The 114,559-nt window shown below is 68.0% G+C and carries 93 protein-coding genes, 3 rRNA genes and 2 pseudogenes (1 of these 98 cut by a window edge); 54 read left to right on the forward strand and 44 right to left on the reverse strand.

Annotation, left to right across the window (positions count from 1 at the left end; genetic code table 11):
* Positions 1 to 119: 119 nt before the first annotated feature.
* From QFZ52_RS00005 to rrf, 3 genes are all read left to right on the forward strand, one after another.
* Positions 120 to 1,644 (forward strand): 16S ribosomal RNA (locus tag QFZ52_RS00005).
* 541 nt (positions 1,645 to 2,185) lie between these two features.
* Positions 2,186 to 5,312, forward strand: a 23S ribosomal RNA gene (locus QFZ52_RS00010).
* A 232-nt stretch (positions 5,313 to 5,544) separates the two neighbouring features.
* Positions 5,545 to 5,661: ribosomal RNA gene (rrf, locus tag QFZ52_RS00015) — 5S ribosomal RNA — on the forward strand.
* Together the 16S, 23S and 5S rRNA genes form the textbook arrangement of a ribosomal RNA operon.
* Positions 5,662 to 5,909: 248 nt before the next feature.
* Here the strand turns inward: rrf and QFZ52_RS00020 are convergent.
* Both QFZ52_RS00020 and QFZ52_RS00025 read right to left on the reverse strand, forming a co-directional pair.
* Positions 5,910 to 6,863, reverse strand: a complete 954-nt coding sequence (locus QFZ52_RS00020; RefSeq protein ID WP_307495577.1) for a patatin-like phospholipase family protein — start codon at positions 6,861 to 6,863, stop codon at positions 5,910 to 5,912.
* Between the two features lie 183 nt (positions 6,864 to 7,046).
* Positions 7,047 to 7,697: a LysE family translocator gene (locus tag QFZ52_RS00025; protein WP_307495578.1), complete on the reverse strand. Its 651-nt coding sequence runs from the start codon at positions 7,695 to 7,697 to the stop codon at positions 7,047 to 7,049.
* A gap of 192 nt (positions 7,698 to 7,889) precedes the next feature.
* Here QFZ52_RS00025 and QFZ52_RS00030 point away from each other — a divergent pair, with 192 nt between their 5' ends.
* Together QFZ52_RS00030 and QFZ52_RS00035 are read left to right on the forward strand one after the other, a co-directional pair.
* The gene (locus QFZ52_RS00030; RefSeq protein ID WP_307495579.1) at positions 7,890 to 10,175 is read left to right on the forward strand and encodes a cytochrome c oxidase assembly protein; all 2,286 of its coding nucleotides are present in this window, start codon (positions 7,890 to 7,892) and stop codon (positions 10,173 to 10,175) included.
* Complete coding sequence (locus tag QFZ52_RS00035) at positions 10,172 to 12,127, forward strand: NHL domain-containing thioredoxin family protein (protein ID WP_307495581.1); 1,956 nt, start codon at positions 10,172 to 10,174, stop codon at positions 12,125 to 12,127. The genes QFZ52_RS00030 and QFZ52_RS00035 overlap by 4 nt, the downstream gene beginning before the upstream one ends.
* A gap of 95 nt (positions 12,128 to 12,222) precedes the next feature.
* On the opposite strand, the gene QFZ52_RS00040 is transcribed toward QFZ52_RS00035, so the two are convergent.
* Both QFZ52_RS00040 and QFZ52_RS00045 read right to left on the reverse strand, forming a co-directional pair.
* Positions 12,223 to 13,218, reverse strand: coding sequence for a hypothetical protein (locus tag QFZ52_RS00040; protein WP_307495583.1), 996 nt, complete (start codon positions 13,216 to 13,218; stop codon positions 12,223 to 12,225).
* A gap of 70 nt (positions 13,219 to 13,288) precedes the next feature.
* Positions 13,289 to 15,016 (reverse strand): helicase HerA-like domain-containing protein, encoded by a 1,728-nt coding sequence (locus QFZ52_RS00045; RefSeq protein ID WP_307495584.1) that lies wholly within the window; start codon positions 15,014 to 15,016, stop codon positions 13,289 to 13,291.
* 112 nt (positions 15,017 to 15,128) lie between these two features.
* On the opposite strand from QFZ52_RS00045, the gene QFZ52_RS00050 reads away from it, so the two are divergent.
* Complete coding sequence (locus QFZ52_RS00050; RefSeq protein ID WP_307495585.1) at positions 15,129 to 15,746, forward strand: DinB family protein; 618 nt, start codon at positions 15,129 to 15,131, stop codon at positions 15,744 to 15,746.
* The gene (locus QFZ52_RS00055; RefSeq protein ID WP_307495586.1) at positions 15,739 to 16,899 is read left to right on the forward strand and encodes a GNAT family N-acetyltransferase; all 1,161 of its coding nucleotides are present in this window, start codon (positions 15,739 to 15,741) and stop codon (positions 16,897 to 16,899) included. The genes QFZ52_RS00050 and QFZ52_RS00055 overlap by 8 nt, the downstream gene beginning before the upstream one ends.
* A gap of 123 nt (positions 16,900 to 17,022) precedes the next feature.
* On the opposite strand, the gene QFZ52_RS00060 is transcribed toward QFZ52_RS00055, so the two are convergent.
* Positions 17,023 to 17,580 (reverse strand): GNAT family N-acetyltransferase, encoded by a 558-nt coding sequence (locus QFZ52_RS00060; protein WP_307495587.1) that lies wholly within the window; start codon positions 17,578 to 17,580, stop codon positions 17,023 to 17,025.
* Between the two features lie 92 nt (positions 17,581 to 17,672).
* On the reverse strand, positions 17,673 to 19,646 hold the full coding sequence (locus QFZ52_RS00065) for an FAD/NAD(P)-binding protein (protein ID WP_307495588.1): 1,974 nt from the start codon (positions 19,644 to 19,646) through the stop codon (positions 17,673 to 17,675).
* 286 nt (positions 19,647 to 19,932) lie between these two features.
* On the opposite strand from QFZ52_RS00065, the gene QFZ52_RS00070 reads away from it, so the two are divergent.
* Genes QFZ52_RS00070 through QFZ52_RS00100 form a run of 7 tightly spaced genes read left to right on the forward strand, consistent with a single transcriptional unit; the run spans position 19,933 to position 27,635 of the window.
* A complete protein-coding gene (locus QFZ52_RS00070; RefSeq protein ID WP_307495589.1) occupies positions 19,933 to 21,111 on the forward strand; it encodes an amino acid ABC transporter permease in 1,179 nt (392 codons plus the stop codon).
* The gene (locus QFZ52_RS00075) at positions 21,108 to 21,968 is read left to right on the forward strand and encodes an amino acid ABC transporter ATP-binding protein (RefSeq protein WP_307495590.1); all 861 of its coding nucleotides are present in this window, start codon (positions 21,108 to 21,110) and stop codon (positions 21,966 to 21,968) included. Before QFZ52_RS00070 ends, QFZ52_RS00075 begins: the two co-directional genes overlap by 4 nt.
* 8 nt (positions 21,969 to 21,976) lie before the next feature.
* Entirely contained in the window at positions 21,977 to 22,972 is a 996-nt protein-coding gene (locus tag QFZ52_RS00080) for an ABC transporter substrate-binding protein (protein WP_307495591.1), read from the forward strand.
* Positions 22,969 to 24,129 (forward strand): LLM class flavin-dependent oxidoreductase, encoded by a 1,161-nt coding sequence (locus QFZ52_RS00085; protein ID WP_307495592.1) that lies wholly within the window; start codon positions 22,969 to 22,971, stop codon positions 24,127 to 24,129. Before QFZ52_RS00080 ends, QFZ52_RS00085 begins: the two co-directional genes overlap by 4 nt.
* Complete coding sequence (locus tag QFZ52_RS00090; RefSeq protein ID WP_307495593.1) at positions 24,113 to 25,051, forward strand: DUF1684 domain-containing protein; 939 nt, start codon at positions 24,113 to 24,115, stop codon at positions 25,049 to 25,051. Before QFZ52_RS00085 ends, QFZ52_RS00090 begins: the two co-directional genes overlap by 17 nt.
* On the forward strand, positions 25,048 to 26,205 hold the full coding sequence (locus QFZ52_RS00095; protein ID WP_307495594.1) for an LLM class flavin-dependent oxidoreductase: 1,158 nt from the start codon (positions 25,048 to 25,050) through the stop codon (positions 26,203 to 26,205). Before QFZ52_RS00090 ends, QFZ52_RS00095 begins: the two co-directional genes overlap by 4 nt.
* On the forward strand, positions 26,202 to 27,635 hold the full coding sequence (locus QFZ52_RS00100; protein WP_307495595.1) for an NtaA/DmoA family FMN-dependent monooxygenase: 1,434 nt from the start codon (positions 26,202 to 26,204) through the stop codon (positions 27,633 to 27,635). Before QFZ52_RS00095 ends, QFZ52_RS00100 begins: the two co-directional genes overlap by 4 nt.
* An 85-nt stretch (positions 27,636 to 27,720) precedes the next feature.
* Here QFZ52_RS00100 and QFZ52_RS16110 read toward each other — a convergent pair whose 3' ends face one another.
* From QFZ52_RS16110 to QFZ52_RS00125, 5 genes are all read right to left on the reverse strand, one after another.
* Positions 27,721 to 28,095 carry a stress protein gene (locus QFZ52_RS16110; protein ID WP_373425603.1) on the reverse strand — a complete coding sequence of 125 codons (375 nt, stop codon included), beginning with the start codon at positions 28,093 to 28,095 and terminating at the stop codon, positions 27,721 to 27,723.
* Positions 28,096 to 28,264: 169 nt separating this feature from the next.
* Positions 28,265 to 28,459: a hypothetical protein gene (locus QFZ52_RS00110; protein ID WP_307495597.1), complete on the reverse strand. Its 195-nt coding sequence runs from the start codon at positions 28,457 to 28,459 to the stop codon at positions 28,265 to 28,267.
* Between the two features lie 43 nt (positions 28,460 to 28,502).
* A complete protein-coding gene (locus QFZ52_RS00115) occupies positions 28,503 to 28,754 on the reverse strand; it encodes a hypothetical protein (protein ID WP_307495598.1) in 252 nt (83 codons plus the stop codon).
* Positions 28,755 to 29,031: 277 nt separating this feature from the next.
* Positions 29,032 to 29,346, reverse strand: a complete 315-nt coding sequence (locus QFZ52_RS00120; protein WP_307495599.1) for a hypothetical protein — start codon at positions 29,344 to 29,346, stop codon at positions 29,032 to 29,034.
* Positions 29,347 to 29,429: 83 nt separating this feature from the next.
* Complete coding sequence (locus tag QFZ52_RS00125; protein ID WP_307495600.1) at positions 29,430 to 30,083, reverse strand: hypothetical protein; 654 nt, start codon at positions 30,081 to 30,083, stop codon at positions 29,430 to 29,432.
* Positions 30,084 to 30,648: 565 nt separating this feature from the next.
* On the opposite strand from QFZ52_RS00125, the gene QFZ52_RS00130 reads away from it, so the two are divergent.
* Positions 30,649 to 31,611 (forward strand): helix-turn-helix domain-containing protein, encoded by a 963-nt coding sequence (locus QFZ52_RS00130; RefSeq protein ID WP_307495601.1) that lies wholly within the window; start codon positions 30,649 to 30,651, stop codon positions 31,609 to 31,611.
* A gap of 6 nt (positions 31,612 to 31,617) precedes the next feature.
* On the opposite strand, the gene QFZ52_RS00135 is transcribed toward QFZ52_RS00130, so the two are convergent.
* Positions 31,618 to 32,637, reverse strand: a complete 1,020-nt coding sequence (locus tag QFZ52_RS00135; protein ID WP_307495602.1) for a helix-turn-helix transcriptional regulator — start codon at positions 32,635 to 32,637, stop codon at positions 31,618 to 31,620.
* Between the two features lie 52 nt (positions 32,638 to 32,689).
* On the opposite strand from QFZ52_RS00135, the gene QFZ52_RS00140 reads away from it, so the two are divergent.
* Complete coding sequence (locus tag QFZ52_RS00140; protein WP_307495603.1) at positions 32,690 to 33,232, forward strand: DinB family protein; 543 nt, start codon at positions 32,690 to 32,692, stop codon at positions 33,230 to 33,232.
* Between the two features lie 93 nt (positions 33,233 to 33,325).
* On the opposite strand, the gene QFZ52_RS00145 is transcribed toward QFZ52_RS00140, so the two are convergent.
* Positions 33,326 to 33,793 (reverse strand): hypothetical protein, encoded by a 468-nt coding sequence (locus tag QFZ52_RS00145; protein ID WP_278267889.1) that lies wholly within the window; start codon positions 33,791 to 33,793, stop codon positions 33,326 to 33,328.
* Between the two features lie 213 nt (positions 33,794 to 34,006).
* Here QFZ52_RS00145 and QFZ52_RS00150 point away from each other — a divergent pair, with 213 nt between their 5' ends.
* The 15 genes from QFZ52_RS00150 (at position 34,007) to QFZ52_RS00220 (ending at position 47,382) form a co-directional block, all read left to right on the forward strand.
* Complete coding sequence (locus QFZ52_RS00150; RefSeq protein ID WP_107003992.1) at positions 34,007 to 34,792, forward strand: amino acid ABC transporter ATP-binding protein; 786 nt, start codon at positions 34,007 to 34,009, stop codon at positions 34,790 to 34,792.
* Between the two features lies 1 nt (position 34,793).
* On the forward strand, positions 34,794 to 35,438 hold the full coding sequence (locus QFZ52_RS00155) for an amino acid ABC transporter permease (RefSeq protein WP_307495606.1): 645 nt from the start codon (positions 34,794 to 34,796) through the stop codon (positions 35,436 to 35,438).
* Positions 35,435 to 36,088: an amino acid ABC transporter permease gene (locus QFZ52_RS00160; RefSeq protein WP_307495607.1), complete on the forward strand. Its 654-nt coding sequence runs from the start codon at positions 35,435 to 35,437 to the stop codon at positions 36,086 to 36,088. The genes QFZ52_RS00155 and QFZ52_RS00160 overlap by 4 nt, the downstream gene beginning before the upstream one ends.
* 43 nt (positions 36,089 to 36,131) lie before the next feature.
* Complete coding sequence (locus tag QFZ52_RS00165; protein ID WP_307495608.1) at positions 36,132 to 37,007, forward strand: substrate-binding periplasmic protein; 876 nt, start codon at positions 36,132 to 36,134, stop codon at positions 37,005 to 37,007.
* 140 nt (positions 37,008 to 37,147) lie between these two features.
* Entirely contained in the window at positions 37,148 to 38,053 is a 906-nt protein-coding gene (locus tag QFZ52_RS00170) for a dihydrodipicolinate synthase family protein (protein WP_307495609.1), read from the forward strand.
* A 160-nt stretch (positions 38,054 to 38,213) separates the two neighbouring features.
* Positions 38,214 to 39,215 carry a proline racemase family protein gene (locus QFZ52_RS00175; RefSeq protein ID WP_307495610.1) on the forward strand — a complete coding sequence of 334 codons (1,002 nt, stop codon included), beginning with the start codon at positions 38,214 to 38,216 and terminating at the stop codon, positions 39,213 to 39,215.
* Positions 39,212 to 40,138 carry an ornithine cyclodeaminase family protein gene (locus QFZ52_RS00180; RefSeq protein WP_307495611.1) on the forward strand — a complete coding sequence of 309 codons (927 nt, stop codon included), beginning with the start codon at positions 39,212 to 39,214 and terminating at the stop codon, positions 40,136 to 40,138. The genes QFZ52_RS00175 and QFZ52_RS00180 overlap by 4 nt, the downstream gene beginning before the upstream one ends.
* Positions 40,139 to 40,153: 15 nt before the next feature.
* The gene (locus tag QFZ52_RS00185) at positions 40,154 to 40,921 is read left to right on the forward strand and encodes a GntR family transcriptional regulator (protein WP_307495613.1); all 768 of its coding nucleotides are present in this window, start codon (positions 40,154 to 40,156) and stop codon (positions 40,919 to 40,921) included.
* A gap of 15 nt (positions 40,922 to 40,936) precedes the next feature.
* Complete coding sequence (locus QFZ52_RS00190; RefSeq protein ID WP_307495614.1) at positions 40,937 to 42,109, forward strand: NAD(P)/FAD-dependent oxidoreductase; 1,173 nt, start codon at positions 40,937 to 40,939, stop codon at positions 42,107 to 42,109.
* Positions 42,106 to 42,438 (forward strand): (2Fe-2S)-binding protein, encoded by a 333-nt coding sequence (locus tag QFZ52_RS00195; RefSeq protein WP_307495615.1) that lies wholly within the window; start codon positions 42,106 to 42,108, stop codon positions 42,436 to 42,438. Before QFZ52_RS00190 ends, QFZ52_RS00195 begins: the two co-directional genes overlap by 4 nt.
* A complete protein-coding gene (locus tag QFZ52_RS00200; RefSeq protein ID WP_307495616.1) occupies positions 42,435 to 43,871 on the forward strand; it encodes an FAD-dependent oxidoreductase in 1,437 nt (478 codons plus the stop codon). Before QFZ52_RS00195 ends, QFZ52_RS00200 begins: the two co-directional genes overlap by 4 nt.
* 35 nt (positions 43,872 to 43,906) lie before the next feature.
* On the forward strand, positions 43,907 to 45,391 hold the full coding sequence (locus tag QFZ52_RS00205) for an aldehyde dehydrogenase (NADP(+)) (protein WP_307495617.1): 1,485 nt from the start codon (positions 43,907 to 43,909) through the stop codon (positions 45,389 to 45,391).
* Positions 45,392 to 46,206: 815 nt separating this feature from the next.
* Positions 46,207 to 46,515, forward strand: coding sequence for a hypothetical protein (locus tag QFZ52_RS00210; RefSeq protein ID WP_307495618.1), 309 nt, complete (start codon positions 46,207 to 46,209; stop codon positions 46,513 to 46,515).
* 52 nt (positions 46,516 to 46,567) lie between these two features.
* Positions 46,568 to 46,744, forward strand: a complete 177-nt coding sequence (locus QFZ52_RS00215; protein WP_066216585.1) for a CsbD family protein — start codon at positions 46,568 to 46,570, stop codon at positions 46,742 to 46,744.
* A 143-nt stretch (positions 46,745 to 46,887) separates the two neighbouring features.
* The gene (locus tag QFZ52_RS00220; protein WP_307495619.1) at positions 46,888 to 47,382 is read left to right on the forward strand and encodes a MarR family winged helix-turn-helix transcriptional regulator; all 495 of its coding nucleotides are present in this window, start codon (positions 46,888 to 46,890) and stop codon (positions 47,380 to 47,382) included.
* A gap of 70 nt (positions 47,383 to 47,452) precedes the next feature.
* Here QFZ52_RS00220 and QFZ52_RS00225 read toward each other — a convergent pair whose 3' ends face one another.
* Positions 47,453 to 48,355 carry a LysR family transcriptional regulator gene (locus QFZ52_RS00225; protein WP_307495620.1) on the reverse strand — a complete coding sequence of 301 codons (903 nt, stop codon included), beginning with the start codon at positions 48,353 to 48,355 and terminating at the stop codon, positions 47,453 to 47,455.
* Between the two features lie 243 nt (positions 48,356 to 48,598).
* Between QFZ52_RS00225 and QFZ52_RS00230 the strand changes: the two genes are divergently transcribed.
* Entirely contained in the window at positions 48,599 to 52,156 is a 3,558-nt protein-coding gene (locus QFZ52_RS00230) for a bifunctional proline dehydrogenase/L-glutamate gamma-semialdehyde dehydrogenase (protein WP_307495622.1), read from the forward strand.
* A gap of 100 nt (positions 52,157 to 52,256) precedes the next feature.
* On the opposite strand, the gene QFZ52_RS00235 is transcribed toward QFZ52_RS00230, so the two are convergent.
* The 3 genes from QFZ52_RS00235 to QFZ52_RS00245 form a co-directional block, all read right to left on the reverse strand.
* A complete protein-coding gene (locus tag QFZ52_RS00235) occupies positions 52,257 to 53,246 on the reverse strand; it encodes an ABC transporter substrate-binding protein (protein WP_307495623.1) in 990 nt (329 codons plus the stop codon).
* Between the two features lie 255 nt (positions 53,247 to 53,501).
* Complete coding sequence (locus tag QFZ52_RS00240) at positions 53,502 to 54,314, reverse strand: slipin family protein (protein ID WP_307495624.1); 813 nt, start codon at positions 54,312 to 54,314, stop codon at positions 53,502 to 53,504.
* Between the two features lie 99 nt (positions 54,315 to 54,413).
* Positions 54,414 to 55,139: a GAP family protein gene (locus tag QFZ52_RS00245; RefSeq protein WP_307495626.1), complete on the reverse strand. Its 726-nt coding sequence runs from the start codon at positions 55,137 to 55,139 to the stop codon at positions 54,414 to 54,416.
* Positions 55,140 to 55,235: 96 nt separating this feature from the next.
* On the opposite strand from QFZ52_RS00245, the gene QFZ52_RS00250 reads away from it, so the two are divergent.
* The gene (locus QFZ52_RS00250; RefSeq protein ID WP_307495627.1) at positions 55,236 to 55,832 is read left to right on the forward strand and encodes a TetR/AcrR family transcriptional regulator; all 597 of its coding nucleotides are present in this window, start codon (positions 55,236 to 55,238) and stop codon (positions 55,830 to 55,832) included.
* Positions 55,833 to 55,941: 109 nt separating this feature from the next.
* Entirely contained in the window at positions 55,942 to 56,928 is a 987-nt protein-coding gene (locus QFZ52_RS00255; protein WP_307495628.1) for an LLM class flavin-dependent oxidoreductase, read from the forward strand.
* A gap of 74 nt (positions 56,929 to 57,002) precedes the next feature.
* Here QFZ52_RS00255 and QFZ52_RS00260 read toward each other — a convergent pair whose 3' ends face one another.
* A complete protein-coding gene (locus QFZ52_RS00260) occupies positions 57,003 to 58,271 on the reverse strand; it encodes an MFS transporter (protein WP_307495629.1) in 1,269 nt (422 codons plus the stop codon).
* Positions 58,264 to 59,403: a radical SAM/SPASM domain-containing protein gene (locus QFZ52_RS00265; protein WP_307495630.1), complete on the reverse strand. Its 1,140-nt coding sequence runs from the start codon at positions 59,401 to 59,403 to the stop codon at positions 58,264 to 58,266. Before QFZ52_RS00265 ends, QFZ52_RS00260 begins: the two co-directional genes overlap by 8 nt.
* 761 nt (positions 59,404 to 60,164) lie before the next feature.
* Here QFZ52_RS00265 and QFZ52_RS00270 point away from each other — a divergent pair.
* Positions 60,165 to 60,440, forward strand: coding sequence for an acylphosphatase (locus QFZ52_RS00270; protein WP_307495631.1), 276 nt, complete (start codon positions 60,165 to 60,167; stop codon positions 60,438 to 60,440).
* A 30-nt stretch (positions 60,441 to 60,470) separates the two neighbouring features.
* Here the strand turns inward: QFZ52_RS00270 and QFZ52_RS00275 are convergent, their stop codons facing one another.
* Entirely contained in the window at positions 60,471 to 61,349 is an 879-nt protein-coding gene (locus QFZ52_RS00275; RefSeq protein ID WP_307495632.1) for a LysR family transcriptional regulator, read from the reverse strand.
* A 75-nt stretch (positions 61,350 to 61,424) separates the two neighbouring features.
* Here QFZ52_RS00275 and QFZ52_RS00280 point away from each other — a divergent pair, with 75 nt between their 5' ends.
* The gene (locus QFZ52_RS00280) at positions 61,425 to 62,405 is read left to right on the forward strand and encodes an EamA family transporter (protein WP_307495633.1); all 981 of its coding nucleotides are present in this window, start codon (positions 61,425 to 61,427) and stop codon (positions 62,403 to 62,405) included.
* 120 nt (positions 62,406 to 62,525) lie between these two features.
* On the opposite strand, the gene QFZ52_RS00285 is transcribed toward QFZ52_RS00280, so the two are convergent.
* Positions 62,526 to 63,461 carry an AEC family transporter gene (locus tag QFZ52_RS00285; RefSeq protein ID WP_307495634.1) on the reverse strand — a complete coding sequence of 312 codons (936 nt, stop codon included), beginning with the start codon at positions 63,459 to 63,461 and terminating at the stop codon, positions 62,526 to 62,528.
* Positions 63,462 to 63,594: 133 nt separating this feature from the next.
* Here QFZ52_RS00285 and QFZ52_RS00290 point away from each other — a divergent pair, with 133 nt between their 5' ends.
* The gene (locus QFZ52_RS00290) at positions 63,595 to 64,659 is read left to right on the forward strand and encodes a heparan-alpha-glucosaminide N-acetyltransferase domain-containing protein (protein WP_307495635.1); all 1,065 of its coding nucleotides are present in this window, start codon (positions 63,595 to 63,597) and stop codon (positions 64,657 to 64,659) included.
* An 88-nt stretch (positions 64,660 to 64,747) separates the two neighbouring features.
* Positions 64,748 to 66,076, forward strand: coding sequence for an MFS transporter (locus QFZ52_RS00295; RefSeq protein ID WP_307495636.1), 1,329 nt, complete (start codon positions 64,748 to 64,750; stop codon positions 66,074 to 66,076).
* A gap of 56 nt (positions 66,077 to 66,132) precedes the next feature.
* On the opposite strand, the gene QFZ52_RS00300 is transcribed toward QFZ52_RS00295, so the two are convergent.
* From QFZ52_RS00300 to QFZ52_RS00325, 6 genes are all read right to left on the reverse strand, one after another.
* Complete coding sequence (locus QFZ52_RS00300; protein WP_307495637.1) at positions 66,133 to 66,891, reverse strand: iron ABC transporter ATP-binding protein; 759 nt, start codon at positions 66,889 to 66,891, stop codon at positions 66,133 to 66,135.
* Positions 66,888 to 67,901, reverse strand: coding sequence for an iron chelate uptake ABC transporter family permease subunit (locus QFZ52_RS00305; RefSeq protein WP_307495638.1), 1,014 nt, complete (start codon positions 67,899 to 67,901; stop codon positions 66,888 to 66,890). The genes QFZ52_RS00300 and QFZ52_RS00305 overlap by 4 nt, the downstream gene beginning before the upstream one ends.
* On the reverse strand, positions 67,898 to 68,890 hold the full coding sequence (locus tag QFZ52_RS00310; RefSeq protein ID WP_307495639.1) for an ABC transporter permease: 993 nt from the start codon (positions 68,888 to 68,890) through the stop codon (positions 67,898 to 67,900). The genes QFZ52_RS00305 and QFZ52_RS00310 overlap by 4 nt, the downstream gene beginning before the upstream one ends.
* Positions 68,891 to 68,915: 25 nt before the next feature.
* Positions 68,916 to 69,917 (reverse strand): ABC transporter substrate-binding protein, encoded by a 1,002-nt coding sequence (locus tag QFZ52_RS00315; RefSeq protein ID WP_307495640.1) that lies wholly within the window; start codon positions 69,915 to 69,917, stop codon positions 68,916 to 68,918.
* 201 nt (positions 69,918 to 70,118) lie between these two features.
* On the reverse strand, positions 70,119 to 70,577 hold the full coding sequence (locus QFZ52_RS00320; RefSeq protein WP_307495641.1) for a hypothetical protein: 459 nt from the start codon (positions 70,575 to 70,577) through the stop codon (positions 70,119 to 70,121).
* A 38-nt stretch (positions 70,578 to 70,615) separates the two neighbouring features.
* Positions 70,616 to 70,828, reverse strand: a complete 213-nt coding sequence (locus tag QFZ52_RS00325; protein WP_307495642.1) for a hypothetical protein — start codon at positions 70,826 to 70,828, stop codon at positions 70,616 to 70,618.
* Positions 70,829 to 71,219: 391 nt separating this feature from the next.
* Here QFZ52_RS00325 and QFZ52_RS00330 point away from each other — a divergent pair, with 391 nt between their 5' ends.
* The gene (locus tag QFZ52_RS00330; protein WP_307495643.1) at positions 71,220 to 75,503 is read left to right on the forward strand and encodes a DUF7507 domain-containing protein; all 4,284 of its coding nucleotides are present in this window, start codon (positions 71,220 to 71,222) and stop codon (positions 75,501 to 75,503) included.
* 212 nt (positions 75,504 to 75,715) lie between these two features.
* Here the strand turns inward: QFZ52_RS00330 and QFZ52_RS00335 are convergent, their stop codons facing one another.
* The 3 genes from QFZ52_RS00335 to QFZ52_RS00345 all read right to left on the reverse strand — a co-directional run bounded on the left by QFZ52_RS00335 (position 75,716) and on the right by QFZ52_RS00345 (position 77,141).
* Entirely contained in the window at positions 75,716 to 75,880 is a 165-nt protein-coding gene (locus QFZ52_RS00335; protein ID WP_307495644.1) for a hypothetical protein, read from the reverse strand.
* A gap of 20 nt (positions 75,881 to 75,900) precedes the next feature.
* Positions 75,901 to 76,401, reverse strand: coding sequence for a hypothetical protein (locus QFZ52_RS00340; protein WP_307495645.1), 501 nt, complete (start codon positions 76,399 to 76,401; stop codon positions 75,901 to 75,903).
* 80 nt (positions 76,402 to 76,481) lie between these two features.
* Positions 76,482 to 77,141 (reverse strand): FadR/GntR family transcriptional regulator, encoded by a 660-nt coding sequence (locus QFZ52_RS00345; protein WP_307495646.1) that lies wholly within the window; start codon positions 77,139 to 77,141, stop codon positions 76,482 to 76,484.
* A gap of 1,219 nt (positions 77,142 to 78,360) precedes the next feature.
* On the opposite strand from QFZ52_RS00345, the gene QFZ52_RS00350 reads away from it, so the two are divergent.
* Complete coding sequence (locus QFZ52_RS00350; RefSeq protein ID WP_307495647.1) at positions 78,361 to 82,737, forward strand: Ig-like domain-containing protein; 4,377 nt, start codon at positions 78,361 to 78,363, stop codon at positions 82,735 to 82,737.
* 215 nt (positions 82,738 to 82,952) lie between these two features.
* Here QFZ52_RS00350 and panD read toward each other — a convergent pair whose 3' ends face one another.
* The 3 genes from panD to QFZ52_RS00365 form a co-directional block, all read right to left on the reverse strand.
* Positions 82,953 to 83,363, reverse strand: a complete 411-nt coding sequence (panD, locus tag QFZ52_RS00355; RefSeq protein ID WP_307495648.1) for an aspartate 1-decarboxylase — start codon at positions 83,361 to 83,363, stop codon at positions 82,953 to 82,955.
* A 32-nt stretch (positions 83,364 to 83,395) separates the two neighbouring features.
* Entirely contained in the window at positions 83,396 to 84,151 is a 756-nt protein-coding gene (locus QFZ52_RS00360; protein ID WP_307495649.1) for a sugar phosphate isomerase/epimerase family protein, read from the reverse strand.
* Positions 84,152 to 84,245: 94 nt separating this feature from the next.
* Positions 84,246 to 85,772, reverse strand: a complete 1,527-nt coding sequence (locus tag QFZ52_RS00365; RefSeq protein WP_307495650.1) for an SDR family oxidoreductase — start codon at positions 85,770 to 85,772, stop codon at positions 84,246 to 84,248.
* A 95-nt stretch (positions 85,773 to 85,867) separates the two neighbouring features.
* Here QFZ52_RS00365 and QFZ52_RS00370 point away from each other — a divergent pair, with 95 nt between their 5' ends.
* Positions 85,868 to 87,307, forward strand: coding sequence for a cryptochrome/photolyase family protein (locus tag QFZ52_RS00370; RefSeq protein ID WP_307495651.1), 1,440 nt, complete (start codon positions 85,868 to 85,870; stop codon positions 87,305 to 87,307).
* A gap of 10 nt (positions 87,308 to 87,317) precedes the next feature.
* Positions 87,318 to 87,842, forward strand: a complete 525-nt coding sequence (locus tag QFZ52_RS00375; protein ID WP_307495652.1) for a MarR family winged helix-turn-helix transcriptional regulator — start codon at positions 87,318 to 87,320, stop codon at positions 87,840 to 87,842.
* A gap of 151 nt (positions 87,843 to 87,993) precedes the next feature.
* Here QFZ52_RS00375 and QFZ52_RS00380 read toward each other — a convergent pair whose 3' ends face one another.
* Together QFZ52_RS00380 and QFZ52_RS00385 are read right to left on the reverse strand one after the other, a co-directional pair.
* The gene (locus QFZ52_RS00380) at positions 87,994 to 89,472 is read right to left on the reverse strand and encodes a gamma-aminobutyraldehyde dehydrogenase (RefSeq protein ID WP_307495653.1); all 1,479 of its coding nucleotides are present in this window, start codon (positions 89,470 to 89,472) and stop codon (positions 87,994 to 87,996) included.
* Between the two features lie 70 nt (positions 89,473 to 89,542).
* On the reverse strand, positions 89,543 to 90,226 hold the full coding sequence (locus QFZ52_RS00385; RefSeq protein ID WP_307495654.1) for a TetR/AcrR family transcriptional regulator: 684 nt from the start codon (positions 90,224 to 90,226) through the stop codon (positions 89,543 to 89,545).
* Between the two features lie 176 nt (positions 90,227 to 90,402).
* On the opposite strand from QFZ52_RS00385, the gene QFZ52_RS00390 reads away from it, so the two are divergent.
* The 6 genes from QFZ52_RS00390 (at position 90,403) to QFZ52_RS00415 (ending at position 98,833) form a co-directional block, all read left to right on the forward strand.
* The gene (locus tag QFZ52_RS00390) at positions 90,403 to 92,079 is read left to right on the forward strand and encodes an amidohydrolase (RefSeq protein WP_307495655.1); all 1,677 of its coding nucleotides are present in this window, start codon (positions 90,403 to 90,405) and stop codon (positions 92,077 to 92,079) included.
* Complete coding sequence (locus QFZ52_RS00395) at positions 92,076 to 93,818, forward strand: ABC transporter substrate-binding protein (protein WP_307495656.1); 1,743 nt, start codon at positions 92,076 to 92,078, stop codon at positions 93,816 to 93,818. Before QFZ52_RS00390 ends, QFZ52_RS00395 begins: the two co-directional genes overlap by 4 nt.
* Before the next feature lie 2 nt (positions 93,819 to 93,820).
* Entirely contained in the window at positions 93,821 to 94,897 is a 1,077-nt protein-coding gene (locus tag QFZ52_RS00400) for an ABC transporter permease (protein ID WP_307495657.1), read from the forward strand.
* Positions 94,894 to 95,751, forward strand: a complete 858-nt coding sequence (locus QFZ52_RS00405; RefSeq protein WP_307495658.1) for an ABC transporter permease — start codon at positions 94,894 to 94,896, stop codon at positions 95,749 to 95,751. The genes QFZ52_RS00400 and QFZ52_RS00405 overlap by 4 nt, the downstream gene beginning before the upstream one ends.
* A complete protein-coding gene (locus tag QFZ52_RS00410; protein WP_307495659.1) occupies positions 95,748 to 97,358 on the forward strand; it encodes a dipeptide ABC transporter ATP-binding protein in 1,611 nt (536 codons plus the stop codon). Before QFZ52_RS00405 ends, QFZ52_RS00410 begins: the two co-directional genes overlap by 4 nt.
* Positions 97,359 to 97,420: 62 nt before the next feature.
* Complete coding sequence (locus QFZ52_RS00415; protein WP_307495660.1) at positions 97,421 to 98,833, forward strand: NAD(P)/FAD-dependent oxidoreductase; 1,413 nt, start codon at positions 97,421 to 97,423, stop codon at positions 98,831 to 98,833.
* Between the two features lie 64 nt (positions 98,834 to 98,897).
* Here the strand turns inward: QFZ52_RS00415 and QFZ52_RS00420 are convergent, their stop codons facing one another.
* From QFZ52_RS00420 to QFZ52_RS00440, 5 genes are all read right to left on the reverse strand, one after another.
* The gene (locus QFZ52_RS00420; protein WP_307498613.1) at positions 98,898 to 99,605 is read right to left on the reverse strand and encodes a TetR/AcrR family transcriptional regulator; all 708 of its coding nucleotides are present in this window, start codon (positions 99,603 to 99,605) and stop codon (positions 98,898 to 98,900) included.
* Positions 99,602 to 102,178, reverse strand: a complete 2,577-nt coding sequence (locus tag QFZ52_RS00425; protein WP_307495661.1) for a beta-glucosidase family protein — start codon at positions 102,176 to 102,178, stop codon at positions 99,602 to 99,604. Before QFZ52_RS00425 ends, QFZ52_RS00420 begins: the two co-directional genes overlap by 4 nt.
* A gap of 107 nt (positions 102,179 to 102,285) precedes the next feature.
* Positions 102,286 to 102,756, reverse strand: coding sequence for a hypothetical protein (locus tag QFZ52_RS00430; protein ID WP_307495662.1), 471 nt, complete (start codon positions 102,754 to 102,756; stop codon positions 102,286 to 102,288).
* Between the two features lie 57 nt (positions 102,757 to 102,813).
* Entirely contained in the window at positions 102,814 to 103,152 is a 339-nt protein-coding gene (locus QFZ52_RS00435) for a YnfA family protein (protein ID WP_307495663.1), read from the reverse strand.
* Positions 103,149 to 104,249, reverse strand: coding sequence for an Lrp/AsnC family transcriptional regulator (locus QFZ52_RS00440; RefSeq protein ID WP_307495664.1), 1,101 nt, complete (start codon positions 104,247 to 104,249; stop codon positions 103,149 to 103,151). The genes QFZ52_RS00435 and QFZ52_RS00440 overlap by 4 nt, the downstream gene beginning before the upstream one ends.
* A 97-nt stretch (positions 104,250 to 104,346) precedes the next feature.
* On the opposite strand from QFZ52_RS00440, the gene QFZ52_RS00445 reads away from it, so the two are divergent.
* Both QFZ52_RS00445 and QFZ52_RS00450 read left to right on the forward strand, forming a co-directional pair.
* Positions 104,347 to 105,705, forward strand: a complete 1,359-nt coding sequence (locus tag QFZ52_RS00445) for a M20 metallopeptidase family protein (protein ID WP_307495665.1) — start codon at positions 104,347 to 104,349, stop codon at positions 105,703 to 105,705.
* Positions 105,706 to 105,732: 27 nt separating this feature from the next.
* On the forward strand, positions 105,733 to 107,046 hold the full coding sequence (locus QFZ52_RS00450; RefSeq protein WP_307495666.1) for an MFS transporter: 1,314 nt from the start codon (positions 105,733 to 105,735) through the stop codon (positions 107,044 to 107,046).
* Between the two features lie 90 nt (positions 107,047 to 107,136).
* Here QFZ52_RS00450 and QFZ52_RS00455 read toward each other — a convergent pair whose 3' ends face one another.
* Complete coding sequence (locus tag QFZ52_RS00455) at positions 107,137 to 107,292, reverse strand: hypothetical protein (RefSeq protein ID WP_181282160.1); 156 nt, start codon at positions 107,290 to 107,292, stop codon at positions 107,137 to 107,139.
* Positions 107,293 to 107,379: 87 nt separating this feature from the next.
* On the opposite strand from QFZ52_RS00455, the gene QFZ52_RS00460 reads away from it, so the two are divergent.
* The 3 genes from QFZ52_RS00460 (at position 107,380) to QFZ52_RS00470 (ending at position 109,755) form a co-directional block, all read left to right on the forward strand.
* Positions 107,380 to 108,747 carry an FAD-binding oxidoreductase gene (locus QFZ52_RS00460; RefSeq protein WP_307495667.1) on the forward strand — a complete coding sequence of 456 codons (1,368 nt, stop codon included), beginning with the start codon at positions 107,380 to 107,382 and terminating at the stop codon, positions 108,745 to 108,747.
* A 271-nt stretch (positions 108,748 to 109,018) separates the two neighbouring features.
* Positions 109,019 to 109,192: a GNAT family N-acetyltransferase gene (locus QFZ52_RS00465; protein WP_307495668.1), complete on the forward strand. Its 174-nt coding sequence runs from the start codon at positions 109,019 to 109,021 to the stop codon at positions 109,190 to 109,192.
* A gap of 293 nt (positions 109,193 to 109,485) precedes the next feature.
* Positions 109,486 to 109,755, forward strand: coding sequence for a hypothetical protein (locus QFZ52_RS00470; RefSeq protein WP_307495669.1), 270 nt, complete (start codon positions 109,486 to 109,488; stop codon positions 109,753 to 109,755).
* 107 nt (positions 109,756 to 109,862) lie between these two features.
* Here QFZ52_RS00470 and QFZ52_RS00475 read toward each other — a convergent pair whose 3' ends face one another.
* From QFZ52_RS00475 to QFZ52_RS00485, 3 genes and pseudogenes are all read right to left on the reverse strand, one after another.
* Positions 109,863 to 111,941 (reverse strand): PTS fructose transporter subunit IIABC, encoded by a 2,079-nt coding sequence (locus QFZ52_RS00475; RefSeq protein WP_307495670.1) that lies wholly within the window; start codon positions 111,939 to 111,941, stop codon positions 109,863 to 109,865.
* Positions 111,938 to 112,928: pseudogene (locus QFZ52_RS00480) on the reverse strand (1-phosphofructokinase family hexose kinase). Before QFZ52_RS00480 ends, QFZ52_RS00475 begins: the two are co-directional and overlap by 4 nt.
* Positions 112,925 to 113,707, reverse strand: coding sequence for a DeoR/GlpR family DNA-binding transcription regulator (locus QFZ52_RS00485; protein ID WP_307495671.1), 783 nt, complete (start codon positions 113,705 to 113,707; stop codon positions 112,925 to 112,927). Before QFZ52_RS00485 ends, QFZ52_RS00480 begins: the two are co-directional and overlap by 4 nt.
* A gap of 355 nt (positions 113,708 to 114,062) precedes the next feature.
* Here QFZ52_RS00485 and QFZ52_RS00490 point away from each other — a divergent pair.
* Positions 114,063 to 114,559, forward strand: a pseudogene (locus tag QFZ52_RS00490) (alpha/beta hydrolase); it runs 149 nt beyond the window's last position.

A 114,559-nucleotide genomic window follows, 5' to 3' on the forward strand; every position in this document is an offset into this window, starting at 1 on the left:
AGCAGTCTGTTGTTTGAGAACTCAATAGTGTGTCATGTTTTTTTGATACCAATGTTTTTTTGGTAATCACTGATTCGCCGCCCCTGTGGTGGATTGGTGTTTGCTGGGTTTTGAATTTCTTTTTGGAGAGTTTGATCCTGGCTCAGGATGAACGCTGGCGGCGTGCTTAACACATGCAAGTCGAACGATGATGCCCAGCTTGCTGGGTGGATTAGTGGCGAACGGGTGAGTAACACGTGAGTAACCTGCCCTTGACTCTGGGATAAGCCTGGGAAACTGGGTCTAATACCGGATACGACCATTGCCCGCATGGGTTGGTGGTGGAAAGCTTTTGTGGTTTTGGATGGACTCGCGGCCTATCAGCTTGTTGGTGAGGTAATGGCTCACCAAGGCGACGACGGGTAGCCGGCCTGAGAGGGTGACCGGCCACACTGGGACTGAGACACGGCCCAGACTCCTACGGGAGGCAGCAGTGGGGAATATTGCACAATGGGCGAAAGCCTGATGCAGCGACGCCGCGTGAGGGATGACGGCCTTCGGGTTGTAAACCTCTTTCAGTAGGGAAGAAGCGAAAGTGACGGTACCTGCAGAAGAAGCGCCGGCTAACTACGTGCCAGCAGCCGCGGTAATACGTAGGGCGCAAGCGTTATCCGGAATTATTGGGCGTAAAGAGCTCGTAGGCGGTTTGTCGCGTCTGCTGTGAAAGGCCAGGGCTCAACCCTGGTTCTGCAGTGGGTACGGGCAGACTTGAGTGATGTAGGGGAGACTGGAATTCCTGGTGTAGCGGTGAAATGCGCAGATATCAGGAGGAACACCGATGGCGAAGGCAGGTCTCTGGGCATTAACTGACGCTGAGGAGCGAAAGCATGGGGAGCGAACAGGATTAGATACCCTGGTAGTCCATGCCGTAAACGTTGGGCACTAGGTGTGGGGGACATTCCACGTTTTCCGCGCCGTAGCTAACGCATTAAGTGCCCCGCCTGGGGAGTACGGCCGCAAGGCTAAAACTCAAAGGAATTGACGGGGGCCCGCACAAGCGGCGGAGCATGCGGATTAATTCGATGCAACGCGAAGAACCTTACCAAGGCTTGACATGGACCGGATCGCATCAGAGATGGTGTTTCCCTTCGGGGCTGGTTCACAGGTGGTGCATGGTTGTCGTCAGCTCGTGTCGTGAGATGTTGGGTTAAGTCCCGCAACGAGCGCAACCCTCGTTCCATGTTGCCAGCGCGTAATGGCGGGGACTCATGGGAGACTGCCGGGGTCAACTCGGAGGAAGGTGGGGACGACGTCAAATCATCATGCCCCTTATGTCTTGGGCTTCACGCATGCTACAATGGCCGGTACAAAGGGTTGCGATACTGTGAGGTGGAGCTAATCCCAAAAAGCCGGTCTCAGTTCGGATTGGGGTCTGCAACTCGACCCCATGAAGTTGGAGTCGCTAGTAATCGCAGATCAGCAACGCTGCGGTGAATACGTTCCCGGGCCTTGTACACACCGCCCGTCAAGTCACGAAAGTTGGTAACACCCGAAGCCGGTGGCCTAACCCCTTGTGGGAGGGAGCTGTCGAAGGTGGGACTGGCGATTGGGACTAAGTCGTAACAAGGTAGCCGTACCGGAAGGTGCGGCTGGATCACCTCCTTTCTAAGGAGCAAACGAGATCGCTGTCGTGGCCTGCATGGGTTGTGGTGGTGGTTGAGTGTAGAACCCGCCTGCCAGGGCGTTCGTTCCTGGGGTGTGGTGCTCATGGGTGGAATATCGAAAAGACACATCCTCGTGATGGTTGGTGGGTTCCTGTGAAACAAGGGGGCTTGCCGGCTGGGGGTGCGGTTCCTGCACGGGTGCTGTGATGCTGGTGGTGAGTACGCCGCTGTGATGCCTTTGGGTGTTGTGGTGGTTGGAAAGTTGTTGGTGTTGTGGTGGTGCTGGGGTTGTTGACACACTGTTGGGTCCTGAAGCAACAGGCCTGTCGCATGTCTCCTTGTGGGGTGTGTGGTGGTTGTTGTTTCGTTTGGTTGCCCTGCTTCTGGAAGGCGTGCCCGGTTGGGTGTGTTGGATGGGGGTGTGGGGTTGTTGTTTGAGAACTGCATAGTGGACGCGAGCATCTTATAAGGCGAGCGTCATGGCCTGGGTGATCCCCTTTGGGGGGTTGTGTGGGTTGTGGTGTTTGTCTTGGTTTTTGTGTGGCCAAGTTTTTAAGGGCGCACGGTGAATGCCTTGGCATTAGGAGCCGATGAAGGACGTGGGAATCTGCGAAAAGCCTGGGGGAGTTGATAACCGAACTTTGATCCCAGGATGTCCGAATGGGGAAACCCGGCTGCCTGTTATGGGTAGTCACCCGCAGCTGAACGCATAGGCTGTGTGGAGGGAACGCGGGGAAGTGAAACATCTCAGTACCCGCAGGAAGAGAAAACAACATGTGATTCCGTGAGTAGTGGCGAGCGAAAGCGGATCAGGCTAAACCGGTCCATGTGTGATAGCCAGTGGGCGTTGCATGGTCGGGGTTGTGGGGTTGTTCCGTACCAGGGTCACTGACCTGGTCGGGTGTGAATGTGCTGACGTAGATGAACGGCTTGGGATGGTCGACCATAGAGGGTGAGAGTCCCGTAATTGTCGCGTTGATGCACCGCTCGAGGGATGATACCCGAGTAGCACGGGGCCCGAGAAATCCCGTGTGAATCTGTCAGGACCACCTGATAAGCCTAAATACTACCTAATGACCGATAGCGGACCAGTACCGTGAGGGAAAGGTGAAAAGTACCCCGGGAGGGGAGTGAAATAGTACCTGAAACCGTGTGCCTACAATCCGTCAGAGCAGGCTTGTACCTGTGATGGCGTGCCTTTTGAAGAATGAGCCTGCGAGTTAGTGTTACGTCGCGAGGTTAACCCGTGTGGGGAAGCCGTAGCGAAAGCGAGTCTGAATAGGGCGTTTGAGTGGCGTGATCTAGACCCGAAGCGAAGTGATCTACCCATGGCCAGGTTGAAGCGACGGTAAGACGTCGTGGAGGACCGAACCCACTTCAGTTGAAAATGGAGGGGATGAGCTGTGGGTAGGGGTGAAAGGCCAATCAAACTTCGTGATAGCTGGTTCTCCCCGAAATGCATTTAGGTGCAGCGTTGCGTGTTTCTTGCCGGAGGTAGAGCTACTGGATGGCCGATGGGCCCTACAAGGTTACTGACGTCAGCCAAACTCCGAATGCCGGTAAGTGAGAGCGCAGCAGTGAGACCGTGGGGGATAAGCTTCATGGTCGAGAGGGAAACAGCCCAGACCACCGACTAAGGCCCCTAAGCGTGTGCTAAGTGGGAAAGGATGTGGAGTTGCTTAGACAACCAGGAGGTTGGCTTAGAAGCAGCCACCCTTGAAAGAGTGCGTAATAGCTCACTGGTCAAGTGATTCCGCGCCGACAATGTAGCGGGGCTCAAGTACACCGCCGAAGTCGTGGATTTCAGATAGTAGACAAGCCTTCGTGGTTCAGTCGTCTGGAGTGGTAGGGGAGCGTCGTGTGGACGGTGAAGCCGCGGTGTAAACCAGTGGTGGAGACCACACGAGTGAGAATGCAGGCATGAGTAGCGAAAGACGGGTGAGAAACCCGTCCGCCGGATGATCAAGGGTTCCAGGGTCAAGCTAATCTGCCCTGGGTGAGTCGGGACCTAAGGCGAGGCCGACAGGCGTAGTCGATGGACAACGGGTTGATATTCCCGTACCGGCGAAGAACCGCCCATACTGAGCCCGGGATACTAACCACCCAATCCACCTCCAGGAGCCTTCGGGCAAGTGGTGTGTGGTGAGGCTGGGAACTGATCGGGGGAGGTAAGCGTATTAACAGGTGTGACGCAGGAAGGTAGCTGAGCCGGGCGATGGTAGTCCCGGTCTAAGCAGGTAGGCCGTTCCCTAGGCAAATCCGGGGAACATTAAGGCTGAGACGTGATGGGACCCCACCTTGTGGGGGATTCAGTGATCCTATGCTGCCGAGAAAAGCATCGACGCGAGGTTCCAGCCGCCCGTACCCTAAACCGACACAGGTGATCAGGTAGAGAATACTAAGGCGATCGAGAGAATCATGGTTAAGGAACTCGGCAAAATGCCCCCGTAACTTCGGGAGAAGGGGGGCCCGGACTGTGAAGAGGACTTGCTCCTCGGAGCGGATAAGGGCCGCAGAGACCAGGGGGAAGCGACTGTTTACTAAAAACACAGGTCCGTGCGAAGTCGCAAGACGATGTATACGGACTGACTCCTGCCCGGTGCTGGAAGGTTAAGAGGACCGGTCAACACTTCGGTGTGAAGCCGGGAATTTAAGCCCCAGTAAACGGCGGTGGTAACTATAACCATCCTAAGGTAGCGAAATTCCTTGTCGGGTAAGTTCCGACCTGCACGAATGGAGTAACGACTTCCCTACTGTCTCAACCATGAACTCGGCGAAATTGCACTACGAGTAAAGATGCTCGTTACGCGCAGCAGGACGGAAAGACCCCGAGACCTTTACTATAGTTTGGTATTGGTGTTCGGAGTGGCTTGTGTAGGATAGGTGGGAGACTGTGAAGCGGACACGCCAGTGTTCGTGGAGTCATCGTTGAAATACCACTCTGGTCACTTTGGACATCTAACTTCGGCCCATAATCTGGGTCAGGGACAGTGCCTGATGGGTAGTTTAACTGGGGCGGTTGCCTCCTAAAAAGTAACGGAGGCGCCCAAAGGTTCCCTCAGCCTGGTTGGCAATCAGGTGTCGAGTGTAAGTGCACAAGGGAGCTTGACTGTGAGAGAGACATCTCGAGCAGGGACGAAAGTCGGGACTAGTGATCCGGCGGTACATTGTGGAATGGCCGTCGCTCAACGGATAAAAGGTACCTCGGGGATAACAGGCTGATCTTGCCCAAGAGTCCATATCGACGGCATGGTTTGGCACCTCGATGTCGGCTCGTCGCATCCTGGGGCTGGAGTAGGTCCCAAGGGTTGGGCTGTTCGCCCATTAAAGCGGTACGCGAGCTGGGTTTAGAACGTCGTGAGACAGTTCGGTCCCTATCCGCTGCGCGCGCAGGAAATTTGAGAAGGGCTGTCCTTAGTACGAGAGGACCGGGACGGACGAACCTCTGGTGTGTCAGTTGTACTGCCAAGTGCACCGCTGATTGGCTACGTTCGGATGGGATAACCGCTGAAAGCATCTAAGCGGGAAGCCCGCTTCAAGATAAGATTTCCATGACCCTTCGGGGTCGAGAGGCTCCCAGCAGACCACTGGGTTGATAGGCCGGACGTGGAAGCAGGGACTAACGACCTGTGAAGCTGACCGGTACTAATAAGCCGACAACCTGACCACACACCACACCCCACCCGGGTGTGGATCAAAAAAACTGTGCTACGCGTCCACCATGCGGTCCCCAAACAACAAACCCACCAGGTTTGACACGAGGGAACCACCACAACTAAATAAGCAACACCACCACCCCGCCACAACTGGGGAACCAATGGATCGGTGTTGCGTGTCACGGAAACGATCCAGTGACCCTTACAAACCAACCCCCACCCACGGGCGGGGTGTTTGAAAGAGTTACGGCGGTCATAGCGTGGGGGAAACGCCCGGTCCCATTCCGAACCCGGAAGCTAAGACCCACAGCGCCGATGGTACTGCACTCGCGAGGGTGTGGGAGAGTAGGACACCGCCGGACACAACCACACAGGGACGGCCCCGAGCAACGACGCTCGGGGCCGCTCGTCATTTAACCACCAACACCAACACCAACCACCAACAGCCCCCACACACAGGGGGCTGTCCCCGTTTAACCGGCCAGACTCGCCAGACCAGACCCACACGACCGAACCACCACGAGACCACACAAGGGGCGGCGCCCGCCCCACAAGGGACGGGCACCACCCACACCGACGCCCTACTGGAACAGCCGGTATCAGCCCAGACTCACCCCGCCGCCGACGCGCCCCAGAACGACGCCAGCCCTCCGGCGAGACTCTGACCCTGACGGAAGCCGGCCCGCGCCGCATCCGGGCGCAAGGCGAGGTTCATGGCGTTGGCGCCGAAGAGGTGCTCGTCCTCCGGCTCAGGTGAGATGACCTCGACGGCGCTGCCGGCGTCGCGCAGTTCGTCGACTTGAGCGCCGAGGTGCTGACCCCACGCCAGCGGAGTGCGCGTCCGCCCGCCGAACGGTGAGAGGACCAGGACCCGGGTGCAGCCGGCGGCGAGGTCGGCGTTCTCATTGCGTCGGTAGCCGCCGTCGATGTACTGCCGGTCCCCGACAGGATAGGCGAAGCCGCTGGCGCAACTGGCGGCCACGGCGTCGGCGAGGAGGACGCCGCTCTCACGGGTGAAGACCATCGGCTCGCCATTGAGAGCGTCCACGGCCGTCAGGTACACCTGTTGTTCCGGCCACTCGTGGCTCGGCAGGCGCGACGCGACGGTCGCGCGCCACCGGGAGCGGACCTCCGGGTCAGCCGAACCGGGGAGCTCGAGCGCTGCGGCGGCCATCCGGCGGCGCATGTCGTCGGCGTCGTGCGCCTCCGAGATGATCCTGTCGGTCCGTTCCAGGTGATTGATGGTGGATCCTGCCAGCCCCCGGCGTCCCGCGTCTCCCGCCGACGGCTGGGGACGGCGGGCGGGAGGTGGTGTCAGGGAGGCCTCGTAGAGCTCGGCCGGGTCGGCACCGGTGAGCTGCGCCGCCGCCGTGGCGCCGGCGGAAGTGCCGATGATCAGGTCGGCGTCCGTGACGGTGAGGCCCGCGTGTGCGAGCCCTGCGATGACTCCGAGGAGCCAGGCATTGCCGGTGGACCCGCCTCCACCGAGGACCAGGGCGCGACGGCCCGGAGGGTTGGAGGTGCCGGAAGCAGAGGATGAATCAGAAGAAGTGTCGTGGTGCATGGGAGTCGCCTTTCGCGAGGTGGCTGTGTGGCGCTCCCAGGGGCGGCTGCGTCAGCCGCGGAATCGTGGGCGGAGGGGAGCGCCCATTGCGGATACTGCGTCCATGGGTCTCACCTCCTGCGACTGGATCACGATCAGAGGAATAGTCGCACATCGGCGACGGCGGCGCAACAGCCGCCGGCCTCAGCCGTGCCGCGTCTCCGCCAGGGCCACGATCCCGAAGGCGCCGAGCGCCGTCCCCGTCACGCGGTCGATGATCTTGCGGAACCGGGGCCCGTCCAGCCAGCGCCGGAAATAGTGTGCCGCCGTGATGATCACGGTGAACCAGAGGGCCGCTTCGAGATTGCTGATCACCGAGAGCATCAGGCCCATCCAGAGGGGAGCGATCGACGGGACCAGGAACTGCGGGATGACCGCCAGGCAGAACATCCCGTACTTCGGATTCAGGATGTTGGAGAGGAAGCCCTTCGCCCAGGTCTTCCCGAGGTGTTCTGGCGCCACGGTGGCCGGCCCGGAGGCGGTGTCGACGGCGCCGTCGCCCGTGCGGAAGGAGGCCCTCCAGAAGGAGAAGGCGAGCCAGAGCATGTACCCCGCGCCGATGACACGGAGGATGTCATACGCGACAGTCGAGACGGCCAGCAGCGCCGAGACTCCGGTGGCCGCGGCCACGCCCCAGATGAACGCGCCCGTGATCATGCCCAGCGCCGCGGTGTACGCGTGACGGCGGCTCCGGCCCAGGGCATAGCGGAGGACGAGGGCGGTGTCCGTTCCCGGAAGGATCGTGATGAGGACGGACAGAGCGGCGAAGCCCAGCAGGGACTGTTCGAGGGTCACCCCGTCATCATAAAAGGCCTTCGCGGAGCCCCCGCCCGTGGAAGCCGAGCGCTTCTCGAGTGTGACGTGCACGGTGGTCAGGAGCGCGCGCAGAGTCCGGAGAGGGACGAGCGTCCTGCCCGACCCTGACAGCCCCCTGTGAAGTGCGTCCCCCGATTCGACCCGCCCTCGCGCGCGCGGGACAATGGAGGCATGCCAGCAACCACCAGGAACCAGGTCTCCTCACGCCCCGGAAGACCCGCGCGCGGGCAGGGGTCGAACGGGAAGGCCGCCCAGGGTCCCGCACCCCAGGCCACCCGGACCGGGCTGGGACCGGGCTGGCAGTTCGCGGCGATCGCCGTGGCGGTCGTGACGCTGGTCCTCGGCCTGCTGTTCACCGGTGCCGCCGGTGTGCGTCAGCTCTCCGATCCCGGCGCCCTGGTGCGCTGGGGGCTCCCGGTGGCCAAGACCGTCCACAACCTCAGCCTGGCCGTGACGGTCGCGGCGCTGGCGTTCGCCGTCGTCGTGCTGCCGCAGGGGATCAGGGCTCCGCGGCGCGGTGGCGAGACGAAGGACGTGCCGGAACACCCTGCCTTCACCCGGACCATGCTGCTGGCGGGCGTGGCCGGAAGCCTCTGGACCGTGTCCGCGATCGCGGTGCTGGTGCTGACTTACGCGAACGTGTCCGGGCAGGCCCTCAGCGGCGACACCGAGTACACCAGAGCCCTCGTCTTCTTCATGAGCGACTTCCCGCTGGGCCGGGGCTGGCTCTTCGTGGTGATCGTCGCGGCGCTCGTGGCGACCGCCAGCTTCGGCCTGCGCAACACGACGGCGCTCGCGTTCACGCTGCTCCTGGCACTCCTCGGCATGGTGCCGCCGGCGCTGAACGGCCACGCGGCGAGTTCCAACGACCACGCCGGCGCCGTGAACTCGATCGGCCTGCACGTGCTGGGGGCCTCGCTCTGGGTGGGCGGCATCGCCGTCCTGGCCCTCATCTCCGGCCTCCTGGCCCGCCCGGCCTCGGGCACCCCGCGCCGCGACATCACCGCGGCCACCCTCAAACGCTTCTCCGCGCTGGCACTCTTCTGCTTCGTGCTGGTCACGGTGTCCGGCATCATCAGCGCCTCCATCCGCATCACCAGCTGGCACAATCTCTTCTACTCGCCCTACGGCCAGCTGGTGCTGGTCAAGACCTTCTGCGCCCTGGTCCTCGGGGCGATCGGCTACATGCACCGTTCGTGGATCATCCCGCGGCTGGGCAATGACGACGGCGCGGCCTCGCGGGGCAAGGCCGCTTCGGTCCCGTCCAAAGGCTCCCTCACGGCGCAGCGCGTGCTCTGGCAGATCATCGGCGTCGAGCTGCTCGTCATGGCTGCGACGAGCGCGGTCGCCGTCGCGCTGTCCTCCTCGGCCCCGCCGTCCGAGACCAAGTACTCCGAGGATGCCAGCCCGGCCTTCATCCTCAGTGGTTACGAGCTGCCCCCCGAACTGACCCCGGAACGCTGGCTCACGGTCTGGCGTCTCGACTGGCTGTGGGTCGCGGTGGCCGTGTTCGGCGCCGTCGCTTATGCCCTGGGTGTCATCAAGGTCATCCGCCGTGGCGACCGCTGGCCCGTCATGCGGGCGGTGTCCTGGTTCATCGGCCTCGCGGCCCTGACGTACATCATCTCCGGCGCCCCCGGTGTGTACGGGCACGTCATGTTCTCCATCCACATGGTGGAGCACATGGCCCTGACCATGGTGGCGCCGATCTTCCTGGTGATCGGCTCGCCCATCACCCTGGCGCTCCGCGCGCTCGCACCCCGCACGGATGGCAGCCGCGGTCTGCGCGAATGGATTCTCGCCTTCGTGCACTCCCGCTTCTCCCAGGTGGTCACGCACCCGCTCTTCGCGGCCGCGAACTTCGCCGGGTCGATCGTGCTGTTCTACTACTCGGACTTCTTCGGTTTCGCCATGCGGGATCACGTGGGCCACGAGCTGATGAACCTCCACTTCCTGCTGACCGGATACATTTTCGCGCTGACCATGATCGGTCAGGACCCGTTGCCGCGCCGCGCGCCGTTCCCGATGCGGCTCCTGCTGCTCCTGGCGACCATGGCGTTCCACGCCTTCTTCGGCGTCTCCATCATGGGCGGCACGAGCCTGCTCGCCGCGGACTACTTCGGAAACCTGGGCCGTGCCTGGGGTCCGAGCGCGATCGTGGACCAGCAGCACGGCGGGGCGATCGCCTGGGGCATCGGCGAAGTGCCCACCGTTCTGCTCGCGATCGGGGTCGCCATCATGTGGTCCCGCTCGGATGAACGGGAGACGCGCCGCAAGGACCGGGCGGCGGACAGGAATAACGACGCCGAGCTGACCGCTTACAACGACATGTTCACCCGTCTTGCCCAGAGGGACGGTTCACCCACCGGACGCACTGCGCCCACCGCCGGCGCGGCCTCTACGCTGGAACCCGGAACGCCGGGAGCCGGCACGCCGGAACCGAAGGAGAAAGAATGACCATCGAGAACGCGACCTCCGTGCGCAGCGCCACCCGCGTCCGCGCTTCCGAGCTGGTGGGCCGCAACTGGCTCAACACCGGTGGGGAACAGCTCTCCCTCGAGAAACTCCGTGGCAAGATCGTGCTGCTGGACTTCTGGACCTTCTGCTGCATCAACTGCCTGCACGTCCTGGACGAGATGCGCCCGCTCGAGGAGCAGTACAGCGACGTCCTGGTGACGGTCGGCGTCCACTCGCCCAAGTTCGAGCACGAGGCCGACCCGGTGGCCATCGCCGCCGCCGTGGAGCGTTACGAGATCCACCACCCGGTCCTGGATGACCCGGAGCTGGACACCTGGAAGGCTTACGCCGCCCGCGCCTGGCCCACCTTGGTGGTCGTCGACCCCGAGGGATACGTGGTGGCGCACCTCTCCGGCGAAGGCCACGCCGACGGGCTTGCCGTCCTGATCCCGGAACTCATCGCGGAGCACGAGGCCAAGGGCACTCTGCACCGCGGTGACGGCCCGTACGTGGCGCCGGAGGCGACCTCCGGGACGCTCCGCTTCCCGGGCAAGGCCCTGCTGCTGCCCGCCGGGCGCGGTTCCGGGCAGGACTCCTGGCTCGTCTCCGACACCGGTCATCACCGCGTCCTGGAGCTCGCCGACGACTTCGACACCATCCTGTCCGCGTATGGCGACGGGACCAAGGGACATGTCGACGGCGGGGCCGAGGGCGCCCGCTTCAACGAGCCCCAGGGACTCACCCTCCTGCCCGCCGAGCTGGCGGCGCGGGTCGGGTACGACGTCGTCGTGGCAGACTCCGTCAACCACCGCCTGCGCGGCATCAGCCTCGCCACCGGTGAGGTGACCACGCTCGCCGGCAGTGGCGTGCAGCGGCTCCTGGAAGCGGGCCCCGCCCGTGTGGACGACGACGGCGCCGGCTACGGCGGGCCGCTCGGCGCGGATCCGCTCCAGGTGGCCCTCAGCTCACCGTGGGACGTCCTCTGGTCCGAGTCGCTGCAGACCGTGGTGATCGCCATGGCGGGCGTGCACCAGATCTTCGCGTTCTCCCCGGAGACGGGCGAGGTGTCCATCCTGGCCGGCAACGGTCTGGAAGGCCTGCTCGACGGCGCGGCCGACTCGGCCTGGTTCGCCCAGTCCTCCGGCCTCGCCGAAGGACCCGACGGCTCCATCTGGGTGGCCGACTCGGAGACCTCCGCGCTGCGCCGCCTCGTGCCCACGGGCGACGCCGGCCGCGTGACCGTGGAGACCGCCATCGGCAAGGGCCTCTTCGACTTCGGATTCCGCGACGGCGAAGCCTCCGAGGCGCGGCTCCAGCACCCGCTCGGTGTCACCGTGCTGCCCGACGGTTCCGTGGCGATCGCCGACACCTACAACGGCGCCGTGCGCCGCTACGACCCGGCGACCGGCGTCGTGTCCACCCTGACGCGCGGCCTCGCCGAGCCCAGTGACGTGGTCCTCGACCCCCGGGGCGCGGAGCCGCTGCTCGTGGTGGTGGAGGCCAACAAGCACCAGCTGATCTACGTGCCGATCCCGGCCGAGGCACAGCAGGTGGACGAGGGCGCCTCCCAGACCCAGCGTCCGACGTCGCCCGTGGCGCCGGGGTCCTTCGAACTGGCGGTCCGCTTCACCGCCCCCACGGGCCAGAAGCTGGACTACCGCTGGGGCGATCCGACCCAGCTGAAGATCTCGTCGACCCCGGCCGAGCTCCTGGTCTCGGGTGGCGGCACGGGCGAAGGCCTGAACCGCACGCTCGAGCTGTCCTCCGAGGTCACCGAGGGCATCCTGCACATCACCGCCCGCGCGGCGGCCTGTGACGGTGCGGAAGGCCCCGACGGCGAGATCCCCGATCACGCCGCCTGCCACCTGTACCAGCAGGACTGGGGCATCCCCGTGGTCCTGAGCGCCGACGGCGACACGGAACTGGTCCTGGACCTGCGCGGCATGGACTGAGCCCGGCCCGTTCCGGACGCGAAAGCACAGATGGTGCCCTTTCCCGAGGCGGGAAGGGGCACCATCTGTGCTTTCGCGGTGGGCGGTGGCCCGGGTCAGTAGTCGACGACAGGCGTGACCGTCACCTTGTCCGCCGTGAAGCTCAGCGTCACCGTGAAGCTGAACGGGTGCACCTGCTCCAGCGGCCCGTCGACGCCGGTGAACAGATCCACCGCTTTCGCGTTCAGTTTCGCCTTTCCTCCGAGCGGCGTGACCACCCAGCGGCCGTTGTACGGCTGGATCTCCACCTTCGGGTACTCCACGATGCTCCAGCGGATCGACCCCTGCGTGACCCGCTCCAGCCCGGCGTGGTAGAACGGGCAATCCGGCTGGAGGCGCTGCTCGTGGTTGGCTTCCGCGGCGCAGTCGTCGAGGTACTTGTGCACCTGCGTGGAGACCGCGTCGGCCAGGCTCTTGGTGGCCTCCGTGTTCAGATTGACCGTCTGGCTGCTGCTGGGTCCCGAGACCGAGACCCGCTGTGCCGGGGCCGCGAAGTACGGGGAACTGTACGACGCCTCGTACGTGCCCGGGAAGAACACCGGGAACTGTCCGTGCCCCTTGGGGGCGTTCATCGTGACGCCGTTGACGGTGGCCAGGTTCGAGTTGACTACGTTCACCGTGAGGGTGGGCAGGCTCGACGGGACCAGCTGCCAGCGCGTGAAGAACAGCCACTCGTGCCCGGCGGGTTCCACCAGGAAGCGGGTGCTGTTCTGCACGCCTTCCAGGGAGTAGGTGACCGGGACGGACATCCTGCCGTCCGACTGGCGTTCCGGACTCCCCACCGTGAGGTCCTCGAGCTTCTCCACCGACGCCTTGAGGCCGGCACCGTCGAGGAGGCCGGGGTTCCCGGCCGGCACCTGGGCGCGGACCAGTCCGAGGGCCTTGCCGCCGTCGCCGTCCTTGAGCGCCGAAAGGTAGGCGCGCACCGGCTCCTGTGCGCCCGCCGGTCCGGAGTTCACCACGACGATGGTGACGATGGCAGCGGCGGCCACCAGCATGATGCCGGCAAGCCAGGATGCGGCCACCTTGATGGTGGTCTGTGTCCACGTCACGCTGCTCTGAACCTCATCTCGCGTCCGGTCGTCCTTCCTGTCCTTCGCCCGGGCTGCGGGGCGCACCGTGTCAGCGGCGCCTGCTTCTCGATGAGGTGCCGAAGATGCTGCGACCCAGGTCGCGGCCCAATTGGGTGCCGAGCGACCGCACCATGGAGCGGAGCCCGCCGCCCAGTGCAGAGCCCAGGCCTCCCATGATGTCACCCATCGGGTTCTGCGCGGGTTCCGGGGCAGGGGGCGGGGGTGCGCTCGGCGCGGGTGCGCTGGGGGCGGGGGTCTGCGCCGGGGTGCCGGGCACCGAGTGTCCGAGGATCTCCGCCTCGATGCGGCGGGCCTCCTCATCCACGGAGCCCTGGTTCACAGCGCCCTGGTCCGCGGAGCCCGTGCCCGCCGGTGCTCCCGGCTGCCCGGGAGCACCGGCGACGGGGGTGCCCTGGAGCTTCTCGAACGCGGACTGGCGGTCCGTGGCCTGGCTGTACTTGGTGGCCAGGGACGACGCCTGGACGACCTGGTTCATGGTGGCGTCATCCGCCGGACCCATGAGCGATTCCGGCGCGCGGAGACGGGTCAGCGCCACCGGAGTGGGAGCGCCCTTCTCATTCATGACGGTGATGACAGCTTCGCCGATCCCGGCGGAGGTGAGGACCTTGTCCAGATCGTAGTCACTGACCGGGAAGGTGGACACCGTGGCTTTGAGCGCCTTGGCGTCGTCCGGGGTGAAGGCGCGCAGCGCGTGCTGGACCCGGTTCGCGAGCTGGCCGAGGACGTCTGCGGGGACGTCCTTGGGGGTCTGGGTCACGAAGAAGATGCCCACGCCCTTGGAACGGATGAGCCGGACGGTCTGGGTGATGGCCTGCAGGAAGGCCTTGGAGGCGCCGGTGAAGAGAAGGTGCGCCTCGTCGAAGAAGAAGACGAGCTTGGGCTTGTCCAGGTCGCCGGCCTCCGGAAGAGTCTCGAACAGCTCGGACAGCAGCCACATGAGGAACGTGGAGAACAGCGCGGGCTTGTCCTGCAGCGTGGGCAGTTCGAGCGCGCTGATGACGCCGCGTCCGTCCGGGGCCGTGCGCAGGAGCTCGGAAGGGTCGAACTCGGGGAGCCCGAAGAACTGCTCCATGCCCTGGGCCTCCAGCGCCACGATCTCGCGCAGGATGACGCCGGCGGTCGCCTTGGACAGGCCGCCGAGCTGGGCCAGCGCCTCTTTCCCCTCATCCGAGGTGAGGTACTGGATGACCGCCCGGAGATCCTTGAGATCGTCCAGTTCCAGCTGATTCTGGTCCGCGAAGTGGAAGATCAGCTGGAGGCTCGACTCCTGGGTGTCGTTGAGGTCCATGACCCGGGACAGGAGGATGGGGCCGAAGCTGGTGATCGACGCCCGCACGGGGATGCCCTTGCCGTTGCCGCCCAGGGCGAGGTACTCGACCGGGAACGTCGCGGCCTTCCACTCCTGGCCGAGTTCGGCGGTGCGCGCCAGGAGCTTGTCCCCGCCCGCGCCGGGCACGGACAGACCGGACAGATCGCCCTTGATGTCGGCCAGGAAGACCGGCACCCCGGCGGCGGACAGCTGCTCCGCCATCATGTGCAGGGTGACCGTCTTGCCGGTGCCCGTGGCGCCCGCCACGAGGCCGTGACGGTTCATCATGCCCAGGGGCAGCCGGACCGGGGCGTCCTGGTGGACGGCGTCGTCCACGATCGCCGCTCCCAGCTCGATCACGGGGCCGGAGAAGGTGTAGCCCTCGCGGATCGTCTGGACTTTGTCCTCTGTGCTTTTGGAGTCAGTGCTCTTGCTGGCCATGGCCATAGCTTAGCGGGAGGGGGTGTCAAAGCTCCTGAACCCGTCAGGCCCCGCCGGGAATCGATGGGGCGGTGCGAGGGCTGGATCTTCTGTCGGACCCTTGTCGTAGGCTCGTGGCATGACTCACACCCCAGAGGACATCAAGACGACCCTGCACCGTTATCTCCGGGCGCGGCGAACGGGCCTGCTGGCGAAACTGGACGGACTCGGAGAGTACGATCTCCGCCGTCCTCTGACCCGGACCGGGACCAATCTCCTGGGTCTGGTGAAGCACGTCGCCAGCGTCCAGGCCGAGTACTTCGGGCTGGTCTTCGACAGACCTTTCGAGCACCCCATGCCCTGGAGCGCTCCGGACGCCGAGGACAACGCGGACATGTGGGTGCCGGAGACGGAATCGGTCCAGAGCATCCTGGACCTGCACCACGCCTCGGCCGCTCACAGCGATGCCACCATCGAGGCGCTGGACCTCGACGCCCCGGGCGTGGTGCCCTGGTGGAAGCCGGAGACGCGGAACGTCACGCTTCACCAGATCCTGGTCCACGTGGACCTGGAGACCGCCCATCACGCGGGCCACGCGGACATCGTGCGCGAACTGATCGACGGCAGTGTCGGATACACCGCGGGGCATCCGAACCTTCCCGACTTCGATGAGGCCCGCTGGTCCGCGTACCGCGACCGGATCGAGGACGCGGCTCGCGCCGCTGCAGCCGCTGCGGGGGAGACCGTCCATGAGTGAGGAACCGGGCATGCTGGCCGCGTATGACTCTCAGCTGAGGCTCGACGCCGAGGCCCAGGGCGCGCTGGCGCATCGCCTGCTGCGCTGGTATCCCCGGGAGGGCGTGCTGGTGGAGGCTTCTGCCGTCCCGGAGGGCACCGGGGACGGTCCGTTCCTCCCGGTCATGACGGCGGTGTTCGCGGGAGAAGCGGGCTTCATCAGCCACGGCGCGGTGGGTCAGGAGGGGAATGCCGCACTGCTCCGCGACGAGCTGACCCGTCCGGGACGCCTGGCCGCTCTGGTGGACGCCGGGCTCACCGCCGTGCTGGACCTGGCGGGCGAGGTCGGAGGTCTGGAGGATGAGTCCTCCACCGGATCCGGTAGGAGCGGAGCGGCCGGGGGAGAAGCCGACGGCACGGGATTCTCCGCAGACACTGGACTCACCTCAGACGCTGGGCTCGCGGCAAACACGGGGCTTACAGTTGGCGCTGGGCTCACGGCCGGTGCCGGACCAGTGACGTCCGCGCCTCGGGCCGGGACGGTCCTGCAGGGTGGCTCGCCGCCGGCCGGCACACCGGTGCAGGCCCCGCGCCGTCCGCTGTCCACGCTCGAGTGGAAGACCCGCAGCCATGACGGGCTCCCCGGCTTGGGGGATGCTCTCCGGGCGGCGGGCTTCACGGAGGGCGAGGAGGAGTCGGTGATGATCGGGGACGCCGCCGCGCTCGCCGTCGAGGTTCCTCTTCCCGACGGCGTCAGCCTGCAGCGGGTGCTGACCCTCGAGGACGCCCTGGCGCTGTGCATCGCGGCGGAGGACGCGTTCGGCGGGAGTGCCGCCGATGCTCCGCGTCGCGCCGCTGATCTGATGGGCCGGCTGGCCCGTGGAAACGGCACCGAGGCGTGGATGGCGGTGGCCGACGGCGAAGTGGTGTCCGGTGGACGGCTGGAGCCGGTGCCGGGAACCGACTTCGCCGGGATCTGGGGTGGCTTCACGCTGGAAGAGTGGCGCGGTCAGGGCATCTACCGGGCCGTGACCGCTCAGCGGGCCCGAGCGGCGCTGGCACAGGGCATCTCCCTGATCAACAGCGATTCGACCGACTATTCGCGTCCGATCCTGGAACGGTACGGCTTCGTCCGCGTCACGGGGACCACGCCGTTCGAGCGCGAGTTCGGATAGAGCGACGCGTTCAGGGGCTGCGCCGGCTCCGCGAGGGAACAGCTGGTGCCCGGATCCGTGGCGGGTCCGGGCACTAACTGTTCCTTTGCGTTTAAGTAAGGAGCGTCAGGAGCAGGAGGAGCGTCAGGCGGATGGGAGCGGCTTGGTGAAGGCCAGGTGTTTGATCTCCTCCGGGTCGGCGTCGAGGTCGAAGAGGGGCGTGTACCCCGTGGCAAGGTACAGCGCCTTCGCCTCGGGCTGCCGGGGGCCCGTGGTCAGGTAGACCCTGGTGTACCCGCGGTCCCGGGCCACGCGCTCCAGCTCCACCAGCACCCGGCGGGCCAGGCCCTTGCGGCGATGCGCGGAGTGCGTCCAGATCCTCTTGAACTCGGCCGTCTCCTGGTCGTAGCGGCGGAACGCCCCGCCGGCCACCGTCTCCCCGCCTTCCTGCAGGATCAGGAGGGAGCCGTGCGGGGGCTCGAATTCGCTGGCCGGATAGCGGGACAGCTCCTCCTGCGCGCCGGCTGCGGAGAAGAAGTCGCCGTACCGGGTGGAGTATTCGACGGCGAGTTCGTCCAGCAGCGGCTTCACCCGTGCATCGTGCAGATGCACCTCGATCACCGTCAGCTCGGGGCTCTCTGAAGGGGCCGGTCCGGCGGAGGATAAGGTGGGTGCGGCCAGGTGGTTCGCGGTGATGCTCATGGGATCTTCCGTCTCTGAGGGGCTGTGTCGGGGGCGGCCCGCGATGCGGTGGCCTGCCGTGGGTGGGTGGAGAAGTCGGGAACGAGGCCGGTTCAGGCGCGCAGCCGTTCCGGTGTGGGCGCCGCGTCCGAGTCGGTGAGCCCGCCGGCCGCGACGTCGTTCAGGGCCTTGAGCAGCCTCCGCGCCAGGGCGTCGTTCTCCCGGAACGGGGCAGCGTTCGTGCGCGGCCGCGCGAAAGCGGCCGACCCCCACGCCGACGTCCAAGGTCCCACGGCGAACAGGTGGCGCCGCTCCGCGCCGTCGGGCCCCAGAATGCGCTGCTGCGCATCCACGGCCAGGCGCCCGGAGCTGCTGACACCGGCACGGGTGAGCACCTGCTTCTCCCGTCCCAGCCCACTGCTGCCGAGCTGCCAGAGAGCGGGATTCCGGGAACCCTCGACGGTCGGTTCGGGAAGGCGGGCCTCCACGAAGACCGAGACGCTCACCGTGTCCTCGCTGCCCGGGAGGGAGGCGACGAACCGGCCGTTCGACTCGTCCGGCGAGATCACGGCCCCGGGCCCGAGGAAGCGCAGGAACCCGCCGCGGTGCAGCGCGAGCATCTCCTCGAGCCGGTGCGGGGGCGGACCGGAGTCGATGAAGGAGAAGAAGCCGTGCCACCACTCGTTGATCTCGGCCAGCGCCGACGCGCTCAGCCGCTCCACGGGCACGAGCGTGCCCAGGGAGAAGTAGGCGTACAGGAAGCCGGTGAAGAGCGCGGTCTGCTCGCTGTGTGTGGGGTCGCTGCGCAGCCGGAGGTCCTCCTCGACATGCCGGAGCACCGCCGCCTCGCGGTCGGCCAGACTGCCGAGCGTAGGGTCCTGTCCCGTGCCGAGCGGCCGGTCGACCCGCTCGAAGTCCAACTGGTACGCCGGATCCGGGATGAAGTCGGCCAGCAGGCGCCGCTGTTCGACTGATCCCCACTCCACGGTGTCCAGTCGACGCTCGAAGGCGTCCCAGGGCCCGTCGACCCGCTCGGGCGAGGCCGTGAACAGCTCTTTGTAGTACGCGTGGGCTACATCCTTGGCCACGAGAGGCCAGAGATGCTCCCGGAACCCGATCTCGTCCACGGAGTTCAGCAGCGTCCCCACGGCCTCCTGAGTGAGGTAGCGGGTGCCGCTCGGGGCCGGGCCCCGGAGGGCGACCTGCGGCTTCGCGTGATACGGCACTCCGCGACGGGACCCTGCCCACAGCCGGGGTTCCCGTCCGGAGGGCACATAGTCGAAGCCGCCCCCGGCCCGGGGCGTGAAGCGCCCGCCACGGCCTTCGAACAGCAGGACCACCAGGTCGACGAACGCCAGTCCCATACCGGACACCAGCACGTCCTGACCAGGAGCGATGCCCGCGTAGTCCGCGTCGGCGGTGTAGGCCGGCGGGAGGTACAGGCCGCCGTGCCGTTCGGCGAAGGAGGTCAGGGTGCGCTCGCGGGCGTCCGGTCGGGCGTCGCTGTGCCCCAGGGAGTAGAGCACGACGTCGGCGTCCAGCGCCGGCCCGGATGCGAGCTGCACGCGGTACCCGGCGTCGTCGTGGTGGACGGCCGTGGCGGTGTCGCGGTGCACGGTGACCCGGGCGCGGGGCGCCAGCCGCAGCACGGCCCGGTGGAGGAACCAGCGGGCGTAGGCGCCGAAGAGGCGGCGGCTGGGGAAGGACCCGGTGCGCAGGGCCGCGGCCTCGGCGAGCAGGTCCGGATCCTCCAGGGCAGGGTCGGCGGGGTGGCCGTCGTCGTCCAGATCTCCTGCGGTGAGCAGACCCGCCCAGGCCAGGAGGTCCGGGCCCTCGGCCCGTGGCCCCGCGCAATGCACGGTGGCGTCGGTGAACAGGGTGATGTCCTGGGCCATGGAGTTGAGCAGCAGACCGGCGTACTGGCTGTGCCGCCAGACGCGGCCCGACCCCGGCTCCTGAGGATCCACGAGGTGAAGATCCACCGGGCTGCGGAGGAGTTCGGGCGCGCTCGCGGCCAGCCGCTCCAGGACTCCGGCCACGCGCGGACCCGCCCCGATCATGACGAGCGTGGGCCTGCGGTGACTCATGGCTTCCTCCTGGGACGCGGGCCGGGGAACGGCTGCGGGAACGGTCTGGTGGAACCCGACCCTAGGAGCGCGGACGGCCCGGAATCCAGCCCCGCCGTCACGCCCCGACGCCGGGGTTCACGGCTCGTCACGGAGCGTCGTGGGGAGCCGCATATGGCCCCGTGTGACCCGGAAAGACGCGCCGTGAACGGGGGTGCAGGAATGTGAATCGGCCCCTTGAACGTGCCCCTCGACGGTCCATAGATTGGCACCCAATCCCACTGGAACTGATCATCGAGGACTTCCCATGAGTGTCATCACCAACACCCCGGCAGGGCCCCCGGAGGGGGTGCTCGGCCAGCCCGCCGAACCGCAGAACGCGGCCCCCGCCACGGGCTTCCCCACGACCTTCGACGACGGGACGGAACACCGCCACTCGCTCGGCCTCCTGACCGCGGACGCGGCGGCGGACGGTGCGACTTCGGACGGCGCCAAGCAGGACGGCGCGACGCCGGCACTCCCGGCCGGCGCGGACCTCCGGGTGGTCCCGGCGCGGCACCCCTGGCGCTGGGTGGGCACCGTGCTGGTCACGATCCTCGTGGCGGCGATCGCCTACTCGCTGGCCACCAACCCGCGCTGGGAGTGGGGCGTGGTGGCTCAGTGGTTCACCGCGCAGTCGGTGGTCAACGGCCTGCTGGAGACCCTCAAGCTGACCGTGATCGCCGGAACCCTCGGCTTCCTGCTCGGCTTCGTCCTGGCACTCATGCGGCTCTCCGCCTCGCCGCTTCTGGTGGGCGTGGCCTGGACGTTCTCCTGGATCTTCCGCTCGACCCCTCTGCTGGTCCAGCTGCTGCTCTGGTACAACCTGGGGTACCTGTACGAGAAGATCAGCCTCGGCATCCCGTTCACGGACGTCCGGTTCTTCGAAGCCTCCACCACCACGCTGATCAGCCAGTTCGCGGCCGCAGTCCTCGGTCTGAGCCTCAACCAGGCGGCCTACTCGGCCGAGATCATCCGCGGCGGGATCCTCTCCGTGGACGCGGGGCAGCTCGAAGCAGCCGCGGCCCTCGGCATCCCGGCCTGGCGGAGGAACACCCGGATCGTGCTCCCGCAGGCCATGCGGGCCATCCTGCCCAACGCGTTCAACGAGATCATCGGCCTGGTCAAGGGCACCTCCGTGGTCTACGTCCTCGCCTACTCGGAGCTGTTCTACACCGTGCAGGTCATCTACAACCGGACCCAGCAGGTGCTGCCGCTTCTGCTGGTGGCGACCCTCTGGTACGTGGTCATCACCTCGGTGCTGAGCGTCGCCCAGTACTACATCGAACGCCACTATTCGCGGGGTTCGGTGCGCAATCTGCCGCCGACCCCCTGGCAGCGCATCCGCGCCAACCTCGCCCCGGGGCGCCGCCCGGCACTCCAGCCCGCGGCCCAGACCACGGCCGAGACCACTGGTCAGGAACCCGCCCGGAAGGACCTCCCATGAGCACCGTCGAAGCAGCAGCCGCCACGGCAGCCCCGGACACGGCGAAGCAGTCCGTGCGAGGTGACGCCGCCCCCGGGACCGTGGGCCGTGTCGACATCGTCAACGCCCACAAGAGTTTCGGTCACGTCGAGGTGCTCAAGGGCGTCGACCTGACCGTCCGGCCCGGCGAGGTGACCGTGATCGTGGGGCCGTCCGGCTCCGGCAAGTCCACCCTCCTGAGGACCATCAACCACCTGGAGACCCTGAACTCCGGCTATATCGCGATCGACGGCGAACCGGTCGGCTACCGCCTCAAGGGCAACCGGCTGCTGGAGCGCAAGGAGAAGGACATCCTGGCGAAACGGACCGGCATCGGCTTCGTCTTCCAGAACTTCAACCTCTTCCCGCACCTGACCGTGCTGGAGAACGTGATCGAGGCGCCCATCGTGGCGCAGGGCCGGAGCCGTGAGGAGGCGACCGCCAAAGCGAAGGTTCTTCTGGACCGCGTCGGTCTGGCGGACAAGACCCAGGCGTACCCCCGGCAGCTTTCGGGAGGACAGCAGCAGCGCGTCGCGATCGCCCGGGCACTGGCCCTCGAACCCCGCCTGGTCCTGTTCGATGAGCCCACCTCCGCCCTGGACCCCGAGCTGGTCAACGAGGTCCTGGACGTCATCCGGGATCTGGCCCGCACCGGCACCACGCTGATCGTGGTCACGCACGAGATGGGCTTCGCCCGGGACGTCGCGGACACCGTGGTCTTCATGGATCAGGGCCGCATCGTCGAATCCGGACCGCCCGCCCAGCTCTTCGGCAGCCCGCAGCAAGAACGCACCCGGGCGTTCCTCTCCAAAGTCATCGAACCTGCTTTCAACATCTAAGGACCACCATGCTTCACCGCACCGCACCCCAGCGCGCCCTGGCTCTCGCGGCGCTCGCCGCCGTCGTCGTCCCCACGCTCGCCGCGTGCTCCGACCCGGGGGCCAACGCGGCCTCGGGGCCCACCACCGCCGCCCGCAACGGCGTCACCTACAACACCTCGCCGCAGCAGGACCGGATCCGGGTGCAGAAGGATGCGACCGCCGCCGCGAAGGTCCCGGCCGCCGTGTCCAAGGACGGGAAGCTGACGGTCGCCACGAGCGCCGGTTCCATCCCGCTGTCCTTCCACGCCACGGATGACAAGACGCCGGTCGGCAGCGAGCTGGACATCGCCCAGCTCGTGGCGGACAAGCTCGGCCTGGAACTGGACGTGAAGGTCACGTCGTGGGAGAGCTGGCCGCTGAAGACCCAGTCCGGCGAGGTGGAGACGGTGTTCTCGAACGTCGGGATCAACGGGGAACGCGTGAAGCTGTTCGACTTCTCCAGCTACCGCGCCGCGTTCATGGGGTTCGAGGCGAAGAAGGACTCCACCTTGGAGATCAAGGGCTCGGACGACATCTCCGGCAAGAAGATCTCCGTGGGATCCGGCACCAACCAGGAGAAGATCCTGCTGGCCTGGAACAAGGAGCTCGAAGCCAAGGGCAAGGCGCCCGCGCAGTTGGAGTACTACGCCAATGAGGCGGACACGATCCTCGCCCTGTCCTCCGGCCGCACCGATCTGAACCTCGGCCCCTACCCGTCCGCCGTGTACCGGGCGAACACCCGTGACGATCTCAAGGTCGTGGGCAAGGTCAACGCCGGCTGGCCGGCCACCACGCTCGTGGCGGCGGTCGCCAAGCGCGGCAACGGCCTGGCCGACGCCATCACCGAGGCGCTGAACTCGAGCATCAAGGACGGCAGCTACGCCAAGGTCCTCGCCCGCTGGGGCCTGTCCGAAGAGGCCCTGCCGGACTCCGAGACCATCACGGCGGAGAACTACGGATCCACCCCGGGAGCGAAGAAATGAAATTCCAGGTCCTGGACATCATCCCGCATCTGAAGAACCCGCTGACCGGGGAGATCGTGTCCCCGTCCGAGCGGCTGAGCCAGGTGGTGGAGACCGCACGGCGGGCCGAGGAGCTCGGCTTCGACTCCTTCTCCGTGGGGGAGCGGCACGCGGGTGAGTTCATCTCGTCCTCGCCGACCACGGTGCTGGCCGCGATCGCCGCCGTCACCAGCCGCATCCGCCTGCAGAGCGGGGTGACGGTGCTCTCGGTGCTCGACCCGGTCCGCGTGGCCGAGGACTACGCCACGATCGACCAGCTCTCCGCCGGCCGCCTCGAACTGGTGATCGGCAAAGGCAACGAGGTGCTGCAGTACCCGCTCTTCGGCCTGTCCCTGGACGACCAGTGGGAGCTGCTCGCCGAAAAGTACGGGCTGCTGCACCGCCTCTGGCGGGAGGAGGGCGTCACCTGGGAGGGTCGCTTCCGTCCCGCGCTCACCGACCCGACCACGACGACGCCGCGCCCCTTCGCCGGGGCGCCGCGCGTCTGGCACGGCTCGGCGACGTCGTTGACCAGTGCGGCGCTCGCCGCCCAGTACGGCGACCCGCTCTTCACCGCGAACGCCATCCAGCCGCGGGAGAACTACAAGGTCCTGATCGATCACTACCGCGAGGAGTACGCGCGGCACGGACACGACCCGCGCTTCGCGTACCTGGGGTCCGGCAGTGGCGCGGGCGGGGTCTTCCTGGCCGACACCACGCAGGAGGCCAAGGCCCAGTTCGGCCCGGTCTACGAAGCGCTCACCGCGCACCGGAACGTCCCGGGCAACAACTCGCCGTACCGGGACATCGACCACGCGGTGGCCGAAGGTCCGGCGCTCGTGGGGAGCCCGGAGCAAGTGGTGGACAAGATCCTGTCCTACCACGAGCTCTACGGCCACGATCTGCAGTCCATCTCGCTGCCCACCACCCTGCCGTTCGACCAGCAGCTCGAGCTGCTGGAACGCTTCGCCGCCGAGGTCATCCCGGCGGTCCGCGCGGCGGCCCCGACCACTTTGTGGGAGGAGGCGGACCCGTACGGCGGCCGTCCCGCCGTCGCGGGGGCGCACGAACCGGACGCGGCCGCCCGCATCACCGGACTCAACCACCAGCACAGGAGCCAGCATGCCTTCGTCAGTTGACAGCACCACGGCCGTGACCGAACAGACCACGGCCGCGACCGGCCAGGCCGCCCCGGCGGCCCCGGAGCCCGGCGCTTTCCAGGCCGAGTGGGACGCCTGGCACGCCCGCCACGAGGAACAGCGGGCGGCGCCCCACGGATTCCTGGCGGTCACCGGGCTGTACTTCCTGGACGACGCGCCCCAGCGGATCCCGGGCATCCCGGGCCTCTGGAACGCCGTCGAGGACACCGTGACCATCACGCTGTCCGCCGTCGAGCGCCTTAGCTGGGAGGGCCGCGAACTGAACCCGGACGGCACCGGCAGCACCACCGTCCTCGGCCCCATCGCCGAGCGGGACGCTGTGCTGCTGGACCACGGTCGGGTGCAGATCGAAGTGGCCCGGCGGGGAGGTTTCCTGGTGATCCGGCCCCGCGACCCCGGCTACTCGCTCCGCGCAGGATACCCGGGCACGCCCGCGTATCCTGCGTCCGAGGAGTTCGCCGTGAGGGCGCAGGTCGAGTACTTCGAGCAGCCTCAGGCCGTCACGGTGGGAGCCGTGGTGGAGGGGATCGAGCATGTCTACGAATCGCCCGCCCGCCTGCGGTTCACCCTGGGAGGCCAGGAACATGTGCTGACCGCCTTCAACGGCTACGCTCCGGGCACTCTCAACGTGCTGTTCACGGACCTGACCAGCGGCGACACCACGTACCCGGCCAACCGCTCGCTCGTGGTCACCCCGGCCGAGGACGGGACCGCCGTCCTGGACTTCAACCGCGCGGTGAACTTGCCGTGCGCCTACACGGACTTCGCCACGTGCCCCTTGCCGCCTGCGGGGAACCGCCTGCCGGTGGCCGTCGAGGCGGGGGAGAAGCTGCCGGTCGATCGGGCCACGGCGGATGCCCCTCAGTCCGACGGCACTCCCGAGACGGGGGCCGCGGCATGAGCGGGTTCCTCATCCTCGAAGCGGACGGCGCCGGATCGCACCCGGCCGCCTGGCGCGCAAGCAGGACTGCACCGGCGTCGGTCCTGGGTCCCGAAAGGCTCCGGGACGTGGCGCTCGCCGCGGAATCCGCGGGCTTCCACGCCCTGAGCTACGCCGACGGTCCCCTGCCGGAGGGCGCCGACGCGCAGGCCCGGCTCAACGCCCTCCAGCGCGCGGCGTTCGTGGGGCCGCTGACCCACTCGATCGGGCTCCTGCCCGAGGTCGACACCGTCTACACCGAGCCGTTCCATGTGGCCACACAGCTGGCCAGTCTCGACTACGTGTCGCAGGGCCGTGGCGGCTGGCTGCTCGCGGCGAGCGACGACGCGCGGGAGGCCGCCGCCGTCGGGCGTTCCGTCGCGGACGGTGACCGCCGCCGTGCCGAAGCGGGAGCGTCCGTGGAGGCGAACCGCCGGCTGTGGGACTCCTGGGAGGACGACGCCGTGATCAAGGACGTCGACTCGGGCCGCTACCTCGACGCCGACCGTCTCCACTACGCCGACTTCCAGGCCGATCTGGGCGACGGCGAGGGCTACTTCGTGAAGGGCCCGTCCATCATTCCGCGTCCCCTGCAGGGTCAGCTGCCCGTCGTGGCGCCGGCGGACCTGGTCTCGGGGGACGGTCCGCTGTCGCCGCGCGAGGTGGACGCCGTCCTGGTGAGCGCACCCTCGCTGGAGCACCTCCGCGCCCGGTTGGCTGAGGCGCAGGAGGAGTTCGGCTCTCGGCCCGAGGGCGGTCCCGCCCTGATCGCCGAGCTGGACGTGGTGCTCGACGCGCGGGGCCTAGGCGCCGCCGACCGCCTGGCCGCGCTGGACGCGGCGACGCCGTGGGCCACCGGGCGCGCGCGGTTCACGGGGACGGCCGAAGCGCTTGCGGAGGTCCTCGCGGATCTCCTGGGCCTCGCCGACGGAGTCCGTCTGCACCCTGCCGTGCTTGACACGGATCTGCCGGAACTGTCCGCGCTGACCCTCCCGCTGCTGCGCTCGCGGAACCTTCTGCGCCCGACGGCGCCGGGAGGCACCTTCCGCGCCGTGCTCGGGCTGGAGCGCGCGGTCAATCGCTATTCGACGGAGGCCGCGCGCAGCGTCGCGGCCGGGACAGGGGCACAGGCATGAGTGGCGACAGCACGCAGGGTCACACCACGGCGGACTTCCGGCCGAGTGGGCAGATCCAGTTCGGGATCTTCTTCCAGGGCGTCAATTCGGGCACCGTGTGGAAGACGCCCGAAGCCGGTTCGCAGACCGACTTCGAGTCGTTCCGCCGGATCGCCCAGACCGCCGAACGTGGCCTGTTCGCGGCGTTCTTCCTGGGGGAGGGCCTTCGCCTGCGGGAGCATCTGGGTCGCGTCCACGAACTGGATGTGGCGGGCCGGCCCGATGCGCAGACCATGCTCGCCGCGTTGGCCGGCGTCACGGACAAGATCGGTCTCGTGGCCACGCAGAACACCACGTACAACGACCCCGCGGACCTGGCACACCGCCTCGCGTCGCTGGATCTGATCTCGGGTGGCCGGGCCGCGTGGAACATCGTGACCACGGACAACGCGTGGACGGGCCAGAACTTCCGGCGCGGGGGATACCTGGACCACGCCGACCGGTACACGCATGCGGAGGCGTTCGTGAAGCTGGCCAAGGAGATCTGGGATTCCTGGGACGACGGCGTGATCGCGGAGAGCGGAGCGGCGGAGTCGTGGGCGTCCGGGGCCGGCGTGGGGGGTGCCTTCGAGGGAAGTGCCGGTGAGGGAGGCGCCTTCGCGCGCCGGGTCCGGCATGAGGGGCAGCACTACTCGGTGGACGTCGTCCCGCGGCTGCCGCGCAGCGCGCAGTACCGTCCGGTGCTGTTCCAGGCGGGCGACTCTCCGGAAGGACGGGACTTCGCGGCGCGTCAGGCGGACGTGATCTTCTCCGCCCATCCGCAGCTGGAGGACGCTAGGACCTTCCGGGCCGATCTGGTGGAGCGCACGGTGGCGGCGGGCCGTCATCCCAACGAACTCCAGATCTTCCCCGCGAGCGAGTTCATCCTGGCGCCCACGGAGGCCGAAGCGCTGGAGAAGAAGGCCTGGGTCCGGTCTCAGCAGATCGGACCCCAGCAGGCGATCGCGTTCCTGGAGCAGTTCTGGGGCACCAGTCTCTCCGGCTACGACCCGGATGGCCCCCTTCCGGACATCGATCCGGTGGTGGAGGAGACGAGCGAGACGCGTGGCAGTGGGTTCCATGGGGCCCGGGCCCGGCAGCTGGCCGACCAGTGGCGAGCGGAGGCCAAGGACAAGGGGCTGTCCATCCGGCAGTTCGTCACGGCCCAGTCCGCCCGACGGGATGCGACGTTCACGGGTTCGTACCAGTCGGTGGCCGACCACCTGGCCGAGTATGCGCGGGACGGGGTGGTGGACGGGTTCAACATCTCCCCGTGGCTCATCCCGACCGGTCTGGACGACATCGTGGACCACCTGGTTCCGGCGCTCCAGGAACGCGGCGTGTATCCGACCGAGTACCGCGGGAGAACGCTCCGCGAGCATCTGGGCCTCCCGGTGCCGACGCGCGACTGACGCGCTGAAGCGCCGACGCTGATGCCGCCGTCGGCGTCCCTTCTGGACGACGACGGCGGCATCTGCGTTTCCGGGGCGGGCTCAGTCAGTCCTCGCCGTTGTAGCTGCTCTCGCCTCCGCGGCGGCCGGCTTCTGACGGATCGGCGCCGTTCTCGGAACCGAATTGGCCGGGGCTGTTCTGGCCACCCTCACGACCGGCTTCTGAGGGGTCGGCGCCGTTCTCGGAACCGAATTGGCCGGGGCTGTTCTGGCCACCCTCACGACCGGCTTCTGAGGGGTCGGCGCCGTTCTCGGAACCGAATTGGCCGGGGCTGTTCTGGCCACCCTCACGACCGGCTTCTGACGGATCGGCGCCGTACTCCGCACCGAACTGCCCGGAACTCGACTCGCCTCCGCGGCGGGCCTGCTCCTCGGTGTCTTCACGGTTTCCGAACTGACCTGGGTTTTCGCGATCGGCCATGATGATCTCCTTTCCAGTGCTTTCCAACCGGCCGCTGCTGCGACCTTGAAACCACTCAAACAGGTCTCACGGGGCCGGTTAACCCCCTTTCTGTACGGGGGAAACCGCCCTACACTGTGGCGATCGTCCGGCATTACGCCGGCCGGCGCTCAGGGGACCGAGGGCCGGCTCATCGCTCGAGCTCTTCCGGGTGGAACCACTCGGAGGGCAGCCCGGCTTCGGGGAAGGTCACGAAGAGGGTGAATCCGCGGACATCGAACCGTTCGCGCACCACGGTGCCTCTGCGGTCCGTGTAGTCGATCCCTTCGATGAGGGTGTGGCGGATGACTCGTACGGGATCTCCGACGGTGATCGGAGGGGTCACGGGCGACATGCGGTTCTTTCAGATGAGGGGTCTGGCACAGGGATCAGGCGGTGTGGAAGCAGCACGCGCACTGAGGCATGCCGGGCGTGTCCACGGCCTCGGGCTCGACGTAGCGCGCAAGGGACGTCCGCCGGCTCCCTCCGGTGGAGACGGCCGCGACATGGGTGGTTGCGTGGGCGAGGTCCCGGAGGCGCTGCTGGAGCTTCCCGTAAGCGTCCTGGTAATCCGTTCCTTCGACCTCGAGGAGCATCGGCTTTCCGCTGATCGGGTGGGACACGTTGTGAAAAAGAAGCATGTGAAAGCGGAATCCATCCTGCTGTGCTGCGCTGTGGGGTGTGGGACGCGTGGCGTGCGTCGGCCGGGAAGATCCAAGGGTCCCCGTCGCGCGATCCCGCGCCGGACGGGGACAAGCGTGGCTGCATTTCCACCTAGGGGGGCACTCCATGCAGCCACGCTTGCGGTGCGTGACCTTCGAGGTGTCAGGTGAAGATCACGCGTCATGGACATCTCACTCCCCCATCGGGTGAGTTGCCCAAACTTCGGGTGGGACCGCGAACGGTCCGTCAGTCGCCTTAGCCGGCGGCCTCGACCGCGTTGCTGTACGCGCCGCTCGGGGCGATCTTCCAGACGTTGTCCTGGAGCACGAGAGAGAGCTCGACGGACTGGCCCTTCGAGGAGATCTGCACGACGCCGGTGCTGCCGTTGGCCACGAACGTCGAGGCGTCGATGTGGGCGTCGGCCGGCCATGAGGTGTTCGCGGCGACCGCGGGGAGGGGGACCAGGTTGTCAGGCAGCGCCAGGACCGACGCGAACGATGCGGCGTCGGTCTGGTTGACGCCTGCCACGATCTGGTCTGCTCGGGCCTGGGTGAACGGAATGTTGGACATGCTGTTTCCTTCGGTAGAAATCGTCCGGACACAGGCCTGAGGGCTCAGGCCGGGAACCGGGAGAGATGACGAGGCGGGAGGCCTCAGACGGTGGCGACACCCGAGAAGTTCACGGTGCCGATGCCGAAGGCCACTCCACCGGTCGCCACACCGTTGAGGTTCCACGTGAGCGTGTAGGGGCACTGGAGGGTCAGGCCGAGGCCGTACTGGAGCGACAGGGTGACGTTCACCGACAGCGTCTTGGGAACGACCGGGTAGGACCCGATGCCCACCACCGCTCCGCCGTTCGGGAGGGTGACGTTGGTGAAGACGAAAGCGCTCGGGAAGACGCCGACGGTGGAGGTGTTACCGGCTCCGACGCCCAGGCCTGCCCCGGAGGTGTAGGTCCGGCCGTCGGACATGGTCAGCGTGGCCTGCGTGACGACGAAGGTGAAGGCCGGCTGGAAGATGTTCTGCCAGGTGATGCCGCACTGGGTCGCGTCGAGGCCGAAGGCGCCTCCGAGGGCGATGGTGCCCTTGTTGCCGGCGACCAGCGCCTGCGAGGTCCAGGCGCCGGAGGCCAGGCCACCGACCAGCGGAATGCCGGCCTTGACACAGGTGGGGCAAGTGGGGGTCACGGAGGCCACGGCGGCCGGTGCGGCGACGGCAGCGGCGATGACCGGAGTCGCCCACACTGCGGACCGGGCGACGGACCGGCGGGTGACGTGCTGAGGTGAAGGCGGAGTGATGTCGGGCAAGGTTTTTCTCCCATGGATGAAGTGGTTCGGAGGCTGATTCTCCGGGGCACTGTTTCGAGGCAACAATGCATCAAGAATTCGGTGCTTTCAACCAAAAGAATGAAATTTGCGCCAAACAAACGACATAAACGTGCCAGACGATACTTTGCGAATAAATGTCGCTTACCGCCGCATTTAGCGGGCTGCCCCGAGGGGTGCTCCCCGGGTCCTCCCAGCATTGACGTCTGGTCAGCTTAGGAGGGTCCGTGGAAGATTAATCCGATTAATCGCGTCACGAAACTGAAGGTGCGCCACTCACACTTATGACCATACAACAGACCCGGTGCGCAAAATGACGCAAATCGTGCGCAAAATGGAGCTTCGACTCATTGGCGAGTGGTGCTCCGTCCGATTCTGACGTGCTGCCGGAGTGGCGTTCGCGCTCTTCTTCTGCGCGCCTTCGCCATTCGGTTCAGGCCGGCGGCGGATGGTCGCTGCGACTTTCATGACAGGCAAGACAAGGAGACGACCTATGAGGCCGACGACGCTGATTCCGCACCCTCCCCGGGGGCCCGTTGAATGGAAAGTGGTCGAGAACAAGCTGGTCGTCGACGGGGGTGGGTTCATCGAGGACATCAGTTCCGGCGTGGACACCCTTCTCAACGTCGAGAGCTTCGGCAAGTTCGGGGTTTCCCCACAGTCCGCTCCGACCTTCTCGGCCGAGGGGGTCAGCTTCTACACCGGCAACACGGGCGCCTCGGACGTGGTCATCGAGGGCGGGACCTATGGCATCCACCATGACCCGGGCATCGGATCGGTGAAGCTCTCGATCCTTTCCGAGGGGACGATGAGCGTGCATTCCCGCAACGGCAGCATGGTCCGATCGGCGGGCCATGGGTTCGTCCTCCGCCCCGGCGAGGACCGGACCGTTGAATTCTCCGACGGCGCGAGAGTCCTCATCATCGAGACGTCCAAAGAAATCCTCGAGGGATACACCCCTGGAACGGTCACTAAAGATCCCCTGCAGTTCGGGCCCGGGGGGACTCTTTCTGAGTCCATTCTCGCGTTCGGCACGTCTGTCGCACATCACCGCGCCGCGGGACCGCTCAACAACTATTTCATCGATCAATTCCTGCAGGAGATGGTCGCCAGTGTCGTCCTGAGTGTGAAAGGCGTCAGCGAGGCTGAGCGGCGTGGGCGATCGGGAGCTTTCAGTCAGTCCCAGTATTTGATCAACGGACGTTATATCGATCCGTCATTCTCGGTCACCGAACTGGCCTCTCTTCTGAAGATGTCGGTCCGGAATCTTCAGGACATTTATGCGCAGCAGGGAAAGAATGTCAGTCAGGCCATTCGCGATCGCAGGCTTCAGGAAGCCAAACGGCTCCTGAGTGATCCCGTGTATATCAATCTCACGGTCGAGGAGGTCGCGACCTATTCGGGATTCGACAATACGCAGCGGCTGCGCAGGGCTTTCGAGACCGCGAAGCTCCCGAATCCCCGCGCCTACCGGGCCCAGGCGATGCGGGAGGCCGCGGCAGCGGGCTGACGGACGTCACCTGCCGGCGTCGAGCGGCTGAGACCCGGACGCCCTGATCAGCCGTTCGCCCCGTGCCCGGGCGCCGTCGATCGCGGTCCGCGGTGATTCGATGGTGAAGTCGGCGTCGAGCATGCCGAGCGCGAGGAGCGCCCAGTCCAGGGTTTTCGCGTGCACGGTCACGCGGCAGCTGCCGTCGGAGACCGCCGAGGCCGTGGCCCACCGCCCGATCCTTTCGGTCACCTCGCGCTCCGGCGCTGCGACCAGTGCGACCACGTCCTGCGGACCCGGCGCCTTGTCGGCCCGGTCGCGGATGAACGCGACGGGGTTCTCCGCGGGCAGGGTCCGCGGGGCGAACCGGGCGCCGGTCGGGACCGGCCGGCTCATCCGGTCCAGACGGAAGGAGCGCCAATCGCCGCGGTCCAGGTCGTAGCAGACCAGGTACCACCGCAGCCCGAGGCGGACCATGCGCAGAGGCTCGACGTGCCGAGTGCTGGCGCGCCCGTCGGCCGCGGTGTAGTCGAATCCGATCCGCTCCTGGTCCCGGCAGGCCTGCCCGATGATGATCAGGAGTTCCGGATCGATCATCTCCTCGACCGGTTCCCAGAAGTGGCTCTCGGTGGCCGCCCCGATCGCCTCGACCCTTCTCCTCAGCCCTCGCGGCATCACCTGGACGAGTTTCGCCAATGCGCGCACCGAGGCTTCGGCCACCCCGCTCACCGCCCCCTGGGCGGCCGACCGCAAGGCGATCGCAAGGGCTACGGCCTCCTCGTCGTCCAGCAGCAGCGGCGGCATGGCCGCCCCCGACGCGAGCTGGTAGCCGCCGTCGACTCCGCGCGCCGCCTCCACGGGGTAGCCCAGATCCCGGAGGCGCTCGACGTCGCGCCGGAGGGTGCGGACGGAGACTTCCAGCCGCCCGGCCAGCTCCGCTCCCGGCCAGTACCGTCGTGCCTGCAGCAGGGAGAGCAGCCGGAGCGTCCGTGAACTCGTGTTCGCCATGTTCTCAGTTTCCTCCTCATTGAGGACGGAAAGTGACACCAATGGTGCGTAGCGTTGAAGACATCAAGACCGGAACGACCAAGGAGATGTCATGACTGCACGGATGATCAACGCTGTGGGCACGGGCGAGAAGGCCGATCTGCTGGGTGCCCTGGCGCAGGCCCGCGAGTTCCTCAGCTACACCTGTCGCGGGGTGAGCGAAGAGGACGCCCGGAAGCGCACCACGGTCAGCGAGCTGACGCTCGGCGGCCTGATCAAGCACGTCACGTCGGTGGAGCAGCACTGGGTGGACTTCATCGTGAACGGCCCGGAGTCGGCGGCCGCTACGAGCAGCTTCTCGAACTTGACCGAGGAGGATTTCGCCCGTTACGCCGACGGGTTCCGGCTGACCGACGGCGAGACGCTGGCCGGCGCCCTGGAGGACTACCGGGCTGCCGCGGAGGAGACCGAGCGTGCGGTCGAGGGGCTGGAAGACCTCGGGGTCTCGCATGATCTCCCCGCGACGCCGTGGGGCGAAGCGCGGAGCTGGTCAGCGCGGCGCACGCTGATCCACATCATCGCCGAGACCACGCAGCACGCGGGGCACGCGGACATCATCCGGGAGGCCCTGGACGGTCAGAAGACCATGGGCTGAACGGCTCCGCCCGACGAGGCGGCGCACGGAGCGGGCGGGGAGCCGGAACGGACGTTCCGGCTCCCCGCCCGTCGTCGTGGTGGACCTCGGGCCTCAGGCCGGGTCGGGGTCGGACAGGTCCTCGACCGCTGAGGGGGTCATGCCCTCGAACAGCACGCCGATGCCGTAGGGATCCGCGAGCTCCAGTGGCGACTCCGTGAACCGGAGCATCCAGCCGCCGTCGTCCCAGATGACCGCCTCGGGTTCGCCGAACGGTGGTTGGTCGCTCCGCAGAGCCTGGAGTTCGTCGTCGCGCAGGCCGAAGCCCGGTTCACGGAGCTCTTCCCGCAGATACGCGCCGGCCACGTCGGCGAGTTCGCCGAACCGGGCGATCACCTCAGCGGTGAGCCGGAGGACTTCCGGTCCGGGCTCCGCCGCGGGCTCCACGATGATGTTCACCGTGGGGGAGGAGCCGCCGTGGGCCGCCTCGAGCGACGCCGTCCAGCAGGCGATGGGCTCGGGTGCGTCGATGAGGGTGAACGCCGTGCCGGCGATGTCGAGATGGTGCGGGATGTCTGCCACCGGCCCAGTCAACCATCACCCCCGTCGAATGGACAGCGGCTCCCGCAGCTCGCAGGCCGCACGCTGCTCAGGATCCAGCACGAAGCCCTCCCGAACTTCCCGAAAAACACCCTTGACCCACGGCACGTGACATGTAACATTGTACTGAGCCAGTGATGTGAATCACATGGCACTCACGTGGTCGGAGCTCCGGCCCTGGCAGGGAAGACAGGCATGGCGAAATCAACCCCCACCGAAGCGCACCGGGTGCCACGGCTCGGCATCCAGCTGGAGAACATCAGGAAGCACTACGGCGACCATGTGGTCCTGGACGATGTGTCCCTGGATGTGGAACCCGGCACCGTCACCGCATTGATCGGCCCCTCCGGCGCCGGGAAGAGCACCTTCCTCCGGTGCATCAACCTGCTGGAGCAGCCCGACGGCGGCACCATCCGGGTGGCCGGTCACACGATCGAACCCGGGAAGAACATCGCCCCCAAGGACCTGGCCCGCCTGCGCAGCGCCGTCGGCATGGTCTTCCAGTCCTTCAACCTCTTCCCGCACATGACGGCGCTGAAGAACATCAGTTTCCCGCAGCAGCGGGTGCTGGGCCGCAGCAAGGAGGAGGCCGACGAGCGGGCCATGCAGCTGCTCGAACGCGTGGGTCTCAAGGACAAGGCGAACCAGCACCCCGGCCGTTGCTCCGGCGGCCAGCAGCAGCGCATCGCCATCGCCAGGGCCCTCGCCCTGGACCCGTCGATCATGCTCTTCGACGAGCCCACCTCCGCCCTGGACCCCGAAGTCGGCCTGGAAGTGCTGGCCGTCATGCGGGAGCTCGCGGCGGACGGCATGACCATGGTGGTGGTGACGCACGAGATGCAGTTCGCCCGGGACGTCTCCGACACCCTCGTGGTCATGGCGGACTGCAAGATCATCGAACAGGGCGATCCGCGCGCCATCATGAGCGACCCGCAGGAGGCGCGCACCCGCCGCTTCCTGCGCGCCGTCCTGGAGCGCTGACATGGAAGCGCTCACCGCCGTCGTCCAGGGCCTGCCCATGACGCTGTGGCTGACGCTGGCCGCGTTCGCCATCGGCATCGTCGGAGCGGTCCCGCTCTCCCTGGCCCTGACCTCGCCCGTGGCGCCGCTGCGCTGGGCCGCGCGACTGCTCGTGGACCTGATCCGCGGCGTGCCGATCATCGTCTGGCTGTTCCTGCTGAAGTTCGGCATCCACCTGGGGACGTTCAAGTTCGACCCCGTCAACGCCGCGATCGTGGGCCTGGGCGTGGTGTCGATCGCCTACCTGGCCGAGATCTACCGCGGCGGCATCCAGGCCGTGCCGCGCGGTCAGCTGGAGGCGTCCAAGGCGCTGGGCCTGTCGGGAACCACCACCTTCTTCGGCGTCGTGATCCCGCAGGCGTTCCGGATCGTCTCCCCGTCCATCGCCACATACCTGGTGGGCCTGCTGAAGGATTCCTCCATCGCCTCCACCATCATCGTGGCGGAGATGGTGTTCCAGTCCCAGTCGTTCGCCCGTCAGCACCCCACGGTGGAGGGCATCCTCCCGTACGTGATCGTGGGCATCATCTACATCGTCCTGAGCCTGCCGGTGGCCTTCCTGTCCCGGCGTCTCGACGCCCGCATGAGGAAGGCGATCTTCGTATGAACTGGTTTCAGCAATGGGCGGACTACATGCCCCAGATGCTGTCCGGGCTCGGCGTGAGTCTCTTCATCGCCGGGGTGTCGATCGTGATCGGCTACCCGCTCGGCCTGCTCCTGAGCGTCATGGTGCAGCGCAAGAACCTGGTCATCCGGACCCTGGGCCTTGCGATCGTCGAGATCGGCCGCGGCGCCCCCGCCCTCGTGATCCTGTACCTGGTCTACTACGGGCTGCCGAAGTTCGGCATCGCGTTCGAGAGCATCCAGGCCGCGTGCATCGCGCTCGTGTGGAACGCCGCGGCGTACTCGAGCGAGATCATCCGCGCGGGCCTGCAGTCCGTGGCCCGTGGGCAGGCCGAGGCGGCTCAGGTCCTGGGCCTGTCCTCCCGGGACACGTTCTTCCGCGTCATCATGCCGCAGGGCATGCGGTCGGCGATCCCGGGCCTGATGGGCGTGGCCATCCAGATGTTCCAGGGCACCTCACTGGCCTACGCCATCGCGGTCCCGGAGCTGATGAAGTCCGCCTACAACATCGGCAGCCAGGACTTCAACTACCTGCAGATCTTCACCCTGGCCGGCATCTGCTACGCCGCGATCTCCATGCCGGCCACCTGGATCACCGTCTACTTCGAAAAGCGCATGTCCCGTCATGCCTGACCCGGCCTCTGAAACTCCCACAACCCCCTTTGAGAGGAACCCCATGAAAATCCAGAAGCTCAAGCGCCCCGGTGCGCTGGCCGCCGTCGTCCTGCTCGCCGGTGTCGGCCTGACGGCCTGCGGAAGCTCCGGTTCGACGACGGCGTCGGCCGACTGCACGCCGAAGCACCAGGGCGTCACCACCGTCGCCTCGGGCAAGCTGACCGTGGGCGTCATCGACATCCCGCCCTTCAGCAGCTACAACAGCGGCAAGCCGAACGGCATCGACATCTCGATCGTGGACAAGATCGCCAAGGACGAATGCCTGACCCCGGTCTACCAGCAGGCGACCTACGCCGACGCCGTGCAGTCGATCTCCGGCGGCAGCATCGACCTGGCCGTCGGCACGATCGACGCCACCGAGAAGCGTCTGAAGGCTGTGGACTTCTCCGCCTCCACCTACCTGGACGGCATGGGCATCGCCACCAAGACCGGCGCCAAGACGGTGGCCGATCTGGAGAAGATGAACAAGGTCGGCACGATCGACGGTTACCTCTGGGTCGAGGACCTCAAGAAGATCCTGGGCGACAAGCTGGTCACCTACCCCTCCAGCGTGGAGCTGAAGGCGGACTTCGACGCCGGCCGTCTGGACGCGGACGTCGACGCCTACGGCGTGCAGGTGCTGCAGTTCAAGGACGCCAAGGGCATCACGGTCTCCCTGGCCAACGACAAGCCGGACCCCCGCGTCGGCGCCATCACCCACTCGCCGGAAGCGGCCTTCCCGCTGACCAAGGGCAACACCAGCCTGAAGCAGGCGCTCAGCGACGGCATCGAGTCGCAGCGCAAGGACGGCACCATCACCAAGCTCTTGACGGGCGCGGGTCTCACCGAAGGCCTGGGCAAGGTGGCCGACCAGCAGTACGTGGTCCCCGCCAGCTGATTCACCCCTGATGCCGGGGCGCGTGCCCCGGCATCACCCTTCAATATTGTGCAATGTCACATGGTAAATTAATCCTGTGAGGCGACTCACAGTGCGGCTGCCCCCGTGGCGCTGAGCCGCCTCCCTGAAAGGAACCGGAAATGACCGAAGTCCGTAAGCCGTGGCGTGGAGTCCACGTCGCCACCACCCTCCCGTTCAACGACGACCTGAGCGTGGACTACGACGCGTACGCCCAGAACATCGCCTTCCTCGCGGCCGGCGGCTGCGACGGCGTCGCCCCCAATGGGTCCCTGGGCGAGTACCAGACCCTCTCCGACGAGGAGCGGGCCCGCGTCATCACCACCGCCATCGAGGCCGCACCCGAGGGCTTCACCGTGATGGCCGGCGTCGGCGCGTATGGCGGACTGCAGTCGCTCCGCTGGGCCGAGCAGGCCGCCGAGGCCGGGGCGCAGTCCGTCCTGGCGCTGCCGCCGAACACCTACCGTGCCAATGAGGACGAGGTGGTGGAGCACTACCGCCTGGTGGCCAAGGCCGGCCTCCCGATCGTGGCGTACAACAACCCGATCGACACCAAGGTGGACCTCACGCCGCGCCTCCTCGCCCGCCTCCACGGCGAGGGCCTGATCGTGGGCGTCAAGGAGTTCAGCGGCGACGTCCGCCGTCCCTACGAGATCAAGGAACTCGCCCCGGAGCTGGACATCATCATGGGCGCGGACGACACTGTCCTGGAGCTCGGCCTCGCCGGGGCCGTGGGCTGGGTGTCCGGTTACCCGAACGCCATCCCGGAGATCTCCATGGAGCTCTACCGCCTGGCCATCTCGGACCAGGGCGACGACCTCGCCCGGGCACGGGACATCTACCGCGATCTGCACCCGCTGATGCGCTGGGACAGCAAGACCGAGTTCGTCCAGGCGATCAAGCTCTCCCAGGACATCGTGGGCCAGCGAGGCGGCGTGACCCGCCCGCCGCGCGGCCCGCTCGCCCCGGAAACGGTCGCCGCGATCACCCGGGACACGGAAGCCGTGCTCGCCAAGGGTTACAAATAAACTCAGGGCCCCGAGGTTTCAGGCGTCCGACGTCGCTTAGACACAGCCTGCGCCGCCCTTCGGTCGTGGGACGACCTTCAGGGCGGGTGCGGCTGCGATGCGCGACTTCCCGGACGCCTGAAACCTCGACGAAATCCACCCACCGACCCTAGGAGCAGCGATGCGGACCAAGCGCGTCTTTCATGCCGTCGACTCACACACCGAGGGCATGCCCACCCGGGTGATCACGGGCGGCGTCGGGACCATCCCGGGCACCACGATGGCGGACAAGCGCCTCTGGTTCATGGAGAACAGCGACTGGATCCGCACGCTCCTCATGTACGAACCCCGGGGTCATGCCTCGATGAGCGGCGCGATCCTGCAGCCCTCCACCCGTCCCGACGCGGACTTCGGCGTCCTCTACATCGAGGTGTCGGGGCTGCTGCCCATGTGCGGACACGGAACGATCGGCGTCGCGACCGTGCTCGTGGAGACGGGCATGGTCGAGGTGGTCGAGCCGGTGACGACGGTGCGGCTGGACACCCCAGCCGGACTGGTCATCGCGGAGGTGGCCGTGAAGGACGGGCACGCCGAGTCGGTGACGCTCCGCAATGTGCCGTCCTTCGTGGACCGGCTCGACGCCACCGTCGACGTCCCGGGCTACGGCGCCGTGCCGTACGACCTGGCGTTCGGCGGGAACTTCTACGCGATCGTGAAGCTGGAGGACCTCGGGCTGCCCTTCAAACGGGAGCGCAAGGACGATCTGCTGAAGGCGGGTCTCGCGATCATGGACGCCATCAACGCCTCGGACGAGCCGGTGCACCCGGAACGTCCGGACATCCGCGCCTGTCACCACGTGTACCTTCAGGCGCCGGGATCCACCGCGGAGCACTCCCGCCACGCCATGGCCATCCACCCGGGCTGGTTCGACCGCTCGCCGTGCGGCACCGGCACCAGCGCCCGGATGGCGCAGCTGCACGCTCGCGGCGAACTCGCTCTGAACACGGACTTCGTCAACGAGTCCTACATCGGCTCGCAGTTCATCGGACGTCTCGTGGCCGAGACCGAGGTGGGCGGCCGCCCGGCCGTGGTCCCCACCGTGACGGGCCGCGCCTGGATCACGGGGACCGCGCAGTACTTCCTCGACCCGAGCGATCCGTTCCAGGAGGGGTTCCTCCTATGAGTCTGCCGTACTTCGACGCCGCACAGGTCCGGGCCCGCGCCCCCTGGCGTGCCGCCGTGGACGCCCTGGCCGCGGCGCTCCGCCACGACGTGGACCCCGAACAGGACGGCCCCCGCGTCTTCAGCCCGGCCCCGGGCGGCGAGTTCCTCCTGATGCCGGCCTCCGGCGCCCGGTACAGCGGCGTCAAGGCCCTGACCGTGGCCCCCGGCAACCCCGCGCGAGGCCTCGAGAAGATCCAGGGGGTGTACGTGCTCTACAGCTCGGACACCCTGGCGCCCGTGGCGCTCCTGGACGGCACCGAGCTGACGGCCATCCGGACCCCGGCGGTCACCCTGCTGGCGGTCACGCGGATCCTCGCGGCCACGCCGGGCGGAGCCCCGAAGGACCCGAGCGTCCTGGTGTTCGGCGCAGGCGTCCAGGCGCTCAATCACCTCCGCGCCGCTCACGCGCTTCTCCCGGGAGCGCGGCTCGGCGTCGTCGGCCGCAGCGAGGACCGTGTCCGCGCGCTCGTGGAGACTCTCGCCGCAGAGGGTGTCGACGTCGAGGCCCGGACGGCCGCGGATGTCGGCACGGCGGACGTGATCCTCTGTGCGACCACGTCCACGACGCCGCTCTTCGACGGCGCCGCCGTCGCGCCGGACGCCGTGGTGGCCGCCGTCGGGCAGCATGGCCTGGATGCCCGCGAGGTCGACGCCGCACTGGTGCGCCGCAGCGACGTGGTGGTCGAGGGGCGCGCCTCGGCGCTGCGGGAGGCCGGCGATCTGATCCCGGCGCGCAGCGCCGAGGGAGTGGCAGCGGATCCGACCGGCGAATCTGCGGGACCTGGTGGTCGACGGGATCGCGCGGACCCCCGGAAAACCCTGTCTTTACGCGGGCGTGGGCATGGCCTGGGAGGACCTCGTCACGGCCGCGATGGTGTATGAAGGGGGGACCATCCCATGAGCACCCCAGGAGTGACAGCCGTGAACCCCGTGTCTGATCTTCCCCTCGCCCCGATCGCCCCCAAGCCGAACCTGCGGGAGAGCGTGACGGAGTCCCTGCGCGCGGCCATCATCGCCGGCAGCCTGGAGGAGGGGACCCTGTACTCCGCGCCCGCGCTGGGCGCCGTGTTCGGGGTGTCCGCCACCCCCGTCCGGGAGGCCATGATGGACCTCGCCCGCGAGGGTCTCGTGGAGACCGTGAAGAACAAGGGTTTCCGCGTCCTCGGGGTGAGCGAGGAGGAGCTGGACGAGATCACCGAGATCCGCCTCATGATCGAGGCGCCGACGGTCGGGAAGCTCCCCGGCCGGATCCCGGAGAGCGCGTTCCCCCGCCTGCGGACGCTGGCCGCCGCCATCGTCACCGCGGCGGAGGAGGGCGATCTGACGGCGTACCTCGTCAACGACCGCACCTTCCACAGCGAGCTACTCAGCTTCTACGGCAACAGCCAGCTGGAGGACCTCGCCACCCGGCTCCGCATGCGGACCCGGATGTACGGGCTGAGGACCCTCAGCGACAACCACCAGCTGTCCAGCTCCGCCAAGGAGCACGACGAACTCCTGGACCTCATCCACGCCGGCGACGCCGCGGGGGCGGAAGCACTCATGCGCCGCCACCTCGGGCACACCCGCGGTCTCTGGGCCACGGGACATCAGGAATCCGGCCAGCAAGATTCCGGTCCGCACGAGGCCGACCCGCACGACACCAGCCGGCCACCGGCACCCTAACCCCAAGGAGTACCCATGAGCAGGGCCTGCGATGTCCTGGTGATCGGCGCGGGAGTGATCGGCGCCGCCACCGCCTACTTCGCGGCGAAGGCCGGACTGTCCGTGACGATCGTGGACCAGGGCCTTCCCGCCAGCGGGACGTCGTCGGCCTGCGAGGGGAACATCCTCGTCTCGGACAAGGAACTCGGCCCGGAACTCGAACTGACCCGCTACTCGCTCTCCGTCTGGAAGGGCGAGCTCGCCGAACACCGCCATCTCTGGGAGTTCGAGGCGAAAGGCGGGATCATCGTCGCTTCGCGGCCCAGCAGCCTGGAGTCTCTGCACCGGGTGATGGCAGTGCAGCGCGGCTTCGGCGTCGTGGTCGAAGAGCTGGACCCGGCCGCCCTGCGCCGCGCCGAACCGCACATCACCCCCGACGCGCTCGGCGGCGCGTATTACCCGGAGGATTCGCAGGTCCAGCCCATGCTGGTGGCCGCGCACCTCGTGCGGCTGGCCACCGAGGCGGGCGCCGTGTTCCACGCAGGCGCCACCGTCACCGGCATGATGCGCGACGGCGACCGCGTCACCGGAGTCCGGACCACACGGGGCGACTTCCCCGCCGGGAACGTGGTCAACTGCACGGGGACCTGGGCCGGGGAGATCGGCGCGCTCGCGGGCGTCAACGTCCCCGTCATGCCGCGCCGCGGCTTCGTCATGGTCACCGAGCCGCTCCCGCCCATGGTCCATCACAAGGTGTACGCGGCCGAGTACATCGACAACGTCGGCAGCTCCGACGCCGGCCTGCAGGCGTCCCCGGTGGTCGAGGGGACGCCCGGCGGCACCATCCTGATCGGCTCCACCCGCGAACGCGTCGGCTTCGACCGGTCCGTCAGCACGGCGGCGCTGCGGCGGCTCGCGCAGAACGCCACGGGCCTCTTCCCGTTCCTCGCCGGCGTCCGGGCCATCCGGCACTATCACGGCTTCCGCCCCTACTGCCCGGACCACCTCCCCGTGATCGGCCACGATGACCGCGCCCCGGGACTCTGGCACGCCGCCGGTCACGAGGGCGCCGGGATCGGGCTTTCCGTCGGCACGGGAAAGCTCCTGTCGCAGGCGCTCAGCGGGCGCACGCCCGACCTCGACCTCACCCCCTTCGCTCCGGCGCGATTCGGCGCCGTCGCCCCGACCCCGCTGGAGGCCACCCGATGAGCGCTCTGGACGACGCCGTCCGCTTCACCTTCGACGGCCGGGACCTCACCGCCGCTCCCGGCCAGACCGTCGGCGCGGCCCTCGTCACGAACGGCGTCACCGCCTGGCGCGGGACCCGGAAGGAAGGCCGGCCGCGCGGCCTGTTCTGCGGTATCGGCGTCTGCTTCGACTGCCTCGTGACCGTGGACGGCGTGAGCAATCAGCGGGCGTGCCTCGTGGACCTGTGCGACGGCATGGACGTGCGCGGGAGTCTCGCGGACGACGCCTCGGACAGCGCTGACTCCCTGGACAGCGCCGGCGCCCTAGACAGCGCGGAGGAGACCCGATGAGCGAGCTGCGAGTGGACGTCGCCGTCGTAGGCGCGGGCCCGGCCGGCCTGGCCGCCGCCGTCGCGGCAGCGGAGGCGGGTGCCGTGGTCGCCGTCGTCGACGCCGCGAACCAGCCGGGCGGACAGTTCTGGCGCCATCGCCCCGAAGTGGGCGACGCGGATCCCGACGGGCGCGGCCACCACGACTGGGACGTGTTCCTGGATCTGCGCCGCCGCTTCCGCGCGGGCATCGCGGCCGGACGGGTGCAGCACCTTCCCGGGCTGCAGGTCTGGATGGCGGCACAGAACGACGGCGCCGACTTCACCCTCCGCACCACGCGCACCGTCGTGGGCGGCGAGGGCGCAGGCCCCACCGTGCATGCCCCGCGCCTCGTGCTGTGCCCGGGCGGGTACGACCGGCAGCTTCCCGTGCCCGGCTGGGACCTCCCCGGCGTCATGGCGGCCGGCGGTGTCCAGGCCTTCCTCAAGGCCAACGGCGCGCTTCCGGGACGTCGGTTCGTGGTGGCGGGGACCGGGCCATTCCTGCTGCCCGTGGCCGCGAACATCGCCGAGGCCGGGGGAGAGGTGCTGGCGGTGCTGGAGTCCTCGTCCCTGTCGAATTGGCTCCCGCAGTGGAAAGCTGCGGCGTCAGTGCCCGGCAAGGCCCTGGAAGGTGCCGAGTATGCGGGCGTGTTCACCCGGCACCGCATCCCGTACAAGACCCGCAGCATCGTCACCGCGGTCGAAGGTGAGGACCGGGTGCGGTCGGTGGCCTGGGCGAAGGCCGACGCCGACGGCCGCGCGCTCCCCGGCACCGGCGGCGTCTACGAGGACGTCGACGTGGTCGGGTTCGGCTGGGGCTTCACGCCGCAGATGGAACTGCCGCTCTCCCTGGGAGCCGAGACCCGCGTCGACGCCGACGGTTCCCTCGTGGCCGTGGTCGACGAGCGGCAGGAGTCCTCCGTGCCGGGCCTGTTCCTGGCGGGTGAGGTGACCGGCGTCGGCGGCGCCGTGCTCGCCGTGCTGGAAGGCCAGGCCGCGGGGACTGCGGCCGCCGACCCCGCCGCCGTCGTCCTGCCCGCGAAGGACGCCGCCCGCCGCGACCGGCACCGCCGCTTCGCCCAGGCCATGCACCAGGCACATCCCGTGCCCGCGGCCTGGCAGGACTGGCTGACCCCGGAGACTTTGGTGTGCCGCTGCGAGGAGGTGCCGGTGTCCGCGGTCACCGAGGCGCGGGACGCCCTCGGCGCCGAGGACTCCCGCAGCCTGAAATCCTTCGCCCGGGTCGGCATGGGCTGGTGCCAGGGGAGAGTGTGCGGTTTCGCGGCGTCCTGCCTCGGCGCCGGACCCGGCGAACCCGCAGTCGAGGCGTCGATCGCCTCAGCGGCGAAGCGGCCTCTGGCCGTGCCCGTGCCGATCTCCGAACTCGCCTCCCTCGACGTGCTCGACGACTGAGCCCCCGCCTTCTTCCGACCCTGAAAGGACCTTCCATGAGCGCCTCCCACGCCCCCATCACGACCACCGAAGCCACCAGCGAGGCTGAACTCGAGTGCCTGCTGGCCGGTGTCCAAGCTGCGGCCGCGCCCCTGGCCGCAATCCGGCCCGCCGAGCGGGCCGTGCTGCTGGAGGCCGTCGCCGACGGGCTCGACGCCGCAGCCGGGGAACTGATCCCCGTGGCCCAGGCCGAGACGCGTCTCGCCGAGGGCCGCCTGACCGGCGAGCTGAAGCGGACCACCTTCCAGCTCCGTCTCTTCGCTCAGGAACTGCGCGACGGCGGGTACCTGGACGCCCGGATCGACCATGCGGACCCGGAGTGGCCTATGGGCGCGCCCCGCCCCGATCTGCGCCGGGTCAAGCAGGCGCTGGGTCCGGTCCTGGTGTTCTCGGCCAGCAACTTCCCGTTCGCGTTCTCGGTAGCCGGTGGCGACACCGCCTCCGCGCTCGCGGCCGGCTGTCCGGTGCTCGTCAAGGCCCACTCCGGTCATCCCGAGCTGTCCCGGCTGACGGCCAACGTCGTGACCGCTTCGCTGGCCTCCGCCGGGGCGCCGGAGGGCGTCTTCGGGCTGCTGTTCGGCACGCAGGCCGGGGCCACAGCCCTCAAGGATCCCCGGATCGCGGCGGGTGCCTTCACCGGCTCCATCCCGGGCGGCCGGGCCCTGTTCGACATCGCCTCATCCCGGCCCACGCCCATCCCGTTCTACGGGGAGCTCGGCAGCAACAATCCGGTGTTCGTCACGGAAGCCGCGGCGGCGGAACGGGCCGAGGGCATCGTCGAGGGCTTCATCGGATCGTTCACGATGGGCAGCGGCCAGTTCTGCACCAAGCCGGGGACGCTGTTCGTCCCGGCGGATTCGACGCTCGTGGGCCGGCTCCGCGACGCCGTGCTGCCGGACGCGGCACCGCTCCTCAACGACCGGATCCAGGCGGGCTACACGGAGGTGGTCCAGGAACTGGAGGGCCACTCGAAGCTGAGCATCCTGGCGCAGGGGCCGGATCCCCTGTCCGATCCGCCGTCGCCCACGCTGCTGCTGACCACGGCGGAGGACATGCTGGCCGATCCGCACGCGCTGCAGGCGGAGTGCTTCGGGCCGACCGCCGTCGTCGTGACGTACACGGACGAAGCGCAGCTGGTGGCGCTCGCGGAGAGTTTCGAAGGGCAACTGACCGCGACCATCCAGGGCACGGACGCCTGCCAGGTGGCGGAGCTCGTGGAGGTGCTCTCCCGCAAGGCCGGCCGGGTCCTGTGGAACGGCTGGTCCACCGGGGTGTCCGTGACCTACGCGCAGCAGCACGGCGGCCCGTACCCGGCCACGACCGCCTCCGGGAGCACGTCCGTGGGGACCGCAGCGATCGAGCGCTTCCTGCGACCCGTGGCCTACCAAGGCTTCCCGCAGCACCTCCTGCCGGAAGCCCTGCGGGACGAGAACCCGCTGGACGTGCCCCAGCTGATCGACGGTCAGCGGGCGCGCGGCTGAGCGTTCTGCCGCCTCGCTCCACGTCGGCCGGCACCCTCTCCGGGTGCCGGCCGACGGCGTTTCGGGGGAGTGGGAGCCCGACGGCGGAGTGAGGGGATCCTGGGCGAGCGCGATCCCGCCCCGTCGAGGCTCTTCCAGTTTTCGCGAGAGCGCTCCACTTTCTTCTAGTCAGTGCATTGATCTGCTTGCCGCTCGCGCACCTCCCCTTCATAGTCGACGTGCGACTTGGGACGTGACTTCGGCTAGGCATAGATCTGATGATGCGGGAACGTGAGTCGATCAGCTTTCAGATAAAAATCGTTGATCTCTGAATTTCCTCCGCTCTAGCTGGGCCTACACCTGCGCTGTCTGCGGAGTCGACGCCTGACTTGGAACAGCAAAACTCGGCCCAGGAGCGCCCGGTATCTCTTCTGCACCAACCACCCTTGGAGGACAAGGAAAAGCATTGATAGGAGCCAGTCATGTCGATTTGGAAATCAACTCTGCAATACCTGGGAATCTCAAAGGTCACTCCACGCCCTGGATACACCGTCCCTGACAGGCTCTGGCCGGCTCGTCAGTTCTGTGAAATCTGCGGCGCGCAGGTTCCGCCCTCCCAACAGGAACAGCACTCGGCGTGGCACGAAACTCAAGGGGTCTAGTGCGAGACTCCGACCCCCGAAAATAAGTTCGATCTGCAACTAGCTCGATGAGCGAGATATACGTTAGCCTAGCTTCATAAGTTCCGGTCGGCCCAGGTCGGCTGGAACGCCAGAGATTCCTGGTTTCCGGGGAATGTCTGCTGAAGGGCAGGACCTGAGAAGTCGGGAGATGGCATGGAGAGTCGGCAGATCGTGCTCGCGAGGGCCGCGGAGAACGCGGCGAGGACGAGCACCGCGCTAGCGGATGCGGAGGTCCGCCTCGAGCGGCACGACGACGGCTGGGTCCTCCACGCCGTGTACACGGTGGCCGGATCGTCGACCACCGTCGCGGCCATGGCCCTCGTGGAGCAGCGTCTCATCCCGGACCTGGAGGAGGTGCTGGGCGGCGCTTTCGTCCAGCGCCACGTCCGGTTCGCGGTGGAGAGCGGCTCCGCCTCCAGGCTACGTCGGCTCCCCGAGTCGGCGTCTCTGGTCTCACTCTGACCGGGGTGGGAATCCCCGGGCGAATCCATCACCGAACGAAAGGGCGAGCATCATGAGTTTCATCGACAAGGCCAAGAACGCTGCCGATCAGGCGGTCGGCAAGGCCAAGGAAGTCATCGGCGAGGCGACGGACAACCACAAGCTGGAGGCTGAAGGCAAGCTTCAGCAGGCGAAGGGTGACGTCAAGCAGGCCGGCGAGGACGTCAAGGACGCCTTCAAGGGCAAGTGATCTCGCATCGTCGGGGCCGGCATCGACCCACACCATCGTGAGTGTGCCGGCCCCGACGGCCTCCCCGCCCGCGGCTGCGGCCTCTGGCCGCGCCCCGGTGCGGACCGCGCAAACACCTCGATGTGGAAAAGGCTGATCTTTCGATGGCACTCGAACTGATCGACAAGCACTGGAATGACGACGGCGACGGCAACGACCCGGGCGACACCCTCAAGCTCCTCCGCGAGTTCACCGTGGCGGCCGAGCGGGCCCGCGAAAGCATGCGCCGCGAACTCGGAGTGAACGCCACCGACCTCGCGGCCCTGGAGTACCTCCTCATCGAGAGCGACGCGTGGGGTGTCACGGCGACCGTGCTCGGCAAGCAGCTCGGGCTGTCTTCGGCGTCCACCACCATCCTCGTGTCCCGTCTCGAGCGGGCCGCCTATCTGCGGCGGGAACCCGCGCCTCTGGACCGCCGCGCCAACCTGCTCTTCCCGACGGAGCGGGCGCAATCGCTGCTGCGCTCGATCGTCGAACATCAGACCGACGCGCTCGCCGCCGTCGTGCGCTCGTTCGACCGGGAGGACCTGGACGTGGTCGAGGAGTTCCTCGGCGCGAGCATCGCCGCGCTCCGGAACCCGCTGCCGCCGCGCGGCTGAACCTCGCCGCTCAACGCAGCGCGCCTGAAGTGCGCCCGGGAGCCGCCCGTCACCCCCTAGCCCGATGCCCTCACGCCCTCGCGGGGTCCAGCCTCCGGGCGGTCTCCTCGAGGGCGTCGCGCACGGCGGTGATGGCCGGGTGGCCCACGCTGGCGAGCCGGGCCGACGTGAACACGGTGCGCAGGGGAGCGCTGGGCAGATCGACCAGCCGCACGGAGGATTTGCTCCGGCCCACCCAGATCAGGTCGGGGAGAAGCGCCACCGCGTGCCCGGACTCCACCAGGCTGATGTGCGCCTGGAGGTCGGCGGTCTCGTACCGGACGTCGGGTTCGAACCCTGCGAGCCGGCAGGCCTGCTCCGCCCAGTGCCGGGTCGCGGCGCCCCGGGGTTCCATGACCCACGGCAGGTCCGCGGCGTCCGTGAGCTGCTGCAAGGTGTTCTCCGGCGGCACCGCGAGCCGGATCGCGTCCTCCACGAGGGGCTTGCGGTCCAGGCCGGGCAGATGGGGTGCGGCATGGTGCGGATACTGTTCCGCGACCACCAGATCGAAGCCATGCGCCCAGGTCTCGTGCAGGGCCGTCTCCGGTTCGTACTGGACCATTTCGATCCGCAGCGCCGGATGCTGTTCGGCCACGGCCTGGAGCGTCGCCGGGAGGAGGGCAAGCATCGCGCTCTGGAAGACGGCCATCCGCACGGTTCCTCGGATCTCGTCCTGGCTCGCGGCCACGGCGGCCTCGGCCCGTTCGAAGGCGTCCAGCAGCTCGCCCGTGTGCTCGGCCAGAAGCTGAGCCTGCGGGGTCAGCAGCACCCCGCGGCCGGACTTCCGCATGAGTTCCACGCCCACTTCCTTCTCCAGGAGGGCGAGCTGCTGGGACACCGAGGAAGGGCTGTACGCGAGGGCGTCGGCCACCCCGGCGAGCGTCCCGCGGATGCTCAGTTCGCGGAGCAGTCGGAGCCTGCGGATCTCCAGCATCAGGGCCTCATTTCGGGGGTGCCGGCGGCCCTCCGGAAGGGTCGCACTGATAGTTCACTAAAGCTGATCCATATCCTACAGAAAACATCACTTTTCCTAATTTTCCTTGAGGCGCATACTGATGATCAGATCGACCCGGCGGCCTGATTCACAGTCGAATCACGGGACGCCGATCACCCCCTCTCTCCGCTCCCGGTGACGCAACCCGGAACCGGCGGACAACACTGAAGTGCAAGGAGCGCCATGACCACCCCTGCTCGTGTCGAACTGCCGTCCGTGAGGCCACAGGACCTGGCCACGGAGGCCATCGCCCTGGTGCGCCGCTGGCTCGAGGAGGGCTCCCGGATCCCCGTGGACGCCTCCGCCGCTCAGCTGGCCGGCGTCCTCAAGGATCCCAACGGCCTGGCGTTCACCGTCGGGTTCGTGGACGGCGTCGTCCGCCCCGAGGACCTGAGCGTCGCCGCCCGCAACCTCAAGGCCCTCGCCCCCAAGGTTCCGGCCTTCCTCCCCTGGTACATGAAGTCCGCCGTCGCCCTGGGCGGCTCCCTCGCCCCGGTTCTGCCCGGCGTCGTCATCCCCGTGGCCCGCCGCGTGCTGCGCGAGATGGTCGGCCACCTGATCGTGGACGCGACGGACGCCAAGCTCGGCGCCTCGATCCAGAAGATCAAGAAGGACGGCATCCACCTCAACGTCAACCTCCTGGGCGAGGCGATCCTCGGCCAGAACGAGGCCTCCCGACGCCTCGAGGGCACCCGGAAGCTCCTGGCGCGCCCCGACGTCGACTACGTCTCCATCAAGGTCTCCTCCACGGTCGCCCCGCACAACCACTGGGCGTTCGATGAGGCCGTCGAGCACATCATCGAGAAGCTCGCGCCGCTGTACCGCCTGGCCGCGTCCTCCAGCCCCCGCAAGTTCATCAACCTGGACATGGAGGAGTACAAGGACCTGGACCTGACCATCGCGGTCTTCACCCAGCTCCTCGACCGCCCCGAGTTCAAGGACCTGGAAGCCGGCATCGTGCTTCAGGCGTACCTCCCGGACGCCCTGAGCGCCATGATCCGTCTCCAGGAGTGGTCGGCCGCCCGCACCGCCCAGGGCGGCGCCCCCATCAAGGTCCGCGTCGTGAAGGGCGCCAACCTGCCCATGGAGCAGGTCGACGCCGACTTGCACGGCTGGCCTCTGGCCACCTGGGGCAGCAAGCAGGACTCGGACACCTCCTACAAGGCCGTCCTCGACTACGCGCTGACCCCCGAGCACATCGCCAACGTCCGCATCGGCGTCGCCGGCCACAACCTCTTCGACGTGGCGCTCGCCCACCTGCTCGCCGAGGCACGCGGTGTGAAGCAGGGCCTCGAGTTCGAGATGCTGCTCGGCATGGCGACCGGCCAGGCCGAAGCCGTGAAGCGCACCGTCGGCTCGCTGCTGCTCTACACCCCCGTCGTGCACCCGGGCGAGTTCGACGTCGCCATCGCCTACCTGATCCGCCGCCTCGAAGAGGGTGCGAGCCAGGAGAACTTCATGTCCGCCGTCTTCGAGCTGGACAAGAACGAGGGCCTGTTCGAGCGCGAGAAGAACCGCTTCCTCGCCTCCCTGGAAGCACTCACGGACACCGTCCCCGGCCCGAACCGTGTGCAGGACCGCACCGCGTTCGACGCCGCGGCCCTGGCCGAGGAGGAGCTCTCCCGCGCCGCGCTCGGCACCGGCGAGGCCGGCTTCGGCGGCCCGACCCTCAGCTTCGACAACACTCCGGACACGGATCCGGACCTCCCGGCCAACCGCACCTGGGGCCGCGCCATCCTGGACCGCGTGCCCGGCACCGCCCTCGGCCTGGCGACCGCCGACTCCCACGTGCTGAACACCGCGGAAGAGCTCGACGCCGTGATCGCCACCGCCGTCGCGCGCGGCGCCGAGTGGGGCTCCCTCACCGGCGCCCAGCGTGCCGAGGTCCTGCACCGCGCCGGCGTGCGCCTGGAGGCCCGCCGCGCCGAGCTGCTCGAGGTCATGGCCGCCGAGTGCGGGAAGACCCTGGACCAGGGCGACCCCGAGGTCTCCGAGGCCATCGACTTCGCCCACTACTACGCCGAGCTCGCCAAGGACCTCGACCACGTGGACGGCGCCACCTTCGTGCCCTCCAAGCTGACCGTGGTCACCCCGCCGTGGAACTTCCCGGTCGCCATCCCGGCCGGCTCCACCCTCGCGTCGCTGGCCGCCGGCTCCGCCGTCGTCATCAAGCCCGCCAAGCAGGCCCGCCGCTCCGGCGCGGTCATGGTCGAGGCCCTCTGGGAGGCCTTCGACGAGGCCGGCATCGACCGCAGCGTGCTCCAGTACGTCCAGCTGGCCGACCGTGAGCTCGGCACCCGCCTGGTCTCCCACCCGGCCGTGGACCGCCTGATCCTGACCGGCGGCTACGAGACCGCCGAGCTGTTCCGCAGCTTCCGCAAGGACCTGCCGCTGCTGGCCGAGACGAGTGGCAAGAACGCCATCATCGTCACCCCGTCCGCAGACCTGGACCTCGCCGCGAAGGACGTCGTCCAGTCCGCGTTCGGCCACGCAGGCCAGAAGTGCTCCGCCGCCTCCCTGGTGGTCCTGGTGGGCTCCGTCGCCACGTCCCGCCGCTTCAACCAGCAGCTCGAGGACGCCGCGCGCTCCCTCAAGGTCGGCTACCCGGTGGACCCGCAGACCCAGATGGGCCCGGTCATCGAGCCGGCCCAGGGCAAGCTCCTGCGCGGCCTGACCACTCTCGGCGAGGGCGAGCAGTGGCTCCTCAAGCCGCAGAAGCTGGACGAGTCCGGCAAGCTGTGGAGCCCGGGCGTCCGCACCGGCGTCAAGCGCGGCAGCGAGTACCACAAGACCGAATACTTCGGCCCGATCCTCGGCGTCATGACCGCCGCCACCCTGGAGGAAGCCGTGGCGATCGTCAACGAGATCGACTACGGTCTGACCTCCGGCCTGCACTCCCTGGACCCGGCCGAGCTGGACTACTGGCTGCAGAACATCCAGGCCGGCAACCTGTACGTGAACCGCGGCATCACCGGTGCGATCGTGCGCCGTCAGCCGTTCGGCGGCTGGAAGAAGTCCGCAGTCGGCGCGGGTACCAAGGCCGGCGGCCCCAACTACCTGGTGGGCCTGGGTTCCTGGAAGGACGCCGAGGTGTCCGCCGCCGGCGCCCCGACCGCCGCGGCCCGTGGCCTCCTCGCGGCTGCCCGGTCCGCAGAGCTCGGCGCCGAGGACCTCGCGTGGCTCGAAGGCGCCCTCGCCTCCGACGCCGTCGCCTGGGGTTCCGAATTCGGCGCCGCTCGTGACGCCTCCGGCCTGACCGCCGAGCGCAACGTGTTCCGCTACCACGCCGTTCCGGCCACGATCCGCTTCGAGGCCGACGCTTCGGGCCGGGGTCTGGCGGAGCTGCTCCGCGTCGCCGCGGCCGCTGCAACCGCCTGGAGCGGACGCACTCCGGAGGGCACCGTGGTGAGCACCGCGGAGAAGCTGCCGGCCGCCGTCGTGCAGGCGCTGAGCGCTGCCGGCATGCCGGCCATCGTGGAGGACGACGCCGCGTGGGCCGCCCGCGTCGGCCGTCTCGCCGCGAAGAACGGTCCGGAGTCCTCGGTCCGCATCCGTCTGATCGGCGCCCCGGTGCTGCCGACCGCCGAGGCCGCCGACGGCAAGCCGGACGTCGCGATCTACGCGAACGACGTCGTCGCCGCGGGCCGTGTGGAGCTGCTGACCTTCCTCAAGGAACAGGCCGTCTCCATCACCGCGCACCGCTTCGGCACGCCGAACCACCTCTCGGACGCGCTGATCTGACAGCGCCTTCCCTCACGGCCGCGAAGTAACAGCTGACGCCCCTAAAACTCGGTTTTAGGGGCGTCAGCTGTATTCTCGCGGCTCGCGTCGTCAGTGGGGGCTACTTCTTCGGCAGGCCCGGCGGGTTCAGTTCGGAGGTGGGGATGCCCTCCTCCTTCAGGCCCCAGCGGTCCAGGATCTTGCCGTAGGTGCCGTCCTTGATGAGGTCGTTCAGGGCGGCCTGCGCGGCCTTGGCGAAGCCATTTCCCTTCTTGGTGCCGACCGCGATGTTCGCCTTCAGCGGCCAGCCGCCGTCGAGGAGCCCCACGAGCTTCGTCTGACCGTTCTTGGCCGCCTTGTAAGCGGCGGTCGCGTTGGGACCGAGGGTGAGGTCCGCGCGGCCGGACTGGAGGGCCAGCGAGGAGGCCGAGTCGTCGTCGTAGTACTGGAACTGGACGGGGGCCAGGCCGTTCTTCTTGTTCTCGGCGTCCCACGCCAGCAGGATCGACTCCTGGTTGGTGCCGGAGCCCACGATGATCTTCTTGCCCGCCACGTCGGCCGGCTTCTCGATCGAGCTGATGGAGCTGTTGCTCTTGGCGTAGAAGCCGAGCTTGTCGCTGCGGTAGCTGGCGAAGTCGAACTTCTCCTTGCGCTCCTCGGTCACGGTGACGTTGGAGATGACGGCCTCGTACTTGCCCGAGGCGACGCCGAGGGGCCAGTTCTCCCAGGTGGTGGGGACGACCTCCGCTTTGAGGCCGAGTTTCTCCGCGACGGCGAAGGCGATGTCCACCTCGTTGCCCACGGGGGTCTTGTCGTCGTTGGCGTAGACGGCCAGCGGCGCCGCGAAGGGGCTGACCGCGACGGTCAGCTTTCCATCCGCTTTCACGGCGTCCGGGACGAGGGCGGCGGCCGCGGGATCGGCGGTGACGGGGAAGCGGTCCTGCTGCGGCGTGAGGTTGAAGACCTTGCCGGAGACGGTGGCGGAAGGTGCCGGCGACGCGTCCTTGTTCCCGGCGGCGTTCGCGCCGGGGTCTGAGCAGGCGCTGAGCCCCACGGAAACGCTGGCGAGGAGGACGACGGCGGCCGCAGCGGTTGATCTTGCAGAGCTCATGATGACCTTTCGAAAGTAGAGCTGGTGCAGCAACTTTCACGGTCGCCGGGGTGCCCGGTCAAAGCCGTTCGACACGGTGCGAGACGCGCGGAAACACGGGGAATCACGGCGTCACCGAGCGTCGCACACGGGGTCACCGGGCGTGCGGAAAGGTCATCTGGAAGCGGGTGGTTCCGTGGAGTGGGTCCCTCCGTGACGGGCCTCCTCCCACAGGATTCCTCGCTCGGCCGGGCCCAGCCCGGTGAGGACGGACGCTCAGGCCACCTTGCCCGGGTTCGCCGGCGTGGAGGAGGCGGCCTGACCTTCCCGGGCCAGGAACGCGGAGAGTTCCCCGATCGTGCTCATGAGCGGCGCCGGGAAGACGACCGTGGTGTTCTTGTCCACGCCGATCTCCACCAGGCTCTGCAGATTGCGGAGCTGCAGCGCGAGAGGGTGGGCCATCATGGTGTCTGAGGCGTCGCCCAAGGCAGCGGCCGAGATGGCCTCGCCTTCGGCCGCGATGATCTTGGCTCTCTTCTCCCGCTCGGCCTCGGCTTGGCGGGCCATGGCGCGTTTCATGGCGTCCGGAAGCTGGATGTCCTTCAGCTCCACCAGGGTCACTTCCACGCCCCAATCGGTGGTGAGGACGTCGAGGATCTGACGGATGTCGTCATTGATCCTTTCCGTCTCGGAGAGGGTCTGGTCGAGAGTGTGCCGCCCCACCACGCGCCGCAGCGTGGTCTGGGCGATCTGATTGATGGCGGCCGCGACGTTCTCGATCGCCACCACGGATTTCACCGCATCCACCACGCGGTAATAGGCCACCGCGGAGACATCCACGCTGACGTTGTCCTGGGTGATGATGCCCTGGGACTGGATCGGCATGGTCACGATCCGCAGGCTCACCAGCGGCAGATGATCCACTACCGGGATGATGAGACGGAAGCCGGGCATGCGCACCCCGACCACCCGTCCGAGCCGGAACAGAACGCCCTGTTCGTACTGCCGGACGATGCGAATGGACGCCTTCGCCAGGATGATCAGCAGCACGATGACGACGCCCAGGACGATGAGAGCAACGGGGTCCATGGGGATCCCCTCCTTAGCTTACGAAGCCGTCCGGAAGCGCTTCTGCTCGGGGGAGCTCCTTCTTCCATTGTCTCTCCGATGGGGCAGAATGGCTCCGGCTCACGCCACCCAACCGAGCGCTTTGGCGGCGTGCACGGCGAGCAGGAACCCCACGATCCCGATGATCCAGAGCGTGGTGGAGCGAGCGCTGCGGGTGAGCCAGGCGTCGAGTCTCTTCAAGGGCGCCTCGACGAGCCGCCGCGCGAACAGCCGGCCCGCTGTCAGCACCAGCGCGGGCGCGATCATCACCAGGCAGTAGAGCGCCAGGACCAGCAGCGCCGTCGGCTGGTCCGCGGTCTGCGTCGTGATGATGCCGGTGGCCGCCAGATACGGCAGCATCGACGCGATCTCCACGACGACGGCGCTCACCGCCAGCCCCATGAGCGCGGCGGCCCCGCTGTCCTCACCCATGGCCTGGTCGCGCCAGCGCCGGAGCCGACCGGACTGCGCTCCGCGCTCGGCGGCGCGCGCCCGCGCGGCCTTGGTGTCCAGGGCGAAGCTGAGGACCAGCAGCGTCACGCCGAGAAGGAGCTGGAGGAATTGCGCCGGGGTGGAGTCGAGCAGGCCGGAGGCGTTCTTCAGCAGCAGACCGCCGCCCGTCATGAGGACGATCCCCACAGCAAAGTACGCGACCGCCACCGTTCCCAGATACAGCGCGATCCGTCCTGGGCGCATCCGCCCCGGCGCCATGAGCAGCCACACCGGCACCAGGAGGGTGCCGAAGCTGAGCGAATCCGTGAGGGCGAGGAGCAACAGTGCCCCCGCTGCTTCGCCGGGAATGATCATCGGGTCTCCTCGCTCGCTCTTCGTCAGGCGTTCTTCGGCATGGATTGGTACAGTCGTACTAACGTGACACTAGCACGAGCGTACTAGGATGATGGAGTGGGATACACGCCGCGCGAGGAGCGCAAAGCACGACTGGCCGAGGCGGTTTGGGAGATCGTCCTGGAACAGGGCATCAGCGCCGTGTCCGTCCGAACGGTTGCGGCCCGGGCCGGGGTGGCCGTCGGCTCCTTACGGCACCTTTTCCCGACGCAGTCCGAGCTGCTCGAGTTCTCCGCCGAACTCATGGTGGAGCGAGCCACGGAGCGGGTCTCGGCCCTGGTCCCGGGCGTGGATCTGGTGGACTATGTCCTCGCCGTCATCAGCGAACTCCTGCCCCTCACCCCGGACACCCGCCGCGAGTTCGAACTCAACATGGCCCTGATCGCGGAGACTCCGGGGAACCCCGGACTCGCCCGCGCCCGCGACGACGCTCACGCCCGCCTCCTGGACCTCTTCATCCGGCTGGCCGGTTTCCTGCGGGACGAGGACCCTTCCGGAGAGGGCACCCGGCACGACGGACGGCGCTTGCTCGCCCTCTGCGACGGCCTGGGCCTCCACTTGCTGCATCAGCCGGCCGACGCGGACACTGGATGGGCCGTCGTCCTGATCCGTGAGGAGCTCGACAGGATCCGGGGCGCCCGGCGGACGCCCTGAGCCGTCCTGCCCGGCGCGCGGCGCATCTCACAGGAATGCCCGGCCCCGCGCCGTCGTTGTCGCAGATGTGGCCGGTGATCCCGGCGCGGAACACCGATGAAAGGCAGTCATGTCCCTGAAGCTCTCCATCCTCGACCTCGCGACCATCGGACCCGGGCAGAGTGTGAAGGAGAGTCTGGATGGCAGCGTGGCCCTGGCGCAGCTCGCCGAGGACGCCGGATATGAGCGCGTCTGGTACGCCGAGCACCACAACATGGCCAGCATCGCGTCGTCGGCCACGAGCGTGCTGATCGCGCATGTCGCCGCCCACACGAAGACCATCCGCCTCGGCGCCGGCGGCGTCATGCTGCCGAACCACTCGCCGCTGACCATCGCGGAGCAGTTCGGCACCCTCGAATCCCTGCACCCCGGACGCATCGACCTCGGTCTGGGCCGCGCCCCCGGCAGCGACCAGAACACCATGCGGGCCCTCCGCCGTGACCCGATGGCGGCCGACACCTTCCCGCAGGACGTTCAGGAGCTCCAGGCCTTCCTCGGGGACAGCACCCTGATCCCGGGCGTCGAGGCCACCCCCGGCAAGGGCACGCACGTGCCGCTGTACATCCTCGGGTCCTCGCTCTTCGGCGCCAAGCTCGCCGCCGCACTTGGTCTGCCATATGCGTTCGCGTCCCATTTCGCCCCCGCCGCCCTGCAGGACGCGGTCCGCATCTACCGCGAGCAGTTCAAGCCTTCCGCACAGTTGGCCGAGCCGTATGTGATCGCCGGTGTGAACGTCGTGGCCGCGGACTCGACCGCGCAGGCCCAGGATCTCCTCCGCGACGCGCTCCGGCAGCGCGTGCAGACCTTCTTCGGCCGGGGTCACACCTTCACGGACGAGGAGGCCGATCTGGTGCTCGACGCCCCGCAGGGCCAGCACCTGCGGGAGATGGTCAAGTACTCCGCCGTGGGCGAGCCCGCAGCGGTTCTGGAGTACCTGGAGGGCTTCGCGAAGCACGCCGACGCCGACGAACTGATCGTCGCCCACCAGGCCCCGGGCACCGAGGCGAAGCTGCGCTCCGCCGAACTGCTGGGCCAGATCGCGCTCGGCCAGGGCTGAGCAGGGCTCAACCGCACCGGCGCTGGGCCGCACATTGCGATCGTCTGTCGTCATTCCCTGGTGGGAATGCCGCACTATGTCACGGCGAGAGAGCCTGCGAGTTCCCCATTTCGCAGGCTGCGTGAGGTGAGAGCGATCCCCGCTGTGGCGACCATGACGATGCCGCCTGCAATGAAGGCGGCAGCCATGAGGTGGGAGGTGAACAAGACGCCGGATAGAAGCTGCCCCGCCGGTTGCAGACAGAGACTTGCGAAGAGCAACAGGGACATCACTCGACCTCGCATGTCTTCACGAGAATTCCTCTGGAGGAACGAGATGTAGTAAACGTTCGCTGCTCCGTTGAGGATTCCACTGATCAGGAGGCAGGCCATGGCTGTCCAGAGGTCAACGAATGGCAGGATGGCGAGAAATGGGGCCTGGACGATGTCGAGCCACAGCACTGTTCGCACAGTGACGTTGATTCTCTTGGAGATCCGGGAGGAAAACGTGGCCCCCACGAGTGCGCCTGCTCCAAAAGCTGCAAAGAGAACTGCGATGCCGATGCTTCCACCCGCATTGTTTCCAAGGACGGGAAGGCCCACGGCCAACTGTCCCGCTGTCACGAGGTCAATGACGGCGTCCACGATGATCAATGTTCTGATCCACGGTGTCCGCCAGACGTACCGGACGCCGTCCACAATCTTGGAGAAGAGACCCTCTTGAGGATTGGCGTGCGGCGGCCCCGAGTCCATACGGCGTCGGCGCAACATGGTGGCACAGGTCGACACCGCTCCGGCGAGGTAGCCGGCGGCATTGACCATGATGACGAGAGACGGGCCGAAAAGCCCGGCCAGCGCGCCACCGACCAACCCACCTCCGAGCATGCTGGCGTTGGCGGAGAAAGCGATGAAACTGTTGGCGCGTTCCAAGTCGCTTTCCTGTAGCAGGGTAGGCGCCACGCTCCGCATCGCGGGCGAGAAGATGCCGGCCGATATGCCAGAAAGGAAGAGCACAGGAACCACTGACACAACAGGGGCTTGAACTGACACCAGAATCGCAACCACGAGGCTGAGCACCGTGGCGATGACATCACAGATGAGCAGCGTCCTCATGATCGGGTAGCGATCTGCGAGTCCGCCCCCAGCTAGGGTCCCGACGAGAACTCCAAGGGTGCCGGCCGCCGCGATCCACGATACGCCGATCGCGCCGTCGGGTGTGTGGAGTGCCCAGACTGAGAGCGCGATCGTTTGCATTGGCCCGCCAAGGACCGAGAGGAGCTGACCGGCCCAAACGATGTAGAACGAGCGCCAGTCCGACACGGTGGATGTCTCCCTGGGCGACCCGACTGGAGCAGTGTCAGGCAACTTCCCTCCTCAATCCATGGAGCCCGAGGGTATGGTCTACATGCTCGAAGAGCGAGTAGAGAGACTTGCAGTGCACCGACTTTCTCGAGAAGCCGTCAACTTCTGAGTAGCGATGTGTCACACGGCCACCTCCGCAAATCTCTAGGAATTTGCAACCGGAGCATTCCGCGGGAATCGATTTTTGCTGCTGATTGCAGTGGGCGAAGAACGAATGTTCGAGAAGGTCCTCAAAAGAGTGAGTGAAGATGTTCAAGCCGAGGTCCGTCATTCCATCAGCGCATGCCCGAAAGTTGTCAGTTGGCTGGATGGAACCATCGGTTTCGATCACCGCAACGTTGACTGGTGCTGATCCGAATTGGTCGCTGTATGAGGGAAGCCCGGATACGGCCCTGATGACGTCACGGAAGAATCCGATGTTGACTGTGCTGTTGTCTTCCTCGACCCATGCGTCGAAGATCTCCTTAAGCGTTTCGCCATGCGATCCGGCCGGTTGATCCTCAGGGAAGGGCTGCACATAGTTCGCCTCCGGAAGAACCAGGTTGATGTTGCGGATTCCCAGCGACCGGAGGTGGCGGTACGTCTGCTCACCGGACTCCGAAGGGTTGACCACGGAAATCGTTCCTACCGCCAAGCCCTTTGACTCCCACTGCTGGGCAGTCTTCAGGCCTCTCACCACACGGTCGTAAGACCCCCGGCCGGCATGGTCGACGCGCATGGAGTCGTGGACCTCTTTGGTGCCGTCAATGCTCACGCCCAGGAAAACCCGACGCTCCGCGAGCAGCTCTGCCCATTCCTCGGTCAGCGTCACGGCGTTGGTCGTGCATTTCCACACGACGTTGATACCTGCTTCTTGGATCGCATCGAATTCGGCCATCATGTAGCGGTAGTCGTCCTTGCTCTGGAGTAAGGGCTCCCCGCCATGCATCACTAGTTGGACCTCAAAGATGTTGTGAGCTAGGCAGTGCTCGATGATCTTCGGAACCATTGCGGCCAGGACCGCGCGAGACATGTGCTTCGGTCTTCCGGAAAAGCTCGTGTCCTGGCCGTTGTAGAAGTAGCAATAGGTGCAGTTCAGATTGCACCACTCGACGGTCTTGATGATGTAGGTGTCAATCCCCGTGTTTGATGCCATGCTTGCCTCCAGAGAAACTTGGGGTGCGCCAGATGGCGCACCCCAAGTTGTTCGCAGTCCCGACAGTTATCAGGGCTTGATCGGATCGGTGCTGAACGCCCAAGCCGTGATGACCTGATCATCAGCGGAGTTCATTGCCATTTCGAGAACAGACATATTTCTATCCCTTCATTTGTGGCTAAACATGCTGCCGGTTTTGCGGCGAACTTTGCCCGTCGCAAGCATTCTGATGGACCATTAGCGGCTCAACTGAGTGCCTGACATCACTTAAGCATGACTGGCGGCACGAGGTAAGGGAGTCAACAAATATTTCACTAACAAGTGGAGTTATTACGCTGTGACTTGCGTCTCTCGACTTCTTCCTTGAGTTTCCCTCCGCGCTTGTGTTGGTGGGTGAGCTGATAGGCCGGTCAGATGTGTGTGGACGGGTTGCGGATGGGATGAGTTCGACGCCCGTGCTGAGCACGTAGGAGAACCACGCTCTGGTGGTGGGTCGATAGTTGCGGATTGACCTTGGGCGGTCGATTCCTTCATCCGCGCGCCTCGGGCCTCCGGAGTGCGTGGGGAAGGGCGCCGAAGTCATCGCAATGGCGACGAGGAGAAGTGACCCTGGGATGTTGTGTTGAGTGAGACTTATTTTGGTGCGTGAGGTCATCGTGGCCACACCTTCGCCGACGAGCTGATTGTCGCCCACTTGGCGCCCGGGTACCGACCCAGGGCCGGGTCTCGCCAACGGCCGCCCAGCGGGTCATCATGAGGACATGGAGCGGATTCGACTGCTGATCACGGGACGGGTCCAGGCCGTGGGCTTCCGTTTCGCCCTGTGCCAGGCTGCCGAGGAGATCGGCGTGAGCGGCTGGGTGCGGAACCGTGCCGACGGCTCCGTCGAGGCTGAGGCCGAGGGGGACGGCAACCGCCTCGCCGACCTCGTGGCCTGGGCGCACCACGGGCCTCGCTGGGCCCGGGTCGATGCGGTCCGGTCCGAGCCGGTGCCGCCGGTCGGGGGAACCGGCGTCGACGTCCTGCCGGACGCGTGAAGCGCTGAGGCGCGCCGCCGCCGTCGTCGGTCAGGGCATGCGCAGTTCCGCGACGAGCTCCGTGAACGCGCGCGCCGCCGGACTCGGGTGCAGCCGGTCCCAGATGAGGATCTCGTGCCGCACGGTCTCCTCGAGGAGCGGCACCACGACGACGCCGGGCATCGCCGCCGCGTACCGGCTCGGCAGGAGCGCCACGGCGAGGCCGCTGACGATCAGTTCGCGGGTCAGGTCCATGGACCCGAGTTCGTAGGCCACCTGGCGTTCGACGCCGGCCCGCGCGAATGCCGCGTCGCTTTGTTTGCGCCCGGCGGAGGTGCGGGGGAAGTCGGCGAACGGCTCATCCGCGAGCTCGGCGAGGGAGAGCTTGTCCCGTGTGGCGAGGGGGTGCTTCGGGGCCAGGGTCGCGGCCAGGGTGTCCCGCGTCAGGACACGCTGCGCCACGCCCTCCACGCGCGTGCCGTCGAGCAGCCCCAGAAAGCCGATGTCCAGCGTCCCGGCCCGCACCTCCTCGATCATCTCCTCGCTGTTCGCGACCCGTGCCGCGAGCAGCAGTTCCGGAAAACGCGTGCGGCATTCCTTGAGCACGGTGGGGAGATCCACGGCCGTGACGGTCGGGATCACGCCGATCCGGAGAGTGCCCCGGACCACGCCCTGGGCCGCTGCCGCCTCGTTCCGGGCCCGGTCCGCGGCGTCGAGCGCGGCACGGGCGTGGGGGAGGAACGCCTCGCCGGCCTCCGTGAGCCGGACCTGGCGGCTGGAGCGCACGAACAACTGGACGCCGAGTTCGCGTTCCAAAGCCGCGACCTGGTGGCTCAGGGCCGACTGCACCACGAAGTTCCGGGCCGCGGCACGCGTGAAGCTCCCGGTCTCCGCGATGCCGACGACATACCGCATCTGCTGCAAGTCCATGCATCCAGAATATTCATGATTGGCATGAAATCCATGTGTTGGACTCATCAATGGGTTCGGGGTGAGGGTGGAGGCATGACCACTTCACCAGCTCTGGAAACTCCTGTCGGCCCCGGCGCGCCCGGCGCCGCCGCACCCGGCTCCGGTGCGCCCGGCGCCGCCGCACCTGTCCTGGCCACGCGGCGTCGTGCGCTGCCCCTGGCGCTCGTGACCGTGCTCGCGGCGCTGGCGCCGCTGTCCTGGGGCACCACTTACCTGGTGACCACTGACTTCCTGCCCGCCGGTCACCCGCTCTTCGCGGGGCTGGCCCGCGCGCTGCCGGCAGGGCTGGTGGCGCTCGCCCTCGGCCGTGCGCTGCCGCATGGCGTGTGGTGGTTCCGGGCGGCCGTCCTGGGGCTGCTGAACATCGGCTTCTTCTTCCCGCTCCTGTTCATCTCCGCCGCGCATCTGCCGGGTGGGGTGGCCGCGACGCTCGGCGCCGCACAGCCACTGCTCGTGGCCTTCCTCGCGGTCGCGGTGCTCCAGGAGAAGCTGGTGTTCTGGCGCCTTGCGTGGGCAGTGGTGGGCGCGGTCGGCGTGGGCTTCGTGGTCCTGGGCCGGTCCGCCGGGCTCGACGCCGTGGGCGTCCTTGCGGGTCTCGCGGGCACCGCTTCGATGGGCCTGGGCGTGGTGCTGACCAAGAAGTGGGGGCGTCCGGCAGGCGTTCGACCGCTCGCGATGGCCGGCTGGCAGCTGACCGCAGGCGGGCTGTTCCTCCTCCCGCTCACCCTGCTGGTGGAAGGCTTCCCGGCCGACGTCGGCCCCCCCGCCCTGGGCGGCTACCTCTGGCTGGGACTCGTCGGCGGACTGCTGGCGTACGCGCTGTGGTTCTGGGCGATCGGGAAGCTGCCGGTCACGCGGGCCTCGCTCCTCGGCTTCCTCTCGCCGCTCATGGCGGCCGGTCTGGGAGTCCTGGTGAAGGGCGAGACGTTCGGGCCGCTGCAGGTGGCCGGGCTGATCCTGGCCTTCGGGGCGATGCTGCTGGGACAACTGGGTGGGTGGCGACTCCGTCGCTGAGGAATTCCAGAACGTCAGGGCTTTCCCCGGCCCCGCGGACTTTCCCCGGCGCTGAAGACGGGAGGAATGTCCGTACGGCGGGGGAAAGCTGCTGCGGGGATCTGTCGAGCCCCCGGAACCTCAGTGCAGGAGTGCGGCGATCACGAGCATGGCCGGGACGGCGATGATCGTGGTGATCAGCACCGTGTCCTTCGCGATCGTCACGCCCTGCTGGTAGCGGTTCGCCGCGACGAACACGTTCTGCGCGGTGGGCAGTGCCCCGGCGATCGTGGCTGCGAACAGGGCATGGCCGTCGAGCCCCAGGATGAAGTGCGCCGCCAGGAATGCGAGCACCGGGTGCAGCAGCAGTTTGAAGGATGACGCCACCAGGATGTCCGTGCGGCGCCCGCTTGCTGCCGACAGCGGCCGGTTGCCGTTGAGGGACATGCCGAACGACATGAGCATCGCGGGGACGGCCGCGCCGCCGATGAAGTGGATCGGTTGCAGCACCAGATCGGGGAGCCGGAGGTGCAGCGCGGAGAGCGCCAGAGCGAGGGCCGACGCCACGATCACCGGGTTCCTGAGGATGATCAGGAGGAACTTGAGCACCGGGTTCTGCCGCGTGCTGCGACCGCCGAGAGTGGCGTCCAGCAGCATGAGGTTCAGCGGGTTGTAGAAGGCCAGCTGGAAGATCAACAGGGGAGCGACGTAGGAGGCGTCGCCGAGGACGTAGACCGCGATCGGGATGCCGAGGTTGGCGCTGTTCGCCTGGCTGGCGCTCATCGCGCCGATGATGCTCTCCGGGCTGTCGCGTTTCAGGAGGAGCTTGCTGACCAGGAGGTAGGCGATCCCGACGGCGGTGCCGCTGATGGCCGCCACCGCGAGCTGGGGTCCGAGCACATCCTCGAGGCGCGCCTTGGAAAGGGTCTCGAACAGCAAGGCCGGGCTCGCGACGAAGAAGGCCAGGCGGCTGAGGGTCTGGCCGGCGTTCGGGCCGAGGATCCCGCGTCGGCCGACGAACCAGCCCACCCCGATGATGGCCCAGACCACGAAGAAACCGGCGAGAACTCCCAACACGGTCCCCAGCCTAGCCCGCGGTCCAAACTGTGGACTATTTTGTCTCATTTATTGGGCGGCGATGGGTCGTCACGGGCGGTGTCGCCCCTGGACCGGGCCCTTAGGATGAAGGGGACCATGTCAGGGGGAACACATGACATCACCGTCTCAGCGCCTGCCCGTGCCCGATGTCCTGCGCGGAATCGCGATCATCGCCATGCTCATCGCCCATGCGGCGAGATTCCATCCCACCGCGCCCAAAGCGGTGGAGTTCGCGGTCGGCAACATCAGTGATCTCGCCTCGCCGCTGTTCGCCCTCGTCATGGGGATGTCCGCGCAGCTCACGTGGAACACAGCATCCCGGGCGGGACGCACATACCTTCAGCAGGTGCTGCGCGGGGTGATCCTGATCGCGCTCGGCCTCTGGATGGCGACGTGGGGCACCTGGGTCATGGTGGTGCTGGCCTACCTCGGGCTGATCCTGATCATCGGCGTGCCGCTGCTCCGTCTCCGGACCGTGTGGGTGGCCGCGGTGGCGCTCGTCGTGGTGCTGGCGAGCGACCCCCTCAATGCCTTCGCCCGGACTCAGACCTGGATCTACACCGCGGATCCGGTGACCCGCTTCTTCGCGGACATGGTGGCGCTCGGGGATTTGTACCGGCTGACGAATCTCCTGCCGTTCTTCCTGCTCGGCGGGCTCCTCATCCGGCACGGTCTGCGCCGCGGCCCGCTGCTGTGGGCCATGGCCGTCGCCGCGCCTCTCGCGTACGCGGCGCGACCTCTCGCCGAGAAGCTCATGGGGCGCGAGCTTCGCATCTCCGGCAGCTACGTCGACACCCTGCACGACGCCGGCCTGGTGCTCGCGGTGACCGTCGCCGTCGTGCTGCTGGCGACATCGTCCGGCGCGCTGCGGGCGGTGAGCGACCGCGTCTTCGCTCCCTTCAAGGTCTGGGGACGGCATGCCCTGAGTCTGTATCTGCTGCACGTTGGCTTGATCGCCTGGTGGGTCGTGACGCACGAGCGGGTGCTGCCGTCGCGCTTCGACCCGCTGGGCTGGGCGATGGTGGTCGTCCTGCCGTTGGTGCTGTCCTGGTGCTGGGACCGCTGGGTCGGCACCGGGCCGGTGGAGTGGCTGATGGGCCGCGTGACCCTCCGCCCGAAGCCACTCCGCCCGGCCGCGAGCCGCACGGGCGCCCCGGAGAACGCGACCGCCCGCTGACGCCTGGCGAACCCGTCCGCTGACGCCGGACCGGGCCCGCCGCCCGGTATGACTTTGCCCAGCGAGCTTCGGCCCGTAGCTTGACCCTGTGACCTCCGTTCCTGCAGCGCAGACCTTCACCACGCCGGCCCTTTCCACGCCGTCCGTGTCCACCGCACGCCTCCTGAGCGCGCGCCGGTGGATGACCGCCGGGCTGGTCGTCTCGATTCTCGGAACCCGCCTCGTCGAGGGTGGGTCCGATGGTCTCGTGGCTCTGGGTGTGCTGCCGCTTCTATGGGTCTCGGTCCTGACCACCTTCGGCGAACTGGTGTCCTTCGCGTCGCCGCTCATCGCCCGGCTGACCGCCCGTTTCAGCCCGGCCCGCGTCCTGGTGGCCTCCGACCTCGCGGAGGCGCTGCTCAGCGGTGCCGCGCTGGTGGCACTGCTGACTGTTCCGGGCGGGACCATGCCGGTCCTCATCGTGTACCTCCTGCTCGCCGCCGTGTTCCCGGCCGTGACGGACGTGGTCGAGGAGTTCTACGGGCAGCAGCTCGCTCAGGTCGATGTGAAGCAGGCCCTGACCTTCAACGCTTCTGTGTACTCCGCGCTCGCGTTCGTCGGGATCGTCATCGCGATGCCGCTGGGCAATCTCCTCGCCGGGGTGTCGATCACCGTGCTGATCGCGGGGAACCTGGTCCTGTCGGCGCTGGGCACGCTGCTGCGTCTGGTGAGTTCCCGCACGGTGGTGACGTCACCGGCGATCGATCAGGATCTCGAGGATTTCGGCGTGCTGGGGGAGCGGATGACCGCTCGTGCCTTCCTGCGGGATCTGTGGGCCACGGGGGCGGCGTCGCCGCTGTTCAGTTTCCTGCTGCAGGTCGGCGGGACCATCGGAGGGGTCTTCGTCTACCTCGCCATCGCGCAGAGGGCGCCGGTCGATCCGTCCGTCGCCCTGGCCTCGGTGATCGCGATGTTCGGCATCGGTGCGACCATCGGGCCGTGGGTCGGCCGGGCCCTCAGCTCGCGCGGCGACATCAGACGGTTCGTGTGGCTCGTGCTGGCGGCGACCGTGGCGTTCCTGCTCGTCGTCGCGGGTCTGCTGAGCGTGGTCGACGCGGCCGCCGCGTGGTGGACCGGCCTGGCGTATGCGCTGGTGCTCGGAATCCTGTCGCGCACCCGGGCGGTCCTGACCACCACCCTCCGACAGCAGGACTACCGCGGCGCCCGGTTCGCCCGGATCATGAGCTGGTCCTTCGCTGCCACGGCACTCGGCGCGGTGGCGGGAAGCTGGCTCGCGCTGGGGCTCAAACCCACGCAGTACCCGTCGCTCGCACTGCTCGTCCAGGCCGGGTTCATCGTCCTCGCACTGGTGCTGCTCGCGGTGCGGGCGCCGACGGACGCGGCCTCGGAGAGCGCGCCCGCTGAACCCGCCCGCTGACGGCGCCCAGGGCCACGGCCCACCACGCGCGCAAGCCGAGCAAGCCGACACAGCCCTCAGTGCGTGTAGACCGCCGTCGGGTAGCAGCCGATCGTGTGGACGGTGACCGGGGTGTCGAAGACACTGGTCAGGACCTCGGCGGTCATGGTCTCCTCGACGGTCCCTTCGTGCACCAGCAGCCCGTCCCTGAGCGCGACGATCCGGTCCGAGTAGGCCGCCGCGAAGTTCACGTCGTGGATGACGAGCACCACGGTCTTGCCCAGCTCGTCAGCGGCGCGGCGGAGCTGCTTCATCATGAGGACCGAGTGCTTCATGTCGAGATTGTTGAGCGGCTCATCCAGCAGGATGTAGTCCGTGTCCTGGGCCAGCACCATCGCCACGAACGCCCGCTGCCGCTGCCCGCCGGAGAGCTGATCCAGGAAGCGGTCCTGCAAAGCGGTCAGGTTCAGGAACTCGAGCGCGGACTCGACGGCGGCCACGCACTCCGCGGTCAGCCGTCCGCGGGAATGCGGGAACCGCCCGAGCGCCACGAGGTCCCGCACCGTCAGCCGGGCCGAGAGGTGATTCTCCTGCCGCAGGATGGCGACCTTCCGGGCCAGCTCGGCGCTCTTCGCCCGGCGCACGTCCAGCCCTCCGATCGACACGGAGCCCGCATCCGCCTCGATGAGGCGGCCCATGATGGTCAGGAGCGTGGATTTCCCGGCGCCGTTCGGCCCGATCAGGCTCGTGATGCCGCCCTCCGGGATGGTGGCGGTGACCGGCCCGAGGACCCGGGTCTCGCCGTAGTTCTTGGTCACATCCGAAAAAGAGATCACACTCTGCCCTTCCGCAGGAGCAGCACCAGGAACAGGATGCCGCCCAGGAATTCGATGATGACGGTCAGGAAACCCGCCGCGTAGAAGACGTGCTGCATGATGAACTGCCCCACCACCAGGGTGAGCAGACCCAGCAGGAACGCCATGGGCATCACATAGCGATGCTGGTGACTGCCGGTCACCTGATAGGCGAGCGTGGCGACCACGAAGCCGAAGAACGTCATGGGGCCCACCAGCGCGGTGGAGAACGCCACCATCACCGCCACGAGCACCAGCATGAGCGTCAGTTCGCGCTTGTGGTCGACGCCGAGACTCTGGGCGCTGTCGCGGCCCAGCAGCAGCACGTCGAGCCGGTACCGCCGCTGCCACAGGATCACACCGACCACCGCGCAGACGGCGAACGCCACGGGCAGATGGGAGACATTGACGTCGCCCATCCGGCCGAACAGTCTGGCGGACAGGAGGTCGTAATCGGTGGGGTTCAGCATGCGCTGCACGAACACGGCGATCGAGTCGAACGCCAGCCCGAACACCACCCCGACCAGCAGCAGGATGTAGAGGCTCCCGTTGCGGCCGGAGAACAGCCAGCGGTACAGGATCGTCGCGAACACCACCATGAGCGCGGTCTGCGCCAGGACCTTCCCGATCCCTTCCTGCTGCGCGACCGCCGCTCCGCCGAACACGAACACCATGAGCGTCTGGGACAGCGTGTACATGGAGTCCAGGCCCATGATGGAGGGCGTCAGGATCCTGTTGCCGGTGACCGTGTGGAACACCACCGTGCCCACACCCTGGGTGAACGCGGCGATCACCATCGCCGCGAGCATCGACAGCCGCGCGTCCAGCGCGAACCAGAACGCGCCCCGGATGAACAGGAACAGGAAGCCGACGACGGCGAGCAGCACCGCCGCCGTCGTGAGCAGGATGCGCGCGCGGGGACTCAGCGGCGCTCGCCGGGGCCGCGGCTCGGCAGCCCGCGCTGTGGTGACGGGGGAGACGGTCGTGGTCATGCGCGCTCCCTCGACAGCGACGGGCCCGCTGCGGACGCCCGTTGGGTCCGCAGCAGGATGATGATGAAGGCGACCGCGCCCAGCGCGCCGAGGATCACCGAGGCGGGGATCTCCATGGGCGCCACCACCACGCGGCCGAGCAGATCGCAGGCGAGCAGCAGCGCGACACCCGTGGCCACGACCCACGGCAGGTTCCGCCGCAGGTCATCGCCCAGGATCATGGACACCATGTTCGGCACGATCAGGCCGAGGAAGGGGATGAACCCCACCACCACGCTGGTCACACCCGTCGCCAGGGCCACCATGATGACGCCCAGGAACACGACCCGGCGGTAATTCAGCCCGAGCCCGGTCGCCATGTCCTGGCCGAGGCTCGCGACCGTGAAGCGGTCCGCCACCAGGAACGCGGCCACCGCGATCCCGGCCACGATCCAGAGCGGTTCGTAGAAGCCCTGCACGATCCCGCTGAAACCGCCGGATCGCCAGGCCGTGAGGGCCTGCATGAGGTTGAAGGTCCCGGCGAGGAACGTCGTGGCGGCGCCGACCACGGCGCCGAGCATGATGCCCACCAGCGGGACCACCACGGAGGACCGCACGCGGACCCGGTCCAGCACGGCGAGGAACAGCCACGTCCCCAGGAAGGCGAAACCGGTGGCCACCACCATCTTCACCATCGGGGTTGCTTCGGGGGCCATCAGCAGGATGACCAGCATGCCCAGCCCGGCCCATTGGCTGGTGCCGGCGGTGCTGGGCTCCACGAACTTGTTCTGCGTGATGAGCTGCATGATCACCCCGGAGATGCTCATGGCGGCCGCGGCGAACACGAGCGCGAGCGTGCGGGGCACCCGGGAGAGCCAGAACATCTCCTGGGCGGCGGGGTCGCTGAAGAGCTTGTCGAAAGAGATGTCATAGCCGCCCACCAGGAGGGAGACGAGCAACAGGATGGCGACGGCGGCTGCCGTCGCCATCCTGAAGAGGCGCGAGGTCACGGTGCGGTGCTGCCCGGGCTGAGGGCTACTTGGCCGCGCCGGACTTGGCGGTGAAGTCCTTGGCGATGGTCTTGAAGACGTCGGTGTAGGCCTGGATGCCTTCGGTCAGGTAGAAGTCGGAGGGCATGTAGACGATCTGGTCCTTGGCGTAGAACGGCACGTCCTTCCAGACCTTGCCGAGACCTTCGACGACGGCCTTGGCCGGCTTGAACTCCTTGCCCTCCTCGGTGACGGCCGCATCGCGGTCCATCACGATCATCCACTCGGGCTTGGCGGCCGCGACGGTTTCGGGGGAGAGACCGGAGTTGTTGTGCACGGAGTCGGACTTCAGCTTCGCGTCGTCCTGGGCGAAGACGTCCTTGAGGTTCACGCCCTCAAGGATGCGGCCGATGCGGCCCGCGCCGTTGTCGATCTTGCCACCGGAGGAGTTGGCGAGGAAGACGGTCTGGCCGTTGGTGGCCTTCTTGGCGTCGGCGATGGCGGCGTCGAGGTCGGCGACGATCTTCTTCGCCTCCTCCTTCTTGTCGAAGATGTCGCCGAGCGTGAGGGTCTGCTTCTTCAGGCCTTCGAGGTAGCTGGAACCCTTCTCGTCGCTCGGGGCGATGTCCACCACGGGGGCGATCTTGCTCAGCTTCTCCGTCTGGCTCGCGAAGCGGTAGCCGCCGATGATCAGATCGGGCTGTGCCTCGCTGATGTCCTCCATCTTCGGCTCACGGTGGCTGCCCGCGTCCTTGATGTTCGCATTGTTGATCCAGTCCTGGTAACCGTCCTTGGGCAGGAGCGGCTTGGGGATCGCGACGGGCTCGACGCCGAGGGCCTTGATGGTGGCCATGGACGTGTTGTCGAGGGCGGCCACGCGGGCCGGCTTGGTCTTGACCTCCATGGAACCGGTGTTGGTCTGGATGGTGATGGTGGAGCTCGCGTTCTCCGCGGCCTGGGTGTCACCGGATTGCCCGCAGGCGGTGATTCCGAAGAGTGCTGCGGCGACGGCGGTGCCGGCGGCCAGGGTCTTGAAACGCGAGGTCATGCTTCCTCCAGAGGTGCGGGTGAAATAGCAAATAAAAACGTGTCGTTATTTGCCGAAAACACACGCTATAGGAAGGTAAGCCTTACCTCAACTTAAGTGACCGGCGTCATGAGGATGTGACGGCTCGGCGAACCGGGCGATGACGTGCACTTGATACCGCTTGGGCTCGGTCGGATGCCACGGCCCGACGTCGTGGGCGTTTCAGATGGCGTGTGGCGCTCGGATGACGATCGCCGTGATCTTCCAGTGCTGCCTGACCTTGGCCAGGTGGACGGATTGCACCCGTGCCGCGTGGGCGCCGTCGTCGTATGCCGCGTCGCCGGCGCACCAGATGCGGGCGAGGTCGTCGGTGATGTCGGTGCGCCCCAGGCGCAGCGAGCTGCGGTCCGCGGGTATGACCGTCTGGAGGAATTCCCGGCAGAAGGCCGTGTTGAGTTCATCGACCCCGTCGGTCCGATGAGTTTGACTTCCGAGGCGCACCAGCACGGCTTCGGGGAGTGAGATGCTCCCGAGCAGCCGGTGATGCCGGGGGAGCGGCAGGCCCGGGAGGTAGGCCTCGATCAGGCGCTCGCGGACGGTCGCGATCGACGCGCTGTCCGTTGCTGGAGCAGCCTCGTGAGGTGACCAGGGGCCGCACTGGAGTGGAGCTTCGCGGGTCACGGTTCCCCCTTGGTGCGTTGCTGTGATCTTGACGGTTCTCAGGGGCGCTGCTGAGTGCGGGGGCGCGACGGCGCGGGTTCCTTTCGGAACAGCGGGGCCAGCCCGATGCCGATGAAGCTGATGAGTGAGACCGCGCCCACCATCAGCCCGATCGCGAAAAGCCAGCTCGTGACGTCGTTCAGGATGTCCCCACCCATGATGTTCCCTCCCGTCGTGCCGGCGATCCCGCCGTCGTCCGTGTTCGAGCGCATTTCGTCGGCACCCCAGAAGTGTCCGACATCTGCATATGCAAGCTATATCACGCCTCCGACCTCGGGCGATACGTCTTCGATGCCGAAAGGGATTCAAGGCGTCACGTTCAGCCATTTAATGTCGGACATTTGACGCGGTGTATGTTTGAGGAAACCATGGGTGGACAGCAGGATTCTCGATCGCATCCGAACGGCGGTTCGCCGCCAAGGAGGGGAAATGTTCACTCGTACTTGGTTGCGCTCCAGGGGGAGCCGACACCATGGGACTCCAGGGCGGCGCCCGCCGTCTTCGGGACTGTTTCTGGGAGATGCCACGCGTCGTCTCCGGAACATCACGGCGGCCATCGCTGCCGTGGTCTTAGGCCTGGCCGCCACTCTTGCCGCGGTTGTCGTGGGCGCACCGGCGGCCACAGCCGCCACCAACACTTCGTGCCACTTCTCCGCGTCGGGGACCGGAAAGTACGCCGACACCTTGTGCTGGCTCGACTTCTCCGGGCTCGATCCCGCACAAGCGGTCAACGGCCAGGATTTCGCGTTCACGATCGACGGCGGGAACACCCTTTACGCCACGGTCACCCGTAGCGGCGCTCCGATCGCTCCGGCCGCCTTCCCCACCTGGAGCGGCGCCTACCTCGGCAATCGGGGCTTCTACTCCGGCACTGCGGGAAAGCCTGCGCTGTATCAGGCGGATGCCGGCCAGACCGGCCCGAAGAGCACGCTGACCCTCAGCAATATGCGCGTGGTGACACCTCAGGGCATGGAAGTGACCCAGTGGTCCATGGTCGGCGCCGACGCCGAATCCACGGACGTCAATGAATCGATCACCTGGAATTCGACGAGTCCCATCACCTCGCTGACCGCGACCCGTACGGGCGATGGTCTGGGCAACGCGTGCGCCGGTGGTTTCACCGGTGTCGGCACCACGCAGGTCAAATGTACGGGTGCCGGGACGGCGGCCAAGACCGGCACGGCGATCCTCGCCTCGCAGCGGCCCGTCACCTTCTCCCAGACCATGGTGGGCGGTGGCCGCGAGGCAGTGGCTTTCGGCGTCCTGGTCTCTTCGGTGAAGATGAACAAGACCGTGGCCTCGCGCTTCCCGGGCGACGACTTCCAGGTGGACATCAGCAGTGATGCCGCCGACGTCGCCCACGGCTCCACGGGCGCGACCGGCACCAGCGCCACGACGGGCAAGAACTCCGTCGTCACGCCCGTGCCGGGCATGCCGTTCCACTTCCGTGAAAGCGCGGTGAGTGGCAACCTCAGCAATTACTCGACGTCGTGGAAGTGCACCAATTTCGACCAGGTCGACCCCTCGCTCCCGCAAGGGGGCGCCGGGACCTCGCAGGACATTTTCGTCGCGATCGGCGACGATGTCGAGTGCACCCTGACCAACACCGCGCTCAGCACGGGAATCTCGCTGACCAAGAAGGCCGGCGCCCCCGTGGACGCGAACGGTGACGGGATCACCGACGCCGGGGACACCATCGCCTACACGTTCGACGTGACCAACACCGGCAAGACCGCCCTCACGAACATCGCCGTCGACGACCCCAAGGTCGGTCCAGTGAGCTGCCCGTCGGGGAATCTGGCGCCCGGCGCCTCCACCACCTGCACCGCGCAGTACACGATCACCGCGGACGATGAGAACGCAGGTGAGGTGCACAATGTGGCGTCGGTCAGCGGCAATCCGCCCGGCAGCACCGCCACGGTGAAGTCGGCCACCAGCGAGACCCGGACCCCGGTGACCAAGGCGTCCCCGGCCCTCACGCTGGTGAAGTCCGTGGACAAGACCGAGCTCGTCGCCGGGGAAACCCTGACGTACTCCTTCGTCATCACCAACACGGGCAATGTGCCCTTGAACGATGTCGGCGTGGACGAGACCGCGTTCAGCGGCAACGGTGAGAAGCCCGTGGTCAGCTGCCCGGCCCCGGCGTCGGCGCTCAAGCCAGGGGATCAGGTCACGTGCACCGCCACTTACCAGGTCACTCAGGCCGATGTGGATCAGGGCACCGTGGAGAACACCGCGACGGCCCACGGGACGCCGCCGGGCAAGGACCCGGTGACCAGCGATCCGTCCACCGTGAAGATCCCCGAGGACCCGAAGCCGGGCATCACGCTGACCAAGACGGCGGACAAGACGGAGCTCGTGGCGGGTCAGACGGTCACCTACTCCTTCGCCGTGAAGAACACGGGCAACGTGACCTTGAAGGACGTCCACATCAATGAGGACGAGTTCACGGGATCGGGCGCGAAGCCCCAGGTCTCCTGCCCGGACGCGGCTTCCTCGCTGGCGCCCGGACAGCAGGTGACGTGCACGGCCACGTATCAGGTCACCCAGGTCGATGTGGACCGCGGATCGTTGGACAACTCGGCGACCGCCGGCGGTCAGCCGCCCACCGGGGATCCGGTCACCTCCGACCCGTCGAAGGTGAGCATCCCGGCGCAGCAGAAGCCTGCTGTCACCCTGACCAAGTCCGCCGACAAGACGGAGCTCGTCGTGGGTGAGACGATCACCTACTCCTTCGCCGTGAAGAACACGGGCAATGTGACCTTGAAGGATGTGAAGGTCAACGAGGGATCCTTCACCGGTTCCGGGAAGCTCTCGGCCATCTCCTGCCCGCAGACGTCCCTCGCTCCCGGTGACTCGGTCACGTGCACTGCGACGTATCAGGTCACCCAGGCCGACGTCGACCGGGGGTCCGTGAAGAACAGCGCCACGGCGGCGGGGACGCCGCCCAACGGCGCGGATCCGGTGACCTCGGAGCCGTCCCAGGCCAGCGTCCCGTCCGACCCGAAGCCGAGCCTCAGTTTGCAGAAGAGCGCTTCGCCCTCCCGGGTGGGCGCCGTGGGTGACACCATCAGCTACTCCTTCGCGGTGACCAACACCGGGAACGTCACCCTGCATGACTTAGCGATCGCGGAGGGTTCCTTCACCGGAAGCGGAAAAATGTCCGCCATCGACTGTCCTGACGCAGCCAAGTCCCTCGCGCCGGGTGCTTCCGTGACCTGCACGGCGAGCTACCAGGTCACGCAGGCAGATGTGGATCGTGGATCCGTCCAGAACACGGCGACTGCCGAGGGGACACCGCCCGCGGGTTCGCCGGTGAAATCCTCACCGTCGTCGGTGACCGTCCCTGTGGATCAGAAGCCGGGGATCGCGCTGCAGAAGAGTGCGAGCACGGCGGAACTCGTCGCGGGCCAGAAGGTGACGTACTACTTCGACGCCACCAACACCGGCAACGTGACCCTCCACGACGTGAAGATCACCGAAGGGGAATTCACCGGTTCCGGGAAGCTCTCCGAGATCAGCTGCCCCGACGCGGCGAAGAGCCTGGCGCCTGGAGAGTCGGTTCGCTGCACTGCGACGTACACCGTCACTCAGGAGGATGTGGACCGCGGCTCGGTGCACAACTCGGCGACGGCGAGCGGTGACGATCCCTCGGGTAAGCCGGTCGGATCATCCCCCTCCGAGGTCACCCTTCCGGGAGACCCGAAACCGGACCTGACGATGACCAAGTCCGCAGATAAGACCGAGCTGAAGGCGGGTGAGACGATCACCTATTCCTTCAAAATCACCAACACGGGCAACGTCACCCTGCACGACCTCAAGGTCACCGAGGGAACGTTCACCGGCTCCGGCACGCTCGGCGCCACGTCCTGCCCGAAGACGCCTCTGGCTCCCGGAGACAGCGCCACGTGCACTGCGAGCTATGAGGTGACGCAGGCTGATGTGGACCGTGGTTCGCTGCACAACACCGCCACGGCCACGGGGACCCCGCCCACGGGCGACCCCGTGACCTCGGAGCCGTCGGAGGTCACCGTCCCGCAGGATCCGCATCCCGGCCTGTCGCTGGTGAAGTCGGCCGACAAGACCACCCTGAAGGCGGGGGAGAAGGTCGCATACTCCTTCGTGGCCACGAACACCGGAAACGTGACCCTGACGGACGTGACCATTCAGGAAGGCTCGTTCACGGGCTCGGGTCGGATGTCGGGGATCACGTGTCCGGAGGCCGCGAGGTCCGTGGCGCCGGGGGCGTCGGTGATCTGCACGGCCACCTATCTGGTGACTCAGGCGGATGTCGACCGGGGTTCGGTGACGAATACCGCTACCGCTTCCGGGAAGACGCCCTCCGGGCAGCCCGTGGGCTCACAGCCTTCCGAGGTGTCCGTGCCTCAGAAACCGACGCCGGCGCTCACCCTGGTGAAGACGGCTGACCGGACGGTGCTCAGCCACGTGGGGGAGCGCGTCGTCTACACGTTCACGATCACCAACACGGGCAATGTCACCCTCAGGGAGCCGGCCGTGCGCGAGGGATCGTTCTCGGGGAGCGGCAAGCTGTCTCCGGTCTCCTGCCCGAAGGAAACGGCGGGGCTGGCACCCGGCGCCTCGGTGCGGTGCACCGCCGCCTATGTCGTGACGGGCGAAGACCTTGCCCAGGGGAAGCTGAGCAACACGGCGACGGCATCCGCCATCGCTCCGGATGGCTCCGCCGTCGGCTCGCAGCCGTCGTCGGTGACGCTCAAGGGAACGCCGACGCCGACGGCACCGCCCCTCGCTGAGACGGGCGCGGCCAGCGGTCCGGGCCTGGCGCTCGGTGCGGCGGCTCTGGTGCTCACCGGACTGGCGCTCGTGGTCGCGTTCCGCCGTCGGGAGGCCGCAGAGTCCGATTGCTGAGAAGCACGGCCGTGCCAAAAACGGCGTGAGATGCCTGGAGCCCGCCAGCGTCAACGCTGGCGGGCTCCAGGCATTCAAGCGCCGATACGCGGTCCCGGCGTGCTGATTTCTCAGGTCAGGCGCCGCATTTCCCAGGTCAGGCGCCGCAGAAAACTGAGGAGCAGACCGATGGGGTGGTGGCTTGGAGGCGAAGACCGGCAGCAGTGCCGATCTCAGGCCACGCGTTGGCGCGAGGTCAGGAGCCCTTCGGTGAAGCGGACCGCGGCGGAGGTCTCCCGGGCGCCGATCGCCGTCAGGAGTTCGGTCCGGGCGAGTACCTGAGCGGGTGATGGGGCGCTGGGAACGGCGCTGGACTCCGTCGTTCCCAGGTCGCTCAACCGATCGTAGATCCGCAGCATCAGGCCGTTACCGGTCCGGAGGACGAGTTCACGGTCGAATGCCGCCAGGCTCTCCGCCGTCTGGGTCTCCGTGGCACGGGCAAGAGCGAACTCCAGGGTGGGTCTAGGTCCTCCTGGGTCGCCTGAGACGCCAGGCGGCGGACGCACTGGCACAGCAGTGCGTTGCGGGCCTCCCCGAGGGCATGTGCCCGGTCCGCAACGCTGACGAAGGGCTGGTCGAGGTCGGCATTTCCATGGCCGCTGCCGGGGGAAGAGCCCCGGTCTCGAGCGGACAGGCGGCCCGACTCGGCGTCGTGCAGAAGAACACCTTGGGACAGGAAACCGTCCAGGACTTCCTGGATGCTCGCCATGTCCTGGTCTTTGAAGATCCGGCCGAGCTCGGGGACGCTGGGCAGCGTGGTGCCGGTGGGCCACACGCCGGAGCTGATCCAGTGTTCGAGACGCTGCGCGAAGCTGTACGAGGTGCCGTCTGCCGGAGGGGTGGTGTGATCGACATTCACCTGTCAAGTGTACGACAATTGGGAAGGATGGTCCGTGGGGCCCGACGTGTGCGAATGCGGGACGCCGGCGGGGCTGACCCCTATCTGAAGCCGTCCACGATCGCCTGGGCCGCGACGACGGCCGCGTTCGCATCTCTCTGCTGAAGTGCGCTCAGAAGATCCCGGTGTTCCTGCTCCAAAGCGGCCGGATCCTCGATCTTCGGATAGTTTTTCGCGTTCTCGAGGATTGCCGGTTCGAGGCCGTAATGGAGTTCGGCCATCAGGGGATTGCCCGAGGCTTCCACGATGGCTCGATGAAAGCGGATGTCAGCCAGGAGTCGTTCCTGTGCGTCGCCGGCGTTCTCACGGTCGTGCAGATGCCCTGAAATCAGGTGGAGTTGATCGTCCGTGACGCGGGTCGCGGCCAACCGCGATGCCTGGATCTCCAGTCCGGCGCGCACTTCAAGAACTTCATCCGACCCATCGTCCTTGACGCGGCGAGCGAGGACGGCCCCGAGTTCGCTGGTCGAGCGGACGTAGGTTCCGTCGCCGGGCCGGGACTCGAGGAGGCCGAGGTGAACCAAGGCGCGCAGCGACTCCCGCACTGTGTTCCGGCTCGTCTCAAAGGTCTTCATGAGCTCGAATTCGCCGGGGACCTTGGTGCCGACCGGCCAGGTGCCATTCGTGATGTTCTCGCGCAATTGATCCCCGATCTGGACTGAAAGAGGGATGTTGCGGGTGGCGGGGCGCAGAGATGTCACAGTTCCAAGGGTAGGCCAAGGACACTATCGAGCGCCTACTGTCAACCGAACGAGTAGTCGGGCGTAGTGCATGGAGCGCCTCGGCGGGTTCGGCTCGGACGTTCCCCGCGTGCCTAGCCGGACTAGCGGTTCCGTCACCTTCGGTGTGCAATTGCCCGACATTTGAATAGCCACTATTCTGAGTGATAGGTACGAGTTGCGCGGGCTTGTCTGTCCTTTGATATCTGCTTCAGACCAGCTGGGGGCCGCGTGGACTGGAGGCGGGTCGGTCTGGCGTGTCCCTCGCTCGCCGGCAGACTCGTGCTTTCCCGTTGGAGATGTTTGCACCCTGAAGGAGACCGATATGAGCCAACCTGCTATGAGACAACCTGCGCGTCATAGACGAAGAATGCCATTGCACGATGCGCGTAAGATCGGCGCCTCGGTGCTGGCTGCTGCCGTCGCGGTGAGCGGCACGCTTGGCGCGTCACTCGCCATGGCCCCCGCTGCGTCCGCGGCCGCTGAGAACGGTTACGTGTTCAACGACACGTGGCAGCTGGTGAACCCAGGATCTGCCTCAACTGATAACACCTTGCCCGCTCTGCGTAACAACGCAACCTATGAAGCCACCTCTCGGCTGCCTACGCGGACAGGCAACATCGGAATCAAGATGGAGCTTAAAGAGAGCGCCGGAACTGTCAAGGGCACTAACGTCCTGGATGCTGTCGGGCACCAGGATGCATGGAGAGCTTCATCCCAAACGTTCCTTGGCTCGCCCACTCCATCCAGCCTGCCTGCCGTTGCAGTGGAGACCAATCCTTCGAACTGTGGCACTTTCGACTCGATGGAGAAGACCAACTTCAATGGGGTGTGTGAAGACGCCTCCGAGGTCACCATCACCTTTGATCATGCTGTGACCGATCCGATTCTGGATGTGAGTGGCCTAGGTGGTTATCTCTGGGCCAGGGCTAGAGACTCCTCCAACGACCCATATTCTTACCGGGGCGGGTTCCTTCAGCAGAACTGGAAGCTTCTGACCCAGGGGGTGACGCTGGAAGCTCCACAGGGCACCACGCCATCGAATCTGGCGATCACGGCTGACAGCTTCAAGCCGGCCTCACGCAACGCTGGCGGTAACTGTGATGCTCCCGTGCAGGACAACCCGGGCGCAAGCAACGCGAGTCCCCGAGTCGATACCGCAGGCTGCGGGTCGGTCCTCATGCGTGGCACTTTCAGCACCGTGACGTTCCGCATCGATCACACGGTCTCTCCTTTCACCGCATTCTCCACCGCTCAGTACGGCACGGGCAGTGACTGGTTCGCCAGCGACCGGAAGATGATGGACGGTATAAACGGTCTGAACGCCACCTGGGGCGAATCCGCGAAGCTGCCCAACAACACTGTCAGGGTCCAGAATGACCAGGCTCACTTCTCCCTGCGCCTGCCCCAGACCGGCGTCATCGGTGACCGTGTCTGGAACGATGCCAACGGCAACGGCATCCAGGACGCCGGCGAAGCCGGCATCTCCGGTGTGAAGGTTGAGCTGCTGGATGAGAACGGCCAGCCCGTCCTTGACGCCAACGGCAACCCCATCACGACCACCACCGATGCCAACGGCGCCTACAACTTCCAGGATCTGCCGCTGGGCAAGTACAAGCTTCGCTTCAGCGGCGCACCAGCGGGCATGTCTCCGACGGTTCCCGCAGCCGGTGATGATCGCACCAAGGACTCCGACATCAATGCCGCAGGCGAAACCGGAACCCTCGATCTGAACTCCGATACTCCGGAGCAGAACGACATCGACGCAGGCTACTCGGCCGGACCGACTGCCACTGATGATCAGTCCTTGAATAACGACCAGGGCACCGCGGTGAAGGTCCCGGTCTTGTCCAATGACAAGGGTGATCTGGACCCGTCGACGGTGAAGTTGAAGGATCCGAACGGTAACCCCGTCGACTCTTTGACTGTTGCTGGTGAGGGTAAGTGGACGGTGGATCCGAAGACCGGCGACGTGACGTTCACCCCGGAGGCCGGGTTCACGAAGAACCCGACGCCGGTGAACTACACGGTGAAGGATGAGAACGGTCAGGAAACTGGTGCGAAGGTCACGGTGACCTATAAGCCGGAAGCCACCGATGATGAATCTCTGAATAACAAGCAGGGCACCACTGTTACGGTCCCGGCCCTGAAGAACGACAAGGGCGACCTCGACCCGTCGACCGTCAAGTTCAAGGATCCGAACGGTAACCCCGTCGACTCCTTGACTGTTGCTGGTGAGGGTAAGTGGACCGTGGAACCGAAGACCGGTGACATCACCTTCACCCCGGAGGCCGGTTTCACCGGCAACCCCACCCCGGTCAACTACATCGTGAAGGACCATGCAGGCAACGAAACCGGTGCCAAGGTCACGATCACTTACGCCGAAATGCCTGTGGCCGCTGACGATCAGTCCTTGAATAACGATCAGGGTACGGCGGTGAAGGTTCCGGTTCTGTCCAATGACAAGGGTGATCTGGATCCGTCGACGGTGAAGCTGAAGGATCCGAACGGCAATCCCGTTGATTCGTGGACTGTTGCTGGTGAGGGTAAGTGGACGGTGGATCCGCAGACTGGTGACATCACCTTCGCTCCGGAGGCCGGCTTCACGGGTAATCCGACCCCGGTGAACTACACGGTGAAGGACAAAAACGGCAACGAGACCGGTGCCAAGGTCACGGTGACGTACAAGCCGGAAGCCGCCGATGACGAGTCCCTGAACAACGACCAGGGAACTACCGTCACCGTGCCCACCCTGAAGAACGATAAGGGTGATCTGGATCCGTCGACGGTGAAGCTGAAGGATCCGAACGGCAATCCCGTTGATTCCTTGACTGTTGTTGGTGAGGGTAAGTGGACGGTGGATCCCAAGACCGGTGATATCACCTTCGCTCCGGAGGCCGGTTTCACGGGTAACCCGACGCCGGTGAACTACACCGTGAAGGACAAGAACGGGCAGGAGACCGGTGCCAAGGTCACCGTGACCTACAAGCCCGAAGCCACCGACGACCAGTCGCTCAACAACCCTCAGGGAACGGCAGTCAAGGTGCCGGTGCTGGCCAACGATAAGGGCGACCTCGACCCCTCCACGGTGAAGCTCAAGGATGCAAACGGTAACCCCGTTGATTCCTTGACCGTTGCTGGTGAGGGTAAGTGGACCGTGGATCCGAAGACCGGTGACATCACCTTCACCCCGGAGGCCGGTTTCACGGGTAACCCGACGCCGGTGAACTACACCGTGAAGGACAAGAACGGGCAGGAGACCGGTGCGAAGGTCACCGTGACCTACAAGCCCGAAGCCACCGACGACCAGTCGCTCAACAACCCTCAGGGAACGGCAGTCAAGGTGCCGGTGCTGGCCAACGATAAGGGCGACCTCGACCCCTCCACGGTGAAGCTCAAGGATGCAAACGGTAACCCCGTTGATTCCTTGACCGTTGCTGGTGAGGGTAAGTGGACCGTGGATCCGAAGACCGGTGACATCACCTTCGCTCCGGAGGCCGGCTTCACGGGTAATCCGACCCCGGTGAACTACACGGTGAAGGACAAAAACGGCAACGAGACCGGTGCCAAGGTCACGGTGACGTACAAGCCGGAAGCCACCGATGACGAGTCCCTGAACAACGACCAGGGAACTACCGTCACCGTGCCCACCCTGAAGAACGATAAGGGCGACCTCGATCCCTCCACGGTGAAGCTGAAGGATCCGAACGGCAATCCCGTTGATTCCTTGACTGTTGTTGGTGAGGGTAAGTGGACGGTGGATCCCAAGACCGGTGATATCACCTTCGCTCCGGAGGCCGGTTTCACGGGTAACCCGACGCCGGTGAACTACACCGTGAAGGACAAGAACGGGCAGGAGACCGGTGCCAAGGTCACCGTGACCTACAAGCCCGAAGCCACCGACGACCAGTCGCTCAACAACCCTCAGGGAACGGCAGTCAAGGTGCCGGTGCTGGCCAACGATAAGGGCGACCTCGACCCCTCCACGGTGAAGCTCAAGGATGCAAACGGTAACCCCGTTGATTCCTTGACCGTTGCTGGTGAGGGTAAGTGGACCGTGGATCCGAAGACCGGTGACATCACCTTCACCCCGGAGGCCGGTTTCACGGGTAACCCGACGCCGGTGAACTACACCGTGAAGGACAAGAACGGGCAGGAGACCGGTGCGAAGGTCACCGTGACCTACAAGCCCGAAGCCACCGACGACCAGTCGCTCAACAACCCTCAGGGAACGGCAGTCAAGGTGCCGGTGCTGGCCAACGATAAGGGCGACCTCGACCCCTCCACGGTGAAGCTCAAGGATGCAAACGGTAACCCCGTTGATTCCTTGACCGTTGCTGGTGAGGGTAAGTGGACCGTGGATCCGAAGACCGGTGACATCACCTTCACCCCTGAGGCCGGTTTCACGGGTAACCCGACGCCGGTCAACTACACCGTGAAGGATCACGCAGGCAACGAGACCGGTGCGAAGGTCACCGTGACCTACAAGCCGGAAGCCACCGACGATCAGTCCCTGAACAATGACCAGGGAACGGCTGTCAAGGTGCCGGTGCTGGCCAACGATAAGGGCGACCTCGATCCCTCCACGGTGAAGCTCAAGGACAAGGACGGTAACCCCGTTGATTCCTTGACCGTCCCGGGTGAGGGTAAGTGGACGGTGGATCCCAAGACCGGTGACGTCACCTTCGCTCCGGAGGCCGGCTTCACGGGTAACCCGACCCCGGTGAACTACACCGTGAAGGACAAGAACGGGCAGGAGACCGGTGCCAAGGTCACCGTGACCTACAAGCCGGAAGCCACCGACGATCAGTCCCTGAACAACAAGCCGGCAACGGCTGTCAAGGTGCCGGTGCTCGGCAATGACAAGGGCGATCTGGACCCGTCCACGGTGAAGATCACGGACAAGAACGGCAAACCGGTTTCCGAGCTGGTCGTTCCGGGTCAGGGTAAGTGGACGGTGGATCCGAAGACCGGTGACATCATCTTCACCCCGGAGAAGGGCTTCACGGGTAACCCCACCCCGGTCAACTACACCGTGAAGGACCGTAACGGCAACGAGACCGGGGCGAAGGTCACGGTCACCTACTCTCCGGAGACTCCGGTGGCGCCTAAGGCCAAGGACGATGAGTCCTTGGACAACCAGCCGGGTACCGCGGTCACCGTCCCGGTGGTCGGAAACGATGAAGGAAACCTGGACCCGTCCACGGTCAAGATCATCGATCCCCGCACCGGCACCCCGGTCGACAAGCTCGTCGTTCCAGGTGAAGGCACCTGGACCGTGAACTCGAAGACCGGCGACATCACGTTCACCCCAGAGAAGGGCTTCACCGGAAATCCGACCCCGATCGAGTACCTGATCAAGGACAAGAACGGCAAGGAAACCCGGGCTAAGGTCACCGTCACTTACCAGAGCACCAAGCCCGGTGTCCCTGGTGATCCGGCACCGGCCAACCCGGCACCGGGCGGAGACCTCGCCTACACCGGCGCGAACATCGGATTCGGCACCATCGCCGCAGGAGCACTTCTGTTCCTCGGCGGCGCCGCGCTGCTGATCTTCCGCCGTCGCCGCCAGCACTGACCCCTCGCTGCGGCCACTGAAGGCCCCGTTGCTCCTCACCTGGAGCGACGGGGCCTTCGGCGTCGTCAGGATTGCACGAAATGCGTGGGGCGAGGGCAGCGCGGCGGTGCTGTGAAGTCCGGGGCCGGCACGCCGGCGTCATCGCGCCGGAGAGGTGTGCAGGGATCCGGGTGTCCGGCGGGGAGGGAACCCGGAGAGCTGGAGCGCTGGGCGGTTCAGACCGCGTACGGCGGGCGGACCGAGCCGGCCGTGACGGCTTCCGCGGGATCCGAGCCCAGCTGGATGATGCGGTTCTCGCCGTCCACATGCACCACGCTGGGGACGAACGCGCGCGCTTCCTCGCTGGTCATCTGGCCGTAGCTCATCAGGATGACGGTGTCGCCCACGTGGACCAGATGCGCGGCGGCGCCATTGATCCCGATCACGCCGGAGCCTCGCTCACCCGCGATCGTGTACGTCTCCAGCCGCGAACCGTTCGTGACGTCCACGATCGAGACGAGTTCGCCCGGCAGGATGTCCGAGGCTTCCAGCAGGTCGAGGTCCACTGTCACCGAACCCACATAGTGGAGATCGGCGTGGGTCACCGTGGCACGGTGGATCTTGGACTTGAACATGGTGCGCAGCATAGCGACTCAAGTCTACGCCGCCCGGCCGGGCGTCAGTCCTGCCCGATCGCCCGCCTCAGCCAGTCGGCGTCGCGCGTCAGGGCCTCAGGGGAGTCCTCCGGCACGAATTCGAACATCACGTCCACCGGTCTGTCCGCCCCCCGCAGCACCTCGGCGGCGCCGAGCCACAGGTCCTCGCGGGCCTCCAGCGGCAGACGCGCATCGAACGGCCACCAGGAGAAACAGTGCACCCCGGACAGCCGGGGCAGCAGTGCTTCGAGGTGGCGAAGAGCTTCCTCGGCGGGCTGATCCACATTCGGCTGCCAGTACACGCCGACGTTATCCCGGTCCACCTCCTCCAGCAGCGCCTGCGTGCTCTCCAGGGTATCGGTGAGGGTGTTGCGGTGATACTCCAGTGCCAGCACGACGCCGGCCTCCGCCGCCGCGTCGGCGGCATCCCGCAGGCCGCGGATCACCCGCGCCCGGTGAGCCGGGCTGGACGCCTCGGTGCCGAGCGTGCCCGCCCAGACGCGGATCCGTGGTGTGCCCAGCGCGAGTGCGGTGTCGAGGACGGGGCGGAAGTCGTCGTCGTGCGACTCGGCCCGGTGGTAGGAGCCCAGGGAAAGGACGCGCAGCGCCGCGGCCTCGGTGAGGCGGCGGACTTCGAGGGCGGCGGCCGGGTCCGGGCAGTGCACATCGGAACCCCATTCGATCCCCGCCAGGCCGGCGCCGCTCGCCGCGGCGAGGACTCCGGGAACGTCGAGGTGCCGGAAGGTGACGGAGCAGAGCCCCAGGGTGAGGTCGGGCATGAAGCCAGCCTAGGCGTGAGCCGGGAGGTGCGGGCGGAGATGACCGCAGTTGCACACCGCCTTCGCCGGTTCAGGGCCCGTCCGTCAGCTCCCGTCAGCTCCCGGCGTTCGCCTCGTGCCGGCTCACGCTCGCACGGCGAGCGGCGGCCTCCGTGATGCGCACGGCCATCCCCTTGAAGATCACGCCGTGGAACGGCAGGACCGCGAGCCAGTACAGCCGGCCGGGCAGGCCGTGCGGCAGGAAGATCGCGCGCTGGTGGTACTCGGTGACGCCGTCGGACTGCTCGATCGACAGCTCCAGCCACGCCCGCCCAGGCACCTTCATCTCGGCGCGGAGCCGGAGCAGGTGGCCGGGGTCGAGGGCCTCCACGCGCCACCAGTCGAGGACGTCGCCGAGGTGGAGCAGTCGCGGGTCGCGTCGGCCCCGACGCAGGCCGACGCCGCCCGCCAGCTTGTCGATCCAGCCGCGCACCGACCAGGCGAGCGGGAAGGAGTACCAGCCGTTCTCACCGCCGATCCCCTGGATGACATCCCACAGCTCCTCGGGTGAGGCGTCCGTCTTCTGGACCCTTGTGTCCGTGAACACCGTGCCGCCGGTCCAGTCGGGGTCGCTCGGCAGGGGGTCGGAGGGCGTCTGCACCGCGCTCGACCCGGCCCAGGTGGTCTCCACTTCGCCGCGTTCGATCTTGACGAGCGCCAGTTCGACGGCCCGCCGGTAATCGGTCAGCCCGCCGGGTGGGGGAGCGATGTGCTGGTCGATCGAGTGCTCGCGCACGACGCAGTCGTTCTGCAGTGATTCGACCAGCGGCACCGCCAGGGACCGCGGGATGGGCGTCACGAGATTCACCCATTGCGCGGCCAGCCAGGGGGTGAGCACCGGCAGGGGCAGGATGACGGGCGGCCGCAGCCCGGCGGCCCGGGCGTAGTCCTTCATCATGTCCGCATACGTGAGGACGCTCGGTCCGCCGATGTCGAAGGTCGTGTTCACTTCGGGCGGCAGATCGGCGGCCTCCTCGAGGTAGTAGAGGGCGTCCCGCACGGCGATCGGCTGGACCCGGTTCAGGACCCAGCGCGGCGCGGGCATGACCGGCAGGACGTCCGTCAAGTGCCGGATCATCTCGAAACTCGCCGATCCGGATCCGATCACGAGGCCCGCCTGCAGCACCGCGGTCGGGACGCCGGACGCGAGGAGGATGCGCCCGACGTCGCGCCGGGACTGCAGATGGCGGCTCAGGTTGGTTCCGGGGTTGAGGCCGCTGAGATAGACGATGCGTCCGACGCCGGCGCGCTGGGCGCCCTGGGCGACGGTCTGCGCGCCCACACGCTCGCGTTCCGCGAAGCGCTCATGGGATCCGCCGCCCATCGAGTGCACCAGGTAGTAGAGGACGTCGGCGCCGCGGCAGAGGGCGTCCATCGCGTCGGCGTCCTCGAGGCTCCCGGGCACGACCTCGACGTCGTGCCGCCAGGGGACGTCGCGGAGTTTCTCCGGGGTGCGGGCCAGCACTCGGACCCGGTGCCCCGCTTCGACGAGCCGGGGGACGAGCCGTCCGCCCAGATATCCGGTCGCGCCCGCGACGGCGATCGTCCGGCGCCTGCGGTCTCCGTGGTCTTCAGTGGACATCGGACTCCTCCTGTCTGGACACACCCTGTCTGGACACGCCTCGTTTACTAGACGATCATATTTGTAGATAATCGAGCGATTCAAGAGGTGATGCCATGACCGGGAGGCCGGAAGTCTCCATCGTCTGGTTCCGTGACGACCTGCGCACGGCGGACCATCCCGCCCTGCGGGCCGCCCTCGACGCCGGGCCGGCGATCGCGCTGTATGTGCTGGACGAACAGTCGCCCGGCGTGCGGCCTCTCGGGGGCGCCGCGCGCTGGTGGCTGCACCACGCGCTCGCCGACCTGCGGGAGCGGCTCGCCGAGCTCAACGTGCCACTGGTGATCCGCCGTGGGCCGGCTGCTTCGGTGGTGCCGGACGTGGCATCGCGCGCGGCAGCCGGCGCCGTCTTCTGGAACCGTCGTTACGGCGCTCCCGAGCGGCGGGCCGACCAGGCGGTCAAAGCCCTCCTGGCGGCGGCCGGCCGCACGGGCAAGAGCTTCCAGGCCACGCTGCTGCATGAACCCTGGCGCATCGCCACGTGGCAGGGCAATCCGTACCGCGTGTTCACCCCGTTCTGGAAGACGCTGAGCGCCCAGGATTTCCGGCCGCCACTGGCCGTGCCGGAACCGCAGGATGCCCGGAACCTCGCCGTGCCGGGCGGGCTGCAGCTGGGGGACCTGGAGCTTCTGCCCAGCCATCCGGACTGGTCGGGGCCGCTGGCCGAGGCCTGGACACCCGGCGAGCAGGCCGGGCAGGAGGCGCTCGCGGACTTCCTCGACGAGCGCCTGGCCGACTATCGCGAGGCCCGGGAGCGGCCCGGCGTCGACGGCTCCAGCCGGCTCTCGCCCTATCTGCGCTGGGGGCACGTGAGCCCCTTCCAGGTGTGGGCCGGGCTGGCGCCACTGCGCCGGGAGGCGCCCGAGAGCTCCGCGACGTTCGCCTCTGAACTGGGCTGGCGGGAGTTCGCGTGGCACCAGCTCTATCACCATCCACGGCTGGCCACGGTGAACCTCCGCCCGGAGTTCGACCGCCATCCGTGGTGGCTCCCGGGCGAGGATGAGCCCGACGGCGGATCCGGGGATGCGGACATGGCCGCCCTGCTGCACGCCTGGCAGCGGGGGACCACGGGCATCCCGCTCGTGGACGCGGGCCAGCGCCAGCTGTGGAACACCGGGTGGATGCACAACCGGGTGCGGATGGTCAGCGCGAGCTTCCTGGTGAAGAATCTCGGCATCCACTGGCGGCTGGGCGAGCAGTGGTTCTGGGACACCCTGGTGGATGCGGACGCCGCCGCGAACCCCTTCAACTGGCAATGGGCTGCAGGCAGTGGCGCGGACGCCGCGCCGTTCTTCCGGATCTTCAATCCGCAGATCCAGGCGAAGACCCATGACCCGGACGGCCGGTACCTCGCGGAGTGGATCCCGGAACTGAACATGCCCGAGTACCCCGAACCGTGCGTGGACCTCGCGGATTCCCGGAAGGACGCCCTGGATCGCCTCAAGATGATGTCCGAATCCGGGGCGCAACAGGCCCAGACGGCCGGGAGATCCTAAGATGTATCGCATGCATGCGGAAGAAAGCGCCTTCGGCGTGGAGTCATCCCCGGAACGTGAGCGCCTCGCCGCCGCCCCCGGGTTCGAAGTGCTGTTCCTCCTGCAGAAGTTCACCACCGAAGCGGAACGTTACTCCGAAGTGGTCCGGCGTCATCACGGGCTGGCCCGCAACGACATCCACGCGATCAACGCCGTCGTAGAGGCCGACCGGACCGGCGCGACCGTCACGCCCCGCGACCTCCGCCGGCTCCTGATCCTCAGCTCGGCGGCCATGACGTCCGTGCTCGACCGCCTCGAGGCGTCGGGGCATCTGCAACGGCATCCGAGCCCGGTGGACCGGCGCCAGCTGGTGCTCAGCTCGACCCCGAGCGCCCGCGCGACGGGCCGGGAGATGTTCGACCCCATGGTCGAGCACATGATGCCGGTGCTGGGGGAGTACTCGGAGGAGCAGGTCGCCCTGTTCGAAGAGATGATCATGAAGCTCACCGACGCCATCGCGGCCGCCCGCGAGGAAGTCCAGGCGGCCGAGGGGTGACCCGCTAGATGCCGGAAGCCGTCCCTCACCGTGGGAATCCACGGCGAGGGACGGCCTCTGCTTATCCGGGCGGCGCTGATCCGGGGGTGCTTTCCGGGCGGTGCGGGCCCCGGGCGGTGCGGCCCCCGGGGCGCCCGTCGCCCCGTCTCGGTCAGCGCAGCGCGAAGATGGTGCGGTGCCACTCCTTCTCCACGACGCCGCCCAGTTCGAACATCACGTGCTTGACCTGGGTGTACTCCTCGAAGGAGTAGGCGGACATGTCCTTGCCGAAGCCGGACTGCTTGAAGCCGCCGTGCGGCATCTCGGAGATGATCGGGATGTGGTCGTTCACCCACACGCATCCGGCCTTGATCTCGCGGGTCGCGCGGAGGGCGCGCTGGATGTTCGAGGTCCAGGCGGAGGCGGCCAGCCCGTAGACGGTGTCGTTGGCGAGGGCGATGGCCTCGTCGTCGTCATCGAAGGGCAGGACGACCAGGACGGGACCGAACACCTCGTTCTTGACGATCTCGGAGTCCGGGGCGGCGTCCACGATCAGGGTGGGGCGGTAGAACGCGCCGTCGCCCAGGCCGTCCTCGGTGGGGATGTACCCGCCGGCCGCCACCCGGGCGTAGCCGCGCGCCCGCTCGACCATGCCGGCCACGTGGTCCCGGTGACGGAAGGAGGACAGCGAGCCGATGTCCGCGCCGTCGTTCTCCGGGGTGCCCAGGACGATGCCGTCGAACCGCGCGGCGAGCTTGTCCACGAACTCCTGGTAGACACTGCGGTGCACCAGCGCGCGGGTGGCCGCCGTGCAGTCCTGGCCCGAGTTGATCAGGGAACCCGCGACGGCGCCGTGCACCGCGGCGTCGATGTCGGCGTCGTCGAACACGACGAAGGGCGCCTTGCCGCCCAGCTCCAGGTGCACGCGCTTGGCGTTCACCGCGGCGGCCTCGAGCACCGTGCGGCCCACGGCGGTGGAACCGGTGAAGGAGACCATGTCCACGTGGGGATGGCGCATGAGCGCCGCGCCGATGGTGCTGCCGCTCCCCACCAGGACGTTCACGACGCCGTCCGGCAGGCCCGCCTCGGTCAGCGCCTCGGCGAACATCACGGACGTCAGGGGAGTGATCTCCGCTGGCTTGAGGATGATCGTGTTGCCCGCGGCGATGGCGGGCAGGATCTTCCACGCGGCCATCTGGAGCGGGTAGTTCCACGGCGCGATGGACCCGATGACGCCGATCGCCTCGCGGCGGATGGCCGAGGTGTGGTCGGCCGAGTACTCCGCCATGGCCTTGCCTTCGAGGTTCCGGGCGGCGCCGGCGAAGAAGTCGACGTTGTCGATGGTGCCCGGGACGTCGAACTCGCGGCACAGGCGCAGCGGCTTGCCGGTCTGGGAGCTCTCCGCCTGGGCGAACTCCTCGGCACGGGCCTCCAGGATGCGGGCGAAACGCTGGAGGATCGCGGAGCGCTCTCCGGGGGTGGTGCGGGACCACGCGGGGAACGCGGCGCGGGCGGCGGCGACGGCGGCCTCCAGGTCACGCAGACCCGCGAGGGTGACGGTGGCGGTGACCTCACCCGTGGCCGGGTTGATCACGTCCTGGGTGGCTCCGGAGGCGCCGGTGACGGCCTTGCCGTTGATGAACTGGTGCATGGTGCGCCCTTCTCTGACTGTGAGTGCTCAGCCGTGGTGGATCGCCTCGGAACCCGCCACGGCTGAGCACTCACATGGCAGAGAGGTCGCTTTCGCGCTCAGCGCTGTCCAGGATGGCGGCGAGGCCGGCCTGGAACGTGCTGAGGGAGTCGAGCCCTTGCAGGGCCCGGTGATGCTTTTCGAGCAGCGGGTGCCCGGACAGGTGGGAGAACACCCGCGGGTTGAGCCACGGGTCGTGTCCCTGGGAATCGGGAAGCCGCTGGATCTCCAGGGCGATCCCGGCGCCGAGGGCCAGCGTGTAGCTTTCGAGGGCCGCGTAGTAGTGCACCACGCGCTCCTTGGGGAGCTTCGCGTCCGTGAGGCACTGCAGCACGAACTCGATGGCTTTCAGCTCGCCGGGACCGTAGGTGTCCGTGGCGAAGGATTCGCTGCCCAGGGAGGGGTACTGCATGAAGACCCTGAGCAGTTCGTCCAGATAAGCTTCGAGCCGGGCCCGCCAGTCACGCTGCCGGCCTGCGGCCAGCGTGCGTTCCACGGAGAGGGCGAAGAGCCGGTCCAGAGCCGCGCGGATGATGGCGTCCCGATTGCGGAAATGCCGGTACACCGCGGTGGCGTCCACTCCGAGTTCCTCGCCCAGGCGGCGGAACGTCAGGCGCTCGCCGGGTTCCTGTCCGGCGATTTTCAGGACTGCGTCGATGATGGTTTCCGGGTCAAGCCGTGCGCGGCGATCACTGGGCTGCGCGGCCTGCGCCATCTATCCACCCCGCTTCCATGCCTCGGTTCTGGAACCCCACGGTACACGATGCCGAGGCCGGCGCGTCAAGGGAGTCAGCCTCGATGTCATTAACGATGTCAACGCTGTTGACTTAACTGTGACCCGCATCATAGTGTCAGATCCAATCCAGCCCCGCACAGAGATTCGAGGAGCTCATGGCAATTGCGCAGACCATCCTGGAGAACGGATGGGTCTACACCGGCAGGGACGACGTCCCCCGCCGTGCGGACCTGGCGATCGGCGACGGAAAAGTTCTGGCGGTGGGCACCGCCGAGGAGCTGGCGCCGCTGGCCGACGGCGCCACCGAGCGGCTCGACGTCGCGGGCAGGCTGATCGTGCCCGGCTTCCAGGACTCCCACATGCACCCGGTCTTCGCCGGGGTGGAACTGCTGCAATGCGACCTCACGGAGGTCGAGAGCGCTGACGACGCCGTGGACACCGTCCGCCGCTACGCCGAGGAGCACCCGGACGAGCCGTGGATCCTCGGCGCCGGCTGGTCCATGGAGCACTTCCCGGGCGGCACACCCACCCGTCAGCTCCTCGACGCCGTGGTCCCGGACCGCCCCGTGTTCCTCCAGAACCGCGACCACCACGGCGCCTGGGTCAGCACCAAGGCCCTGGAGCTCGCGGGCATCGACGCCACGACCCCGGACCCGGAGAGCGGGCGGTTCGAACGGGAAGCGGACGGCGCCCCTGCCGGCACGGTGCACGAGGGTGCCATGGACCTCTTCGCCTCCGTCCGCCCGGGCACCTCTGAGGAACTCGCCTACGCCGGGCTCCTCAAGGCCCAGGAACTCCTGCTCTCCCAGGGCATCACCGCCTGGCAGGACGCCTGGGTGACCATCCCGGAGGACGGCAATGTGGACCTCCTCAAGGTCTACCTGCGGGCCGCGCAGGCCGGGGACCTCAAGGTCCGCGTCCGCATCTGTCAGTGGTGGGACCGCACCGCAGGCGACGCCCAGCTGGAACCCATCCTGGCCCGCCGCGAAGAGGTGGCCCAGGCGGTCGCGCCGGAGCGCCTCACCGCGAGCACGGTGAAGATCATGGTGGACGGTGTCGCGGAGAACTTCACTGCCGCCATGCACGAGCCGTACCGCGACCACCACGGACACCACACGGACAACCGGGGCATCGAATTCTTCGACCCGGAGGAGATGAAGGGCTTCGTCACCGCCCTGGACGCCGCCGGGATGCAGCTCCACTTCCACGCCCTGGGCGACCGTGCCGTCACCGACGCCCTCGACGCCCTGGAGCGGGCCCGCACCGAGAACGGCGCCACCGACGGCCGGCACCACCTCGCCCACCTGCAGCTGGTCCGGGCCGAGGACACCCCGCGCTTCGCGGAGCTCGGCGCCGCCGCGAACATGCAGGCGCTCTGGGCCTGCCACGAGGACCAGATGGACGAGCTCACGCTGCCGTTCCTGGAGCCCGACGCGGAGGAACGCCACTACCCGTTCGGCGAACTCGCCGCCCACGGGACGCGGCTCGCGGCCGGCAGCGACTGGCCCGTCTCCACCGCGGACCCCCTCGCCGCCATGCACGTGGCCGTCAACCGGACCTCCCCGGGCGAGACCGGCAGGCCGCTCGGCCCCGACCACCAGAAGCTGAGCCTTCAGCAGATCCTGAACGCCTACACCCAGGGCACGGCGTGGATCAACCATCTCGACCACGTGACGGGCACTCTGGAGGAAGGGCGGCTGGCGGACTTCGTGGTCCTGGACCGGGATGTCTTCCAGCTCCCGGCGGAGCAGATCCACACCGCCCGGGTCGAGGAGACCTGGATCGACGGAACCCGCGTCTACCGCAGGACCGCCCAGGAGGAGGAAGCATGAGGAAGACCCTGCGCGGCGCCGCGCCACAGGGACGCCGCGTGAGCGCGCTCCGGCGGCTGCGGGAGCGGTTCGGCGCGCCGTCGTCGTCCGCTGAACGCCCGACGACGGCGGCCCGCGGCAAGGCGGCCATCACCCTCGCGGTGGTCGGCGGCCTCGTCCTGAGCGGCTGTGCGGCCCGGCCCAGTGGCGGGACCGCGCCCGGCGAGGCGAAGTTCACCCTGAGCCAGGGGTCCCCGGCGCCGACCAAGGAGATCGACGGCTTCTCCTGGGCCATGTACGCCGAGCCGTTCTCCCTGGACTACGCCTACGCCTTCGACTACCCGGACAACACCGTGCTGTCGAACGTCTGCGAGTCCCTCTTCCGCTGGAACAAGGACCTCACGGTGTCTCCCGGTCTGGCCACCAAGGCGGACAACCCGGACCCGCTGCACTGGGTCTACACCATCCGGCAGGGCGTGAAGTTCCACGACGGGACCGTCATGACGGCCGACGACGTGGTGGCGTCCCTCCGCCGGCACCTCGATGAGAAGGTCGGCTCCTTCTGGGCGTCGGCGTTCCAGAACGTGGCGAGCATCGACAAGACGGCGGCGGACCAGGTGACCATCACGATGGCCAAGCCGGACTACACCCTGAACGCGGCGCTGGTCGGGTCGCCCGGCGTCGTCGAGTCCGCCAAGACCCTCGCCAAGGACGGCAAGGACTACGGCAACTCCACCAAGGGTGTGAACTGCACCGGTCCCTTCTCCTTCGTCAGCTGGGAGGCGGGGGAGAGCATCACCCTCAAGCGCTTCGACGATTACTGGGACCCGTCCCTGAAGGCGAGGTCCAAGCAGGTGACGTTCAAGATGCTGACGGACGCCAACTCGCGCATCAACGCCCTCCAGACCGGCGAGATCGACGGGGCCTTCATGATCCCGTCCAACGCCATGGACATCCTCAAGGCCAACACGGACGCGGGGAACCTCTACTTCGGCGCGGACAGCACGGTCCAGAGCCTCGTCTTCACGGACCTGGCCGGGACCTTCAAGGACGTGCGGGTCCGCAAGGCCCTCATGATGGCCATCAACCGGCCCTCCCTCATCAAGGCGGCCGAGCAGGGCTACGCCCGGCCGACCGACGCCCTCACCACGCGCAATGTGTGGAATGCGGCGAAGCCGGCGACCGTGGACAAGGCGTTCGGCCAGCTGGAGCCGCTGAAGTACGACCTGGCCGAGGCGAAGAAGCTCGTCAAGGAGGCCGGCGCCACCGGCAAGAAGGTGGTCTTCTCCACGGCCTCGCTGAGCGCGGCTTTCGACATCGAGACCCGGGCGATCGCGTCCGCGGCGAAGGAGATCGGGCTCAACCCGGAGATCCGGACGATGTCCAATGACAAGTACACGACCCTGTTCTCCGACCCGGAGGCCCGCAAGGGCACGGACCTGGTGCTCACCTCCTGGTACCTCTCCAGCACCGAACCGCTCGAGATGTACAGCGTGCTGCGGGAAGGGGACTTCAGCAACTACGGCGGCTGGGTCAACAAGCAGTACGACAAGCTCGTCAACCAGGCGATCGGGACCAAGGATCCGGACCAGCGTGCGAAGTTCACCGGGCAGGCGGCGAAGATCGCCAGCGACGAGGTGGTCTGGGGCCCGCTGTACGAGACGGTCACGTCCATGTGGCTGGGCAAGCGCATCACCGGGGCTGACCCGTCCATCAACTACATGTACTTCCCGTGGGCTGCCAAGATCGGAGGCCGTTGACCATGACTGCTGTTGACGTGAAACCCTCGCCCGACTCCCCGGGCCCCGGCGGCTCCGGCGCGTCCGGCGGCACGGACGGGCCCGGTGTGCCAGGCGCCTCCGGCAAGGCCCGCAAGCGCAAGGGCGGCGCCCGCCTGCGATTCGTGCTCGTGAAGATCGGCACCCTGCTGCTGACCTTGTTCGTGGCCTCGCTCGCGGTGTTCTTCTCCCGCTTCCTGGTCCCCGGCGACCCGGCCCGCTTCCTGCTGCGCGGCCGCAGTCCCAAGCCCGAGGCGCTCGCGGAGATCACCCGCCAGTACGGCCTCGACAAGCCGCCATGGGAGCAGTACGTGAACTGGCTCGGCGGCATCCTGCACGGCGACTGGGGCCGGTCCCTGACCTACCGGCAGGACGTCTCCGACGTGCTGCTCAACCGGCTCCCCACCACCTTGCAGCTCGTGGCGCTGGCCGCCGTGTTCATCACGATCCTGGGCCTGCTGGCCGGCATCATCGCGAGCCTCAACAAGGGCTTCGGCGACAAGTTCATCCTGATCTCCCTCACCGCGGCCGGCGCGGTCCCTCCCTTCGTGGCGGCCATCGGCCTGGTGGCGGTGTTCTCGGTCAACCTCGGCTGGTTCCCCTCCTTCGGCAGCGGTGACGGCTTCTGGGACCGGATCTGGCATCTCACCCTGCCGGCCCTGGCCCTCGGCGTCACGTACATCGCGTTCGTGGCCCGGGTGACGCGCTCCTCCATGAACGAACAGCTCATCCGGGAACACGTCGAAGTGGCCACGAGCCGGGGCCTGACGCGTCCCACGGTGGTCCTGCGCCATGTGCTGCGGAACGCCCTGGGCCCCATCCTCACGGTGAGCGGCGTCCTGATCGCAGGCCTCCTGGTCTCCAGCGCCATCATCGAGCAGACCTTCGGCCTCACCGGGATCGGCCAGCTCCTGGTCCAGTCCATCGACCGGCTGGACTTCGGCGTGGTGCAGGCGATCGTCATGGTGGTGGTCACGGCGTTCGTCGTGGTCAACACCGTGGTGGACCTGGTCCAGCCCCTCATCGACCCTCGTATCGCCGCTGGATCGGAGACCCGATGACCCTCTCAATGACGCTCCCGCAGACGGGGTTCCGGCGCTACACCTCCGCCCTGTCCCTCACGGCCTGGATCGCCGTGATCGTCACGGCCGTGGTGGTCGTGGTGTCCGTCCTGGCGCCGACGCTCGCGCCCTACGATCCGGACTACGTCGATCTGGACAACGTGCTCGCCGGGCCCAGCGCCCAGCACCTCCTCGGCACCGACGCCCTGGGCCGTGACCTGCTCAGCCGCCTCATGTTCGGCGGCCGGACCTCGCTGCTCGGCCCCACGCTCGTGGTGCTCGGCTCCACGGTCCTCGGCCTGCTGCTGGGCCTGGCCGCAGGCTGGTCCGACGGCTGGCTCGGCAAGATCCTCGGCCGCGTGTTCGACATCCTCTTCGCCTTCCCGGCGCTGCTGGTGTCCATGCTCGCCGTGGCTCTGTTCGGCAAGGGGCTGGTGGCTCCCATCATCGCGATGACCATCGCCTACATCCCCTATGTGGCGCGCCTGACCCAGGGCCTCGTGGCCTCGGAGCGGGCTCGCCCGTACGTCCAGGCGTACCGGGTGCTCGGCTTCCGGACGCCGTGGGTGGTCCTGGGCCGGGTGCTGCCGAACCTGATCCCCACCGTGGGAGCCCAGTCGGCGCTGAACTTCGGCTATGTCCTGGCGGACCTCGCGGCGCTGTCCTTCATCGGCCTCGGCGTCCAGCCGCCCACGAGCGACTGGGGCGCCATGATCGAGGAGTCCCGTGGGGCTCTGCTGGGCGGCTACATCCTGCCGGCGTTCTGGCCGGCGCTCGTGGTGGTCGTCGTCGTGGTCGCCGTGAATGTCATCGGCGAGGAGATCTCGGATCGGATCGGAGGCAAGCTCTCATGAGTCACTTGCTGGAAGTACAGGATTTCACCCTCGGTTTCGCGGGCCGGGAACCGCTGCTGGACAAGATCTCCCTCCACGTCGACGACGGCGAGGCCGTGGCGCTCGTGGGCGAGTCCGGTTCGGGGAAGTCGCTGACCACGCGGGCCGCCCTGGGACTCCTCCCGGAACGCGCCCAGCACTCCGGCCTGGTGTCCGTCCGGGGCCTCGACACCCTCACGGCGGACCGTCAGCAGCTCCTGGGCCTGCGCCGGCAGCGGGCGTCCATGATCTTCCAGGACCCCCGCGCGGGCATCAACCCGGTGCGCACCGTGGGAGACTTCCTGACGGAGACCCTGGTCCGCTGGCGCGGTCTCTCCCGCGCCGAGGCCACCGAACGGGCTGTGACCCAGCTGGAGCAGGTCGGCCTGCGCCGGGCCAAGGACCTGGTGAACCAGTACCCGCATCAGCTCTCGGGCGGCATGCTGCAGCGCGTCATGATCGCGGCCGCGCTCCTGGACTCCCCGGAACTGCTGCTCTGTGACGAGCCCACCACCGCGCTCGACGTCACCACGCAGGCCGGGATCGTCCGGCTGCTCCGGGACGAGCAGCAGGCCCGCGGCATGGGCATGCTCTTCATCACCCACGACCTCAACCTCGCCGCCAGCCTGTGCGAGCGCGTCTACGTGCTCCGCCGCGGCAAGGTGGTGGAGCACGGCCGGACCCGGGACGTGTTCGTGAGCCCGCAGCAGGAGTACACCCGGGAACTCGTGGGGGCCACCCCCACGATCGACCTGGACCGGATCCCCGCCCCGCCGGCCCCCTCGGCGGAGGCGCCGCTGCTGGAGGTCTCCGGCCTGAGCAAGCGGTACGAGCTCCCCCACGGCGAGGTCATCACGGCCCTCGACGACGCCGCGTTCACCCTGCCGCGCGGCGGTTCGCTCGGCGTCGTGGGCGAGTCCGGCTCGGGCAAGTCGACGCTGGCCCGCCTGGTGGTCGCGCTGGAGACCCCGAGCGACGGCGAGCTCCACCTGGACGGGAACGAGCGCCCGGCCCGCCCCCTGAAGGCGTCCGAACGCAAGCTCCTGGCCAGGGATGTGCAGATCGTCTTCCAGGATCCGTACCTGTCCCTGGACCCGCGGATCCCCGTGGGCCACGCCGTGGCGGACGTGTTCCGGCTGCACCGCAAGCAGTCCCGCAAAGCCGCCACGGACAGCGCCCGCGAGTTGCTGGAACGGGTGGGCATCGGTCCGGAGCGGTTCGGCTCCAAGCCACGGGCGCTCTCCGGCGGCCAACGTCAGCGGGTGGCCCTCGCCAAGGCTCTCGCGGCGCAGCCGCGCCTCCTGGTCCTCGACGAGGCCACGAGTGCCCTGGACGTCTCCGTGCAGGCCCAGGTGCTCGCGCTCGTCGAGGAGCTCCGGGACCAGCTCGGCCTCACCATCCTCTTCGTCACCCATGACCTCGCCGTGGTGTCCCGGATCTGCTCGCAGGTCCTCGTGATGCACCAGGGCCGGATCGTGGAGCAGGGCCCCACCGCCGAGGTGCTGGCGGCTCCCGCTGACGATTACACCCGGAACCTCCTCGGCTCCCGGCCGCGGCCCCTCTGGGATGCGGAGCCGGCTGCCCTCTGAGGCCGCCGCCCGCCACCCCCACACACTGTCCTTCACCGCACCCTCAAACAGGAGAAACTCCCGTGCATACCACCGTTTTCGAACGGAACGTCCCCCAGCCCGCCGTCGTCGAGCGTTCCCTGGAAGGGGCCGTTCACCGGCCGTTCTGGATCGACGATCTGGGCCCGGACGTGACCCGATACCCGCAGCTGGAAGGTGACGCGAGCGCCGAGCTGGTGATCGTGGGCGGCGGCTACACGGGTCTGTGGACCGCGCTGCGGGCCAAGGAACGTGAACCGGAGCGCAGCGTCATCCTGCTCGAGGGCGAGCGGATCGCCTGGGCGGCGTCCGGGCGCAATGGCGGCTTCTGCGAGGCCAGCCTGACCCACGGCTACGAGAACGGCAAGAGCCGCTGGCCGCAGGAGATCGAGACCCTCGAACGGCTGGGGCTGGAGAACCTCGAGCGGATGCAGGAGGCGATCGAGCGCTACGGCATGGACTGCGAATGGGAGCGGACCGGTGAGCTGAACGTCGCCGTCGAACCTCATCAGCTGGAGTGGCTGGCGGAGGAGAGCGGCGGCCACGTTCTGGACCGGGAGGCCACGCAGGCCGAGGTCAACTCGCCCACGTTCCTCGGCTCGGTCTGGCTCAAGGACTCCGTGGCCATGGTGCACCCCTACAAGCTCGCGACCGAGCTGGCCCGGGTGGCCACCGAGCTCGGAGTGGTCATCCACGAGCGCACCCGCGTGCGGGAACTGGTGGACGTCGACGGCGGCGTGGAGGTCGTGACGGACCGCGGCACCGTGCGCGCGGACCAGGTGGTGCTGGGGACCAACGTGTTCCCGTCGCTGCTGAAGCGCAACGCGCTCATGACGGTGCCGGTCTACGACTACGCCCTCATGACGGAGCCCCTGAGCCAGGAGCAGCTCGAGGCCATCGGCTGGACGAACCGGCAGGGCATCGGGGACATGGCGAACCAGTTCCACTACTACCGGATCACCCAGGACAACCGGATCCTTTTCGGCGGCTACGACGCCCTGTACTTCTGGGGCCGCCGCGTGGACGAGGGGCACGAGTACCAGCCGGAGACCTGGGAGCGGCTGGCCTCGCACTTCTTCACCACGTTCCCCCAGCTGGAGGGCCTGAAGTTCACGCACAAGTGGGCCGGCCCCATTGACTCCAGCACCCAGTTCTGCGCGTTCTTCGGCACGGCGCGGAAGGACCGGGTGGCCTATGCCTCCGGGTTCACCGGCCTGGGCGTGGGCGCCACCGCCTTCGCCGCCGACGTCCTGCTGGACCTGCTGAGCGGCGCGGACACCGAGCGGACCCGTGTGGAGATGGTCCGCAAGCGTCCCCTCCCGTTCCCTCCGGAACCGTTCGCCTCGGTGGGGATCAACCTGACCCGCTGGTCGATGGACCGCGCCGACCACAATGAGGGCAAGCGCAACTTCATCCTCAAGGCCCTCGACGCCGTGGGGCTGGGCTTCGACTCCTGAGCCGCGGTTTCGTAGGCGCGGGGCTGCGGGGCCGCCCGGCTTGGCCGGCGGGTCGCGCGGCGGCCTAGCGGCCCCAGCACTCCCGGATGGTCCGGACCAGGACGGCGAAGTCGTCGGCCATGGCCGAGCCGTCGTCGTCCGGATCGGACAGCCATTGGAGCTGCAGCCCGTCCATGGCCGCCACGAGGCACCGCGCCAGCGATTCCACGGGGGCGCCGGGCAGGAGCCGTCCGTCCTCGGCCGCTTCCCGGAAGGACCGGAGGATCTTCGCCTCCGCCAGCCGGTGGTGTTCCAGGAGCCAGGAGCTGGCGGGGTGGTCGTGGGTCGTCGCCTCCCCGGCCAGGGTGGTGAAGAGCCGGACCATGCCGGGCTGCCGGGTGTTGTGCCGGACCAGGTCCACCAGCCGCTCCACCGCGGCCCAGCCCCGCGGCTCCTCCCGGTCCCGGCCGCCCAGCAGCGCCAGGTCGCGGGCGTCGCGCCACTCCATGACCGCAGCCAGGAGCGCGTCCTTGGTGGGGAAGTGGTGCAGCAGTCCCGTCAGGCTCAGGCCGCAGGACCGCGCCAGGGAACTCATGGACGTGCCCCGGTATCCCTCCTCGGAGAAGACCCGCGCCGCGGTGGCCAGGATCTCCTCTCGCCGGGCGGCGCTGTCGGCGCCCTTGGGCCGGCCGCCGGCACGGCGGGCGGTTCCGTTGGAGGTCCCGTCAGCGACGCCGGCGACGCCGACGCCGGGGCCGGCGTCCGCCGTTTCCGCCGTGTCCGCGGGGGTCATCTCCACGACACCCTCGCCCGCACATCACCGAGGCCGCGGGCCAGGAGGAATTCACCGCCCGTGAGCTCGTGCCACGCGCCGTCCGCCTCGTCCCAGCGGCGGAACAGCCGCGGATCGGCGCGGACGGTCACGGGGACCGCGCCTCCCGCCGGGACCTCGACGTTCGTGTACCCGGCCAGACGGATGGGCTGCCCGGCCTCCGCGGGGGCGTAGTAGAGCTGCACCACCTCACGGCTGTCCCGTGCCGAGACGTTCCGCAGCGTCAGGGACACCGCGGGCACGCCGTCGTCGTCCGTGAGAGCTGCGTCCGCGTACTCCCACGCGCCGTAGCCCAGGCCGGCGCCGAACCAGAACAGGGGCTCGGGCGCGTGGCCGGCGTGATAGCCGCGGTAGCCGATGGCGGTGCCGTCGGTGTAATCCAGAGTCAGTGTCTCGTCCGGCTGGGTGCTCCAGGCCGGGGCCGCGCCGTCCGCGGAAGGGTGGCTCGTGACGAGGCGACCCGTGGGCTCGGCCGCGCCCGTGAGGACATCGGCCACGGCGTGGCCGCCCTCCTGGCCCGGCAGGCCCACGATCAGCACCGCGTCCACCGCGTCCAGCCACGGCATGAGGACCGGGGTCGCCGCGTTGACGACCACCACGGTCCGCTCGGCCGCCGCGGCCACCCGGGTCACGAGTTCGTCCTGACGGCCGGGCAGGGCGAGGGTGTGCTTGTCCGCGGCCTCGGTCTCGTCCTCCTCCGTCAGCCCGACCACGACGACGGCGGTCCCCGCCCGGCGCGCGGTGTCCTCGGCGGCGGCGAGGGCGTCGTCGTCGCTGACGGGGATCGGCTCGGCCACCAGGGTGGCCAGCCCCACCCCGGACGCCGCGAACAGGTGGCTCTCCTCGGCGACGCGGACGTGCGGCTGCGCGGCGAGCACGGCACGCCAGTCCACCGGCCGGAAGGTCTGGGTGGCGCTGATCCGGCTGCCCTCGGGAAGCTCGAGGACCTCGGAGAAGGCGGGTGGGCGGAGGATGCCTTCGCCCGGGTCGAAGCCTTCGGTGGTGACGTTACGGTCGAGCTCGGCGAGCACCGCGCCGTCGGGGCCGGTGACTACGATCCGCCAGTGACCCGCGCCGATGCCGCCCACACGGACGGTCCCGCCGCTGCTGAGCGCGGCGTCGAGGCGGACGGCCGCGGGGGTCTCCTGGCTGGGGTCGTCGAAGCCGGTGCTGAGGGAGGCCACGGGGGAGTGTGCGCTGGAGATCTCGCGGCCACCGTCGGCGAGCCGGGTGACACGGATCCCGGGTTCGCCCGAGACCGGGTCGCTGAGGAACTCCGCGGATGCTGCGACTGGACGGCGCCGGATGGCCACCCCGTCCACCACGGTCAGGCGGTCCCCGAGCCGGGCGCTCAGGCCCTCGGCGATGGTGACCTGGTACGGCGGCGTGACCTGCGCCGAACCGCCGCCCATGCACACGGTGGCCACGGCTGAGCGGCCCACGAGCGCGACCGGTCCGTCGCCGGCCAGGGGGAGGGCGCCGTCGTCGTTCTTCAGCAGGGTCATGCCGCGCGTGGCGATGCGGCACAGCTGCTCTCGTCGCTCGGGGGAGTCCGGGGTGGGCATGCCGGACGCGAAGGGTGACGCCCCGTCCGTGCCGAAGGCGCCGGTGCGCCGGGCCAGGAGGAGCAGGCGTGCGACGTGGTCGTCCACGGTGCTCTCGGACACGTCACCGCGCCGGACGGCGGCCACGAGCCGCTCGCCCCACGGCCCGACCGGCCCTGGCATGACCAGGTCCAGGCCGCCATTGGCCGACTCCACGGTGCGCTTGGTGGCGAACCAGTCGCTCATGATGAGGCCGTCCCAGCCCCACTCGTCCTTCACGATCCCGTTCTGGACGTGGTCCTGCTCGGTGGCGGTGACGCCGTTGATGTCGTTGTAGGCGGCCATCATGGCCCACGGATGCGCATCCCGCACGGCCATCTCGAACGGCAGGAGGTACACCTCGCGCAGGGCCGTCTCGGACACCTGCGAGTTCATGAAATTGCGCAGGATCTCGGATTCGTTGGCCACGAGGTGCTTGAGGCACGCCCCCGTGCCGCCGCCGCGCCGTCCGGTGCCGTCGGCGTCGGGGGCGCCGTCCTGCAGACCGCGGACGTAGGCGCTCGCCGCCCGGCCGGTCAGGTACGGGTCTTCCGAGTAGGCCTCGAAGAGCCGGCCGCCCAAGGGGGTGCGGTGCAGGTTGATGGTCGGTCCGAGGACGACATGGATGTTCTGGCGGTGAGCCTCCTCGGACAGCATCCCGCCCACTTCCTCGGCGATCGCGTCGTCCCAGGAGGACGCGATGAGGGTGGCGTTGGGGAAGAGCGCGACGGCGTCGCCGCCCATGAACTTCAGACCGCGCACGCCGGTGGGTCCGTCGGAGAAGGCGAGGGGCGCGAGGCCGATCGCGTCGTTCCCGGGCAGGGTGAACGCGGTCTCGCCCGTCAGGAGCTGCACCTTCTCCTCGAGGCTGAGCCGGCTGATCGCCTGGGCGATCGCCTCCCGCTGCTGGGCGTCCGTGCCCGTGCTGTCCGTGCTGGGGCTCTCGGTCATGTCGTTCACCTTCGTGACGGGAAGGACGGCGGGTGCGCCGACGCGGACCGCCTCCTCGCAGAAATAGTTGACACTTACTATTTCATGAGGTGACGCAGGTCACAAGATCAGTCGTTCTCGATGTTGAACGTCCACAGTGCCAGGGCGTGACCCGCGTGCCGCAGCGTCACCTGGGCGGTGCCGTCGTGGAACGTTCCGCGCACCACCAGGTCCGCCTGCGAACCGGCGGCGACCGTCACCGTGGCCGGGCCGACGGCGTTCAAGGCGACGGTGCGCCCGCGGTGATCGCGGCAGTCCAGGTCTCCCGCGCTCACGGTCACCGATCCCGACGTCGCCTTGACCCGCACGGTGATGGCGCCCTCGATCGGGATGTCCGAGGCCGCCGTCGGATGGGAGGTGGGGACGGGGACCGGCGCCGTGTCGGGGCCGAGGGCCGTCAGGATCACCGAGGACCCGTCCGGCAAGGTGGCGGCGACCGGTGCGCCGATGGCGAGCACGGCGCCGTGACTCGCGTTCGCGCTCGCGGTGGGTTCCGCGCTCGGGGCCGACGGGACGGGCACCGCACCGAGCGACCGCACCACGTTCGACGACGGCGCTCGCCGCCCGCCGTCGTCGCTCCCGTTCGCCGCCGGCCCTCAGACCGCGCCGCGTGGGGCGAACATGATGACGGCGACGCCCGCCAGGCAGAGGAAGGCCCCGATCAGGTCCCAGCGGTCGGGGCGGAAGCCGTCCACGATCACGCCCCACGCCAGCGAGCCGGCCACGAACACGCCGCCGTACGCGGCGAGGATCCTGCCGAAGTGCGCGTCCGGCTGCAGCGTGGCGACGAAGCCGTAGAGGCCCAGGGCGATCACCCCGAGCCCGGCCCACCACCAGCCCTTGTCCTCGCGCACGGCTTGCCAGATGAGCCACGCCCCACCGATCTCGGCCACAGCGGAGAGGGCGAAGAGGAGGACGGACTTGAGGATGCTCATGCGTCCATGATGCCGGGTCCCACGCCGGGCAGTTCCTGCGGCATCCCGGGTCCTGGGACCACCTGGCCCGTGGCGGTGCCATCCGGGCCGAGCATGAAGCCAACACGCTTGGCGCTGCGCAGCATGACGGTGCTCTGCACGAGTTCGATCTGCGGGAGCCGTTCCTGCAGAGTCAGCTCCGCGGTGAGGACGTCGGCCACCGTGCGGAGCCACATCATGATGATGAAGTTGGTCCGGCCTGTGGTGGACGCGGCGAGGCGGACGTTCCGCAGTCCGCTGAGCGCCGCGGCCACCTGGGCGTGCTGCCCGGCGGGCGCCTTGGCGAGCCAGCGGCAGGCGACCGGGTATCCGGCGGGGCCCTGGGCGACCTCGCAGCGGAAGGTCAGGAGGTCGCTGCCCAGGATCTTCGCGAGCTGGCGGTGCACGGTGGCCGGGCTCCGGTCGAGGGCGCGGGCCATGTCGGCGACGCCGGCCCGCCCGTTGAGCGCCAGGAAGGGCAGGAGGTCCAGGGCGGCTTCCGGGACGGGTCCGTGGTGCGGTTCGACCGCCCCGAGGCGCGTGAAGGCGGCGATCTCCTCGCGGTCGAGCGCGGCGAGCCGCCATGAGTGCCCGCCGGAGTGGAGCCGGGTGCAGAGTTCGCTGTGCACGTGGAGGACCCCGGGCGCGGACGCGACCTGCGGCAGGATGCGTTCCGTGCATTCGGCGAGCGACGGCGCCAGCACGGTGAGCGCGAGGTCCGGGTTCCCCGTGGCCACGTCGATGGTGGCCACTTCGGGGATGGCGGCCAGGGCCGTCTGGGCCTGTTCGCGGAGCCCCGGCTCGCACTCGATGTCCGCGAACGCGAGGATCATGACGGACGGGTCGCCCGCGAGATGGGCCGTGATCCAGGCCCGCCCCGAGGCCCGCAACCGTTCCCAGCGGCGCGCCAGGGTCGCGGGATGGGAGCCCAGGATGCCGGCGGCGTCGAGCCAGGAGACGCGCGGCGCGATCTGCAGTGCGTGCAGGAGGCGCAGATCCTCCTCGGACAGCTCGACGGCGGGGACTCCCAGGGGATGAAAACCCGGCAGTGGATGAAAACGCTGACGTGGCACGCTCATCTGAAAAATTGTTGCACCTGAGCTTCTGGACTGGAAGAGAAGCGCACACTCTTCATACGCCAGAGTATGGCGTGGATCACATATGAGGAGGCGGCGCATGGCCATCACGGACGACGCACGGGCGTTGCAGGACCAGCTCATCCAGTGGAGGCACGCCTTCCACCAGGCCCCCGAGATCGGGCTGGAGCTGCCCCGGACGCAGGAGAAAGTTCTGGCCGCACTGGACGGTCTGGGGCTGGAGATCTCCACCGGCACGGACACCACCTCGGTCACCGCGGTCCTCCGTGGCACGGCCGGCCTCCCCGCCGGGAGCCCCGCCGCCGGGGCAGCAGGGGCTGCTGGTGCCGGGGAGCGCCCCGCGGTCCTGCTCCGCGCCGATATGGATGCCCTCCCGGTCCAGGAGCGCACGGGAGTCGACTACACGTCCCGGATCGACGGCGCCATGCACGCCTGCGGTCACGACCTCCACACCGCCATGCTGCTCGGCGCCGCGACCCTCCTGGCCGACAGTCGGCACCGGATCGCCGGGGATGTCGTCTTCATGTTCCAGCCGGGGGAGGAGGGCTACGACGGCGCGTCGGTCATGGTGCGCGAAGGTGTCCTGGACGCCGCCGGCCGCCGGGTGGATGCCGCCTTCGGCATGCACGTCTTCTCCTCGATGGAGCCGCACGGCCGATTCGTCACCCGCCCCGGCGTCATGATGAGCGCGTCCGACGGCCTGTTCGTCCGGGTGCTCGGCGCAGGGGGCCACGGCTCGGCTCCCCACGCCGCGAAGGACCCGGTGACGGTGTCCGCCGAGATGATCCTGGCCCTGCAGACCATGGTCACGCGCCAGTTCGACATGTTCGACCCGACGGTCCTCACCGTCGGCCGCCTGGCCGCGGGGACCAAGCGCAACGTCATCCCGGACACCGCCGAGTTCGACGCCACCATCCGCACCTTCTCCGAAGCGAACCGGGAGCGCATGCAGACCGCGATCCCGCGTCTCCTTCAGGGCATCGCCCACGCCCACGGCCTGGACGTGGAGGTGACTTACCTCCCTGAGTATCCGCTCACCGTCACGGACACCGCCGAGACCGAGTTCGCGGAATCCGCCATCGAGGAGCTCTTCGACGGGCGGCACTCCCGGCTGGCCCAGCCGCTCAGCGGATCCGAGGACTTCTCGCGCGTGCTCGCGGAGGTGCCCGGCAGTTTCGTCGGGCTCAGCGCGGTGCCGGAGGGCGTCGATCCCCGGACGAGCGCCTTCAACCACTCGCCCTACGCGACCTTCGACGACGCGGTGCTCGCCGACGGCGCGGCGGTCTACGCGCAGCTCGCGCTGTCCCGCACCGCGCTCCTCGGAGCAGCTCAGGCCGCCCCCGCGCAATCGGGCCCTGTGCAATCGGGCTCAGCGCAATCGGGCCCTGTGCAATCAGGCCCCGTGCAGCCGGATTCCGCCCAGCCGGCCGTCCGCTGACCCGCCCAGGAACCTCAGGAGACCGTCATGACCGCCAGCACCCCCTCAGCCCCCGCCGTCGACGCCGCCAAACCGTCCGCGCGTCGCACCCTCATCAGCACCGGCATCGGAAACGCCGCCGAGTGGTATGACTGGGCGATCTACGCGACCTTCGCCCCGTACTTCTCGAAGCAGCTCTTCAACCCCGCGGATCCCACCTCGGCCATCCTCTCGACGCTCGCGATCTTCGCCGTCGGCTTCGTGGCGCGGCCGTTCGGCGGGTTCGTCTTCGGATGGATCGGCGACCGTTTCGGCCGCAAGAACGCCATGACGATGACGGTCGCAATGGCGGCGGTCGGCAGCCTGCTGATCGGCATCGCGCCGACCTTTGCCGCGGTCGGCGCGTTCGCGTCCCTGCTGCTCCTGGTGGCCCGCCTGATCCAGGGCCTGGCCCACGGCGGCGAGCTGCCGTCGTCGCAGACGTATCTCGCGGAGATGGCCCCGCGGGAGAAGCGCGGCTTCTGGGCCACGCTCATCTACTTCTCCGGCACCCTGGGGAACATGCTCGGCGCGCTGCTGGGGGCCATCCTCGCGGCGCTGCTGCCGAAGGCCGAGATGGCGGCATGGGGCTGGCGTCTGCCGTTCATTCTCGGCGCCCTCATGGGCCTGTACGGCCTGGTGATGCGGGCGCGGATGCCGGAGACCGAGGCCTTCGAGGAACTCAAGACCGGGAACGCGACGCAGGAGCAGGGATTCGGCGCTCTCATGCGGGACATCGTGGCGCACCGGAAGCAGGCGGCCCAGGTGATCGGCATGACGCTGGGCCTGACGGTCATCTACTACGTGTGGGCGATCGTCGCTCCGACCTATGCCGCCACGAGCCTCAAGCTGGATCCGGGGCAGGCGCTCTGGGCCGGGTTCGCCGCCAACATCGTGTTCCTGATCGCGCTGCCGTTCTGGGGCCGTCTGAGCGACAGGATCGGCCGCAAGCCGGTCCTCATCATCGGCGGTGTGGGGTGCGCGGTGCTGCACTTCCCCATGACCTGGCTGCTCCGGGATTCGGTGTGGCAGCTGTTCGTCTCGATGGCCGTGATGCTCGTCTTCATCGCCGCCGGGGCCGCGATCGCCCCCGCGGTGTACGCGGAGCTGTTCCCGGCCAAGGTCCGCACGGCCGGCGTCGGTATCCCGTACGCCCTCGCGGTGGCGGCGTTCGGCGGCACCGCGCCGTACCTCCAGACCCTGTTCACCGATGTGGTGAAGCAGCCGTGGATGTTCAACCTCTACGCCGTGGTCCTGAGCATCATCTCGATCCTGGTGGTGCTGCGGCTTCCCGAGACGAGAGGCAAGGACCTGAACAGCTGACGCACGGCCGGTGCTGTTGCCGGCTTTGCTGCCGGGGTCACTGCGGGGTCGATAGCGGGGCGGGCGCGTGCGCGCCCGCCCCGCCGTGACTCAGGGGTTGGGTTCTTCCTCGGCCTCGAGGGCTTCGTCCGTGTCGGAGAACGAATCATCCGTCTCGGTGGCGTCCTCGGCCAGCTCGGCTTCGCGCCGGGAGACCTCTGCCACCTCTTCTTCGTGTTCCTCTTCGCGCTTCTTGCTTCCGAACATGAGGATCCTTTCTCTCCGGCCCATCGGGGGTGATGCGCTGGGACCACCGTAACCCCGTGGGCTGTCACGCGGCCTACGCTTAGGACCATGCACGAGATCGCCGCCACCCTCACTCAGCAGCTCGGCCCGGACAAGGTCGGCACGGATCCCGGCCTGGTGCGGGAGTACAGCCAGGACCGGGCCCCGGATCGTCCGGAAGCACCCGCCCTCGCGGTGGTTTTCGCCGGCTCCGCCGAAGATGTCCAGACGACGGTGCGCGCCTGTGCCGCGGCCGGTGTCCGGGTGGTGCCGCGGGGGGCGGGATCGGGCCTTTCGGGCGGGGCGCATGCCGTCAGGGACAGCGTGATCATCAGCCTCGAACGGATGAACCGCATCCTGGACGTCCGCGCCGAGGACGAGGTCGCCGTCGTCGAGCCGGGGGTGGTGAACGCCGACCTCAACGCCGCCGCCGCGGAGCACGGCCTCATGTACGCGCCGGATCCGGCCAGCTTCACGTTCGCCACGATCGGCGGGAACATCGGCACGAACGCCGGCGGGCTGCGCTGCGCCAAGTACGGGGTGACGCGGGACTCGGTGCTGGCGCTCGACGTCGTGCTGGCCGACGGCGAGCTGGTGCGCCTGGGGCACGCCACCTTCAAGGGCGTGGCCGGGTACGATCTGGTCGCCCTCCTGGTCGGGTCCGAAGGGACGCTCGGCATCGTGGTGGGCGCGACCGTCCGGCTGCGGCATCTGCCGGTCAAGGTCGTGACGATCGCGGCGTTTTTCCCGGATCTCCCGTCCGCTGCGGCGGGTGTCCTGGCGGTCGGCCGGGCCCGCGTCCAGCCCGCCATCATGGAGCTGATGGACCGGGCCTCGATCGAGGACGCCGACGCCCTCAACGGCACCTCCTTCGCCAGCCGCGGCAGCGCGCTGCTCCTCGTCCAGACCGACGGCTTCGGCGCGGACGCGGAGGCCGCCGTCGTGCGCGAGGTGCTGCGGGAGGCGGGCGGCGCCCTGGCCGACGACGGCGACTCGGACGCCGAGCGCTTCGTGCTGATCCGGCGCAACAACCGCGGGTCCGGGGCTGAGGACCGCTTGCGCGTGGGCGAGGACGTCGCGGTGCCGCGGTCGCTCCTGGTGGACTACGCGGCCGAACTGGAGCGGATCGCCGCCGAGTACCGGGTGGGGATGAAACTCGTGGCCCACGCCGGGGACGGCAATCTGCACCCGACGTTCTGGGCCGAACCGCGGCCGGGCGAGGAGGACGCCGCCGTGGCCGATCTGGATCGGGCCCTGGATGATTCCGTGCGCGTGGCCCTCGCAATGGGCGGCACCATCACGGGCGAGCACGGGATCGGCAGTTTCAAGCTGCGCTGGCTCGACTGGGAACAGTCCGAGCGGGTCCGCGAACTCCAGCGCGGCATCAAGGACGTCTTCGACCCTCACGGCGTCCTCAACCCCGGCAAGGCGATCTGAGCCGCTCCTCCTTCTGATCGACTGCTCCACACGAGGTCATTCCGCGCCGAAATCCTGGGATTTCGGCATCGTAGGGAGCAGTCGATGCGGGGGTGATTCCTTGCCACCCCGGCGACGGGGTGCGAGGCTGGACCCATGAGCCAGGACGACACCTTCAACGCCGATGTGACCACCCGCAACAACCCCGAACTGCATCGCTACGAGGTGTTCGTCGGGGACAAGCTCGCGGGGTTCGCGCAGTACCGGCTCACCCCCGGGCCGGGTGGATTTCGTGCACACCGAGGTGGCCCAGGAATTCAGCGGGCAGGGCCTCGCCGGGGTGCTGGCGCACTTCGCGATCGACGACGTCGTCGCGGCCGGCCAGCGCGTCGTGCCGCATTGCCCTTTCATCGCCGCCTACCTGCGGAAGCACCACGCCAACGACCAGTTCATCGACTGGCCGTAAGGCTGACGCCCAGATCTGACGCCCTGCCCTGACGCCGCCGTCCACGTCGTGCCCGCCGTCCACGTGACGCCCGGGGCTTCCGGAGGCCGCGGCCGCCGTCGTCGGGAACAGCGTTTTCGTCGTGCCCGGAGGCCTGAGCCCTGCCCTTCCCCGGGAGGATGATTTTCGACTCCGGATGCCCGGGATCCCTTGATTTTCCGGAGGAGCGGGCGGAGACTGCTGGGACGGCCCTCCCCACCCTCGTGGCCGGACGCGGCCGGTTCCTGGCATCGAACTCCCAAGGAGGCGTCACCATGGCAGAACATGAACCCACCCCCGCAGGACTGGACGGCGAGATCGTTCAGAAGATGACGGCGTCCCTGGACGGGCCCGCGGCGGTTCCCCAGATCTCGCTCGGGACCTCGGCGGCCGGTGGGGACAGCGCCCGTCCGGTCTGGCCGGACGGCAACGGCAAGCACCGCCACCCCAAGGATCACTTCAGCAACCCTGGTCGCTCCGGCAACGCCGCCGGAGCGAACGCGGTGCACCGCACGAGCCGTCCGCAGATGCCGCACTCGCACTGACCGGCGGAACACACGGAAACACCCCCGGTTCCGTTGCTCACCCACAGAAATTTCAGTGGGCGAACAACGGAACCGGGGGTGTTTTCGCGTCCCGGGATCCCGGAGGATCAGACGGCGACGGCCTCCTGAGCCTGCCGGACCTCGGCCTTGCGGGCCGCGGCCCCCTTCAGGCCCACCACCGCGAAGCCGGTGATGACGGCGCCGATAGCGATCGACACGATCCAGAGGAGGAAGTTGTCGAAGGCGAAGAAGACGAACACGCCACCGTGCGGTGCGCGGGAGCCGGCCGCGAAAGCCATCGAGAGAGCACCCGTGACGGCGCCGCCCAGCATCGAGGCCGGGATGACGCGCAGCGGGTCGGCTGCGGCGAACGGGATGGCGCCTTCGGAGATGAAGGACGCGCCCAGGAGCCAGGCGGCCTTGCCGTTCTCGTGCTCGGCGGCGGTGAACAGCTTCGGACGGAGCACCGTGGCCAGGGCCATGCCGAGCGGCGGGACCATGCCGGCGCCCATGACCGCTGCCATGATGAGGTACGGGCCGTGGTTGTCCGCGGTGCCGGCGCTCAGGCCCGCTGCGGCGAAGGAGTAGGCCACCTTGTTGACGGGGCCGCCCAGGTCGAAGCACATCATGAGACCGAGGACGATGCCGAGCACGATCGCCGCGGCGCCGCTCATGCCGGTCAGCCAATTGTTCAGCGCAGTGGTCAGCCAGGCGATGGGGCCGCCGAGGACCACGAACATGAGGCCGGAGGCCACGATCGACGCGACGAGCGGGATGATCACCACGGGCATCAGGCCGCGCAGCCAGCGCGGGGCGGGCCGCTGGCCGAGCCAGGACGCCGTGTAGCCGGCGAGCAGACCGCCGACGATGCCGCCGAGGAAGCCTGCGCCCATGAAGCCGGCGACGGCGCCGACCACGAAACCGGGGGCGATGCCGGGCCGGTCGGCCAGGGCGTAGGCGATGTAGCCCGCCAGCGCCGGAACCAGGAAGCTCATGGACAGGGCGCCGATCTTGAACAGCACCGCGCCGAGGTAAGCGCCCAGCGGGCCGAGCGCGTGATCGCCGAACTCGGTCGGCAGGCTGAAGAGGTTGTTCTTGACCACGATCGTGTCGGCGAACTTGGTGATGTCGAAGCCACCCAGCAGGAAGCCGAGCGCGATCAGCAGACCGCCACCGGCCACGAACGGGATCATGTAGGAGACACCGGTCAGGAGGGCGCGCTTGAGCTTGGCGCCCACGGATTCACCGGCCGTGTCCGCATCGGAGGAGGACGAGGAACCGGTGGCTCTCACGCGGCGGGCGTTGGGATCCTTCGCGGCGGCCAGGGCCTCCTCGATCATCTCCTTCGGCTCGTCGATGCCGCGCTTGACCGGGGACTGGATGTACGGCAGGCCGGCGAAGCGGTCCTTGTCGCGGACGTCGACGTCGACCGCGAAGATGACGGCGTCGGCGTTGGCGATCACCTCGGCGGGCAGCGGGGTGGCGCCGGCGGAGCCCTGGGTCTCCACCTGGACATCCACGCCCATCTCCTTGCCGGCGGCCGCGAGGGAGTCGGCGGACATGTAGGTGTGGGCGATGCCCGTGGGGCAGGCGGTCACGGCCACGATGCGGCGGGGAGCCGCAGCTGCGGGAGCCTGCGACGGCGCCGCGGCGGCAGCGGAGGCGGCGCCTGCCGCAGGGGCTGCGGCAGCCGGTGCCCCGGCGTCGGCGGTCGAGGGGGCCGGTGCGGCCTTGGGTGCGTCGGTGAGCGCGCCCTCGACGAGCGCGACGATCTCCTCGGGGCTCGCGGCGGCCCGCAGTGCGGCGGTGAAGTCCTTTTTGATGAGCGAGCGGGCGAGCTTGGACAGGAGCTTGAGGTGCTCCTGGTCTGCGCCGGCCGGTGCCGCGATCAGGAAGATGAGGTCCGCGGGGCCGTCCTTGGCGCCGAACGGCACCGGGTTGCCCAGGCGCGCCATGGCCAGTGCGGGTTCGGTGACGGCGTCGGTCTTGGCGTGCGGGATGGCGATGCCGCCGGGGATGCCGGTGGGCGTCTTCTCCTCGCGGGCCAGGGCGGAAGCGAAGAGGCCTTCCGCTTCGGCGCGGCCCAGCGCGGCGACTTTGCCGGAGAGAGTGCGGATGACGTCGGCGGGGGTGGATCCCAGGTCCGCGTCGAGGACCACGAGGTCCGGGGTGATCATCTGGCTCACAGGGAGTCCTTTGCTAGGGCCGTGACGGTCACGGCGTCGGGGGTGGTCTGGTCCAGGCCGGGGACGGTGGAACCGGGGAGGGAGGCGGCTGCGGCACCGTGGGCCACGGCCTGGGTGAGGCACTCGACGGCGGATCCACCGTTCTCAGCCTGCAGGAGGTAACCGGCCAGCGAGGAGTCTCCCGCGCCGACCGTGCTCACCGCCTGGATGGGCGCGTGGCTCGCGTGCCAGGCGCCGTCGGCGGTGACCAGCACCGCGCCTTTCGAGCCGAGCGTCGCGAGCACGGCTCCCACGCCGCGTTCGACGACGGCGGTCGCCGCCCGGGCGGCGAGCACCGGGTCCGCTTCCAGCTCGTCTCCGCTGTGCTGCTCGCTGAACCCGGCGAGGGCCGCGAGCTCGGCGAGTTCTTCGCCGTTGGGCTTGAGGAGGTCCGGTGCCGCGTCGGCGCCGGCGTTGATGGCCTCCAGGAGCGGCGTCCCGGAGGAGTCGACGGCGATGCGCGGGGCGTCACTGCCGAGTTCGGTGCGGAGCCAGCGGGTCAGCCGCGCATAGTAGTCGGGCCGGGAAACCGGGCGGCAGCGAACCGGCCAGGACCACCCAGGAGGCTTCGCGGGATTCGTCGAGAAGGAGCGCCGTGAGGGAATCCCGCTGGTCAGCGGTCAGTTCCGGGCCGGGTTCGTTCACCTTGGTAGTGGTGCCGTCCGGCTCGGTCAAGGTGATGTTGCTGCGCAGCGGCGCGCCGATGGGGAGGGCATGGTGCGGGATGCCGGTGGAGGCCAGGCCGACGACCACGGGGTCCGTGGGATCGCCGGGCAGGACCGCCACGGTCTTCAGGCCCGACGCCGTGAGCGCGCGGGAGACGTTGACACCCTTGCCTCCGGCTTCACTGCGGACGGCCGTGGCGCGCTGGACCTCGCCGCGGGCGAGCGCCCCGGGGAGCTCGACCGTGCGGTCCAGGCTGGGATTGGCGGTGAGTGTGATGATCACGCCTGAATCACCTCTGCTTCTGCGGTTGAAAGGGCTTCGGCCAGTTCCGGGGACGGCGTCCCGTCGGTGACCAGGGTGTCCACGTCTTCCAGGGCGGCGAAGCGGACCAGGGTTTCGGAGTCGAGTTTGCTCGCGTCGGCCAGAACGACCGTGCGCCGGGCCGCCTGGACGAACGCCGTCTTGACGGCGGCCTCTTCGGGATCCGGGGTGCTCAGGCCGAAGTCGGCGTGGATCCCGTTGGTGCCCACGAACGCGATGTCCGGTCGGACGGTCCGCAGCTCGGCCACGGTTCCGGCGCCGACGGCGGCCTGCGTCACCCCGCGGACCTTGCCGCCGAGGATGTGGAGCGCGACGCCGGGGGTGTTGGAGAGTGCGGCGGCGATGGGGATCGAGTTGGTGAGGACCAGCAGGGCCGGGGCGTCGGCGTCGCGCTGGGCGATCATGCCGGCGAGGGCTTCCGTGGTGGTGCCGGCGTCGAGCACGATGCTGGCGGCCGACGTGCGGGGGAGGAGGGCGAAGGCGGCCGCCGCGATCCGCTGCTTCTGCTCGGAGTGGGTGGCCAGACGCTCGGGGACCGAGGTTTCGGCGGTGCTCCCGCGCTCGACCGTCACCGCGCCGCCGTGGACTCGTCGCAGCTCACCCTGCTCTTCGAGAAGCGCGAGGTCCCGACGGACCGTTTCCGGGGTGATGGTGAAACGCTGCGCCAGTTCGGTGACTGTGACGCGGCCATGCGCGGTCAGGAGGTCGGCGATGGTGCTGTGCCGTTCTTCTGCGAACATACCCGTCTCCTTCCGCGTCTTTGAGGTTGTGACAGTTGTCACAGGAATCTTCGATTGCTTGACTTTATCTGTGTTTGTTTTTGGAAGTCAAGGGGTGGGCGGGAGAAGACCGGGGATAGGTGCAGAAAACCGGAGATGACGGGGGGTGGGGCGTGAAGTGGCGTGGTCCGGGTGAGTTCGTGGTTTTGGGCGGCAGCTCGGCCGAGTTCGTGGTTTTCGAGTGAGTTCGTGGGCACTGACCGCGACTTCACCCGAAAACCACGAACTCAGCCGGCAGGGGACCCCGCGGACTACCGCTTCGTCCTTCCCCGGCCTCGTGCCTCGGCAGGGGACCCCGCGGACTACGCTTAGGGCCATGGAGAAGGTCCTGTGGTCCAAGTCGGAATCCGAGCGTGCCGGCACGCCGTTGCTGCTGCTGTTCCACGGCTACGGATCCTCGCCGGAACGCATGGAGAAACTGTTCCCACACCTGCCGCAGGAGTTCACCTGCGCGGCACCCCAAGGTGTGATGGAGATCGGCGACCAGCACGGGTGGTTCCTGCTCGACTACTTCCTGACCAACGACTTCTCCCAGGTCATGGCGTCCTGCACCCAGGTGCTCGCCTGGTTGGACGGGATCAAGGCGCAGCACAGCAGTGTCTCGCTCCTCGGGTTCTCCCAGGGCATGGCCATGGCGAGCAGCCTCCTGAGGCTTCGGCCCGAACAGTTCCGGGCCACGGTGGGCCTTTCGGGTTTCGTCCTCGATAACGAACTTCTGGCCCTCACCGAGTCCTTCGACGAGCGGCCGCCGTTTTTTCTGGGGCCGCGACAAAGAGGATCTCGTGATCAACGAGGACGCCACGCTCTTCACGG

It is taken from the genome of Arthrobacter woluwensis (assembly GCF_030816155.1).
Taxonomy (GTDB): Bacteria; Actinomycetota; Actinomycetes; order Actinomycetales; family Micrococcaceae; genus Arthrobacter_E; species Arthrobacter_E woluwensis_A.

What these genes read in the sequence shown, in the direction of transcription:
- QFZ52_RS00020 (WP_307495577.1), bottom strand. Translation starts at nt 6,863, where the DNA reads ATGCACCACGACACTTCTTCTGATTCATCCTCTGCTTCCGGCACCTCC.
- QFZ52_RS00030 (WP_307495579.1), top strand. Translation starts at nt 7,890, where the DNA reads ATGCCAGCAACCACCAGGAACCAGGTCTCCTCACGCCCCGGAAGACCC.
- QFZ52_RS00035 (WP_307495581.1), top strand. Translation starts at nt 10,172, where the DNA reads ATGACCATCGAGAACGCGACCTCCGTGCGCAGCGCCACCCGCGTCCGC.
- QFZ52_RS00045 (WP_307495584.1), bottom strand. Translation starts at nt 15,016, where the DNA reads ATGGCCATGGCCAGCAAGAGCACTGACTCCAAAAGCACAGAGGACAAA.
- QFZ52_RS00050 (WP_307495585.1), top strand. Translation starts at nt 15,129, where the DNA reads ATGACTCACACCCCAGAGGACATCAAGACGACCCTGCACCGTTATCTC.
- QFZ52_RS00055 (WP_307495586.1), top strand. Translation starts at nt 15,739, where the DNA reads ATGAGTGAGGAACCGGGCATGCTGGCCGCGTATGACTCTCAGCTGAGG.
- QFZ52_RS00060 (WP_307495587.1), bottom strand. Translation starts at nt 17,580, where the DNA reads ATGAGCATCACCGCGAACCACCTGGCCGCACCCACCTTATCCTCCGCC.
- QFZ52_RS00065 (WP_307495588.1), bottom strand. Translation starts at nt 19,646, where the DNA reads ATGAGTCACCGCAGGCCCACGCTCGTCATGATCGGGGCGGGTCCGCGC.
- QFZ52_RS00070 (WP_307495589.1), top strand. Translation starts at nt 19,933, where the DNA reads ATGAGTGTCATCACCAACACCCCGGCAGGGCCCCCGGAGGGGGTGCTC.
- QFZ52_RS00075 (WP_307495590.1), top strand. Translation starts at nt 21,108, where the DNA reads ATGAGCACCGTCGAAGCAGCAGCCGCCACGGCAGCCCCGGACACGGCG.
- QFZ52_RS00080 (WP_307495591.1), top strand. Translation starts at nt 21,977, where the DNA reads ATGCTTCACCGCACCGCACCCCAGCGCGCCCTGGCTCTCGCGGCGCTC.
- QFZ52_RS00085 (WP_307495592.1), top strand. Translation starts at nt 22,969, where the DNA reads ATGAAATTCCAGGTCCTGGACATCATCCCGCATCTGAAGAACCCGCTG.
- QFZ52_RS00090 (WP_307495593.1), top strand. Translation starts at nt 24,113, where the DNA reads ATGCCTTCGTCAGTTGACAGCACCACGGCCGTGACCGAACAGACCACG.
- QFZ52_RS00095 (WP_307495594.1), top strand. Translation starts at nt 25,048, where the DNA reads ATGAGCGGGTTCCTCATCCTCGAAGCGGACGGCGCCGGATCGCACCCG.
- QFZ52_RS00100 (WP_307495595.1), top strand. Translation starts at nt 26,202, where the DNA reads ATGAGTGGCGACAGCACGCAGGGTCACACCACGGCGGACTTCCGGCCG.
- QFZ52_RS16110 (WP_373425603.1), bottom strand. Translation starts at nt 28,095, where the DNA reads ATGGCCGATCGCGAAAACCCAGGTCAGTTCGGAAACCGTGAAGACACC.
- QFZ52_RS00115 (WP_307495598.1), bottom strand. Translation starts at nt 28,754, where the DNA reads ATGCTTCTTTTTCACAACGTGTCCCACCCGATCAGCGGAAAGCCGATG.
- QFZ52_RS00120 (WP_307495599.1), bottom strand. Translation starts at nt 29,346, where the DNA reads ATGTCCAACATTCCGTTCACCCAGGCCCGAGCAGACCAGATCGTGGCA.
- QFZ52_RS00140 (WP_307495603.1), top strand. Translation starts at nt 32,690, where the DNA reads ATGACTGCACGGATGATCAACGCTGTGGGCACGGGCGAGAAGGCCGAT.
- QFZ52_RS00150 (WP_107003992.1), top strand. Translation starts at nt 34,007, where the DNA reads ATGGCGAAATCAACCCCCACCGAAGCGCACCGGGTGCCACGGCTCGGC.
- QFZ52_RS00155 (WP_307495606.1), top strand. Translation starts at nt 34,794, where the DNA reads ATGGAAGCGCTCACCGCCGTCGTCCAGGGCCTGCCCATGACGCTGTGG.
- QFZ52_RS00160 (WP_307495607.1), top strand. Translation starts at nt 35,435, where the DNA reads ATGAACTGGTTTCAGCAATGGGCGGACTACATGCCCCAGATGCTGTCC.
- QFZ52_RS00165 (WP_307495608.1), top strand. Translation starts at nt 36,132, where the DNA reads ATGAAAATCCAGAAGCTCAAGCGCCCCGGTGCGCTGGCCGCCGTCGTC.
- QFZ52_RS00170 (WP_307495609.1), top strand. Translation starts at nt 37,148, where the DNA reads ATGACCGAAGTCCGTAAGCCGTGGCGTGGAGTCCACGTCGCCACCACC.
- QFZ52_RS00175 (WP_307495610.1), top strand. Translation starts at nt 38,214, where the DNA reads ATGCGGACCAAGCGCGTCTTTCATGCCGTCGACTCACACACCGAGGGC.
- QFZ52_RS00180 (WP_307495611.1), top strand. Translation starts at nt 39,212, where the DNA reads ATGAGTCTGCCGTACTTCGACGCCGCACAGGTCCGGGCCCGCGCCCCC.
- QFZ52_RS00185 (WP_307495613.1), top strand. Translation starts at nt 40,154, where the DNA reads ATGAGCACCCCAGGAGTGACAGCCGTGAACCCCGTGTCTGATCTTCCC.
- QFZ52_RS00190 (WP_307495614.1), top strand. Translation starts at nt 40,937, where the DNA reads ATGAGCAGGGCCTGCGATGTCCTGGTGATCGGCGCGGGAGTGATCGGC.
- QFZ52_RS00195 (WP_307495615.1), top strand. Translation starts at nt 42,106, where the DNA reads ATGAGCGCTCTGGACGACGCCGTCCGCTTCACCTTCGACGGCCGGGAC.
- QFZ52_RS00200 (WP_307495616.1), top strand. Translation starts at nt 42,435, where the DNA reads ATGAGCGAGCTGCGAGTGGACGTCGCCGTCGTAGGCGCGGGCCCGGCC.
- QFZ52_RS00205 (WP_307495617.1), top strand. Translation starts at nt 43,907, where the DNA reads ATGAGCGCCTCCCACGCCCCCATCACGACCACCGAAGCCACCAGCGAG.
- QFZ52_RS00210 (WP_307495618.1), top strand. Translation starts at nt 46,207, where the DNA reads ATGGAGAGTCGGCAGATCGTGCTCGCGAGGGCCGCGGAGAACGCGGCG.
- QFZ52_RS00215 (WP_066216585.1), top strand. Translation starts at nt 46,568, where the DNA reads ATGAGTTTCATCGACAAGGCCAAGAACGCTGCCGATCAGGCGGTCGGC.
- QFZ52_RS00220 (WP_307495619.1), top strand. Translation starts at nt 46,888, where the DNA reads ATGGCACTCGAACTGATCGACAAGCACTGGAATGACGACGGCGACGGC.
- QFZ52_RS00225 (WP_307495620.1), bottom strand. Translation starts at nt 48,355, where the DNA reads ATGCTGGAGATCCGCAGGCTCCGACTGCTCCGCGAACTGAGCATCCGC.
- QFZ52_RS00230 (WP_307495622.1), top strand. Translation starts at nt 48,599, where the DNA reads ATGACCACCCCTGCTCGTGTCGAACTGCCGTCCGTGAGGCCACAGGAC.
- QFZ52_RS00235 (WP_307495623.1), bottom strand. Translation starts at nt 53,246, where the DNA reads ATGAGCTCTGCAAGATCAACCGCTGCGGCCGCCGTCGTCCTCCTCGCC.
- QFZ52_RS00240 (WP_307495624.1), bottom strand. Translation starts at nt 54,314, where the DNA reads ATGGACCCCGTTGCTCTCATCGTCCTGGGCGTCGTCATCGTGCTGCTG.
- QFZ52_RS00245 (WP_307495626.1), bottom strand. Translation starts at nt 55,139, where the DNA reads ATGATCATTCCCGGCGAAGCAGCGGGGGCACTGTTGCTCCTCGCCCTC.
- QFZ52_RS00255 (WP_307495628.1), top strand. Translation starts at nt 55,942, where the DNA reads ATGTCCCTGAAGCTCTCCATCCTCGACCTCGCGACCATCGGACCCGGG.
- QFZ52_RS00265 (WP_307495630.1), bottom strand. Translation starts at nt 59,403, where the DNA reads ATGGCATCAAACACGGGGATTGACACCTACATCATCAAGACCGTCGAG.
- QFZ52_RS00270 (WP_307495631.1), top strand. Translation starts at nt 60,165, where the DNA reads ATGGAGCGGATTCGACTGCTGATCACGGGACGGGTCCAGGCCGTGGGC.
- QFZ52_RS00275 (WP_307495632.1), bottom strand. Translation starts at nt 61,349, where the DNA reads ATGGACTTGCAGCAGATGCGGTATGTCGTCGGCATCGCGGAGACCGGG.
- QFZ52_RS00280 (WP_307495633.1), top strand. Translation starts at nt 61,425, where the DNA reads ATGACCACTTCACCAGCTCTGGAAACTCCTGTCGGCCCCGGCGCGCCC.
- QFZ52_RS00290 (WP_307495635.1), top strand. Translation starts at nt 63,595, where the DNA reads ATGACATCACCGTCTCAGCGCCTGCCCGTGCCCGATGTCCTGCGCGGA.
- QFZ52_RS00305 (WP_307495638.1), bottom strand. Translation starts at nt 67,901, where the DNA reads ATGACCACGACCGTCTCCCCCGTCACCACAGCGCGGGCTGCCGAGCCG.
- QFZ52_RS00315 (WP_307495640.1), bottom strand. Translation starts at nt 69,917, where the DNA reads ATGACCTCGCGTTTCAAGACCCTGGCCGCCGGCACCGCCGTCGCCGCA.
- QFZ52_RS00325 (WP_307495642.1), bottom strand. Translation starts at nt 70,828, where the DNA reads ATGCGCTCGAACACGGACGACGGCGGGATCGCCGGCACGACGGGAGGG.
- panD (WP_307495648.1), bottom strand. Translation starts at nt 83,363, where the DNA reads ATGCTGCGCACCATGTTCAAGTCCAAGATCCACCGTGCCACGGTGACC.
- QFZ52_RS00360 (WP_307495649.1), bottom strand. Translation starts at nt 84,151, where the DNA reads ATGCCCGACCTCACCCTGGGGCTCTGCTCCGTCACCTTCCGGCACCTC.
- QFZ52_RS00365 (WP_307495650.1), bottom strand. Translation starts at nt 85,772, where the DNA reads ATGTCCACTGAAGACCACGGAGACCGCAGGCGCCGGACGATCGCCGTC.
- QFZ52_RS00370 (WP_307495651.1), top strand. Translation starts at nt 85,868, where the DNA reads ATGACCGGGAGGCCGGAAGTCTCCATCGTCTGGTTCCGTGACGACCTG.
- QFZ52_RS00375 (WP_307495652.1), top strand. Translation starts at nt 87,318, where the DNA reads ATGCATGCGGAAGAAAGCGCCTTCGGCGTGGAGTCATCCCCGGAACGT.
- QFZ52_RS00380 (WP_307495653.1), bottom strand. Translation starts at nt 89,472, where the DNA reads ATGCACCAGTTCATCAACGGCAAGGCCGTCACCGGCGCCTCCGGAGCC.
- QFZ52_RS00385 (WP_307495654.1), bottom strand. Translation starts at nt 90,226, where the DNA reads ATGGCGCAGGCCGCGCAGCCCAGTGATCGCCGCGCACGGCTTGACCCG.
- QFZ52_RS00390 (WP_307495655.1), top strand. Translation starts at nt 90,403, where the DNA reads ATGGCAATTGCGCAGACCATCCTGGAGAACGGATGGGTCTACACCGGC.
- QFZ52_RS00395 (WP_307495656.1), top strand. Translation starts at nt 92,076, where the DNA reads ATGAGGAAGACCCTGCGCGGCGCCGCGCCACAGGGACGCCGCGTGAGC.
- QFZ52_RS00400 (WP_307495657.1), top strand. Translation starts at nt 93,821, where the DNA reads ATGACTGCTGTTGACGTGAAACCCTCGCCCGACTCCCCGGGCCCCGGC.
- QFZ52_RS00405 (WP_307495658.1), top strand. Translation starts at nt 94,894, where the DNA reads ATGACCCTCTCAATGACGCTCCCGCAGACGGGGTTCCGGCGCTACACC.
- QFZ52_RS00410 (WP_307495659.1), top strand. Translation starts at nt 95,748, where the DNA reads ATGAGTCACTTGCTGGAAGTACAGGATTTCACCCTCGGTTTCGCGGGC.
- QFZ52_RS00420 (WP_307498613.1), bottom strand. Translation starts at nt 99,605, where the DNA reads ATGACCCCCGCGGACACGGCGGAAACGGCGGACGCCGGCCCCGGCGTC.
- QFZ52_RS00425 (WP_307495661.1), bottom strand. Translation starts at nt 102,178, where the DNA reads ATGACCGAGAGCCCCAGCACGGACAGCACGGGCACGGACGCCCAGCAG.
- QFZ52_RS00435 (WP_307495663.1), bottom strand. Translation starts at nt 103,152, where the DNA reads ATGAGCATCCTCAAGTCCGTCCTCCTCTTCGCCCTCTCCGCTGTGGCC.
- QFZ52_RS00440 (WP_307495664.1), bottom strand. Translation starts at nt 104,249, where the DNA reads ATGAGCGTGCCACGTCAGCGTTTTCATCCACTGCCGGGTTTTCATCCC.
- QFZ52_RS00445 (WP_307495665.1), top strand. Translation starts at nt 104,347, where the DNA reads ATGGCCATCACGGACGACGCACGGGCGTTGCAGGACCAGCTCATCCAG.
- QFZ52_RS00450 (WP_307495666.1), top strand. Translation starts at nt 105,733, where the DNA reads ATGACCGCCAGCACCCCCTCAGCCCCCGCCGTCGACGCCGCCAAACCG.
- QFZ52_RS00455 (WP_181282160.1), bottom strand. Translation starts at nt 107,292, where the DNA reads ATGTTCGGAAGCAAGAAGCGCGAAGAGGAACACGAAGAAGAGGTGGCA.
- QFZ52_RS00460 (WP_307495667.1), top strand. Translation starts at nt 107,380, where the DNA reads ATGCACGAGATCGCCGCCACCCTCACTCAGCAGCTCGGCCCGGACAAG.
- QFZ52_RS00470 (WP_307495669.1), top strand. Translation starts at nt 109,486, where the DNA reads ATGGCAGAACATGAACCCACCCCCGCAGGACTGGACGGCGAGATCGTT.
- QFZ52_RS00485 (WP_307495671.1), bottom strand. Translation starts at nt 113,707, where the DNA reads ATGTTCGCAGAAGAACGGCACAGCACCATCGCCGACCTCCTGACCGCG.